The 115,343-nt window shown below is 68.4% G+C and carries 102 protein-coding genes and 4 tRNA genes (2 of these 106 running past the window's edge); 25 read left to right on the top strand and 81 right to left on the bottom strand.

The genetic code is table 11. From position 1 onward, the window contains the following. The 14 genes from rplC to MOQ72_RS06740 all read right to left on the bottom strand — a co-directional run. Positions 1 to 450 carry the 5' portion of a 50S ribosomal protein L3 gene (gene rplC, locus MOQ72_RS06800; RefSeq protein ID WP_242181249.1) on the bottom strand. It extends 201 nt beyond the left edge of the window, so 450 of the gene's 651 nt are visible here — the first part of the coding sequence; the start codon lies at positions 448 to 450; its stop codon lies beyond the left edge, outside the window. 35 nt (positions 451 to 485) lie between these two features. Then, a complete protein-coding gene (gene rpsJ / locus MOQ72_RS06795; RefSeq protein WP_009948626.1) occupies positions 486 to 791 on the bottom strand; it encodes a 30S ribosomal protein S10 in 306 nt (101 codons plus the stop codon). Positions 792 to 1,312: 521 nt separating this feature from the next. Next, the gene (gene tuf, locus MOQ72_RS06790) at positions 1,313 to 2,506 is read right to left on the bottom strand and encodes an elongation factor Tu (protein ID WP_242181247.1); all 1,194 of its coding nucleotides are present in this window, start codon (positions 2,504 to 2,506) and stop codon (positions 1,313 to 1,315) included. Positions 2,507 to 2,724: 218 nt separating this feature from the next. Beyond that, a complete protein-coding gene (gene fusA / locus MOQ72_RS06785; RefSeq protein WP_242181246.1) occupies positions 2,725 to 4,827 on the bottom strand; it encodes an elongation factor G in 2,103 nt (700 codons plus the stop codon). Positions 4,828 to 4,925: 98 nt separating this feature from the next. Next, positions 4,926 to 5,396, bottom strand: coding sequence for a 30S ribosomal protein S7 (rpsG, locus tag MOQ72_RS06780; RefSeq protein WP_242181245.1), 471 nt, complete (start codon positions 5,394 to 5,396; stop codon positions 4,926 to 4,928). Beyond that, positions 5,396 to 5,770: a 30S ribosomal protein S12 gene (rpsL, locus tag MOQ72_RS06775; protein WP_009948619.1), complete on the bottom strand. Its 375-nt coding sequence runs from the start codon at positions 5,768 to 5,770 to the stop codon at positions 5,396 to 5,398. The genes rpsG and rpsL overlap by 1 nt, the downstream gene beginning before the upstream one ends. A gap of 543 nt (positions 5,771 to 6,313) precedes the next feature. Further along, complete coding sequence (locus MOQ72_RS45110; protein WP_242181244.1) at positions 6,314 to 7,948, bottom strand: TNT domain-containing protein; 1,635 nt, start codon at positions 7,946 to 7,948, stop codon at positions 6,314 to 6,316. Further along, positions 7,945 to 11,454 carry an ADP-ribosylglycohydrolase family protein gene (locus MOQ72_RS06765; protein ID WP_242181242.1) on the bottom strand — a complete coding sequence of 1,170 codons (3,510 nt, stop codon included), beginning with the start codon at positions 11,452 to 11,454 and terminating at the stop codon, positions 7,945 to 7,947. Before MOQ72_RS06765 ends, MOQ72_RS45110 begins: the two co-directional genes overlap by 4 nt. A gap of 19 nt (positions 11,455 to 11,473) precedes the next feature. Continuing rightward, the gene (locus tag MOQ72_RS06760) at positions 11,474 to 13,648 is read right to left on the bottom strand and encodes an ADP-ribosylglycohydrolase family protein (protein ID WP_242181240.1); all 2,175 of its coding nucleotides are present in this window, start codon (positions 13,646 to 13,648) and stop codon (positions 11,474 to 11,476) included. A gap of 105 nt (positions 13,649 to 13,753) precedes the next feature. After that, positions 13,754 to 19,078 carry a DUF8616 domain-containing protein gene (locus tag MOQ72_RS06755; RefSeq protein ID WP_277953646.1) on the bottom strand — a complete coding sequence of 1,775 codons (5,325 nt, stop codon included), beginning with the start codon at positions 19,076 to 19,078 and terminating at the stop codon, positions 13,754 to 13,756. Further along, a complete protein-coding gene (locus MOQ72_RS06750; protein ID WP_242181238.1) occupies positions 19,075 to 19,383 on the bottom strand; it encodes an ESX-1 secretion-associated protein in 309 nt (102 codons plus the stop codon). The genes MOQ72_RS06755 and MOQ72_RS06750 overlap by 4 nt, the downstream gene beginning before the upstream one ends. Before the next feature lie 33 nt (positions 19,384 to 19,416). Further along, positions 19,417 to 20,034: a YbaB/EbfC family nucleoid-associated protein gene (locus MOQ72_RS06745; protein WP_242181237.1), complete on the bottom strand. Its 618-nt coding sequence runs from the start codon at positions 20,032 to 20,034 to the stop codon at positions 19,417 to 19,419. After that, positions 20,031 to 20,162: a hypothetical protein gene (locus tag MOQ72_RS44350; RefSeq protein ID WP_277953645.1), complete on the bottom strand. Its 132-nt coding sequence runs from the start codon at positions 20,160 to 20,162 to the stop codon at positions 20,031 to 20,033. The genes MOQ72_RS06745 and MOQ72_RS44350 overlap by 4 nt, the downstream gene beginning before the upstream one ends. A gap of 114 nt (positions 20,163 to 20,276) precedes the next feature. After that, a complete protein-coding gene (locus tag MOQ72_RS06740; protein ID WP_242181330.1) occupies positions 20,277 to 20,723 on the bottom strand; it encodes a carboxymuconolactone decarboxylase family protein in 447 nt (148 codons plus the stop codon). Between the two features lie 159 nt (positions 20,724 to 20,882). Between MOQ72_RS06740 and pdxR the strand changes: the two genes are divergently transcribed. From pdxR to MOQ72_RS06715, 5 genes are all read left to right on the top strand, one after another. Continuing rightward, positions 20,883 to 22,274 carry a MocR-like pyridoxine biosynthesis transcription factor PdxR gene (gene pdxR / locus MOQ72_RS06735; protein WP_242181235.1) on the top strand — a complete coding sequence of 464 codons (1,392 nt, stop codon included), beginning with the start codon at positions 20,883 to 20,885 and terminating at the stop codon, positions 22,272 to 22,274. Between the two features lie 84 nt (positions 22,275 to 22,358). Further along, positions 22,359 to 22,766, top strand: coding sequence for a DUF6319 family protein (locus tag MOQ72_RS06730; RefSeq protein WP_242181233.1), 408 nt, complete (start codon positions 22,359 to 22,361; stop codon positions 22,764 to 22,766). A 518-nt stretch (positions 22,767 to 23,284) separates the two neighbouring features. Beyond that, the gene (locus MOQ72_RS06725; RefSeq protein ID WP_242181231.1) at positions 23,285 to 23,722 is read left to right on the top strand and encodes a YbaB/EbfC family nucleoid-associated protein; all 438 of its coding nucleotides are present in this window, start codon (positions 23,285 to 23,287) and stop codon (positions 23,720 to 23,722) included. Positions 23,723 to 23,724: 2 nt separating this feature from the next. Then, complete coding sequence (locus MOQ72_RS06720) at positions 23,725 to 24,084, top strand: WXG100 family type VII secretion target (protein ID WP_242181229.1); 360 nt, start codon at positions 23,725 to 23,727, stop codon at positions 24,082 to 24,084. Then, complete coding sequence (locus MOQ72_RS06715; RefSeq protein WP_242181227.1) at positions 24,081 to 25,319, top strand: WXG100 family type VII secretion target; 1,239 nt, start codon at positions 24,081 to 24,083, stop codon at positions 25,317 to 25,319. Before MOQ72_RS06720 ends, MOQ72_RS06715 begins: the two co-directional genes overlap by 4 nt. 77 nt (positions 25,320 to 25,396) lie before the next feature. On the opposite strand, the gene MOQ72_RS06710 is transcribed toward MOQ72_RS06715, so the two are convergent. Then, on the bottom strand, positions 25,397 to 26,167 hold the full coding sequence (locus MOQ72_RS06710; protein ID WP_242181225.1) for a hypothetical protein: 771 nt from the start codon (positions 26,165 to 26,167) through the stop codon (positions 25,397 to 25,399). A 222-nt stretch (positions 26,168 to 26,389) separates the two neighbouring features. Between MOQ72_RS06710 and MOQ72_RS06705 the strand changes: the two genes are divergently transcribed. Further along, positions 26,390 to 26,782, top strand: coding sequence for a DUF6247 family protein (locus MOQ72_RS06705; RefSeq protein ID WP_242181223.1), 393 nt, complete (start codon positions 26,390 to 26,392; stop codon positions 26,780 to 26,782). Next, positions 26,782 to 27,021: a hypothetical protein gene (locus MOQ72_RS06700; RefSeq protein WP_242181221.1), complete on the top strand. Its 240-nt coding sequence runs from the start codon at positions 26,782 to 26,784 to the stop codon at positions 27,019 to 27,021. The genes MOQ72_RS06705 and MOQ72_RS06700 overlap by 1 nt, the downstream gene beginning before the upstream one ends. Before the next feature lie 57 nt (positions 27,022 to 27,078). On the opposite strand, the gene MOQ72_RS06695 is transcribed toward MOQ72_RS06700, so the two are convergent. Both MOQ72_RS06695 and rpoB read right to left on the bottom strand, forming a co-directional pair. Continuing rightward, a complete protein-coding gene (locus tag MOQ72_RS06695) occupies positions 27,079 to 30,990 on the bottom strand; it encodes a DNA-directed RNA polymerase subunit beta' (protein ID WP_242181219.1) in 3,912 nt (1,303 codons plus the stop codon). A 111-nt stretch (positions 30,991 to 31,101) separates the two neighbouring features. Next, positions 31,102 to 34,596: a DNA-directed RNA polymerase subunit beta gene (rpoB, locus tag MOQ72_RS06690; protein WP_242181216.1), complete on the bottom strand. Its 3,495-nt coding sequence runs from the start codon at positions 34,594 to 34,596 to the stop codon at positions 31,102 to 31,104. Between the two features lie 816 nt (positions 34,597 to 35,412). On the opposite strand from rpoB, the gene MOQ72_RS06685 reads away from it, so the two are divergent. Next, positions 35,413 to 38,526: a CHAT domain-containing protein gene (locus tag MOQ72_RS06685; protein WP_242181214.1), complete on the top strand. Its 3,114-nt coding sequence runs from the start codon at positions 35,413 to 35,415 to the stop codon at positions 38,524 to 38,526. Positions 38,527 to 38,581: 55 nt separating this feature from the next. On the opposite strand, the gene MOQ72_RS06680 is transcribed toward MOQ72_RS06685, so the two are convergent. The 13 genes from MOQ72_RS06680 to rplJ all read right to left on the bottom strand — a co-directional run bounded on the left by MOQ72_RS06680 (position 38,582) and on the right by rplJ (position 51,276). Next, complete coding sequence (locus tag MOQ72_RS06680) at positions 38,582 to 39,448, bottom strand: hypothetical protein (RefSeq protein ID WP_242181212.1); 867 nt, start codon at positions 39,446 to 39,448, stop codon at positions 38,582 to 38,584. A gap of 37 nt (positions 39,449 to 39,485) precedes the next feature. Beyond that, complete coding sequence (locus MOQ72_RS06675) at positions 39,486 to 40,004, bottom strand: Rv1363c family protein (protein ID WP_242181210.1); 519 nt, start codon at positions 40,002 to 40,004, stop codon at positions 39,486 to 39,488. Between the two features lie 17 nt (positions 40,005 to 40,021). Then, positions 40,022 to 41,125 (bottom strand): MlaD family protein, encoded by a 1,104-nt coding sequence (locus MOQ72_RS06670; RefSeq protein ID WP_242181207.1) that lies wholly within the window; start codon positions 41,123 to 41,125, stop codon positions 40,022 to 40,024. Next, positions 41,125 to 42,291 carry an MCE family protein gene (locus tag MOQ72_RS06665; protein ID WP_308197852.1) on the bottom strand — a complete coding sequence of 389 codons (1,167 nt, stop codon included), beginning with the start codon at positions 42,289 to 42,291 and terminating at the stop codon, positions 41,125 to 41,127. Before MOQ72_RS06665 ends, MOQ72_RS06670 begins: the two co-directional genes overlap by 1 nt. A 65-nt stretch (positions 42,292 to 42,356) precedes the next feature. Continuing rightward, a complete protein-coding gene (locus tag MOQ72_RS06660; protein WP_242181205.1) occupies positions 42,357 to 43,547 on the bottom strand; it encodes an MCE family protein in 1,191 nt (396 codons plus the stop codon). After that, complete coding sequence (locus MOQ72_RS06655; protein ID WP_242181203.1) at positions 43,544 to 44,524, bottom strand: MCE family protein; 981 nt, start codon at positions 44,522 to 44,524, stop codon at positions 43,544 to 43,546. The genes MOQ72_RS06660 and MOQ72_RS06655 overlap by 4 nt, the downstream gene beginning before the upstream one ends. After that, entirely contained in the window at positions 44,521 to 45,546 is a 1,026-nt protein-coding gene (locus MOQ72_RS06650; protein WP_242181201.1) for an MCE family protein, read from the bottom strand. The genes MOQ72_RS06655 and MOQ72_RS06650 overlap by 4 nt, the downstream gene beginning before the upstream one ends. After that, positions 45,543 to 46,886: an MCE family protein gene (locus MOQ72_RS06645; protein WP_242181199.1), complete on the bottom strand. Its 1,344-nt coding sequence runs from the start codon at positions 46,884 to 46,886 to the stop codon at positions 45,543 to 45,545. Before MOQ72_RS06645 ends, MOQ72_RS06650 begins: the two co-directional genes overlap by 4 nt. Next, complete coding sequence (locus MOQ72_RS06640; RefSeq protein ID WP_242181197.1) at positions 46,883 to 47,722, bottom strand: MlaE family ABC transporter permease; 840 nt, start codon at positions 47,720 to 47,722, stop codon at positions 46,883 to 46,885. Before MOQ72_RS06640 ends, MOQ72_RS06645 begins: the two co-directional genes overlap by 4 nt. Positions 47,723 to 47,938: 216 nt before the next feature. After that, positions 47,939 to 48,733, bottom strand: coding sequence for an MlaE family ABC transporter permease (locus tag MOQ72_RS06635; RefSeq protein ID WP_242181195.1), 795 nt, complete (start codon positions 48,731 to 48,733; stop codon positions 47,939 to 47,941). Further along, the gene (locus MOQ72_RS06630) at positions 48,730 to 49,911 is read right to left on the bottom strand and encodes an ABC transporter ATP-binding protein (RefSeq protein WP_242181192.1); all 1,182 of its coding nucleotides are present in this window, start codon (positions 49,909 to 49,911) and stop codon (positions 48,730 to 48,732) included. The genes MOQ72_RS06635 and MOQ72_RS06630 overlap by 4 nt, the downstream gene beginning before the upstream one ends. Positions 49,912 to 50,277: 366 nt before the next feature. Then, the gene (rplL, locus tag MOQ72_RS06625; protein WP_242181190.1) at positions 50,278 to 50,661 is read right to left on the bottom strand and encodes a 50S ribosomal protein L7/L12; all 384 of its coding nucleotides are present in this window, start codon (positions 50,659 to 50,661) and stop codon (positions 50,278 to 50,280) included. Between the two features lie 87 nt (positions 50,662 to 50,748). After that, complete coding sequence (gene rplJ / locus MOQ72_RS06620) at positions 50,749 to 51,276, bottom strand: 50S ribosomal protein L10 (RefSeq protein ID WP_242181189.1); 528 nt, start codon at positions 51,274 to 51,276, stop codon at positions 50,749 to 50,751. 370 nt (positions 51,277 to 51,646) lie between these two features. Here rplJ and MOQ72_RS06615 point away from each other — a divergent pair, with 370 nt between their 5' ends. Then, positions 51,647 to 52,471, top strand: a complete 825-nt coding sequence (locus MOQ72_RS06615) for a hypothetical protein (RefSeq protein WP_242181327.1) — start codon at positions 51,647 to 51,649, stop codon at positions 52,469 to 52,471. Between the two features lie 87 nt (positions 52,472 to 52,558). On the opposite strand, the gene rplA is transcribed toward MOQ72_RS06615, so the two are convergent. The 5 genes from rplA to MOQ72_RS06590 form a co-directional block, all read right to left on the bottom strand. Beyond that, a complete protein-coding gene (rplA, locus tag MOQ72_RS06610) occupies positions 52,559 to 53,269 on the bottom strand; it encodes a 50S ribosomal protein L1 (protein WP_242181186.1) in 711 nt (236 codons plus the stop codon). Positions 53,270 to 53,347: 78 nt separating this feature from the next. After that, entirely contained in the window at positions 53,348 to 53,782 is a 435-nt protein-coding gene (rplK, locus tag MOQ72_RS06605) for a 50S ribosomal protein L11 (protein WP_010315507.1), read from the bottom strand. A gap of 155 nt (positions 53,783 to 53,937) precedes the next feature. After that, on the bottom strand, positions 53,938 to 54,759 hold the full coding sequence (gene nusG / locus MOQ72_RS06600) for a transcription termination/antitermination protein NusG (RefSeq protein ID WP_242181184.1): 822 nt from the start codon (positions 54,757 to 54,759) through the stop codon (positions 53,938 to 53,940). An 82-nt stretch (positions 54,760 to 54,841) separates the two neighbouring features. After that, the gene (gene secE, locus MOQ72_RS06595) at positions 54,842 to 55,252 is read right to left on the bottom strand and encodes a preprotein translocase subunit SecE (protein ID WP_242181182.1); all 411 of its coding nucleotides are present in this window, start codon (positions 55,250 to 55,252) and stop codon (positions 54,842 to 54,844) included. A 30-nt stretch (positions 55,253 to 55,282) separates the two neighbouring features. Then, positions 55,283 to 55,355: transfer RNA gene (locus tag MOQ72_RS06590), tRNA-Trp, on the bottom strand. A 208-nt stretch (positions 55,356 to 55,563) separates the two neighbouring features. Here MOQ72_RS06590 and MOQ72_RS06585 point away from each other — a divergent pair. Then, positions 55,564 to 56,793, top strand: coding sequence for a pyridoxal phosphate-dependent aminotransferase (locus MOQ72_RS06585; RefSeq protein WP_242181181.1), 1,230 nt, complete (start codon positions 55,564 to 55,566; stop codon positions 56,791 to 56,793). Positions 56,794 to 56,853: 60 nt separating this feature from the next. On the opposite strand, the gene MOQ72_RS06580 is transcribed toward MOQ72_RS06585, so the two are convergent. Further along, positions 56,854 to 57,678 carry a helix-turn-helix domain-containing protein gene (locus tag MOQ72_RS06580; protein WP_242181179.1) on the bottom strand — a complete coding sequence of 275 codons (825 nt, stop codon included), beginning with the start codon at positions 57,676 to 57,678 and terminating at the stop codon, positions 56,854 to 56,856. 226 nt (positions 57,679 to 57,904) lie between these two features. On the opposite strand from MOQ72_RS06580, the gene MOQ72_RS06575 reads away from it, so the two are divergent. Beyond that, positions 57,905 to 59,344, top strand: a complete 1,440-nt coding sequence (locus tag MOQ72_RS06575; RefSeq protein ID WP_242181178.1) for an MFS transporter — start codon at positions 57,905 to 57,907, stop codon at positions 59,342 to 59,344. A 229-nt stretch (positions 59,345 to 59,573) separates the two neighbouring features. On the opposite strand, the gene MOQ72_RS06570 is transcribed toward MOQ72_RS06575, so the two are convergent. The 7 genes from MOQ72_RS06570 to MOQ72_RS06540 form a co-directional block, all read right to left on the bottom strand. After that, positions 59,574 to 59,999, bottom strand: coding sequence for a MaoC family dehydratase (locus MOQ72_RS06570; RefSeq protein WP_242181175.1), 426 nt, complete (start codon positions 59,997 to 59,999; stop codon positions 59,574 to 59,576). After that, complete coding sequence (locus MOQ72_RS06565; protein ID WP_242181174.1) at positions 59,999 to 60,460, bottom strand: MaoC family dehydratase N-terminal domain-containing protein; 462 nt, start codon at positions 60,458 to 60,460, stop codon at positions 59,999 to 60,001. Before MOQ72_RS06565 ends, MOQ72_RS06570 begins: the two co-directional genes overlap by 1 nt. A gap of 299 nt (positions 60,461 to 60,759) precedes the next feature. Further along, complete coding sequence (rpmG, locus tag MOQ72_RS06560) at positions 60,760 to 60,924, bottom strand: 50S ribosomal protein L33 (RefSeq protein ID WP_179718271.1); 165 nt, start codon at positions 60,922 to 60,924, stop codon at positions 60,760 to 60,762. 68 nt (positions 60,925 to 60,992) lie between these two features. Continuing rightward, positions 60,993 to 61,068, bottom strand: a tRNA-Met gene (locus tag MOQ72_RS06555). A gap of 105 nt (positions 61,069 to 61,173) precedes the next feature. Further along, positions 61,174 to 61,246, bottom strand: a tRNA-Thr gene (locus MOQ72_RS06550). A gap of 134 nt (positions 61,247 to 61,380) precedes the next feature. Then, on the bottom strand, positions 61,381 to 64,014 hold the full coding sequence (locus tag MOQ72_RS06545) for a putative bifunctional diguanylate cyclase/phosphodiesterase (RefSeq protein WP_242181171.1): 2,634 nt from the start codon (positions 64,012 to 64,014) through the stop codon (positions 61,381 to 61,383). 308 nt (positions 64,015 to 64,322) lie between these two features. Beyond that, positions 64,323 to 65,306 (bottom strand): alpha/beta fold hydrolase, encoded by a 984-nt coding sequence (locus tag MOQ72_RS06540; RefSeq protein ID WP_242181170.1) that lies wholly within the window; start codon positions 65,304 to 65,306, stop codon positions 64,323 to 64,325. Between the two features lie 28 nt (positions 65,307 to 65,334). Here MOQ72_RS06540 and MOQ72_RS06535 point away from each other — a divergent pair, with 28 nt between their 5' ends. After that, positions 65,335 to 65,754, top strand: coding sequence for a TIGR03668 family PPOX class F420-dependent oxidoreductase (locus MOQ72_RS06535; protein WP_242181169.1), 420 nt, complete (start codon positions 65,335 to 65,337; stop codon positions 65,752 to 65,754). Positions 65,755 to 65,762: 8 nt separating this feature from the next. Here the strand turns inward: MOQ72_RS06535 and MOQ72_RS06530 are convergent, their stop codons facing one another. Next, positions 65,763 to 66,020 (bottom strand): hypothetical protein, encoded by a 258-nt coding sequence (locus tag MOQ72_RS06530; RefSeq protein WP_242181168.1) that lies wholly within the window; start codon positions 66,018 to 66,020, stop codon positions 65,763 to 65,765. A gap of 81 nt (positions 66,021 to 66,101) precedes the next feature. On the opposite strand from MOQ72_RS06530, the gene MOQ72_RS06525 reads away from it, so the two are divergent. The 4 genes from MOQ72_RS06525 (at position 66,102) to rfbA (ending at position 68,105) form a co-directional block, all read left to right on the top strand. Beyond that, a complete protein-coding gene (locus MOQ72_RS06525; protein WP_242181167.1) occupies positions 66,102 to 66,410 on the top strand; it encodes a hypothetical protein in 309 nt (102 codons plus the stop codon). Positions 66,411 to 66,478: 68 nt separating this feature from the next. After that, positions 66,479 to 66,559 (top strand) — tRNA-Tyr (locus tag MOQ72_RS06520). Between the two features lie 151 nt (positions 66,560 to 66,710). After that, on the top strand, positions 66,711 to 67,202 hold the full coding sequence (locus MOQ72_RS06515; protein WP_242181166.1) for a YajQ family cyclic di-GMP-binding protein: 492 nt from the start codon (positions 66,711 to 66,713) through the stop codon (positions 67,200 to 67,202). A gap of 21 nt (positions 67,203 to 67,223) precedes the next feature. Then, the gene (gene rfbA / locus MOQ72_RS06510; protein ID WP_242181165.1) at positions 67,224 to 68,105 is read left to right on the top strand and encodes a glucose-1-phosphate thymidylyltransferase RfbA; all 882 of its coding nucleotides are present in this window, start codon (positions 67,224 to 67,226) and stop codon (positions 68,103 to 68,105) included. A gap of 39 nt (positions 68,106 to 68,144) precedes the next feature. Here rfbA and htpX read toward each other — a convergent pair whose 3' ends face one another. Continuing rightward, positions 68,145 to 69,020 carry a zinc metalloprotease HtpX gene (gene htpX / locus MOQ72_RS06505; RefSeq protein ID WP_242181164.1) on the bottom strand — a complete coding sequence of 292 codons (876 nt, stop codon included), beginning with the start codon at positions 69,018 to 69,020 and terminating at the stop codon, positions 68,145 to 68,147. A 265-nt stretch (positions 69,021 to 69,285) separates the two neighbouring features. After that, complete coding sequence (gene ddaH / locus MOQ72_RS06500) at positions 69,286 to 70,140, bottom strand: dimethylargininase (protein ID WP_372495301.1); 855 nt, start codon at positions 70,138 to 70,140, stop codon at positions 69,286 to 69,288. A 74-nt stretch (positions 70,141 to 70,214) separates the two neighbouring features. Here ddaH and MOQ72_RS06495 point away from each other — a divergent pair, with 74 nt between their 5' ends. Then, positions 70,215 to 70,658 carry an Lrp/AsnC family transcriptional regulator gene (locus MOQ72_RS06495; protein WP_242181163.1) on the top strand — a complete coding sequence of 148 codons (444 nt, stop codon included), beginning with the start codon at positions 70,215 to 70,217 and terminating at the stop codon, positions 70,656 to 70,658. Between the two features lie 7 nt (positions 70,659 to 70,665). Here MOQ72_RS06495 and MOQ72_RS06490 read toward each other — a convergent pair whose 3' ends face one another. From MOQ72_RS06490 to MOQ72_RS06390, 21 genes are all read right to left on the bottom strand, one after another. After that, the gene (locus MOQ72_RS06490) at positions 70,666 to 71,718 is read right to left on the bottom strand and encodes a sunset domain-containing protein (protein ID WP_242181162.1); all 1,053 of its coding nucleotides are present in this window, start codon (positions 71,716 to 71,718) and stop codon (positions 70,666 to 70,668) included. A 225-nt stretch (positions 71,719 to 71,943) separates the two neighbouring features. After that, complete coding sequence (locus MOQ72_RS06485) at positions 71,944 to 72,972, bottom strand: polyprenyl synthetase family protein (RefSeq protein ID WP_308197851.1); 1,029 nt, start codon at positions 72,970 to 72,972, stop codon at positions 71,944 to 71,946. Positions 72,973 to 73,018: 46 nt separating this feature from the next. Then, on the bottom strand, positions 73,019 to 74,560 hold the full coding sequence (nuoN, locus tag MOQ72_RS06480) for an NADH-quinone oxidoreductase subunit NuoN (RefSeq protein ID WP_242181324.1): 1,542 nt from the start codon (positions 74,558 to 74,560) through the stop codon (positions 73,019 to 73,021). A 20-nt stretch (positions 74,561 to 74,580) separates the two neighbouring features. Next, a complete protein-coding gene (locus MOQ72_RS06475; protein ID WP_242181161.1) occupies positions 74,581 to 76,158 on the bottom strand; it encodes an NADH-quinone oxidoreductase subunit M in 1,578 nt (525 codons plus the stop codon). A 61-nt stretch (positions 76,159 to 76,219) separates the two neighbouring features. Next, a complete protein-coding gene (gene nuoL, locus MOQ72_RS06470; RefSeq protein WP_242181160.1) occupies positions 76,220 to 78,223 on the bottom strand; it encodes an NADH-quinone oxidoreductase subunit L in 2,004 nt (667 codons plus the stop codon). A gap of 20 nt (positions 78,224 to 78,243) precedes the next feature. Next, complete coding sequence (nuoK, locus tag MOQ72_RS06465; RefSeq protein ID WP_242181159.1) at positions 78,244 to 78,543, bottom strand: NADH-quinone oxidoreductase subunit NuoK; 300 nt, start codon at positions 78,541 to 78,543, stop codon at positions 78,244 to 78,246. Then, positions 78,540 to 79,487: an NADH-quinone oxidoreductase subunit J gene (locus MOQ72_RS06460; protein WP_242181158.1), complete on the bottom strand. Its 948-nt coding sequence runs from the start codon at positions 79,485 to 79,487 to the stop codon at positions 78,540 to 78,542. The genes nuoK and MOQ72_RS06460 overlap by 4 nt, the downstream gene beginning before the upstream one ends. Then, complete coding sequence (gene nuoI / locus MOQ72_RS06455; RefSeq protein ID WP_242181157.1) at positions 79,484 to 80,050, bottom strand: NADH-quinone oxidoreductase subunit NuoI; 567 nt, start codon at positions 80,048 to 80,050, stop codon at positions 79,484 to 79,486. Before nuoI ends, MOQ72_RS06460 begins: the two co-directional genes overlap by 4 nt. After that, positions 80,037 to 81,341, bottom strand: coding sequence for an NADH-quinone oxidoreductase subunit NuoH (gene nuoH / locus MOQ72_RS06450; protein WP_242181156.1), 1,305 nt, complete (start codon positions 81,339 to 81,341; stop codon positions 80,037 to 80,039). The genes nuoI and nuoH overlap by 14 nt, the downstream gene beginning before the upstream one ends. After that, the gene (locus tag MOQ72_RS06445; protein ID WP_242181155.1) at positions 81,338 to 83,875 is read right to left on the bottom strand and encodes an NADH-quinone oxidoreductase subunit G; all 2,538 of its coding nucleotides are present in this window, start codon (positions 83,873 to 83,875) and stop codon (positions 81,338 to 81,340) included. Before MOQ72_RS06445 ends, nuoH begins: the two co-directional genes overlap by 4 nt. Then, positions 83,872 to 85,170: an NADH-quinone oxidoreductase subunit NuoF gene (gene nuoF, locus MOQ72_RS06440; protein ID WP_242181154.1), complete on the bottom strand. Its 1,299-nt coding sequence runs from the start codon at positions 85,168 to 85,170 to the stop codon at positions 83,872 to 83,874. Before nuoF ends, MOQ72_RS06445 begins: the two co-directional genes overlap by 4 nt. A gap of 8 nt (positions 85,171 to 85,178) precedes the next feature. Beyond that, on the bottom strand, positions 85,179 to 85,940 hold the full coding sequence (nuoE, locus tag MOQ72_RS06435) for an NADH-quinone oxidoreductase subunit NuoE (protein WP_242181153.1): 762 nt from the start codon (positions 85,938 to 85,940) through the stop codon (positions 85,179 to 85,181). Continuing rightward, the gene (locus tag MOQ72_RS06430; protein WP_242181152.1) at positions 85,937 to 87,280 is read right to left on the bottom strand and encodes an NADH-quinone oxidoreductase subunit D; all 1,344 of its coding nucleotides are present in this window, start codon (positions 87,278 to 87,280) and stop codon (positions 85,937 to 85,939) included. Before MOQ72_RS06430 ends, nuoE begins: the two co-directional genes overlap by 4 nt. A gap of 52 nt (positions 87,281 to 87,332) precedes the next feature. Further along, positions 87,333 to 88,052: an NADH-quinone oxidoreductase subunit C gene (locus MOQ72_RS06425; RefSeq protein WP_242181151.1), complete on the bottom strand. Its 720-nt coding sequence runs from the start codon at positions 88,050 to 88,052 to the stop codon at positions 87,333 to 87,335. A gap of 6 nt (positions 88,053 to 88,058) precedes the next feature. After that, entirely contained in the window at positions 88,059 to 88,733 is a 675-nt protein-coding gene (locus MOQ72_RS06420) for a NuoB/complex I 20 kDa subunit family protein (RefSeq protein ID WP_242181150.1), read from the bottom strand. Positions 88,734 to 88,786: 53 nt separating this feature from the next. Further along, positions 88,787 to 89,197, bottom strand: a complete 411-nt coding sequence (locus MOQ72_RS06415) for an NADH-quinone oxidoreductase subunit A (protein ID WP_242181149.1) — start codon at positions 89,195 to 89,197, stop codon at positions 88,787 to 88,789. 114 nt (positions 89,198 to 89,311) lie between these two features. Next, positions 89,312 to 90,610 carry a geranylgeranyl reductase family protein gene (locus tag MOQ72_RS06410; RefSeq protein ID WP_242181148.1) on the bottom strand — a complete coding sequence of 433 codons (1,299 nt, stop codon included), beginning with the start codon at positions 90,608 to 90,610 and terminating at the stop codon, positions 89,312 to 89,314. A gap of 351 nt (positions 90,611 to 90,961) precedes the next feature. Then, on the bottom strand, positions 90,962 to 91,357 hold the full coding sequence (locus tag MOQ72_RS06405; protein WP_242181147.1) for a type II toxin-antitoxin system Phd/YefM family antitoxin: 396 nt from the start codon (positions 91,355 to 91,357) through the stop codon (positions 90,962 to 90,964). A 21-nt stretch (positions 91,358 to 91,378) separates the two neighbouring features. Continuing rightward, positions 91,379 to 91,708, bottom strand: coding sequence for an AtuA-related protein (locus MOQ72_RS06400; protein WP_242181146.1), 330 nt, complete (start codon positions 91,706 to 91,708; stop codon positions 91,379 to 91,381). Beyond that, positions 91,695 to 93,002, bottom strand: coding sequence for an acyclic terpene utilization AtuA family protein (locus tag MOQ72_RS06395; RefSeq protein WP_242181145.1), 1,308 nt, complete (start codon positions 93,000 to 93,002; stop codon positions 91,695 to 91,697). Before MOQ72_RS06395 ends, MOQ72_RS06400 begins: the two co-directional genes overlap by 14 nt. After that, positions 93,002 to 94,273, bottom strand: coding sequence for a CitMHS family transporter (locus MOQ72_RS06390; protein WP_242181144.1), 1,272 nt, complete (start codon positions 94,271 to 94,273; stop codon positions 93,002 to 93,004). The genes MOQ72_RS06395 and MOQ72_RS06390 overlap by 1 nt, the downstream gene beginning before the upstream one ends. Before the next feature lie 90 nt (positions 94,274 to 94,363). Here MOQ72_RS06390 and MOQ72_RS06385 point away from each other — a divergent pair, with 90 nt between their 5' ends. The 3 genes from MOQ72_RS06385 (at position 94,364) to MOQ72_RS06375 (ending at position 97,046) form a co-directional block, all read left to right on the top strand. Then, positions 94,364 to 95,287, top strand: coding sequence for a LysR family transcriptional regulator (locus MOQ72_RS06385; protein WP_242181143.1), 924 nt, complete (start codon positions 94,364 to 94,366; stop codon positions 95,285 to 95,287). 70 nt (positions 95,288 to 95,357) lie between these two features. Beyond that, complete coding sequence (locus MOQ72_RS06380; protein ID WP_242181142.1) at positions 95,358 to 95,891, top strand: MarR family winged helix-turn-helix transcriptional regulator; 534 nt, start codon at positions 95,358 to 95,360, stop codon at positions 95,889 to 95,891. Positions 95,892 to 96,071: 180 nt separating this feature from the next. Continuing rightward, positions 96,072 to 97,046 carry an EamA family transporter gene (locus MOQ72_RS06375; RefSeq protein WP_242181141.1) on the top strand — a complete coding sequence of 325 codons (975 nt, stop codon included), beginning with the start codon at positions 96,072 to 96,074 and terminating at the stop codon, positions 97,044 to 97,046. A gap of 62 nt (positions 97,047 to 97,108) precedes the next feature. Here MOQ72_RS06375 and MOQ72_RS06370 read toward each other — a convergent pair whose 3' ends face one another. After that, positions 97,109 to 97,801, bottom strand: a complete 693-nt coding sequence (locus MOQ72_RS06370; RefSeq protein ID WP_242181140.1) for a demethylmenaquinone methyltransferase — start codon at positions 97,799 to 97,801, stop codon at positions 97,109 to 97,111. A gap of 140 nt (positions 97,802 to 97,941) precedes the next feature. Continuing rightward, the gene (locus MOQ72_RS06365) at positions 97,942 to 99,066 is read right to left on the bottom strand and encodes a glycosyltransferase family 4 protein (RefSeq protein WP_242181139.1); all 1,125 of its coding nucleotides are present in this window, start codon (positions 99,064 to 99,066) and stop codon (positions 97,942 to 97,944) included. 198 nt (positions 99,067 to 99,264) lie between these two features. Between MOQ72_RS06365 and MOQ72_RS06360 the strand changes: the two genes are divergently transcribed. Next, the gene (locus MOQ72_RS06360; RefSeq protein ID WP_242181138.1) at positions 99,265 to 100,125 is read left to right on the top strand and encodes an inositol monophosphatase family protein; all 861 of its coding nucleotides are present in this window, start codon (positions 99,265 to 99,267) and stop codon (positions 100,123 to 100,125) included. 3 nt (positions 100,126 to 100,128) lie between these two features. Here MOQ72_RS06360 and MOQ72_RS06355 read toward each other — a convergent pair whose 3' ends face one another. The 3 genes from MOQ72_RS06355 to MOQ72_RS06345 form a co-directional block, all read right to left on the bottom strand. Continuing rightward, positions 100,129 to 100,707, bottom strand: a complete 579-nt coding sequence (locus MOQ72_RS06355; RefSeq protein WP_242181137.1) for a hypothetical protein — start codon at positions 100,705 to 100,707, stop codon at positions 100,129 to 100,131. Positions 100,708 to 100,906: 199 nt separating this feature from the next. Continuing rightward, a complete protein-coding gene (gene paaC / locus MOQ72_RS06350; protein ID WP_242181136.1) occupies positions 100,907 to 101,782 on the bottom strand; it encodes a 1,2-phenylacetyl-CoA epoxidase subunit PaaC in 876 nt (291 codons plus the stop codon). Positions 101,783 to 101,942: 160 nt separating this feature from the next. Next, positions 101,943 to 102,440 (bottom strand): DUF3592 domain-containing protein, encoded by a 498-nt coding sequence (locus MOQ72_RS06345; protein WP_242181135.1) that lies wholly within the window; start codon positions 102,438 to 102,440, stop codon positions 101,943 to 101,945. 88 nt (positions 102,441 to 102,528) lie between these two features. On the opposite strand from MOQ72_RS06345, the gene MOQ72_RS06340 reads away from it, so the two are divergent. Beyond that, the gene (locus MOQ72_RS06340) at positions 102,529 to 103,824 is read left to right on the top strand and encodes an isochorismate synthase (RefSeq protein WP_242181134.1); all 1,296 of its coding nucleotides are present in this window, start codon (positions 102,529 to 102,531) and stop codon (positions 103,822 to 103,824) included. 64 nt (positions 103,825 to 103,888) lie between these two features. On the opposite strand, the gene MOQ72_RS06335 is transcribed toward MOQ72_RS06340, so the two are convergent. After that, on the bottom strand, positions 103,889 to 105,391 hold the full coding sequence (locus MOQ72_RS06335) for a M1 family metallopeptidase (RefSeq protein WP_242181133.1): 1,503 nt from the start codon (positions 105,389 to 105,391) through the stop codon (positions 103,889 to 103,891). Between the two features lie 199 nt (positions 105,392 to 105,590). Further along, the gene (gene menD / locus MOQ72_RS06330) at positions 105,591 to 107,261 is read right to left on the bottom strand and encodes a 2-succinyl-5-enolpyruvyl-6-hydroxy-3-cyclohexene-1-carboxylic-acid synthase (protein WP_242181132.1); all 1,671 of its coding nucleotides are present in this window, start codon (positions 107,259 to 107,261) and stop codon (positions 105,591 to 105,593) included. 135 nt (positions 107,262 to 107,396) lie between these two features. On the opposite strand from menD, the gene MOQ72_RS06325 reads away from it, so the two are divergent. From MOQ72_RS06325 to MOQ72_RS06315, 3 genes are all read left to right on the top strand, one after another. Next, complete coding sequence (locus MOQ72_RS06325; RefSeq protein ID WP_242181131.1) at positions 107,397 to 108,320, top strand: 1,4-dihydroxy-2-naphthoyl-CoA synthase; 924 nt, start codon at positions 107,397 to 107,399, stop codon at positions 108,318 to 108,320. 373 nt (positions 108,321 to 108,693) lie between these two features. Continuing rightward, positions 108,694 to 109,902, top strand: coding sequence for an o-succinylbenzoate--CoA ligase (menE, locus tag MOQ72_RS06320; protein ID WP_242181130.1), 1,209 nt, complete (start codon positions 108,694 to 108,696; stop codon positions 109,900 to 109,902). Between the two features lie 269 nt (positions 109,903 to 110,171). After that, the gene (locus tag MOQ72_RS06315) at positions 110,172 to 111,044 is read left to right on the top strand and encodes a 1,4-dihydroxy-2-naphthoate polyprenyltransferase (protein ID WP_242181129.1); all 873 of its coding nucleotides are present in this window, start codon (positions 110,172 to 110,174) and stop codon (positions 111,042 to 111,044) included. Between the two features lie 43 nt (positions 111,045 to 111,087). Here MOQ72_RS06315 and MOQ72_RS06310 read toward each other — a convergent pair whose 3' ends face one another. The 7 genes from MOQ72_RS06310 to MOQ72_RS06280 all read right to left on the bottom strand — a co-directional run. Next, complete coding sequence (locus MOQ72_RS06310) at positions 111,088 to 111,564, bottom strand: hypothetical protein (RefSeq protein ID WP_242181128.1); 477 nt, start codon at positions 111,562 to 111,564, stop codon at positions 111,088 to 111,090. A 13-nt stretch (positions 111,565 to 111,577) separates the two neighbouring features. Further along, positions 111,578 to 112,006, bottom strand: a complete 429-nt coding sequence (locus MOQ72_RS06305; RefSeq protein WP_242181127.1) for a hypothetical protein — start codon at positions 112,004 to 112,006, stop codon at positions 111,578 to 111,580. Positions 112,007 to 112,028: 22 nt separating this feature from the next. Further along, positions 112,029 to 113,000 (bottom strand): WXG100 family type VII secretion target, encoded by a 972-nt coding sequence (locus MOQ72_RS06300; RefSeq protein ID WP_242181126.1) that lies wholly within the window; start codon positions 112,998 to 113,000, stop codon positions 112,029 to 112,031. Positions 113,001 to 113,013: 13 nt separating this feature from the next. Further along, complete coding sequence (locus MOQ72_RS06295; RefSeq protein WP_242181125.1) at positions 113,014 to 113,343, bottom strand: hypothetical protein; 330 nt, start codon at positions 113,341 to 113,343, stop codon at positions 113,014 to 113,016. Between the two features lie 143 nt (positions 113,344 to 113,486). Beyond that, positions 113,487 to 114,053 carry a DUF3558 family protein gene (locus tag MOQ72_RS06290; RefSeq protein WP_242181323.1) on the bottom strand — a complete coding sequence of 189 codons (567 nt, stop codon included), beginning with the start codon at positions 114,051 to 114,053 and terminating at the stop codon, positions 113,487 to 113,489. A 33-nt stretch (positions 114,054 to 114,086) separates the two neighbouring features. After that, positions 114,087 to 115,172 (bottom strand): L-cysteine desulfhydrase Cds1, encoded by a 1,086-nt coding sequence (gene cds1 / locus MOQ72_RS06285; RefSeq protein ID WP_372495304.1) that lies wholly within the window; start codon positions 115,170 to 115,172, stop codon positions 114,087 to 114,089. A gap of 8 nt (positions 115,173 to 115,180) precedes the next feature. After that, positions 115,181 to 115,343 carry the 3' portion of a DUF4229 domain-containing protein gene (locus MOQ72_RS06280; protein ID WP_242181124.1) on the bottom strand. 149 nt of this gene lie beyond the right edge of the window, so 163 of the gene's 312 nt are visible here — the last part of the coding sequence; its start codon lies off the right edge, out of view; its stop codon occupies positions 115,181 to 115,183.

Below are 115,343 nucleotides of genomic sequence, written 5' to 3'. Positions count from 1 at the left end.
GGAACCCGGCTTGCGGTGCACGGCCTGGGTACCGTGGCTGGCGCCCTGGCTGCGGAAACCGTGCCGCTTGATGGTGCCCGCGAAGCCCTTGCCTTTGCTGGTGCCGACCACGTCGACCACCGCGCCCGCCTCGAAGACGTCCGCGCCGACCTCCTGGCCCACCTCGTACTCACCGGCATCCGCGGTGCGCAGCTCCACGACGTGGCGGCGCGGCGTGACACCGGCCTTGGCGAAGTGGCCGCCGCGCGGCTTGTTCACCTTGCGCGGGTCGATGGCGCCGAACGCCAGCTGCACGGCCGAGTAGCCGTCCTTTTCGGGGGTCCGAATCTGGGTGACCACGTTCGGCCCGGCCTGCACGACCGTCACCGGGACCACCCGGTTCTGGTCGTCGAAGACCTGGGTCATGCCGAGCTTGGTGCCCAGAATCCCCTTGATCTGCCTGTCAGACATGGGTCTCGTTCTCTCCAGCTACTTCGTCGCCGTGCCTACTGGATGTTCACGTCGACGCTGGCCGGCAGGTCGATGCGCATCAACGCGTCGACCGTCTTCGGCGTCGGTTCGAGGATGTCGATGAGCCGCTTGTGCGTCCGCATCTCGAAGTGCTCCCGCGAGTCCTTGTACTTGTGCGGGGAGCGGATGACGCAGTAGACGTTCTTCTCCGTGGGCAGCGGCACAGGCCCAACGACCCGAGCGCCGGTGCGCGTCACGGTCTCGACGATCTTGCGTGCGGACGCGTCGATCGCCTCGTGGTCGTAGGCTTTGAGCCGGATGCGGATCTTCTGTCCCGCCATAGTGGCTTGCCGTTCCTCTAGTCTCGTGCCGCGGTTTCGTCTTGGGTGCGGGCGCACCGCACCCTCGCGGGCGGTGGTGCCCCACGCGGCCTCAGCCTGGTGTCGTCCCCGATCCCGGGAGCCGCCACAGCTCTCAGTCCGCCCCTGTTCAGGTATCTGGTGCCCGGTACCCGCGGTCGGGCGTGTCGCCCGGCTACCGCATACCGGTCCCCTCGAACGTCGCCGACGGGATGGGCCTTGCGGCCCGTACACCTTCTTGTGCCCTGCTCAGTCCGCCTACCGGGATCCGGCGGCTTCAGCACCGAATGACTCTCGGCGAACTGGAACAAGGGCGCGAGGCCCTCGTAGCAAGGCGGCCGGAACTTCGAACGTTCTCGAATTCCGGCCGCCCTGAACGAGCAACCCATACAGGATGACATACCACCTATGCCACCCCAAATCGGGGGTCACTTTCCGCGACCTGGGTCAGCGGAAAGCGAAGAGGGCCCGTCCCCGCGAGGCAGGGACAGGCCCTCGCCGCGTCACTTGTTGATCTTGGTGACGCGACCGGCGCCGACGGTGCGGCCACCCTCGCGGATCGCGAAGCGCAGACCTTCGTCCATCGCGATCGGCTGGATCAGCTGCACCTTCATCTCGGTGTTGTCGCCCGGCATGACCATCTCGGTGCCCTCCGGGAGGGTCACCACACCGGTCACGTCGGTGGTCCGGAAGTAGAACTGCGGACGGTAGTTGTTGAAGAACGGCGTGTGCCGCCCGCCCTCGTCCTTGGACAGGATGTAGACCTGCGCGTCGAACTCGGTGTGCGGGGTGGTGGTGCCGGGCTTCACGACGACCATGCCGCGCTCCACCTCTTCGCGCTTGACACCGCGAATCAGCAGACCGACGTTGTCACCCGCCTGGCCCTCGTCGAGCAGCTTGCGGAACATCTCGACGCCGGTGACGGTGGTCTTGATCGGCTTCTCCTTGATGCCGACCATCTCCACCTCCTCGTTCACCTTGATGACACCGCGCTCGATGCGGCCGGTGACCACGGTGCCGCGACCGGTGATGGAGAAGACGTCCTCGATGGGCATCAGGAACGGCTTCTCGATCTCGCGGACCGGGTCCGGGACGTTCTCGTCAACCGCGTCCATCAACTCGATGATCTTGGCGCCCCACTCGGCGTCGCCCTCCAGCGCCTTCAGCGCCGAAACGCGCACGACCGGCACGTCGTCACCCGGGAACTCCTGGGCCGACAGCAGCTCGCGGACCTCCATCTCGACGAGTTCGAGGATTTCCTCGTCGTCGACCATGTCGGCCTTGTTCAGCGCCACCAGGATGTAGGGCACACCGACCTGGCGGGCCAGCAGCACGTGCTCACGGGTCTGCGGCATCGGGCCGTCGGTCGCCGCGACCACCAGGATCGCGCCGTCCATCTGCGCCGCACCGGTGATCATGTTCTTCACGTAGTCGGCGTGACCGGGAGCGTCGACGTGGGCGTAGTGACGCTTCTCGGTCTGGTACTCGACGTGCGCGATCTGGATCGTGATGCCGCGCTCTTTTTCCTCCGGCGCCTTGTCGATCTCGTCGAACGGCGTGAACGGGTTCAGCTCCGGGTACTTGTCGTGCAGCACCTTGGTGATGGCCGCCGTGAGCGTGGTCTTGCCGTGGTCAACGTGACCGATGGTCCCGATGTTGACGTGCGGCTTGTCCCTCTCGAACTTCGCCTTCGCCACTGGATTGTCCTCCTGGACTTGTTAACTTTCCGCCGTACGACTTGTTGTGCCAGGCGGAGTCCTGTCGGGTAGGTGACGAGCGGGCCCCGGTCCCGAAAGGGCACTGCCCTGGCGGGGGCGGCCCGTCCGCCGCCGAACTGGAGGGGATTGCTCCCCGGTCGCCTTCGCGAGGCGTTGCCTCGTGCTCGGTCCCGGACCAACCCGCGACCGAGCAGGGGTCACTCGCCCGTTGCCTTGGCGATGATCTCCTTAGCCACGTTCGCCGGAACCTCGGCGTAGGAGTCGAACACCATCGAGTAGTTGGCTCGACCCTGGGTCTTGGACCGCAGGTCGCCGACATACCCGAACATCTCCGACAGCGGCACGAGAGCCTTGACGACGCGGGTACCGCTGCGCTCCTCCATGGCCTGGATCTGGCCACGGCGGGAGTTCAGGTCGCCGATGACATCGCCCATGTAGTCCTCGGGCGTGGTCACCTCGACCGCCATCAACGGTTCGAGCAGCACCGGAGACGCCTTGGCGGCGGCTTCCTTGAGCGCCATCGAACCCGCGACCTTGAAGGCCATTTCCGAGGAGTCGACCTCGTGGTACTGGCCGTCGAGCAAGGTCACCTTCACGCCGACCAGCGGATAACCGGCCAGCACGCCGTACTGCATGGCGTCCTGCGCGCCCTGGTCCACCGACGGGATGTACTCCCGCGGGATTCGCCCACCGGTGACCTTGTTCTCGAACTCGTAGGTAGCGCTGTCGGACGTCTGCTCGATCGGTGCAAGCCCGATGATCACGCGCGCGAACTGACCGGAACCACCGGTCTGCTTCTTGTGCGTGTACTCGTACTTGTCGATCGTGCGGCGAATCGTCTCGCGGTAGGCCACCTGCGGCTTACCGATGTTCGCCTCGACCTTGAAGTCGCTCTTCATCCGGTTGACCAGCACTTCGAGGTGCAGCTCGCCCATGCCGCCGATGATGGTCTGCCCGGTCTCGTCGTCGAGGTGGACCTTGAAGGTCGGGTCCTCTTCGGCGAGCTTCTGGATGGCCGTGGACAGCTTCTCCTGGTCGGCCTTCGTCTTGGGCTCGATGGCCACCTCGATGACCGGCTCCGGGAAGGTCATCGACTCCAGCACGATCGGGTTCGCCGGGTCGCACAGGGTGTCACCGGTCGTGGTGTCCTTCAGGCCGATCACCGCGTAGATGTGGCCCGCCTGGATCTCGTCGACCGGGTTCTCCTTGTTGGAGTGCATCTGGAACATCTTCCCGATGCGCTCCTTGCGCTCCTTGGTCGAGTTGATGACCTGGGTGCCCGCGGCCACCTTGCCGGAGTAGACCCGGAGGTAGGTGAGCTTGCCGAAGAACGGGTGCACCGAGATCTTCGAGACCAGCGCGGCGAACGGCTCGTCGACGCTGGGCTTGCGCTCGGCGGGGGTCTCGCCGTCGGGCAGCAGGCCCTGCACCGGCGGGACGTCCAGCGGCGACGGCAGGTAGTCCACCACCGCGTCCAACATCGGCTGGACGCCCTTGTTCTTGAACGCCGTGCCGCACAGCACCGGGAATGCCTCGCGGCCGATGGTGAGCTTGCGGACACCGGCCTTGATCTGCTCTTCGGTCAGCTCCTCGCCGCCGAAGTACGCCTCCATCAGCTCTTCATCGGATTCCGCGACCGCTTCGACCAGCTTCTCGCGGTACTCCGCGGCCCGGTCGGCGAGATCGGCCGGGATGTCCTCGACCTCGTAGTCCTCGCCCTTCTTGACCTCACCGCGCCAGGTCAGCGCCTTCATCCGGACCAAGTCGACGACACCCTGGAAGTCGGACTCGGAACCGATCGGCAGCTGCAGCACCAGCGGCCGGGCGTTGAGGCGTTCCTCGATCGTCCGGACCGTGTAGTAGAAGTCCGCGCCCAGCTTGTCCATCTTGTTGACGAAGCAGATGCGCGGCACGTCGTACTTGTCCGCCTGCCGCCAGACCTGCTCGGACTGCGGTTCGACACCTTCCTTGCCGTCGAACACCGCGACCGCGCCGTCCAGGACGCGCAGCGACCGCTCCACCTCGACCGTGAAGTCGACGTGGCCAGGGGTGTCGATGATGTTGATCTGGGTGTCGCCCCAGAAGGTCGTGGTAGCAGCCGAGGTAATGGTGATACCCCGCTTCTGCTCCTCTTCCATCCAGTCCATCGTCGCGGCGCCGTCGTGCACCTCGCCGATCTTGTACGTGATCCCCGTGTAGAAGAGGATCCGCTCGGTCGTGGTGGTCTTGCCCGCATCGATGTGGGCCATGATGCCGATGTTTCGGACCTTGGTCAGGTCAGTCAGCACGTCGCGTGCCACGAGTTTCTTCCCCGTTCCCTAACAGCAGGTGCAAGTCCCATAGACAGGTGCAAGCTGTCGAATCGGTGCGCCGAGGCGGGCAAGAGCCGACCCCGACGTCACCAGCGGTAGTGCGCGAAGGCCTTGTTGGACTCCGCCATCTTGTGCGTGTCTTCACGCTTCTTGACGCTCGCCCCGAGACCGTTGCTCGCGTCCAGCAGTTCGTTCATCAAGCGCTCGACCATGGTCTTCTCGCGACGCTGCCGGGAGTAGCTGACCAGCCAGCGCAGCGCGAGGGTGGTGGATCGACCGGCACGCACCTCGATCGGCACCTGGTAGGTCGCGCCACCAACGCGGCGGCTGCGCACCTCCAGCGTCGGCTTCACGTTGTCCAGGGCACGCTTGAGCGTGACGACCGGATCGGTGCTGGTCTTCTCCCGGCAGCCTTCCAACGCCGCGTAAACGATCCGCTCGGCCAGCGAACGCTTGCCGTCCACGAGGACCTTGTTCACCAGCTGCGTGACCAGCGGCGAGCCGTACACGGGGTCAGCGTGCAGCGGCCGCTTTGGGGCCGGACCCTTGCGGGGCATCAGCTCTTCTCCTTCTTCGCGCCGTACCGGCTGCGAGCCTGCTTGCGGTTCTTGACGCCCTGGGTGTCAGCGGAACCGCGGATGATCTTGTAGCGCACGCCCGGGAGGTCCTTCACACGGCCGCCACGAACGAGCACGATCGAGTGCTCCTGCAGGTTGTGGCCCTCACCCGGGATGTAGGCCGTGACCTCGATACCGCTGGTCAGCTTCACGCGGGCGACCTTGCGCAGTGCCGAGTTGGGCTTCTTCGGGGTGGTGGTGTACACGCGGGTGCACACGCCACGCCGCTGCGGGCTCCCCTTGAGCGCCGCGGTCTTGGTCTTCGCGACCTTGTCCTGGCGGCCCTTACGGACCAGCTGCTGGATGGTGGGCATGGACCGGCTTTCTGTCAGCGTTCGCGTCTTCTGGTACTCGACCAAGCGGCGCTCGTTCGAGCTTCGGCGTGCCCTGGCGTCGAGCACCTGTCAGGCACTGTGTTTCCGGACTCCTCCCGCACCACGAGGTCGGGCGTGTCGCCCGCTCCTCGACCTTTCGGCGCCGATGCGCCCCAATGGGAACGACCCCAGAGGGTTCTTGAGAGGAGTTTCCACACATCCTCGGCGCTGGCGCGGCCGACCGGCCACGTCATGCACGGGCATGCGGATCGACCCGATTGGTGTCGGGTCCGATAAACAAAGATACCTGCCCCGTTCTCAGAGGGTCAAAACGGGGTCCCTCTTGACCTGCCCGATCACCCGGCGCTGCCGCTGCGCCACCTTTGAGTGCGAGCTCACGTCATCCTGTAGCGACACTCTACCCATCATGACAAGGCCGTCCCGCCAGTCGAGACCGATCACACCCCAGGCCACACCGCGATCCACCGGGTGCGGATCGCCGTCCGGGCGATCCGGGATTCCCCGGGGTCGGCGAGGTGCCTGTCACACCTCGGCGAGCCAGCCTTCGGCGACGAGGGTTTGGAGGTCGTTCGGCAGCACGAAGGCGGTGCCGCCGCCGACCTGGCCGAAGTCGGGTTTGACCACGCCCGAGACCACCTGGAAGCCGCTGAGCACCCGGTATCGGCGGTAGTCGCCAGGCGGCTGCTGCGGTGGGACGGACCGCTGCGGCAGAGTCGTCCCGGCCACGAAGACGGTGTTGCCGGTCGGCTCGCCGAACCGGTCGACCTCGTCACCAACCCGCAGGTCCACGAGGAACTTGCTGTCGTATGCGGCCAGCGGCGCCTCGCCGGGCAACGGCGCGAAGGGGCATTCGAAGTCCTGCAGCGGCTCGTCGGGAGCGCGCAGGAACCGCGTGCGGGTCAGCGCCATCGCACCGATGAGCTGCGCGGCGGCGGCGAACGGGTCCGGGAACCGGGACTTGTTCCTGATCTCACCCTCGTCCACGCAGAACACCGACCACCAGCCGTCCGCGTCGCGCAGCATGCTCCAACCACCTTCGAAGGCGGCCTCGAAGCTGTAGAAACGGGTGCTCATGCCCATCGCGCCGATGAATCCCCTGGCCAACTCGATGGCTTCGGCGGGCTTGAACGCTTCGAGGTGGTCGGCGTCGGCACCCAGCACGAGCGCCTTGGCCTCGGCGGCGGCGCGGTCGGCGACCACCTCCGGCGGCCGGTGGCCGGTGCGCCGGATGTGGTCGAGGAAGTCGCGCGGCGGTGCGATGTCGTGCACTTCCAGGTAGTAGGCCAGCGCCAACGGCCACACCCAGGTGCCGTCGGTGTGGAACTGCTTGGGCACCTCCGGCGGGCGCTGCGGGTCCACTTCGTCGGTCGAGGTGCCGTGCGCGGTCAGCAGGATCTCGCCACCGTGCAGGTAGTCGAGGACCATCCGCTTCTCCGCCCACGGCAGCGCGGGCCGGTAGGCCGCGGCACGGTCGTCGACGTGGACGTCGAAGACCTGGGCCATTCGCACCGGTTCGGGCTGCGCGGCGGTGTCGCGGTTGTTCGCGAAGTGCGACCAAGCCGCCTCGAACAGCCACTCCGGCGCCTCGGAGCGAGGGAAGTAGCGCAATTCTTCGTAGTAGGCGCGCTGGTCGTCGGCGCGGGTCCACTGTGGTGCGTCGTACCCGGTCCGGAAGTCCGCGCCCGCCTCGTTGATGCGGAAGCTCGCGGTGGTCCACGCCCCGGTCTCCGGGTGGTACGCCACGTTGCGCAGGCGGCGCAGCGCGTCGACGACGTCCTGGGTCGGGATCCACGGGTGTTCGGACTCGGTGGTGACCGTCGCGGTGATCTCGATGCGGGTGCCCAGCGCGGTGCAGTTCACCTGGGCCTCGCGCCAACCTTCCGGGAGCGCGGACGCCACCGCGTCCTGCAGCGTGCGGGTCAGGTCGCGAAACTGCGCGGACCGGTCCGGCAGGTGGCCGAAGGCGGCGCGGGCCGGGAACTGCGGGTGCACCGAGCAGGCTTCGTCCTGCTGCGCGAAGAGCACCGCCGTGACCTGGTCGAGCGGGACCGGCCCGCTGCCTTCCACGTGCACCCCGTCGCCTTCGAGGTGGTGCAGCAGCCGGTACTCGCCGTCGACCAGACCGAAGGTCTCCGCGATGGGCGTACCGAGGATCACCTGTTCTCCCCCTCGAACGTTTCGGTGTGGACGACACCGTTGATCCGCCTGGGCGCTGGTTTGGGCGCCGGGAATTCCAGGCTGGGCTCGGCACCCGCGGGCGCCGACACGGATGACCACTGTGGACGGATCGGGTATCGCTCGTTCCAGTCCTCGTCGGTCGGCGGCTCGACCGCGGCCTGGCCCGGCTGGAAGGCGCCCCGTCCGAACTCCGCCACGCAGTCCAACGCCACCTGCTCAACGACGTCGCGCAGTTCCAACTCGGCCAGCCAGTCGACCGGGAGGGCCCCGACGCCCAGCAGCGCACCGACGATGTTGCCGCAGATCGCGCCGGTCGAGTCGCTGTCGCCGTCGTGGTGCACGGCGATCCGCAGCGCCAGTTCGACGTCCTCACCGCCGACCAGCGCCGCGCACACCGCGATGGCCAGCGCCTCGTCCCCGACCCAGCCACCACCCAACTGCTCGGCGATCTGCTGCGGCGTCGGCACACCCGCACCGGCGAGGTGCACGGCGGCCTTCAGCATCGCGCTGGTCTCGTCGTGGTCCGCCCAGGTTTCGAGGACCTGCAGGGCCAGCCACACGCCGTCGTCGAGGCTGCGACCCAGCAACGCCTGCTGGACGATCACCGCGAGCGCACCGGCGGAGTGGTAACCGGCGGGGTGGCTGTGGGTCAGCGCAGCGGTGCGGGCGGCGAGCCGGAACACCACGGCCGGATCGGTGGCCCACAGCGCGACGGGCGCGGCGCGCATCACGCCACCGCACCCCTTGGAGTCGTTGATCCGCTCGGTGAACGACCCGGCCGGGTGGCCGTCGCCGAAGCGGGACAGCGCGCGGAACACGGTCTTGCCGGGCGCGCGGGTCTTGAACAGGCCCGGCACCTCGATCAGCCAGCCGTCCGGCGCGGGGTAGTCGGCGAGGAACGGACCGGCGGCGGCATCCCACTCGACGCCCTGCGTGTGCAGCCAGCGCTGGTAGGCCAACTGCACCTCGGGCAGCGGGTCCTCGTTCCCGAGCATCCGGTTGGCGACGCTGCCGCGGATCATGCCTTCGGCGGTGAACAGCGTCATCTGGGTGTCGTCGGTGATGGCTCCGTGCACGCCGTATGCCTCGCGCAGACCGCTCGGGCCGTCGGCGCCGAAGCGCGCGGTGATCTCCTCAGCGGTCTTGAACTCCAGGTCCGCGCCGAGCGCGTCGCCGAGAGCGCCGCCGAGGAAGCATCCGAGCACCCGCTCCGTCAGCGACGGAGCGCCGTCGCCGGGGCCCTCCGCCTTGGCGTGCTCGCCGCGCACGATCGGCGGTACCGCCGGGGCTGGCTCCAGCGACTGCGGCTCGGCCTCGGCCGCTTCGGTGTCCGCTAGGAGTTCTCCCCTGATTTCGGGCTGTTCGCCGATCTCCAACGCCTCGGCCGCAACGGCGTCCACCGCGCTGCCTCCCGGCAGGACGGTGTCGGTCTCCGGCTCGACTTCGTCGTGATCGGACCGCGTTCGTTCGGCGTCGGCACTGGCCGGAGCCTCCAACTCGACGTCTTCGGGCTCCGGGCCGAAATCGGCCGGTTCGAGGTCGATCGGTGATCGCGGGGGCGGCTCCAGGTCGACGGGCTCGCGCTCGGCCATCGGCTGCGTCGGGAGCCGTAGGGCCGAAACCGGTTCAGCGGTCGCGACCGGCGGCTCGACGTCGGGTGGAGCATCGACCAACGCGGCCGCAACGATCTCCTCGGGCACGAACTCCTCTGGTGCCACGGGATTTTCCGGCGCTTCGCCAGCGATCGGATCAGCGATGTCGTCCGCCTCGACGAACGCCGCTTCCGCCACCGGCATCTGCGGCTCGACCACGGGATCCTGGACTGGGAACTCCGGCTCAGCCGCTGCGGGAGCGTCCACGGGCGGCGCCCATTCCGGCTCGACCACCGGATCCGCGACCGGCAACTCCGATTCGACCGCTGCGGGAGCGTCCACGGGCGGCGCCCATTCCGGCTCGACCACGGGACCCGCGACCGGCAACTCCGATTCGACCGCTGCGGGAGCGTCCACCGACGGCGCCCATTCCGGCTCGACCGGAAAGTCCCGCACCTGCTGCCATTCCGGCTCGACGGCCTCCGGCTGCCCCGGCGCGTCCGCCGTTGGGAAGACCGCAGTGGTTTCGGACGACCGCAGGCGCGGCACCGGGATGGGACCAGTGCTCGACGGATCGGCGACCTCGAATTCCACTGGCTCCGCCGGGGTTTCGGCGCGGGCCGCCGGGAACGTCGGCGCACCGATGCCGTGCGGCGGGGTGTCGGCGGCGGGGTCCGGTTCCGGTTCGGCCTTGATGGCTGGCAGCACCATGGTCTGCTCCGCAGCGCCTTCGACGGTGTTCGGCGCACCCGCGATCAGCTCGCGCGGACCGCCGAACTGCCGGGCGTTGGGCACGTACCGCTGCATCCACTGCGGCGGCTTCGGTGGCGCGAAGGCCACGGTCACGTCCTGGCAGAGCGTCTCGATGATCTCGCCGAGTTCGAGCTCGTCGAGCCACTGCGGGGGAATCCCGCCCGGCCCGTAGATGGCCCCGGCGAGTTGCCCGGCCAGCGCTCCGGTCACGGCGCTGTCGCTGGAGTGGTTGACCGCCATGATCACGGCGTCGGTGAAGTTGTTGGTGGCGGCGACCGCGGCCAACGCGATCCCCAGGTCGCCCGGTCCGCCCCGGGTGTCGAACTCGATGTCCAGTTGGGCGGGGCTCGGACGGCGCCCGCCGTTGGTGGCGAACATCGCCGCGTGCGCGGTGCGCAGCGCGCCGTGCGGCGAGGCGCTGCTGGTGAAGGCGCGCTGCGCCTGCCACGCTTCGACTGCTGCCCACAGCCCGTGCCCGAGCAGGAGTTGGGCGAGCACATCGGCGTGCAGTTCGGTCGCGGTGACGGTGCCGCTGTCCTTGGTCAACAGCGCCGCGGTCGTCCTGGCGTCCAGATCGACGATGCTGAGGTCCTGACTCCACAGCGCCAGCGGCGCGGTCCACGCGATGCAGTCGCTCATGCCTTGGGGGATGGGCGCTTCGGGGGTCGACTGGTAGGTCTCCGGGAAGGCCGGGCGGTGCACGAGGCCGCCGAGGCCGAGAAGCGCCGCACCGCCGGGATTCCGGGTGGAGTACAACTCGGGGCGCTGCAACAGCCAACCGGTCGGCTCGCTCGGCGCGTACTTGGACATCGCGTACGCCCACGGCACGCCCTGGGTGTGCAGCCAGGCCAGGTGGTTGGCCTCGATCGCCTGCACGGCCGACCGCTCGCCCATCGCCCTGGCGCGCAACAGGGCTTCGAGGGTGAACACCGTCAGCTGGGTCAGATCGGTGACCGCACCGCGCCGCCCGTAGACCGGCAGGTAGTCGACGACACCGCGCGGCCCGAACCACTGCTGGATCTCGGCGCTGGTCAGGTGGCGGACGCCAGCGCCGAGCGCGTCCCCGACGGCTCCGCCGAGCATCGCGCCGCGGAATCGGTCGGCCCAGCTCAGCGGCGAGCCCGGTTGGGCGTCGGTCATCGCGATGTCTCCCTCGTGGTCACCAGGCGGGGTAGCGCCGGGTCCAACCCGGATCGGTGGGCGGTCCGGGGCTGAACTCGACGAGCGCGTCCTTGGCCAACGTCTCGACCAACTCGCGCAGTTCCAGGGTTGCCAACCACTCCGGCGGAATGGCCCGCGTCCCGTACCGCGCCCCTGCAATGTTGCCGCACACGATCCCGGTGGAATCCGAGTCCCCCGAGTGGTTCACCGACAGCAACAGCGCGTCCCGCAGGTTATCCGTGGCCAGCGCGGCGTAGAGGCCGATCGCGAGAGCCTCCTCGCCGACCCAACCTTCACCGAGGGTGTCCTTGAGCTCCTCCGGGCTGACCGGGCCCTGCTTCGCGAGTTCCACGGCTGCGTCGAGGATCCGCAGCTGCTCCTCGTGCCCGCGCCACCGGATCAGCAGTTCGCGCGCCATCCGCACGCTTTCCGGCAGCGACACGTCCCGGATGAGCTGGTGCACGATCACCGCGAGCACCCCGGCGGACAGGTAGCCGCTGGGGTGGCTGTGCGTCAGGGCGGCGGTGCCGACGGCGGCGGCGAAGACCTCGGCCGGGTCGTTGGACCACACCGCCACCGGGGCGGCGCGCATGACCCCACCGCACCCCTTGGAGTCGTTGATCCTGAACTGCGGGTTGGCGTGCTGGTGCGTCTGCGCGAATTTGGCCAGCGCGGACATGCAGGTACTGCCCGGAGCCCGAGCGCTGAACAGCTCCGGGTTCGTGATCAACCACCCGTCGGGCTGTTGGAGGTGCTGCGTGTAAGGGCCACCGGCCCGCTCCCAGGGCTGGTTCTGCGTGTGGAACCACCGCTGGTAGGCGTGCTGCACCTCGGGAACCGGATCGTTGTCGGTCGGCTCGATCCGCCGAGCGACGTGCGCCCGGATGAGCCCTTCGAGGGTGAACAGCATCATCTGCGTGTCATCGGAGATCTGAGCGACCCCGTCCCGGCGCACCGGCTCGGTGAGCCCGGCCGCGCCGTGGTCCTGCCGGATCATCCCGATGTCGTGGAACTCGATGGCGTAGCCGAGAGCGTCACCCATCGCCCCGGCGATCATCGACCCCAAGAACCGCTCGTGCGCGTCGAGCGGCGGGGTGGCAGGAGCCGAGTGCGCGCGGGATGGCTGAGTCGTTGCGTCCTTTGCGTCCGACGCAACCGGATAGCGTTTCAGCCACTCCACGCTTTCCGGGGGTTCCGGACCGAATTCCCTGGTGGCATCCCTGGTCAGCACACCGAGCAACTGGGCCAGTGGCGCTTCGGCGAGTTGTTCGTCCGGCAGGCGGTGGCCCGCCGAGACGAGACCGATCAGCCCGGCATGCAGGGCTCCGGCAATGGAGGAACCGCCGCAGTCCTGCGCAATCCGTCGAAGCACCGGAAAGAACTCACGTTCCGCGAAGGGCGCGGCGAGAATCCGGGCGAGCACTCCGAATGCCGACGACGGTGGGCCGAAAGCGCTCACCTCGGACAGCGAGATGTTTCCAGCGTGCGCAACGATGCTTTCATGGACCTGGTTGATCATGTCCACGATCGGGGCCGCTGCCGACAACTCGCCGACCATGCTTTGTGCGGCATCGAGCGCGCGGAGCTGGTTCGAACCAGCGAGAAGCTGATGCGTGAACACCGCGAGCGCCGCAGCCGAAGCCTGGTCCAGCGGCTCTCGGTTGAACTGCGCAACGATCTGCACGGCCAAATCCCGGACAACACCGACCTCTGGGCTCCACAACGCCACGATCGGCGCCACCAGCAAGCAGGCAGCTTCGCTCGGTTTCCCGAGAAACCCGGACCGACTCCGATCCGGGATAGCCGAACCAGCCGGAATCAGCAGCCTCCGGAGGCAATCGTCGAGGAACCCGCCGTCGGCCTGCTCCGGAGTGCTTCCGGCCGCCACGTGTTCCCGCCACCCGAGCAACCGCTGATTGGCCTTGTCGATCTCGCGGACCGGATCGGTCTCGCCCGTCAGCCTACGACGTACATGGGCCCGGATCAGCCCATCGAGGGTGAACAGCGCCAGACCAAGATCGCCGGGGACTCCTTCCAGGGCAGCAGGTGTCGGCTCGCGCTCGGCCCGCACCAACCACTCGCCCAGGCCCAGACCGACACCGAACCCCATAACGGCATCCGACGCCCGCCGGAAGAGGTCTGCCCGCACGTTCAGCGCAGTGTCGGGCCGCACACCGAGCGAGTCCGGCGCCACAGGGCGAAAAGCCTTCGGAAACCTCGACACGGTCCTACCTCACCCTCGCCCGATTCCATCGTTCACCGCGCGCTCCCGCACCCATCAGCCGAACGCCGTCATCATGTCGATCTTCGCCGCTATCGCAGACTCCTCCGGTGTCGTGAGGACCTTGGGTCGCTGGGTGAGGGAGCCGTCCGGGTTCCGGGGAACTTCGACCTCCTCGAACTTCAGCTTCCAGCAACCCAATTCTTCGTCGTAGCGCTTCTCGGTGCACAGCAGGGCAATTCCCGGCGGGGCGATCGCTTCGTTCTCGGAAGCCTTCTTGGCGAAGAAGGAGACATCGCGGAACGAATGCCCTTCGATCTCCATGTGAACTTCAGTTCCCTTGCCCGGCTCCAACAGCGGTTCGCCTTGCGAAACGCTCGTGAAGCCGTGCTCGATCGTGACATCGCCCTCGGCGTACTGGCCGACGATCTTGTCGATGTCTCCACCCATCATGACTCGATGGAACACCTGGTTGTCGGGCAATTCGACTCGCGGCAGCTGGTTCAGCGCGGACACCGCGCAACGGATGTGCCCGTCAAAGCGCCGCAACGCGTCGACGTCACCCTCACGCAGCGCCTGGTTGATGGGGCCGTACGAATGCCACGCGGTGTAGCCCCGAACCCCCATCGCCTGGTCAAACCCGATCGCTTTCAAATCGGGGTGGCTGTCGACGATAGCCCGGAAGCCGTGGATGTCCTTCTTCCACTCGCCTGGCGGGTACATGTGCTGCATGTGCATTGCGTCCTGCTCGGTGGCTCGGAAGTCGGGATTGGCCACGTAGTCAGGTGCGAAGTACGGCTCATCACCCGAGGCGAGCTCAGTTGTCAGCGAAGGCCGGTCGTGCTCGTCGGAATCGACGTCGTGGTCGGACGGCTCGGGATCGTGGTGTGAGCTCTCGCCATCCACGTCCTGCGTCGACGCATCTGCGTCGGACTGCCCGGAGGAGGACGAATCCGGCCTGGGGTCCGCTGCGTCGAACGGGCTTCCGCCATCCGCTTCCCGCCACTGCGGCGCGGGGTTCGTGGAGTCGCTTGGGCTCCGGCCGCCGGCCTCCGCATCCAGGTCTCCTTGCTGGCTGCTGGGCGTCTGCGGCGGACCGCTGACGTCGGCGGTTGGCGTGTTGCCCCGATTCGGCGGGCTATCCAGACGCGGGCCGCTGACATCCACCGGTGGCACTGTCTGGCGTGGCGCGGCAGGCGCTTGGCGCGGGCCGCTGACCTCCACGGGCGGCGGTGCCGACGGGCTCGGACCGGTCGGTGCCTGACGCGGCATGCCACGCACATCGACCGGCGGCGGGCCCAGCGGTCGTGCGGATGGCGGTGCAGGCTGCTGCGGCGTGCTCGGAGTTTGTCGGGTTGGCGGGGGCTGCGGCGTTCCCATCGCCGAGCGCTGCGGAGCAGGCGCGTGCTGATCCGATGAGGCGGGACGGCTGCGGGGCGCAGCGTGCGGTTGCTCCATCGGCAGCCGCGGCGGTTGCCGTCCTGCGGCCGGTTGCTGATGGATGCCTTGCGGCTGCTGCCCGGCGTGGGGGGATGCGGATTGCTGCGGTTGCTGCCAGCCCGACGGCAGATGCGATTGCGGAGCTGCAGGTTGCTGCGGCTGTTGTCCGGCGTGCGGGGCGGCAGGATGTTGGTAGTTCGGGTGTTGCGGGGCCTGCGCGGCAGGTTGCTGCTGCATCGGCAGTTGATGCGGCGCTTGCTGGGCAGTCGGTGGGTGCTGTCCGGGTTGCTGGTGTGGTGCGTATTCGGTTTGTGCAGCTGTCGGCTGAGGTGTCTGTCCGTGCTGCGGGGTCTGGTGGAACGCAGGTGGGGTGACCGGGGCGTCGGAGACGAAGTGGTTGGTTTTCGGGTCGACGTGGCCGAGCGGTTCCCACTGGTGCGTTTGGGAGTTGAACCGGCCCAGGTCGTGGTAGCCCGCCGAGTCGAGGTGGACCGGGATCCAACGGTTGAACTCGTCGGTGCGGCCGTGCGGGATCCACGCACCGTTGCGGTCGTAATGCCCGTTGGGCACCAGATTGCCGTTGGCGTCCGGATGGCCCGGCACCCACCGACCGACGTTGTCGACCTGTCCGTGCGGAGTCCACTTGCCGAAGGCGTCGTACGAACCGTGCGGCACGAATTCGCCGGTCGGCGAGAGATGCCCCTGGATCTGCGTGCCGTAGGCGTCGGGTCGGGAATGCCAGCCGCTCCAGGCGGGGCCACCAGGCGGTTGGAACTCCTTGGGCGGTTGCTCGAACCCGCGTCGTTGGGCGGCGTCGGCGTGGACTCCGCCGCGGTCCCAGGTTGGTTCGTGGCCTGGTGGGAAAGGGCTTTCGTGGGTTGCTCCGGTGCCGTTCGGGCGGAAGCTGGTCCACTGGCCGGGTTCGTCGAAGCTCGGTTGCGGCGTGCCCGAGGCGCCTGGGTCGAAGCTGGCCCGGTCCTTGCTGGCGTAGAGGTTTCCGTAGTTGTCGACCCAGGCGTCGGTGTTCGGGGCGAGCACCTCGACACCGAGTTCCTTCGACAGCTGCTGGGCGAAGTTCGGGCTCCCGTCCGGCAGGTCTGCGCCGGTGCGGCACGACAGCAGGCGGATCGGTTCGCCCGGCGTGTATCCGGGCGAATTCCGGATGATCTCGGCGAGTTCCTTCGCATTCAGGTCCTTGTCGCCGAGGCGGACGCCGGTGGGGCTGCCGTGCACCTCGACGGTGAACCGCTTCGGATCCACCGACGGCGTCGGCATCCGGTTCATGTGCGGTTTGAAGCTCGGCCCTGCCGAGTTGCCGAGCATCGACAACCCGGCAGGGCTCGGCTTGATGTTCCGGTAGTAGTCGCCGAGCTTCTCCCGGAGGTCGTCGGAGAGCTTCGGCGGCTGGGCCGGGACGCCCACGTTGCGGTGGTGCAACGTCGGATTCTCCGGGGGCTGCTCGGCGGCCATTGACTCCGGTGTGCAGCGTTGCGGCGCTTCCGGGTCCGGGGTGCTCGGGCTTTCCGGCTTCTGGTGGTAGCCGAGGGACTCGGCGCGGATGCGGGCGTCTTCGGCCATCCGCTGCTGCCAGCCGGGGCCCCAGTGCTGGACTCCTTCGCCCTTGACGTGTGTGAAGGAGTCGTGGCGCACGGGTGCGAATTCGTGCCGGTCGGCGTGACTAGCGGGCGGGGTCGTTCGCGGCACGTCCGGCCGGGCCGGGCCGTCTACGCGGAGCGCGGCATGCGGCGCGTCAGCATGGGGGCGCATGCCTTGCGGCGTGGCTTGCGGGCGGGGCCCAGCAGGGTCGTTCGGGCTGGCAGGTGCTTCCGGTTGCCGCTGGCGGGGCGCACCAGGACCGGCGTCCGTCCGTCCATTGCGGACCGATCCGTCCGGGCTCCGGCGGGACGAGCCGCTGGGGCCTTCCGGGCGGGGAGCTGGGTTGTTCGGCCGGGGCGGAACATCCGGTCGCGCCAGTCCGCCCGGCCGAGCCGGGCCATCCGGCCCTCCGGGCCGTCCCGGCCCACCCGTCGCCGCCCCTGCGGGGCGGGCTGGTCCGCCCGGCCGGTGCGGCGCGTCCGGCTGCGCCGGTCCGCGCCTGGCCGGGCTCGCGGGCCGCCCCGCGCCCTCCGGGCCGCGCGGTCGCGGCGCTTCCGGGCTGCGCCCGGCAGGAATGCTTCGCCCGGCTGCGCCGGGGCTGCCGGGTGCGCCCGTCCAACCACCCGAGCCGGGACGGCCTCCGCCGCGCGAGGACGGCGGTGCGCCACCCATCGGAACACCGGTGGCACCGCCGCCTACGGCTCCGGAAGCGGGCTGGTCAGGACGCGGCGACGGCGCTCCTGGGGCAGGCGGGGCGACGCCCGTCTCCGGTCGAGCCGGAGCGTCCACGCTGGCAGAAGAGGTGCTGGCCGGACGGTTCGGCACATCCGGACCCTGCGGCGCTGCGGAGCCGGCGGAAGCAGGCGCACCCGATGGACCACCGCCGCCGGAAACCGAACCACCGGAGGGCGAACCGTCGGAGACGGAGCCACCCGAGCTCGAACCACCAGCGGAACCACCGCCCAAGCCGGGAGAGCCGTCCGACGCCGACGCGACATTGGCCCCCGGACCGCTGGCACCACTGTCCACTGAGGACGAACTGCGGGGCACATCCGCCGAGCCCGAGGTGACGTCGGCCGCCCGCTCGGATTCCGGCGCAGCCGAACCAGAATCTGTGCCACCGCGCGGCGAATCCGAACCAGGACCACCCGCCGACGAACTCGAACCAGGGGCCGAGCTGGGACTGTCCGCAGCACCGGAGCCGCTTGCGCTGCTCGACGACGCGGAGCCCGAACCCCCGCCCGCGGAACCAGAACCCGACCCAGCACCGCTGCCCGAAGGACCAGCACCGGACCCATCGCCGGAAGATCCCGATCCAGCCCCACCACTGGAGCTGTCGCCCGAAGAGCCGGACCCGGCACCCGAACCGCTGCCCGGCGCGTCAGGGCCGCCGATCTTGGCGTCGTGCTTGCCGACGACGTCGGTGCCGAAGGTGTCGTCGAACTTCTGCCAAGCCTTTTCCGCGACCTTGTCGGAGAGTTTTCCCGCGACGTCGAACTTCTCCGCGACGTTGCCGATCTTGCTCGCGCCGGTGCCGACGCCGTCGGCGGCCTTCTTGCCGAGCTTGCCCAGGGCTTTCATGACATCGCCGAAGACCTCGACCAGTTTGGCCAGCTTCGGTGCCACGTTGCTGATCGTCTTGACCAGCTTGGTGACGACATCGGCGATCTTGCTGACCGTCTTGGCGATGAACGCGACCGCCTGCGGCACCACCCACGCCAGCGAAACCACCGGTGGCGCAAGCGCTTCCAGGGCGTAGGTGATCAGCCGGGAGATGCAGTCGGCGACCAGGTCGCGGACGAACTCGCGGACGAACGAGACGACCTCGCCCATGATCGTCACGACCGTGCTGATCGTGTCGGCCAACTCCGAAGCGCCGCTGAGGGCTTCGCCCTTCTCGGCGGCGTGCTTGCGGTAGGCGTCGCCCGCCGCGCCGGTCCAGTGGGCGGTGTCGGCCTTGACCGCGTCGTTGTACTGGGTCGCGGCCTCACCGACCGCCTTGGCGACGTTGGCCCAGGTCTCCCCGTACGCCTTGACGCCGTCGGGGTCACCGGCGAACCAGTCCAGCGCCTCCTTCAGCGGCTCGACGTGCTCGATCAGCCAGGACAGGCCGTAGGACAGCAGGGTGCCGATGGGGTCGACGGCCATGCTGACGACTTCCATCGCCAACCCGCCGTAGGCCAGTCCGGCCTCGACCCAGCTGGAACCGTCGTTGAGGCTGGTGACGTCGTTGATGGATTCGGCGATGCCGATTCCGGTGCCCCATCCGGCGTCCCCGGTGCCCGCGGTGAGCGGTCCGGGCCCGTCCGGATTCTGCTCCTGCCGCGCGACGAGCGGGTTGCTCATACCTCGATGCCGCCGATCATCGAGCTGTTGTTGTCATCGACGGACTGGTATTCCTCGGCGGCCCCGCGCACGTTGTCCGCGACCTCCTGCATCGCTTCCACTGCCTTGCGCAGCGTCTCGACGCCGTGCTGCTCCACCGGATCGATCATCCAGGCGAACGGTCGGCACAGGATGCCGTAGGCATCGTTGTCCAGCGAAACCTGTTGCGACGCATCCACGGCGACGTTCAACTGGTCGACCACACCATCCACTTTGGACGCATGGGTGCGGAGGTTCTCAATGACGACGTTCATCTCGTCGGGCATCGCGGAGGGCCTCTCGGGTCAGGCTCGGCACAGTCAGCGCAGGAAGGAGCCGCCGCTGAGGTCGTCGTCGAAGTCGTCCGGACGGCGACGCGACGGCGGCTGCTGGGGAGGATTCGGGGGCTGGCGGCGTTGTGGTTGGTCGTAGTCGTCGTCAACGCCGAATTGCATTTCCTGCACACCAGCACCGCGCTGCTGCGGAGCGTCCTCGTCCTCGGGCGGCTCCGGGAAGTACCTGCGGGCCTGATCCACCACGTGCTGCGCGGCGGAATCGTCGAGGCCGACGGTGTCAACCACCGCCTGCTGCATCAGCTCAGGAATCTTCGCCTGCGCCGCCTGCACCGTGCGCATGATCTCAACGGACAACCTCACCATCGGACGGTTCCCGGCGCTCTCCGCCAACTGCAGATCCTGCAAGATCCCAGCGGAACTCACGGTCACCTGGATCGCACCATCCCGCGACGACTCCGTCACCGAGATCTGCTCGATCTCCTCCTGCATCCGGGCGAACTTCTCGGCCTTCTCGGCCGCCTGTTCCTGCCACTGCCGAACCATCCGCTCAGTGGCACCGATGTCCGCGCCGAAGCCCTCCGACACACATCCCCCCGACTGCTCCGCCGCGCTGGCGGCAGCACGGTCCCCAGCGCGGATCACTCGATCTTGTCCTGCGGCGGGAACGGTATCAATCGCGCGCCGAGGCCGTGCCGGATCAGTCGGATTTCAAGTGTCGTGACGATCACCAACAAGGCAGCGGCACCCCCAGCCGAGTGGGACTCAGCCACGGGTGCCGTATCTCCTGACCTGCGCTCCCAGGGGCTATCGTCGCGATGTTGATTCGCACGAGTAGTAATGGCCGCTCCTACGAGTCGACACCACTCGCGAATGCCGCGACGCGATCAGCGTCGCGGGACGCTGCGTTGCGCGGTGACGCCGAGCCGGTTCCAGGCGTTGATCGACGTCGCAGCCCACACCAGGGCGCTGAGTTGTTCTTCGGTGAACGCCTCGGCGGCGTCTTCCCAGACGTCGTCGGGGATGCCCGCTGGCAGGTTCGTGACGGCCTCGGTCAACGCCAGGGCGGCGCGCTCCGACTCGGAGTAGAGGTCCGCCTCCCGCCAGGCGGCCAGCAGGTCGAGCCGCTGCTCGCCCACCCCCTGCTTCCGCGCCTCCGCGATGTGCATGTCCAGGCAGAACACGCAGCCGTTGAGCTGGGACGCCCGGATCTTGACCAGTTCGCGGACCTCGGGGTCCAGGCCCGCCCGGTCGGATTCCTCGGTGACCGCCGCCTGGAGCGCGAACATGGCGCGACTGGCAGCCGGGCTGGTCTTGTGCAGGTCGATTCGCATTCCACTCACACTCCCAACGTACGAGCAACCGGACCATCGAATTGGTCCAGTTCTCAGCCACTTCCGTGGTCCAGTTCGACGCGTCCCGACCTCGCCCGCCCGGTCCCGGCCAGCGATGTCCGGGTACGTGCACCTGGGACGACGGTAGGGTCAATTGCTGTGACAGCCGGATGGTCCACTTCGTTGGATCTGCACCTGGACTGGGTGGGCCGACCCGACAGCCGCAAGCTGGCCGAGTCGCTGCGCACCGCGATCCGCGACGGCCGCCTCCCGGCGGGCAGCCGCATTCCGTCCACCCGTGCGCTGGCGCACGACCTCGGCGTGGCCCGCGGCACGGTTACCCGCGCCTACAACCAACTGGTCACCGAGGGTTTCCTGCTGTCCCGCCAAGGCGCGCCGACCACCGTCGCCGAGCGGCTGGCGAGCCCGGACCCGGTGACCCTCCCGGCTCGCCCGCAGACCCCGGCGGCGCGCTGGGACTTCCGCCCCGGCCGACCGGACCTGAGCTCCTTCCCGCGCCGGGACTGGCTGGCGGCCAGCCGCCGCGCCCTGCAGACGACCGAGCCCGGCGACCTCGACTACGGCGATCCGCAGGGCCATCCCGCGCTGCGCGAAGCCCTCACCGACTACCTCGCCCGAGTGCGCGCGGTGGCCACCGCAGCGGAGCGGATCATCATCTGCAACGGCTACACGCAGGCGTTATCGCTGCTCAGCAAGGCCCTGTACGACCAGGGGCTGGACGTGATCGACTTCGAGGACCCGTCCCTGCCGCACCTGCGCGCCATCCCGGCCAGCCTCGGCATGGCGGTGCGGGGAGTACCCGTCGACCGCGACGGCATCGACATCACGCGGCAGCACAGCCGGGCCGTGGTGGTCACCCCGGCGCACCAGTTCCCGCTCGGCATCACCATGAGCTCGGCCCGCCGGATGGAACTCGTCCAGCTCGCCAAGGCCGAGGACCGGCTGATCATCGAGGACGACTACGACGGCGAATTCCGCTTCGACCGCCAGCCCATCGGCTCGCTGCAAGGCATGGCGCCCAACCACATCGCCTACGCGGGCACGGCCAGCAAAACGCTCGCACCTGCCCTGCGGCTCGCCTGGCTGGCCTTGCCGCCGCGGCTGGTGGAACCGGTGCGCACGCTCAAACAGCACAGCGGACTGCACGCCCCGCTGTTCGAGCAGCTGGCCTTGGCGGAGCTGATCCGGTCGGGCGCCTACGATCAACACGTCCGCCGATCGCGTGCGGTTTACCGGAAGCGGCGGGAATTGCTCCGCGACGCGCTCAACGACATGCGCGCGAACCACCGGCCGTACCCGGCCGGGATCTCGGCGGGACTGCACATCACCCTGCAGCTCGACCCGGAGGGACCGACGGAGCGAGAAGTGCTGATTCGGGCGCGGAAGCACTCGGTGGAACTGGAGGTGCTCGGGCCGTACTGGGCGACGCCCGGCGAGCACCCGCCCGGCGTGGTCATCGGCTACGCCGCCCCCGCGGAGCACGCCTTCCGCCCCGCACTGCAAGCATTGGTCGCCGTTCTCCAGCGGTGACCGATCGAGCACCACATCCGCAACGCACAATGGGGAACACCTGTTCTATCCTGGTTCCCCCGCCGTGACACACAGGAGACAGAGTTGACCGAAGAACAGACCAACACCGAGCAGACCGACCAGACCCAGGCCGAGCAGGCGGCGCAGCCAGCAGCCGACGGCGAGGTCGCCGACGCAGCGCCGAAGAAGCCGCGGGCCCGCAAGCAGAGCGCCGCGAAGAAGACCCGCACGGTCGAGCTGACGCTGACGGTCACCGGCACCGCTGACGGCGAGTGGCAGGCCGACCTGATGCACTCGGGCAAGCGCGTCGTACAGGGCCTGCCGGTCGCGGCCGCCGCGGTTTCCAAGGCTGCCGCCGAGCTGCACCAGGACATCTCCGACACCATCGAAAGCGTGCTGAGCGCCGCCCGCGAGCAGCACGAGGCGAAACTCGCCGAGCTGGAAGCCGAGGTCGAGCGGGTCCGCAAGGCCCTCGCCGAACTCGAAAGCTGAGCGCCGCAACCACTTTCGCCGGACGAGCACTTGCGACTCCTCGGGCGTCACCCGGAAAACCTGGGTGGCGCCCGAGATTTCGTCGCCCGCCCTTCTTGGTCGGCGCGCGGGTCGAGGCATGCCGTGTCGGCCCCTCGACGACACGGCATGCCCCCCAAGTCCGGACCCGGTTTGCTCGGACGCCGACCGAACTACTGCACAGTAGGGTGCGCAGTGCGAGACTTCCAGATTCACCGGGAGTACCGCAACTCCCGCACCTGCCGGTCGATCAAGACCGCTGCTCAGGCGTTTCGACGATCGCGAACCAAGTCTTCCCGGCGATTCATCAAGGGCCACGCGCATTGCGGACCCAATTCGCGCATCGCCCGTTCGGCCCACTGACGATGACCAGCCAATACGCGAGCGGCGCCAGAGGTTGGGCCAACTCTGGGATTTCCTCGCTACGGACTCCAGATACGCCTGCCGATCAGCGATGATCGTCGATCAGGACCAATCGGCACTGGGCTGAGGAGGCCAGCATGCCAGCGGATCTGGACGACATGCAACGCAAGTTGGCGGCGCTCAAGGAGGCCGGTCGCCGCGCCGAAGAGCAGATGGGCGACTTCGGCCGGATGCGCGAGCAGATCAGCGAGTTGCAGGCCACCGCCACCTCAGAGGACCGTTCGGTGAGCGTCACCGCCAGCGCCGGTGGGGTCACCGGAATCCAGTTCACCCAAGACGCGCTGCGCCAATCACCCGCGCAGCTGTCCAACACGGTGCTGGGCACCTTGCAGCAAGCGGTCGCCGAGGCCGCCCGCAAGCAGGCCGAAATCGTGCAGGAGTACGTGCCGGACAGCGATGTTCTCGAACGCATCCTGCGCACCCAGGACGAGCTGTTCGGCGCCCAGGTCGAGCGGCCCCAGGATGCCCCGGCCCACGACGACATGCCGGATTCCTTCCTCGACGGCGGGAGATGAAGATGCCCGGCTACAAAGCACCCGCCGAGGCGATCATGCGTTGCGGCGACAACGTCGACCGCATGAACGCCGATGCCAAGTCCATAAAGGACAAAACAGCGGCGGCCGAAGTCCCGGAGGTCTCCTGGGGCTTGCTCGGCCTGGCCACCACCTACAGCTCCTACCGCGAGCTGCTGGAGAAGTTCAAGCAGCACCTCGACGAGACGGCCGAAGGTCTGAGCAAAGCGGGCGCGGACCTGGCCGCGTGCGGCAAGGAGTACCAGAACGCCGACCAGTCGATCGCCGACATGTTCAGCAAGATCTTCAGCGACCTGGGCAAGGGCGCCGGTGACGGCCGTCGCGGAGGAGGCGGTTCCTGGTGACCAGCAATGCGGAAGCGATCAGCGAGAACAGCGCGCTCAACCCGACCGCTTCGCCGGTCGACGGCTCGGCGTTCGGGAAGTTGCCGTTCGTCAAGGACATCATCAGCGCCGACGAACACGCCGGGCAGGGCGACGTCGAAGCGCTCAAGGGCGACATCGAGAGCTACCTGTCCAGCGCGACGAGTTTCGCGTTGGACCCGATGAGCTTCCTCATCGGCACCGGCGTCGAGTTCGTGATCAACTTCGTGGCCCCGGTGCGGGACGCGATCCAACTGGTCACCGGCGACAGCGAAGCCCTGGCCAAGGGCGCGGAAGCATTCGCCGGGGTGAAGGGCGAAATCGACCAGCTGGCCGAGAACCTGACGAACACCCTGGACACCGAACTCAACGGCTGGGACGGCGAAGCAGCCGACGCGCTGCGCAAGAAGATGGCCAAGTTCATCGAGGGCGTGCAGGCCACCGGTGGCCAGGCCAACAACCTCTCCCAACTGCTGCAGATGAGCGGCACCATGATGGAAGCGGCCGAGGGCGTCATCAAGGGCATCCTCGCCGACTTCCTGACCTGGGCGATCACCACCTGGATCACCGCGACGGCGACCGCGGGCCCGACCTTCGGCGGCTCGGTCGCCGCCGCGACGGCGGCGACCACCGCGGAAGCGGGTATCACCTGCGCCCGCGCCGCCCAGCAGATCCAGAAGATCCAGAAGATCACGGCGATCATCGACAAGATCATGAAGGTGATCACCATCATCAAGATGATCATCGACGCGATCCGCATCTACGAGAGCGTCCAGCAGATCACCGACGGCAAGCCGGGCGGCGACGGCGGCAAGAGCCCGGCTGACATCGGCAGCAAGGTCCTCGGTGGCACGAAGGAGGAACTGGGCGACGGCAAGGGAATCGCCGACCAGGTCGCCAAGGGGGACATCGAAAAGGCCAAGGAGGACGGTTACGCCGTTGACGGCGACGGCGATGTCGCCAGGATCAACCCGGACGGCTCGCACACGAAGGTCGACAGCAACGGCGACCCCATCGTGGACCCGAGCACCGGACGAACCAGCACCAGCCAACCCGCCGACCCGAGCTACGGGAAGAAGGAAGTCGGCTGGTCCGCCCTGAACAACCTCGCCGACAGCACCGGCTCAGCGGCGGACGCCCTGGAAAAGCAAGCCCGGGAAGGCGGTTTCACGGAAGTCCCACCGGACAAGACGATCAGCGGCAACCTCGACTGGTAAACCACCCGACCCAGTGACGAGTGAGGGGCACCCGTGCCCCAGTTACTTGGTCACGGGTGCCCTTCACCTCGAAAAGATCACTCGAAGGGGACTTGGAGTTGGGGTAGTGGGACGTGTTGGCGGTCCGCTTCGGCGGCGATCGGGTCCTGGTAGGCCGCAGGTGGGATCCAGCGCAGGATCTCCTGGGCGATGCCGAAGAGGCTGTCGAGCACCGCGGTGTCCTCGAAGTTGCGTCCGGACCAGACGATGACCTTGCGGCCGGAGAGCCGGAAGTAGACCTTGCCCAGCGTGGTGTTGGATGCCGGGCCCAACCCTCCGCCGTAGAGCCACTGCGTCCGCTCCACGGTCACCACCGAGCGGACGAACTCCGGCGGCGCGCCGGAGACGTGGTAGCAGTGCAACGCGGCCGGTCCGACGTCCACGGCCTCGCCTTGGAAGATGTCCTTGGACCGGTTGAAGCTGAACAAGTCAGAGACGTCGTCCAGCTTGTCCCGCTTCTCGTCCACCACAAGTTCGGGAACCGGCGATGGCAACTCCAGGACCACCACGCCGCAGGTCGACACCTTCTGCTTGGTGGTCGAGGTGCTGACGTACGTCTCCGTGCTGGCCGAGTAGTACGAACCAGCCGCACTGGACTGCTTCGAGGTGAAGTCGATGTGCACCGCCATCGCGGACATCCCCTGGTATCGCCCGGCCAGCAGGATCGGCACGGACTTGCGCCGGTACTTGTGAAAAGGCGCCCCGGGCAACTGCTCCAACACCTCGCCGGGCACGTTCCAAGCAACCCGCCACCCGAGCCGCTGAGCCCACGCCACGACCGGAACAACCGGCTGTCCAGGGTGGTTCATCCCCACCTCCCGCCGCCGCACACGCTAACGGCTCAACCCGACACAACCAAGCACCCGGGGCGAACCACACGATCAAGTGATGAGTGAAGGGCACCTTCGACCGGCTAACTCGGTCAAAGGTGCCCTTCACCTCGAAGAAATCATCCGAACGGAACCCGAAATAGCGTGCTTGACCGGGTTGAGGGACTTTCGGGCGGGACGCTGCCCGGTACGTTGAAACCCATGCCCAGCAACGACATTCCAGCGGAGTACTGCGCTCGGATGCAGGTGATCGTCGACCGGACCGGCCCCGCGATCCACCGCACCCTGAGCGAGTTGGATCCCGAGAACTGCGTCGAGTTCGAACGCGAATTCCACCAGGCGATGGCGGAATCCGACGACGACTTCGACCTGGACCGCGTCCAGAAGGTCATCAACCGCTATTGGGCTGTTGCGTGTGCCGCCGCCAACCCCGCCCCCTACGTCAACGAGGTACTCGAACGCATCAAGAACGGCGATGAATCGGTCTTCGGCGAAGAGTGGCGCCCGCAAGCTGACGGAACCAACCACGTATACCGCAGGAATGCCGAGGGGAACTGGGCCTTCTCCCACGTGCTTCGGCCTGGGGATCAATGATGCCGCGCTACGACATTCGTTGGTGTTCGGAGGCCGAACGGGTGCGCGACACTTTGCCCAACGAGGTACTCGCCGCATTGAAGACGTTCGTGGCAGGGCTGGAGGAAAACCCGAAACAGGGCACGTACAACAAGAAGTTCGACTACTACTCGGCCGATTTCGAGTACGGCTTCGTCCACTATGCGGTTGTTGACCAAGTACTGAAAATCCTCATGCTTCGCATCACGGCCATCTACTGATCGGCATAGAAAAGGGCCCCTGTCCGGAGGAGTCGGACAGGGGCCCTTTGGTCAACTTCAGCGGTAGTCGCGGCCGAAGTCGTAGTCGTCCAGCGGAACTGCCGCACCGGTGCCGGTGCCGAACACATCCGGGGTGTAGTAGCTGTCGTCGTAGGACGGGATCGCGTATGCCGCGGCCCGCGCCTCCTCCGTCGGCTGCACCTGGATGTTGCGGTACCGGTTGATGCCCGTACCAGCCGGGATCAACTTACCGATGATCACGTTCTCCTTCAGGCCGACCAGCTTGTCACTCGCGCCCTCGATCGCGGCGTTGGTGAGGATGCGGGTCGTCTCCTGGAAGGAGGCCGCCGACAGCCACGACTCGGTGGCCAGCGACGCCTTGGTGATGCCCATCAGCACCGGACGGCCGGACGCCGGGTCGCCGCCCTCGGCGACGACGCGGCGGTTCTCCGCCTCGAACTGCGAGCGCTCGACCGGCGAACCGGGCAGGAACTCGGTGGCACCCGAGTCGATGATGATGACCCGCCGCAGCATCTGCCGGACGATCACCTCGACGTGCTTGTCGTGGATGCCCACACCCTGCGAGCGGTACACCTCCTGCACCTCGCGCACCAGGTGCAGCTGGGCCTCCCGCGGCCCCATCACGCGCAACACCTCGTGCGGGTCAACCGCACCTTCCAGCAGCTGCTGGCCGACCTCGACGTGGTCGCCGTCGGCGATCTGCCGCTCGGTGCCGTCGACCGAGATCGCCGCGAGCCGCTGCCGCTTGGACAGCTTGTCGTAGACGATCTCCTCGCCGCCGTCGTCCGGAATGATGGTGATCTTCCAGTAGCGGTCGTTGTCCTCCAGCCGAATCCGGCCCGAGGTGTCGGCGATGGGCGCCTTGCCCTTCGGGACCCGCGCCTCGAACAGCTCCTGGACACGCGGCAGACCGGTGGTGATGTCGTCACCGGCGACACCGCCCTGGTGGAAGGTGCGCATGGTCAGCTGGGTACCCGGCTCACCGATCGACTGGGCGGCGACGATGCCGACCGCCTCGCCGACGTCCACCAGCTTGCCGGTGGCCATCGAACGGCCGTAGCAAACCGCGCAGACCCCGACACCCGACTCGCAGGTGAGCACGCTGCGGACCTTGACCTTGGTGATGTTGGCGGCGAGCAGCTTCTCGATCGCCGGGTCACCCAGGTCGGAACCGCGGGCGAGCACGATGTTGCCGTCGGAGTCGGTGACGTCCTCGGCCGTGGTCCGGGCGAAGACGCTGGTCTCCACGTGCGCGTCGCGCAGCAGCTTGCCGTCCGGCAGCAGCTCCGCGATCGGCATCTTGATGCCGCGCTCGGTGCCGCAGTCCGGCTCGCGGACGATCACGTCCTGCGAGACGTCCACCAGACGACGGGTCAGATAACCCGAGTCGGCGGTCCGCAGCGCGGTGTCGGCCAGACCCTTGCGGGCACCGTGGTTGGAGATGAAGTACTCCAGCACCGACAGGCCCTCGCGGAAGTTCGCCTTGATCGGACGCGGGATGTACTCACCCTTCGGGTTCGACACCAGACCGCGCATCCCGGCCAGCTGGACGACCTGGGTCATGTTACCGGCGGCCCCGGACTTCACGATCATGCTGATCGAGTTGTCCTCCGGGAAGTTCGCCTCCATGGCCTCGGCGACCTCGTCCTTGGCGGCCGTCCAGACCTTGACCAGCTCCGCGTTGCGCTCCTGGTAGGACAGCGCGCCGCGGCGGTACCGCTTCTCGACCTGGTCCGCCTTGGCTTCGTAGTTGTCCAGGATCTCGGTCTTGGCCGGTGGCACCACCACGTCGGTGATCGACACGGTCACCCCGGAGCGAGTCGCCCAGTGGAAACCGGCGTCCTTGAGCTTGTCCAGGGTCTGCGCCACGGTGACCATCGGGTACCGCTCGGCGAGGTCGTTGACGATCGCGGCCTGCCTCTTCTTCGGCAGCAGGTCATCGACGAACGGGTAGTCCTCGGGCAGCAGTTCGTTGAACCACACCCGTCCAAGGGTGGTCTCGGCCAGCCACGGCTGACCGGGCTCCCAACCCTCCGGCATCTGGGACTTGTTCGGCACCACGTCGCGCAGTCGGATCTTGATCTTGGCTTGCAGGTCCAGCACACCGCGGTCGAAGGACATGATGGCCTCACCGACCGAGGAGAACGCCAGGCCCTCGCCCTTTGCACCGTCCACCTGACGGGTCAGGTGGTACAGGCCGGTGACCATGTCCAGTCGCGGCATCGCCAGCGGCCGACCGGACGCGGGCGAGAGGATGTTGTTGCTGGACAGCATCAGGATCCGGGCCTCGGCCTGGGCCTCGGCCGACAGCGGCAGGTGCACCGCCATCTGGTCGCCGTCGAAGTCCGCGTTGAACGCCTCGCAGACCAGCGGGTGCAGCTGGATGGCCTTGCCTTCCACCAGCTGCGGCTCGAATGCCTGGATGCCGAGGCGGTGCAGCGTCGGAGCGCGGTTGAGCAGCACCGGGTGCTCGGCGATGACCTCTTCCAGCACGTCCCACACCTGCGGGCGCTGGCGCTCCACCATCCGCTTCGCGGACTTGATGTTCTGCGCGTGGTTGAGGTCGACCAGCCGCTTCATGACGAACGGCTTGAACAGCTCAACCGCCATTTCCTTCGGCAGACCGCACTGGTGCAGCTTCAGCTGCGGGCCGACCACGATGACCGAACGGCCGGAGTAGTCGACGCGCTTGCCGAGCAGGTTCTGGCGGAACCGGCCCTGCTTGCCCTTGAGCAGATCGGACAGCGACTTCAGCGGCCGGTTGCCCGGACCGGTGACCGGACGCCCGCGACGACCGTTGTCGAACAGCGCGTCCACGGACTCCTGCAGCATCCGCTTCTCGTTGTTGACGATGATCTCGGGAGCCCCGAGGTCGATCAGTCGCTTGAGGCGGTTGTTGCGGTTGATCACCCGGCGGTACAGGTCGTTGAGGTCGGAGGTGGCGAACCTGCCACCGTCGAGCTGCACCATCGGCCGCAGGTCCGGCGGGATGACCGGCACGCAGTTGAGCACCATGCCGCTCGGGTCGTTGCCGGTGGCCTGGAAGGCCGCCACGACCTTGAGCCGCTTGAGCGCGCGCAGCTTCTTCTGGCCCTTGCCGCTGCGGATGGTCTCGCGCAGCAGCTCGGCTTCGGCGCCGATGTCGAAGGTCGACAGCAGCGACTGGATGGCCTCCGCGCCCATGCCGCCGGTGAAGTACTCGCCGTAGCGGTCGTAGAGCTCGCGGTACAGCAGCTCGTCGGCGATCAGCTGACGCGGCTCCAGCTTGGTGAAGGTCTCCCAGATCTCGTCGAGCTTGTCGAGCTCCCGCTGCGCGCGGTCGCGCAGCTGCTTCATCTCGCGCTCGGCGCCTTCCTTGACCTTGCGGCGCTGGTCGCTCTTGGCGCCCTCGGCCTCCAGCGCGGCCAGGTCGGCTTCGAGCTTCTGGGCCCGCGCCTCCAGGTCGGCGTCGCGCTGGTCGGCGACCCGCTTGCGCTCGACGCTGATCTCGCTCTCCAGCGTCGACAGGTCGTTGTGCCGCAGTTCGGTGTTCACCGAGGTGATCACGTAGGCGGCGAAGTAGATGATCTTTTCCAGGTCCTTCGGGGCGAGGTCCAGCAGGTAGCCCAGCCGGGACGGGACGCCCTTGAAGTACCAGATGTGCGTCACCGCGGCAGCGAGCTCGATGTGCCCCATCCGCTCGCGGCGAACCTTGGCGCGGGTGACTTCGACGCCACAGCGCTCGCAGATGATGCCCTTGAAGCGAACCCGCTTGTACTTACCGCAGTAGCACTCCCAGTCGCGGGTCGGGCCGAAGATCTTCTCGCAGAAGAGCCCGTCCTTCTCCGGCTTCAGGGTGCGGTAGTTGATGGTCTCGGGCTTCTTGACCTCGCCGTACGACCACTGGCGGATGTCGTCGGCCGTGGCGAGGCCGATGCGGAGTTCATCGAAGAAGTTGACGTCAAGCACGTCGGGTCTTCTCCCTTGATCGAAAGGTACTGCCGGGTGGTGGCGGCAGCGGTGCCAGGTTGGGTCGGCTCGCCGGTCCGCGAGATCGCTCCCGCGGACCGGCGGCGAGGATTAGTGCGCGATGTCGTCGACCGACGGCGACTCGTTGCGGGACAGGTTGATGCCGAGGTTGGCCGCGGCGCGCTCCAGGTCCTCGTCCTCGCTGTCGCGCATCTCGATGGCCGCGCCGTCGCTGGAGAGCACCTCGACGTTCAGGCACAGCGACTGGAGTTCCTTCAGCAGCACCTTGAACGACTCCGGGATACCCGGCTCCGGGATGTTCTCGCCCTTGACGATCGCCTCGTAGACCTTCACGCGGCCGACCACGTCGTCGGACTTGATCGTCAACAGTTCCTGCAGCGTGTACGCGGCGCCGTAGGCTTGCATGGCCCAGCACTCCATCTCACCGAAGCGCTGACCACCGAACTGCGCCTTACCGCCCAGCGGCTGCTGGGTGATCATCGAGTACGGCCCGGTGGAACGGGCGTGGATCTTGTCGTCCACCAGGTGCGACAGCTTGAGGATGTACATGTACCCGACGGCGATCGGGTACGGGTACGGCTCCCCGCTGCGGCCGTCGAACAGCTGCGCCTTGCCGTCGGCGCCCACCATGCGCTCGCCATCGCGGTTCGGCTTGGTGGAGGCCAGCAGGCCGGTGATCTCCTCCTCCCGCGCACCGTCGAAGACGGGGCTGGCGGTGTTGGTGCCCGGCTCCACGTCGTAGAGGTCGTCGGGCAGCCGCTTGGCCCAGTCGGCGTCGCCGTCGATGGACCAGCCCTGCGAGGCGATCCAGCCGAGGTGCGTCTCCAGCACCTGGCCGATGTTCATCCGTCGCGGCACACCGTGGGTGTTCAGGATGATGTCCACCGGGGTGCCGTCGGACAGGAACGGCATGTCCTCGGCGGGCAGGATCTTGCCGATCACACCCTTGTTGCCGTGCCGACCGGCGAGCTTGTCGCCGTCCTGGATCTTGCGCTTCTGCGCGACGTAGACCCGCACCAGCTGGTTGACGCCCGGCGGCAGCTCGTCGTCGTCCTCGCGGTTGAACACGCGGACGCCGATGACCTTGCCGGTCTCGCCGTGCGGCACCTTCAGCGAGGTGTCGCGGACCTCGCGGGCCTTCTCGCCGAAGATCGCGCGCAGCAGCCGCTCCTCCGGGGTCAGCTCGGTCTCGCCCTTCGGGGTGACCTTGCCGACCAGGATGTCGCCGCCCTGCACCTCGGCACCGATCCGGATGATGCCGCGCTCGTCGAGGTCGGCCAGCACGTCGTCGGAGACGTTCGGGATGTCCCGGGTGATCTCCTCAGCACCGAGCTTGGTGTCGCGCGCGTCGACCTCGTGCTCCTCGATGTGGATCGAGGTGAGCACGTCGTCCTGCACCAGGCGCTGGGACAGGATGATCGCGTCCTCGTAGTTGTGCCCCTCCCACGGCATGATCGCGACGAGCAGGTTCTTGCCCAGCGCCATCTCGCCGTCTTCGGTGCACGGCCCGTCCGCGACGACCTGCCCGGCCTCGACCCGGTCGCCCTCGTTGACGATCGGCTTCTGGTTGATGCAGGTGCCGTGGTTGGACCGGGAGAACTTCTGCATCCGGTACGACCGGCGAGTGCCGTCATCGGCCATCACCGTGATGTAGTCGGCGCACAGCTCCTCGACCACACCCGCCTTCTCAGCGGTGATCACGTCCCCGGCGTCGACCGCGGCGCGCAGCTCCATGCCGGTGCCGACCAGCGGCGACTCGCTGCGCAGCAGCGGCACCGCCTGGCGCTGCATGTTCGCACCCATCAGGGCGCGGTTGGCGTCGTCGTGTTCGAGGAACGGGATCATCGCGGTCGCGGCGGAGACCATCTGCCGCGGCGAGACGTCCATGTAGTCGATCTCGGTCGGTGCGAGCAGCTCGACCTCGCCACCCTTGCGTCGACCCAGCACCCGCTCGTCGATGAAGTTGCCGTCTTCGTCGATCGGCGCGTTGGCCTGCGCCTTGACGTAGCGGTCCTCCTCGTCGGCGGTCAGGTAGTCGATCTGGTCGGTGACCCGGCCCTCGACGACCTTGCGGTACGGCGTCTCGATGAAGCCGAACGGGTTGACCCGCGCGAAGGTGGCCAGCGAGCCGATCAGACCGATGTTCGGGCCTTCCGGCGTCTCGATCGGGCACATCCGGCCGTAGTGCGACGGGTGCACGTCGCGGACCTCCATGCCCGCGCGCTCCCGGGACAGACCACCCGGACCGAGCGCGTTCAGCCGCCGCTTGTGCGTCAGACCCGCGATCGGGTTGGTCTGGTCCATGAACTGCGACAGCTGCGAGGTGCCGAAGAACTCCCGGATCGCCGCCGTGATCGGGCGGATGTTGATCAGGGTCTGCGGAGTGATCGCCTCGACGTCCTGGGTGGTCATCCGCTCCCGGACGACCCGCTCCATGCGGGACAGGCCGACCCGGACCTGGTTCTGGATCAGCTCACCAACGGTGCGGATGCGCCGGTTGCCGAAGTGGTCGATGTCGTCGACCTCGACCGGGACCGTCGCGCCCTCGCCCTGGCCACGGGCGGGCATGTCGGTCTCGGCCGCGTGCAGCCGGACCAGGTACTCGATCGTGGTGACGATGTCTTCCTCGGTGAGCACCCCGGTCTCGTACGGCATGCCGAGGCCGAGCTTCTTGTTGACCTTGTAGCGGCCGACCCGAGCGAGGTCGTAGCGCTTCTCCTTGAAGAACAGGTTCTCCAGGAGCGTCTGCGCGCTCTCCTTGGTCGGCGGTTCGCCCGGCCGCAGCTTCCGGTAGATGTCCAGCAGGGCTTCGTCCGTACCGGCGGTGTGGTCCTTCTCCAGCGTCGTCATCAACGTCTCGGAGAAGCCGAACCGCTCGCGGATCGCCTCGGCCGTCCAGCCCAGCGCCTTCAGCAGCACGGTGACCGGCTGCCGACGCTTGCGGTCGATGCGGACGCCGACGGTGTCACGCTTGTCGACGTCGAACTCCAGCCACGCGCCGCGGCTGGGGATGATCTTGACGCTGAAGACGTCCTTGTCCGTGGTCTTGTCGACCGACTGGTCGAAGTAAACACCGGGGGAACGGACCAGCTGGGAGACCACCACCCGCTCGGTGCCGTTGATGATGAAGGTCCCCTTGTTCGTCATCATCGGGAAGTCACCCATGAACACCGTCTGGCTCTTGATCTCGCCAGTGGTGTGGTTGGTGAACTCCGCGGTGACGAACAGCGGGGCCGCATAGGTCATGTCCTTGTCCTTGCACTCCTCGACGGAGGCTTTGACCTCGTCGAAGCGTGGATCGGAGAAGGACAGCGACATCGATCCGGAGAAGTCCTCGATCGGGGAGATCTCGCCGAGGACCTCCTCAAGACCGCCAACCGGATTCTCCTCGCCGGCGTCGACCCGGCGCTGGAACCAGGCTTCGTTACCGACAAGCCATTCGAAGGACTGGATCTGCAGGTCTAGCAGGTTCGGCACGTTCAGCGGCTCGCGGATGTTCGCGAACGAGACCCGCTTGGGTGCCCCAGGGATCCCCGACGTGTAGTTGGAAGCTGCAGAGACCTTGGTCGCGCGGGAGACTGCCAAGATGCGTCCTTCCGGGACTCTGAACTGGCTACAGCCGCGGCAGTGAAAGTAGCTGGCGGGCCCAGTTCACTAACACGGCTGTCAAGGGTGCAATGGCGCCACCGATCCTACGGCCCGGTGCAGGGCAGACGGAAAGTGGGCAGCGCAAAGTAGCAGTCTAGCCGGAACGACGCCAGCTGTCGAGGGGGCCCACCGACGGCGGCCCAGCCCCGTGTTGAGGACCAGAGTGAACCCGCGCGCGCCCGCAGTCAAGAGATCACGCTTCGATCACCCTCGTGGCGCAAGACACGATCACCTGACGTGATCGTGTCAGACATGGTTTTCCCTGGTCAAAGACCTACTTCCGGGTAGGGTCAGCTACCCGGGAACGCCCCGCCCAACACCCCGCCGAACGGCCCTTGACAGGCCCGCGCCGACCCGCTGGAACTGGTGACGGATACCTCAACATCCGGGATCGGCGTCCCTATTCCCGAGACGACTCGGCCGAACGGAGTCATTCCGCCGAACCCCGGCGTGCACAGCGCGCGTTCATATCGGTACCCGCAGTCATCGGAGGTGAATTCGATCTCGGATCTGTGTCGCGTGGCGATCCTGAGTAGCAATGGTGTTAACCACGACCGTTGTTACGCGCGGGACGAGTATTTTCGCGTTCCGAAGCCCTAACAAATGGTGCCGGTGGGCACAACTGTCCACCAGCCCGATCTCAGGTAGTACACGCGGGCTATTCGACGATCGCATCCGTCGGTAGCGTGATACGACCCACCGCGTCCCGACGCAGGTGCCCCGGGTGAGCTCTGGCCACAGGAGTAACGACCGATGACAGACGATGCAAGCCGCGCGAGCGAGCGGTTCCGCGGGCTGCAACGTTGGACTGGAGGGCAGGACCGCGGCGGCTCCCGCTCAAGTTGGTTCGCCGAAGAATCCGACACCGCCGCACCACCGCCGGAAACTCCCGAACCCCGCCGCAGCGCCGAGCAGCGCTATGCCGATGCCATCGCGGCGATGAACAAGATCGTCACGACGTTCGACTTCGACGAGCTGCCCTGGGTGACCGAGGTCTTCCGCACCACCGCGGGCGTGCTCAACGACACGCACCCGGCACGCGCGGGCGTGCTCAACAACCTCGGTAGCGCCGCGCAGCTGACCCATCTGCGCACCGGTGAACTGGACGACCTGGAAGACGCGATCACCTACTACCGCGCGGCGACTGCGGCAGCGCACAGCAGCGACCGCGATCGGATGCTCTACCAGTGCAACCTCGCGTTGGCGCTCACCGACTTCGCGGCGAAGACCAACAGCGCCACCGCCGCCGCGGAAAGCGTGCAGATCGCTCGGGAGGCCGTCGAGCAGACGCCGCGCCGCGACCAGCGGCGGGCGATGGCGCTGATCCGGCTGGCCAACGCGCTACGGCTGCACGCCAGGCTGGCCGACGCGCCGGAGTCCGACGAAGAGTCGATCGACGTGTTCCGCGAAGCCGCCCGGATTTCCCCGGCCCGCGAGGCAGCGACCTCCGAACTGCTGGTCAACCTCGGTACCGCGCTGCTGCGCCGCTACGAACGCGGCGGCGTGGTCGAAGACCTGGACGAAGGCATCAAGCACCTCGGGTCCGGCGCCGGGGCGCTCGCCGACGGCGAACCACGGCGCGCTGCGTTCTGCCACCTGGCCAACGCGCTGCGGCTGCGGTTCCGGCAGAGCGGCGATCTGGCCGACCTCAACTCGGCGATCAGCGAGCTGATCGGCGTGCTCGGGGTGCTCGACAGCGGGCATCCACTGCTCGGCACCGCTGTCTGGAACCTCACCGCGGCGACCGTCGAGCACGTCGACGCCACCGGCGAGGCGAGCCAGTTGCGCCGGGTGCTGCGGCCGATCGCCCCGGCAGTGCGGGCGATGTCCACCGACGACCCGAGCCGCGCGATCGCCCTGACCGGTTACGCAACCCTGCTGCGCAGGCATTTCTCGCACGGCGCGGAGGCCAAGGTGCTCGACACCGCGATCACCGCCGGGCAGGCCGCCGCGGATGCGGCGACCGCGGCGCGGCGCGGCGCGGTGCTGAACTCGTTGATCACCACGTTGATCACCCGATTCGAGCACAGCGGCGACAGCGCCGACCTGGATCGCGCGGCGGAGCTGGCGCGCGAAGCGGCGAAGTCGGAGGGGCCCGACGCAGAGCCCACCGCGTGGACGCAGCTGGGCATCGTCTCGGCGCACCGGTTCCGGCTGACCGCGCGGACGCGGGACATCGAAACGGCGATCGAGCTGTTCGACCAAGCGCTCATCGCGATGCCGCTGGAAGCGCCCAACCGCGCGAGCGTGGCGATCCACCTCGGTCGCGCCCTGCAATCCCTGTACCAGCGCAACGGACGCCGCCGCTACTACCGCTGGGCGCGCAAGGTGCTCACCGAGGCCGCGGAGCAGCCCAACGCCCCCGCCGACCAGCGCCTTCGGGCGGCTGGCTTGTCCGGCCGGATCGCCGCGCAGGCGCATCGGTGGTCCGAGGCGCTGGAATCGTTCGGCTTCGCGGTCGAACTGCTGCCGCTGGTCACCCGAGGCAAGCGGGTGGTCGCGTCGCCGACCGCGCAGCAGCAGTGGGCGTTGATCGCGGCGGACGCCGCGGCGTGCGCGCTGGAAAGCGGCGAGCCGGAGCGGGCCGTGGCGCTGCTGGAGCACGGGCGGGCGGCGATCCTGGCGGACTTCCTGCCCACCGGCGGAGAACTCGGCGAACTGCACCGCACCCACCCGGACCTGGCGGATGAAGTGGTCCGGTTGCGGCGGCTGCTCGATCGCCCGGTGGAGGAATCGACGCTGGCCGACTCCGACGACCGGATGGGACTGGCGCGCGCCTGGGACGAACTGCTCACCGAAGTTCGCCGGGTGCAGCCGAACCACCTCGGGATCAAGCCGTTCGCGGAACTGGCTGGCGCCGCGCAGCACGGGTCGGTGGTGCTGGTCAACCTCAGCCGCTACCGGTCGGACGCGCTGGTCGTCATCGCGGGCCGGGTGCTGACCGTGCCGCTGCCCAACGCCGCGCCGGAAACCGCTGCCGAACAGGCCGCCGAGATGTTGACCGCCGCCCAGCAGGACGACCACGGCGCGGTGGCCGACGCCCTCGACTGGACCTGGCACCGCATCACGCGCCCGGTGCTGGAACGGATGGGCTACCTGAGCGTGCCGGAACCCGGAGCCCGGTGGCCGAGGATCTGGTGGAGCGCCCTCGGTGCGCTGGCGTTCCTGCCGGTGCACGCGGCGACCGCGAAGACGGGTGAGTCCACATTGGATCGCGTCGTGTCGTCGTACACGCCGACGCTGGGATGCCTGCTCCGCGCAGCGCAGCGACCGGTGCCGGACAACGGCACGGCGCTGGTGGCGGCCGGTTCGGCGGAACAGGTCGCGCGGGAACTCCCGCCGCAGAACCAGATCCTGGCGCAGTACTGGCCGTCGGCGGAGATCGTGTCGGTGGAGAGCACCACTGCGGCGGAGGTGCTGCAGATGCTGCCGGAGCATCCGTGGTTGCACGTGTGCGAGCCGAGCTCGCAGTTCCCGGCCCAGCCAGCGGCGGGCCTGCTGCTGGACCGGGAGGCGCCGCAGCGGCCGTTGGGGCTGGTCGAACTGGGCCAGATCGCGCTGGACCAGGCGGAGTTCGGCTACCTGGGCCAGTGCGCGACAGCTGCGGACGCGCCGTGCGCGGCGGCGGTGTCGTTACCCGGCGCGCTCGGCTTCGCGGGGTTCACGCACGTCATCGGCACCCTGTGGGAGATCGACGAGGAAAGCGCGGTGCAGGTGCACGCCGACGTCTACGGCGAGGTGTTCGGCGGCGAGGAGTACGACACCGACCGCGCGGCCTACGCCCTGCACAACGCGACCCGCCAACTCCGCGCCCAGTACCCGGAAGAACACTGCCTCTGGTCCGCCCACGTCCACATCGGACCGTAATCCACCACGAACGACGCCAGGTGCGTGCGTGCCGGTACGGGAGAACCGACTGCGATCAGCGCAGGGTGATTTGGCTGATCTTCCACTGGTCGCCCTGCTTCTCGGCGCTGACCGAGAGCTGGGCCGGGCCGGTGTTGCTCTCACCGGTGTTGGCGCGCATCGCGTGCTGGTCGACGAACAGCAGGAGCTCCGCGCGGTCGTCCTGCAGCCGCGTCACCGCGCTGTTCTTCACGGTCGTGGTGACGATCAACTGCTGCAGCGGGGCCTGCTGCTTGACCACCGCGAACAGGTCGTTGTACCGCTGCACGGCGGGGCCGACGAGCAGATCCCGCGCGGCGTTCTCGGTCTTGGCCGTGTCGTTGAAGTCGTAGGAGAACAGCTTCTCCACCGCATCGGTGATCTGACCGTTGACCTCGCTGGTCGCCCCGGCCGACACCAGCGCCTCGTTGGCCGCCGCCCCGGTGTAGAGCGCGGAGTACCACTGGATGCCGAACCAAGCCGCCAGCGCGGCGAGCACGGCGGTAGCGATCCACAACCCCCAGGTGACGCCGCGCTTCGCCGCAGCGGGCTCCGTCAGACCGACCGCCACCACCGCTGGCTCCGCACCTCCGGTGCTCGCGGGCGCGGCTACGCCGCCCGGCGCTCCGAACGGCTGCGCCGACACCGCGCCGACCTCCGCGGGCTCCGCCCGCTCGGTCTCCGCAAGCTCCGGCTCAGCAGGCTCCGCCCGCCCCGCCTCCGCCCGCTCTGCCGACGCGACCTCCGGCGCTACCTGCTCCGCCCCTTCGCCCTCCGGCTCTGCCGGAGCCGCGACCTCCGGCTGGGGTGCGTCCTTGGGCGTGTCGCGGTTGCGCAGGCCCGCCACCTTCGGGCGGCGGGTGGTGGGTTGGCGGTTCGGGCCGGGGCGGCGATTGCTTGGCACTGGCTGCACTCCTCGAATTGCTTGCGCGTCCCGCCGATCAGCCGACCGGCACAGTGCCGAGCGCGCTGAGCTTCCACTTGTCGCCTTCGCGGGTGAGCTCGGCCTGGTAGCGGTCCTGCTTGTTTGCTGGCTGCTGTCCGTCGATGGTGACCGTGACCTGCACCACCGCGATCATCCGGGCCTTGCCAGCGTGTTCGTCGAGCTCGACGATCCCGGCGTCCAGGATCCGGGCCGTGGTGGTGCTCTTGGCCTGAGCGATCTGGGTCGCGTAGTTCTGCCGCCCCTGCCGGACCTCGTCGCGCAGCGGGCCGGTCGAGTTGTCCTCCCAGCGTTGCAGGCCGCGATTCACGTCCCGGTAGTCCAGGGTGTTGAAGTTGATGACCGCGGCCTGCCCGTCGCGCAGCGCCGCGTCCCGCGCGTTGGCGCGGTCGAGCAGGGAATCGTTGGCGGCCAGTGCCCAGGCGACGCCGAAGAACAGGCAGGCCACCAGGCTCACGGCGAGCAGCACCAGGGCCACGACCGGAAGACGACGCCGCCTGGCGGTTTCGGGATGCATGTCAGGCGTCTCCTCTCCTACTGCCCTGGTGCATTCTGCGCACCGCGCACCGACGTGTCGCTGCCCGGGGGCTCGGCGCAGTGCGCGTTGGTGTTCAGCGGCACCTGGCTGAGGTCGGCGCCGTTGCGGCGCTCGGTCTGTTCGTAGCCCTTGGTGCAGGGCAACGGGTCGAAGACGTTGAGCACCAGCCCGAAGTGCGCCGAGCCGTCGCCGGGCACCACGGTGTTGCTCGCGGTGACCACGGCCGGGTACAGCGTCATGATCTGCTCCAACCCGTCGGTGCGCGTCGACAGGATCTGCGAGGTGGTGGTCAGGTTCGCCAGCAGCGGACCGAGCTGGGTGTTCTCCTGCAGGAACGCGCTGACCTGCTGCGCGGCTGGCGGGGCTCGCTCGATCACGGCGCGCAGATCGCCGTCGGAGCGCTCCAGCGACTCGGACAGCAGCCGCAGGTCCCGGCCGAACGACTTGATCGCCGAACCCTGCTCGTTCTGGGTGGCCAGCACGGTCTTGCCGTCTTCGAGCAGCTGCACCGTCTGCGGCAGGTGCTGCTGCGCCGCGGCGGTGAACTCGCGGCTGGTGTCCAAGATCGTCTGCAGGTGGCCGCCGTTGTCGCGGAACGCGGTGCCCAGCTCGCTGACCACGGTGCGCAGCGAGTCCTCTGGTACCGAGTTGGCGAACGCGTCCAGGTTCGTCATCAGGTTTTCCACCGGCAGCGGCGTGGTCGCGGACTGCTGCGAGATCACCGAGCCGTCCTGCAGGTACGGGCCGTCGTCGCGGTTCGGCCGCAGGTCGACGTACTGCTCACCGACCGCGGACCGGTTGGTCACCACGGCTTGCACGTCCTTGGGGATCTGAGGCGCGCTGGATTCGATGTCCAGCGGCACCTCCACTCCGTTTCCGGTCAGCCGCATGGTGCCGACCCGGCCGACCGGCACGCCGCGGTAGGTGACCTCGGCGTTGTCGAAGACGCCGCCGGTGTCGGCCAGTTGCAGGGTCACCACGTAGCCGCGCGGGCCGAACAGCCGGTCCAGTCCCGCGTAGCGGGCTCCGGCGTAGCTGACGCCCACCAGGGCGATCGCGATGAACGCGACGATCTGCACGCGTACTCGACGGCTCAGCATCAGCGGTCGCCTCCCAGCAACGAGCCCAGCAGGCCGCCGGAGTGCTCGTCCGACTCGGCCGGTGGCTGCGCCGTCTGGTCCGGTGGGGACAGCGGCAGCGGAATCGAGTTCGACAGGCTCGGCAACGGCAGCAGCGGCTGTCGGCTGCGGCCCAGGTTCTCCAGCACGTGGGTGAGGTCCAGGTCGACGTTGGCGTAGAGGTTGGTGTAGTCGCTGTTGCCGATGCCGTCCACGGCGTTGTCCGGGAACGGGAAGGTGACCAGCACCTCCAGCGACTTCGGCAGGCTCTCCCCAGCCGCGGCCAGCTGGTGCAGTGCCGGGGCGAGCTGGTTGAGGTCGTGCACGATGTCGTCGTGGGACTGGTTGACCACGTCGGTCGCGACGCCGGAGAGCTCGTCGAGCGACTGCAACATGGTGACCAGCTGGGTGCGTTGCTCGTTGAGCACCCGCAGGCCGGGCTCCAGGTCGCGCAGCGCGGTGTCGATGCTGCCGCGCTGTTCGTTCAGCCGGGCGCTGAGCCGGTTGATGCTGTCCAACGCGCGGGTGATGTCATCGCGCTGGGCGTCCAGCCCGGCGACGAGTTCGTCCACGTTGGACAGCAGGCTGCGGACGTCGGGCTCGCGACCTTCCAACGCGGCGTTGAGCTCCTTGGTGATGTCCTGCAACTGGGCGACGCCACCGCCGTTGAGCAGCAGGGACAGCGCGCCGAGCACCTCTTCCACCTCGGGGTTTCGACTGGTGCGGTCGAGGCCGATGAGGGCGCCGTCGGCGAGTCGGCCGACCGCGGGCTGCGACTCGGGCGGACCGGCGAGCTCGACGTACTTCTCGCCGAGCAGGCTGGACTGCCGCAGCCGGGCGGTCGCGTTGGCCGGGAGCTTCACGTCGCCGTTGACCTCCACGGTCACCTCGGCCTGCCACGAGTCGGGCGCGAGCCCGATGGTCGACACCCGGCCGACCGGCACGTCGTTGACCCGAACCCCGGCGTTGGGCACCAGGTCCAGCACGTCGGCGAACCGCACCCTGACCTGGTACGGGTGGTCCCCGACATCCGCCCCACCGGGCAGCGGCATGTCGTAAACCCCGCGAGAACCGCACCCGCCGACCACCAGCAGCGCCAGCGCGACGAACGCCGTGGTCGCCTTCCGAAGGGAACGGGGCGATTTCACGCGAAATCGGCGGTCGGCATGCGGGGCGCGTGGCGCGCGAAATCGCCACCAGCCACGTCGCGGCATCACCGGGCACCTCCCGCGGATTGGGCGCTGTCCGTCGTGGACAGCGGGAGCGGCAGCGGTGGCAGGGTGCCCTTCTGCAAGGCGTTGAGGGTCTCCGCCGGAGTCGGCAGCTTGACCGCGCCGTCGAGGATCGGCTGCAACGACGCGCAAGCGTCGCTGACCTCCTTCGGCACCTGCGCCGTGCTGTTCTGCTGCAGCAGCTTGCACACCGACACCAGCGGCGGCTGGTTGAGCTCGTTGATGTTCGCGCGGGTGTCCAGCGTCCCGGACGCACCGTTGTAGGCGTTGTTGAGGTTGCTCAACGCCAGCGGTGCGTTGTTCAGCGACTCGCTGAGCGCCGCCTTCTGCTCCACCAGCACGTTCGCCACCGCGTTGAGCTGGTCCACGTTGGACTTCAGCAGTTCCCGGTTGTCCCGGACGAACGACTCGACCTTGCCCAGCGCGATGGCCAACTCCGCCATCGCCGCGCTCATGTCCTGCCGCTCACCGGCCAGGAACGAACTGACCTGCTGCATCTGCGTGTTGAACCGGCGCACCTGGTCGTCGTTGGCGGCCAGCATCGAGGTGAACTTCTGCAGGTTGTCGACGGTGCTGAACAGCTGCTCGCTGTTGCCGGACAACGTGGTCCCGACTTCGCCGAGGTTGCGGATGGTCTCCGACAGGGCCTGCCCGTTGCCGCCCAGGTTCGCCGCGCCCGTGTTGAGCAGGTCGGTCAGCGCGCCTTGGGCATTCGCCCCGTTCGGCCCCAAGGCCGTGGTGAGGTCGTTGAGGCTGCGGTAGATCTGGTCCAGCTCGACCGGCGTCGCGGTGCGCTCCTTCGGGATCACCGCGCCGTCGGCGAGCTTCGGCCCGCCCTTGTAGACCGGGGTGAGCTGCACGTACCGGTCGCTGACCACGCTCGGCGAGACGGCCACCGCGCCCGCGTCGGCGGGCACGTCGACATCGCGGTCCACGCTCATCACGACCCGCACCAGCTGGCCTTGCGGGACGATCTCGTCGACGGTGCCCACCGGCACCCCGAGGATCCGCACGTCACCGCCGGGGTAGATGCCCACGGCCGCGTTGAAGTAGGCGGTGACCTGCCGTTCGGCGGCGCCGAAGAACAGCCACCACACCCCGACCGTCGCGGCGAGCACGACGACCACCGCGATCGACAGTGCTCGGGTGAGCGAGGGGCGCGCGCTGGTCATGGCTGGCAGCCCTTCTGGTTGATCGGACCGGTGGCAGGCGGCAGCAGGCCGCAGATGTAGGTGTCGAACCAACGGCCGTTGCCCAGCACGTTGGAGAACAGCCGGGTGAACGGCGCGAACATCGCCAGGCTGCGGTTCAGGTTGTCCTGGTTGCGCTGCAACATCTTGGTGACCCGGTCCAACTGTTGCAGGGTCGGGCCGATCTCCGCGGCGTTGTCGTCGACCAGGCCGCTGAGCTGCGCGGACAGCTTGCGGGTGCCGTCCAGCAGTCCGCTGATCGAGTCCCGCCGCGCCTTGATCTCCTGCAACAGCAGGTTGCCGTCGGCCAGCAGCTTCTCGAAGTCGGCGTTGCGGTCGGCGACCGTTTTCGACACCTGCGCGGTGTTGTTCAGCAGTTGCTGCAACTGCTCGTCCCGCGAGGAGATCGTCTCCGACAACCGGGACAGCCCGTCGAGAGCGCCGCTGACCTCACCTGGCGTGTTGGCGAAGGTGTCGGACAGGGTGCGGAAGCTGTCCGCGAGCTGCTTGGTGTCGATCTGGTCCACTGTGGTCGACAGGTCGCTGAACGCCTCGATGACGTCGTAGGGCGACATGGTGCGTTGCAGCGGGATCGGCTCGGACGGCGAGAGCTCCTTGCTGCCCTGCGGATCCAGCGCCAGGTACTTCTGGCCGAGCAGCGTCTTGATCCGGATCGAGGCGGTGGTGTGGTCGCCGAGCCACGCGTCGCTGACCCGGAAGCTGACCAGCACGTGGTCGCCTTCGAGCTCGACGTCGGAAACCGTGCCGACCTTCACCCCGGCGATGCGCACCTCGTTGTCCGCCCGCAGCCCGGCGGCCTCGGTGAACTGCGCGGTGTAGGTGGTGCCGCCGATCAGCGGCAGCCGCTCGAAGTTCAGCGCGAGCAGGAAGATCAGCACCAGGACCACCAGACCGGCGATGCCGATCTTGAGCGGGTCGCGCTGGGAGAATGCGGTCATCGCTGGCACCTCGGCTGGTTCACGGGCACCAACGGCAGCGGCACGTTCGCGCCGCCGACGCCGACCGCGCCGCTGGCCTTGCACATGTAGAAGTTGAACCAGGAACCGTGGCTGGCGGTCCGGGCGATCGTTTCGATCTTGCCGGGCATGTTGCGCAACACCTGTTCGGTGATCACTTCGTTGTCGTTGAGGTTCTGCGACAGCTGGCCGAGGCCGACGATGTCCTCCTGCAGTCCCGGCCGCGCGTCGACCAGCAGTCCGGCGGTGCTGTTGGTCAGCCCGTCCATCGCGGTCACCGCATCGCCGATCGCGTCCCGGTCGGCGGACAGCCCGGACACCACCTGCTGCAACTGGCCGATCAGCTCGGACAGCTGCTGGTCGCGGGCGTTCACCGTGTCCAGCACCCCGTTGAGGTTGTCGATGACCTGCCCGATCACCTGGTCGCGGGAAGCGATCGTGGAGGTCAGCGAGGCGGTGTGGGCCAGCAGGCTCTCCACCGTGCCGCCTTCGCCCTGCAACACCTGGATGATCTCGTAGGACAGCTTGTTCACGTCCTCCGGCGAAAGCGCCTGGAACAGCGGCTTGAACCCACCCAGCAGCACCGTCAGGTCCAGCGCCGGTTTGGTGCGCTGCAAGGGGATCGTGCTGCCCGGAGCCAGGAAGCCGCCGGTGTTGTCCGCGCCCTGTTCCAGCGCGATGTAGCGCTGGCCGACCAGGTTGCGGTACTTGATCGTGGCGGTCACCGAGCTCGGCAGCCGCCGGTCGGAGACGTTGAACCGCACCTCCGCGAACCGCCGGTCGACCAGCTCGATGCTCTCCACCTCGCCGACCTTCACCCCGGAGATGCGCACCTCGTCGCCCTCGTTGAGGTTGGTGACGTCGGTGAACCGGGCGGTGTAGGACTCCGCGGATCGCAGATCCCGGTTGGCGATGGTGAGCACCAGCAACCCGGTGGCCAGCACGGTGACCAGCACGAAGATCAGGAACTTGACCAGTGGCGCGACGATGCTGCGGCCGTTCACCGGTAGCTCACCTCCGCTCCGCGCAGCACGGGCCCGACCAGCAGCGAGCCCCAGTCCGGCACATCCGCGGGATCGCGCCCGAGCGCGGGCGCCAGCAGCATCGCCACCATGTCCCGTTCCGCCGGGGAGTTCACCCACGTCGCGGACTGCGGCGAAGTGCTCGCGGGCTCGCCCGCCGACGGCGGGTTCAGGCCGCTGTCGGAGTGGCGCGACGCCGGCGGTGGCACCGAACCGTCCTTGAACGGCCCGTCCGGCGGGTACTCCGGCACCGGGTCCGGCTGCGGCACGAGGTTGTAGCAGCGCGGTCCGCGCTTGTCGGCGAACTCCGGTTCGTCCTGGTTCGGGACGTACTTGCCGCGGTGCGGGGTGACCTCCAGGGTGATGTGCAGCCCCGGCTCACCCGTGCCCGCGCCGAACGCCTGCCGGATCCGCGGCACGAACTCCGCCATCTCCTGCAGGAAGCACGGGTATTCGGGCGCGTACTTGGCCAGCACGTCCAGCGTCGGTCGCTGCGACTCGCCGAGCTGGATGATGTTCTGCCGGTTGTCCCGCAGGAACGTGGTCAGATCACCGGAGGTGCTGGTCAACTGCCCGGTCAGCGCGGTCAGGTTGGCGCGCTGCGCCACCAGGGTGCGGGCCGTGGTGCTGAAGTTGTCCAGCGCCTCCAGCACGTCCGGGGCGGCCTGCTCGTAGGTCTGGGCGACGCCGACCAACTCCTGCAGGTTCTGCTGCAAGTCCGGAACCGACGGGTTGAGCCCGTCCAGATAGGTGTTCAGCTGCGACAGCGTCTCGCCGAGCGGCTTGCCGCGCCCGGCCAACGCCTGGTCCAGCGCGTTCAGCGTCACCGCCAAGTCGTCCGGGTGCACCGCCTGCAGCACCGGCATCGTGTCGGCCAGCACCTTCTCCAGCTCGATGCCCGCGCGGGTTCGGTCCTGCTCGATCACGTCACCGGAGGCCAGCGGCGTCGACGCGGCCTGCTCCGGCAATTCCAGCGACACGTAGCGCTCGCCGAACAGGGTGCGCGGCAGCAGCCGCGCCGACACGTTCGACGGCAGCTGCTCGGCCCGATCCGGGTCCAGCGCCAGACGCAGCTCGGCACCGTCCCCTGTGGACGTGACGCTCACCACCCGGCCGACGACCATGCCGCGCACCTTGACGTCCGACTCGGGCAACAGCTGGTTCCCGGTCGACGCGGCCTTCAGCAAAACGTCCACGCTGGACGCGAAAGCCTTCTGGTAGATCGCCACTGTGAGGCTGATGAACAACGCGATGCACAGCAGGAACGCAACGCCGAGCGCGCGGCGCCGCAGTGTCGTGGTCAACGCACCTCGGGTACTCATCCGGTGATCCGAACCGTCGTCGTGGTGCCCCAGATCGCGAGGCTGAGGAAGAAGTCGAGCAGTGCGGTGGTCACGATCGCGGTCCGCACCGCGCGGCCCACCGCGACGCCGACCCCGGCCGGGCCGCCGCTGGCGCGGTAGCCGTAGTAGCAGTGCGTCATGATCACCACCACGCTGAAGACCAGCACCTTCCCGAAGGACCACAGCACGTCCTCGGGCGGCAGGAACAGGTTGAAGTAGTGGTCGTAGGTGCCCGCCGACTGGCCGTAGATGTAGATCGTGACCCCGCGGGCGGCGATGTAGGACGTCAGCAGACCGAGCACGTACAGCGGGATGACCGCGATGAACCCGGCGATCACCCGAGTGGTCACCAGGTACGGCAAGCTCGGCACGCCCATGACTTCCAACGCGTCGATCTCGTCGGAGATCCGCATCGCCCCCAACTGCGCGGTGAAGCCGGAACCGACCGTCGCGGACAGCGCGAGCCCGGCCACCAGCGGTGCGATCTCGCGGGTGTTGAAGTACGCGGAGACGAACCCGGCGAACGCCGAGGTGCCGATCTGGTCCAGCGCGGCGAAGCCTTGCAATCCGACGACGGTGCCGGTGAACAGGGTCAGGCCGATCATCACGCCGACCGTGCCGCCGATCACCGCCAGCGCGCCGCTGCCGAAGCTCACCTCGGCGAGCAGCCGCAGCGTTTCCTTGGCGTAGCGGGTGATCGCCCGCGGAATCCAGGCCACCGACCGCAGGTAGAACGACATCTGGTCGCCCAGGTCGTCCAACAGCTCCAACGGCCGCCGGGCCGCGCGCCTAGCGCGCTGCGAGATCGTCACCATGGTCGCATTTCCGCTGTCTTTGAAGCGGCGAAGCCGCTTAGCCCACCCTCGCAGCTGGCACCGCCGCGGGTTCTCAGACGTCGCCCTCGCGAGGACAGCCCCAGTGCCGTGTATTGGACATACATAAGTCGGGGATCCCGCAGCCGAGGCGGCGTCTGAGGTTCCGCCACCCGCACCGCTACGCAAAACGAGTCTGGAAACAGGCTTTTGGACATGTCACATTCCCTTGGGCGGCACTAGCTGGAGGTAGAGCGTGGTGAGGACGAAGTTCACCGCGAACAGCAGCAGGAAGGTGATCACCACCGACTGGTTCACGGCGTCCCCGACACCCTTCGGCCCCGGCGGCGGGTGCAACCCCCGGTAGGCCGCCACCACCCCCGCCAGGAAGCCGAAGATCACCGCCTTCAGCTCGCTGATCCAAATGTCCGGCAGCTGCGCCAACGCGTTGAAGCTCGCCATGTACGCGCCGGGCGTGCCGTCCTGCATGATCACGTTGAACGTGTAACCGCCCATCACGCCAACCACGCTGACCATGCCGTTGAGCAGTAGCGCCACCAGCATCGCGGCCAACACCCGCGGCACCACCAGCCGCTGGATCGGCGAGACGCCCAGCACCTCCATCGCGTCGATCTCGTCGCGGATCTTGCGGGAACCCAGGTCCGCGCAGATCGCCGAGCCACCGGCCCCGGCGATCAGCAACGCGGTGACGATCGGGCTGGCCTGCTGGATGATCGCCAGCACGCTGGCCGCGCCGGTGAACGACTGCGCACCGATCTGCCTGGTCAGCGAGCCCAGCTGGAGCGCGATCACCGCGCCGAAGGGGATGGACACCAGCGCCGTCGGCAGGATCGTCACGCTGGCGATGAACCAGCACTGCTGGATGAACTCGCGGATCTGGAACGGTCGGCTGGGCATCGCGCGGACCACGTCCAGCGCCAGGGCGAACAGCCGACCGGTCTCGCGCAGCCCGCCCGCACCCGGAAACCGCGCCTGATGAGGAGGAGCGCTCACCGCTCACCCCGCTTGCGGCCGAACCAGCGACGTCGTGGTTCACCGGCTTCCTGCTCGGCCCCGCCAGACCACGGCGGTTGCTCCGGAGTCCGTTCCGGCTGCCTCGGCCGCGGCGACGGGCGCACCGGCTGCGGAAGGTTCGCCGCGCGCACCGGCTCGGTCCGCTGCGGCCAGGATCCGGTTGCCGGTGCGGCGAGGCCGTAGAGCGCCAGCTCGTCGGGGGTCAGCGTCTTCATGATCTCCTGCTGCGCGGCCGGGGCCAGCGTGCGCAACTGCCGCAGCACGCGATCCTTGCGGCGCCGCACCGCGGCCCGCTCCGGCAGTCCTGCGGTGACCTCCAGCTGCGGCATGATGTGCGGCACGCCGAGATCGGCATCGCGCAGTTGTGCCAGCTCAGCAGCGGCCTGTCCGGCGTCCTTCTCCTCGCTCATCCCGATCGGCCCCTGGGGACGTCCGTTGAGGAACTGCTCCACCACCGGCTCGGTCGAGGTCAGCAACACCTCGCGCGGCCCGAACGTCACCAGGTTTCGGCTGAACAGCATGCCGATGTTGTCCGGCACGGTCCGCGCGGTGTTGATGTCGTGCGTGACGATCAAGAAAGTCGCGTCGATCTGCGCGTTCAGATCGACGATCAACTGGTTCAGCAATGCGGTGCGCACCGGGTCGAGTCCGGAATCCGGCTCGTCGAACAAAATGATCTCCGGATCCAGCACCAACGCGCGAGCCAACCCGGCCCGTTTGCGCATCCCGCCGGAAATCTCGCCGGGCAGCTTCTCCTCAGCGCCGATGAGCCCGACCATCTCCATCTTCTCCAGCACCACGGAGCGGATCTCGGACTCGCTCTTGCGGGTGTGCTCGCGAAGCGGAAAGGCGATGTTGTCAAACAGGTTCATCGAACCGAACAGCGCGCCGTCCTGGAACAGCACGCCGAAGAGCTTGCGGATCTCGTAGAGCTTCTGTTCCGAACAGGTGCAGATGTCCACCCCGTTGATGACCACCTCGCCCTGGTCCGGCTTCAGCAGGCCGACCAACGACTTCAGGAACACCGACTTCCCGGTGCCGGAAGGCCCCAGCAGCACGCTGATCTCGCCGGGAGGAAGTGTCAGCGTGACGTCCCGCCAGATGGTCTGCGCGCCGAAGGACTTCGACAGTCCGTCGACGACCACCTCGACGCCCATCCGAACCTCCGCGTTCCTCGATTTCACCCGACCGGGTCGTCCCCGGAAAGGCAGCCTGGCACATGTGACGCGCTCAACGAAGACCAGCAGCGTCACACCTGTGCAACGACGCCGACGCGGACGGGTTACTCGTCAGTTCACCCGGATTTCGCAGGTCAACAAGATTTGTCCGATAAAAGCGATTCAACTCATTCCCGGAAAGCGAAAAGGCGGGTACCCGCGACTGCGAGTACCCGCCTTTACACGGTGAGTCAGGATAAACGGGAGTGCCGCGTCCACCGGTGGTGAACTGCACCAGATGTCAGATAAGCGGCGCTCTTTCCCGCCTGGGCGGGTTGATCATCCGACCCGCCTACCCCGCACAACTCACTTCAGGGAGACGGAAGCGCCGGACTCCTCCAGCTTGGCCTTGGCCTCGTTGGCCTTCTCCTTGTCGACCTTCTCCAGGATCGGCTTCGGGGCGCCCTCGACGAGCTCCTTGGCCTCCTTCAGACCCAGGCCCGAGACGATCTCGCGGACGACCTTGATGACCTGGATCTTCTTGTCACCAGCGCCTTCGAGGATGACGTCGAACTCGTCCTGCTCCTCGGCAGCCGGAGCCGCAGCGGCGGCCGGACCGGCCACGACCGCGGCCGGAGCGGCGGCGGTGACGTCGAAGGTGTCCTCGAACTGCTTCACGAACTCCGACAGCTCCAGGAGGGTCATCTCCTTGAAGACGTCCAACAGCTCTTCGTTGCTCAGCTTCGCCACGACGGCGTTCCTTTCCGTTCGGTACCCGGCCACCGACGGTGTCCGGGCGGGGAGTTTCTGCGACCGACAACCGTGTCCACGTGGGACTCAGGCGTCGGTTTCGCCGCCCTTCTTCTCCTGCAGAGCGGCAGCCAACCGAGCCATCTGGGACGCCGGCGCGGCGAACAGCGCGGCAGCCTGGCCCATCTTGGCCTTCATGGCCCCGGCCAACTTGGACAGGGTGACCTCGCGGGAGTCGAGGTCGGCGATGCTCTCGACCTCGGACACGGACAGCGCGCGGCCGTCCATGTAACCGCCCTTGATCACCAGGGCCTTGTTTTCCTTGGCGAAATCGCGCAGCGCCTTGGCCGCGTCGACCGGCTCGCCCTCGACGAAGGCAATCGCGGTCGGGCCGACGAACAGGTCGTCGAGTCCCTCGACGCCGGATTGCTCGGCGGCACGCTTGACCAGCGTGTTCTTCGCGACACGGTACGTCGCGCCCGCACCGAGGGCATGGCGCAGCTCAGACAGCTGCGCCATGGACAGCCCGCGGTACTCGGTCACGAGCGCAGCGGTCGAGGTGTTGAACCGGCCCGCGATCTCGGTGACCGCATCGACCTTGTCGGGCCTCGCCATGTCGCCTCCTCTCTATTTCCGACTGTGATCCGCATCCAGTCGGTCCTGAGACGACAAAACGCCCCGGCGCAGCAAGCACGGGGCGTCAAGATCATGAGCGCGGCGCGCGCACGAGTAGCCTCGTCCCTCCTGCGCGGGCCGCCCGCATCTCACGGGACCTTAGTTCTCCCCGCCCCACACGGGACGCGGAGAAGACCAGCGGTCTTGGGTGGAACCTCGACCAGGATACGCGACGCGCCCCGGAGCATCCCAAGCACCCCACCTGAACAGCACCGGAAGCCAGAGCAGCGGAATTCCCGCCGTCCGCGCCGCCGAGCTGGACCACCAACCGGGATCACCGATGGTGACCTCGCTGGCACGGCCGGGCATCATGTGGGGCGTGGCTGATCAGAACGAGTCGCCCCGACCGCAACCCGGTGCGAATCTGCCCGAGAGCACGCGACCGGCGGAGATCGTCGACGCCGAGGTCGTGGAAAGCGAGGTGGTCGACAAGCCAACATCGGCGACTCCTCCGCAGCAGCCCAGCGACGAAGAGGAATTCCGCCAGTACCAGCAATTCCTGGAATTCCAACGCTTCCGCGAATGGCAACAGTCCCAGGGCGGCGACGTGGTGGCACCACCACCGACCGCACCCCCTGCGGCGCAACCGAAAAAACCCTGGTGGAAACGGGCCTTGTGGCTGCTGCGGTTCAAGCTGGTCCGACGGCTGATCTACCTGCTGCTCGCGCTGTTGCTGATCCCGTACGCGATCGACTACTACTTCAGCGGCGGCGACAGCAACTCGGGTGGCGGCACTGGCACCGGCGGCGTCCCGGCGGACTCGGTACCGGTGAAATCGACGAATCCGCAGCAAGCGGTGCGCGGTGTCTACAACTGGCTGCGCGGAGCAAATCCGGAACGGGCGTGCGAAATGTTCGACGCCGCGGGCAAGTCCGGCTTCGCCGCCGCCCACCAAGCCCCGGATTGCACCACAGCGGCCAACCAGGTGCACGCCCAGATCACGGATCCGAACGCCTACGCGAACCCGAATTTCGGCCACGACGCGGTGACGATCGTCGGCACCGAAGCCCAGGTCCTGGGCTGCCGCATGCAAGTAAGCGGCGGACCCCTGCTCGGGAGCTTCAGACTCACCCAACAACCCGACGGAGGCTGGACGATCAGCGCCTACAACCTCCAGACCCCCAGCTGCGGCTGACCGCTGGGTGGTCGCTGAACCACTCACACGTGAGAGGGCGGGCCACTCCGGGGGAGCGGCCCGCCCTCTCAGCGGAACTTCGCGTCGTCAGGCCGAGGCCGTCAGACCGCGGGTGATGGCCGGGTCCACCGGGATGCCCGGTCCCATCGTCGTCGTGAAGGTGACCTTCTTCAGGTACCGACCCTTCGACGCCGACGGCTTGGCGCGCAGGACCTCGTCCAGCGCAGCCGCGTAGTTCTCCACCAGCTTCTCGGTGTCGAAGGACACCTTGCCGATGATGAAGTGCAGATTGGCCTGCTTGTCGACCCGGAAGTTGATCTTGCCGCCCTTGATGTCCGCGATCGCCTTGCTGACGTTCGGGGTGACGGTGCCGGTCTTCGGGTTCGGCATCAGGCCGCGCGGACCGAGCACCCGCGCGATCTTGCCGACCTTGGCCATCTGGTCCGGGGTGGCGATCGCCGCGTCGAAATCGAGCCAGCCGCCCTGAATGCGCTCGATCAGGTCCTCGGAACCAACCGCGTCCGCCCCGGCGGCCTCGGCCTCAGCGGCCTTGTCACCGACGGCGAACACGATGACGCGGGCAGTCTTGCCAGTGCCGTGCGGCAGGTTCACGGTGCCGCGGACCATCTGGTCTGCCTTGCGGGGGTCAACACCCAACCGCAGCGCCACCTCGACGGTGGCGTCCATCTTGGCCTTGGAGGTCTTCTTGGCCAGTTCGGCGGCTTCCAGCGGCGCGTACAGCCGCGATTTGTCGATCAGCTCGGCCGCCTGCTGGTATGCCTTGCTGCGCTTTGCCATTTCTGTCCTATCGCAGGTGGATCAGTTGTGGTTGGTTGGGCTGCGCTGGAGCCCTCCCACACTTCTCGGTGTTTCGGTTCAGCCCTCGACCGTCAGGCCCATCGACCGCGCGGTACCCGCGATGATCTTGGCCGCCTGGTCGATGTCGTTGGCGTTGAGGTCCGCCATCTTGGTCTGCGCGATCTCGCGGACCTGGTCCATGGAGACCTTGCCGACCTTGGTCTTGTGCGGCTCACCGCTGCCCTTGGCCACACCGGCTGCCTTGAGCAGCAGCTTGGCGGCTGGCGGGGTCTTCAGCGCGAAGCTGAAGGAGCGGTCTTCGAACACGGAGATCTCGACCGGCACGACGTTGCCACGCTGGTTCTCCGTGGCGGCGTTGTACGCCTTGCAGAACTCCATGATGTTGACGCCGTGCTGACCCAGCGCCGGGCCGACCGGCGGGGCCGGGTTGGCCTGGCCCGCCTGGATCTGCAGCTTGATGATCGCTGCCAGCTTCTTCTTCTTGGGCGGCATGTTTGCTTCCTGTGTCTTCGCTATCCGGTTGCCCGGCCCCGCCTATTGGCGGAGCCGAATCTGGCGAGACCACGAAACGGTGGCATCGCCCGCTCCTGCGCGTGGGTCCTGCCAGATCCGCGCGCAGCCGCCGCGCTCCCGCACCGGGGAGACGGTCAGATCTTGGAAACCTGGTTGAACGACAGCTCAACCGGTGTTTCGCGGCCGAAGATCGACACCAGCACCTTGAGCTTCTGGGCGTCCGGGTTGACCTCGTTGATCGTCGCAGGCAGGGTCGCGAACGGGCCGTCCATCACGGTGACGGACTCGCCGACCTCGAAGTCGACCTCCACCGCAGGCTTGGCAGCGGCCTGCGCGGCGGTCTTCTTGCCAGCCTCGGCCTTCTTCTCCTCGACCTGCGGGGCCAGGAACTTCAGCACCTCGTCGATGGTCAGCGGCGACGGCTTGGAGGTGGCGCCGACGAAGCCGGTGACACCCGGCGTGTTGCGCACCGCGCTCCAGGACGCGTCGTTGAGTTCCATCCGCACCAGGATGTAGCCGGGCAGCACCTTGCGCTGCACCAGCTTGCGCTGGCCGTTCTTGATCTCGGTGACCTCTTCGGTCGGCACCTCGACCTGGAAGATGTAGTCCTCGACGTCGAGCGTCTGGGCCCGCGTTTCGAGGTTGGTCTTGACCTTGTTCTCGTAGCCCGCGTAGGAGTGCACGACGTACCAGTCGCCTGGGGCGCGACGCAGCGCGGCGCGCAGCTCCTCGACCGGATCGGGCTCGGCGGCCGCCTCGTCGGCTTCGCCGCTCTCGCTGTCGATCTCGGCCGACACCTCGGTCTCGTCGGCCGCACCGGTGTCCTCGCCGGAGTCGGCGCCGTCCGCGGAATCGACTGCGTCGACCGAGTCCGCGGTCGCCTCGGCCTGTTCGGCCTCGGGCAGCACCTGCTCGTCGGTGAGGCCGGTGGATTCCTGACCCTCGTGGGAGGTCACAGTCGGTCTCGCTTCCTCTCGTGCGTTGCGTGCCGGGTCGTTGCTCCGCCGCCGGCACCACCTGGCGCGTGCCTGATGGTGTTCAGCCGGTGCCGAACAACCACCCAACGCCCCTGGCGAAGAGCACGTCCACACCGGCCACGAACGCCACCATGATGCTGACGAACACCAGCACCACGAGGGTGTAGGTCGCCAACGACTTGCGCGTAGGCCAGATGACCTTGCGCAGTTCGGCCACGACCTCGCGCAGGAAGCGTCCGATCTTCCGGAACAGCGAAACCCGACCCTGCCGACCGTCCCGCGATGGGGTTGGCCGACCCTTCGACTCAGTTGTGCGCGCCGAGTCGGACCCCGAAGAATTCGACTCGCCGGACCGGCCCTTGCGACCGGTCGGACGGGCGGAGGCACGACGCGCGCGCCGCGCCGCGGCGCTGGACGGACGAGCGGCGTCGTCGCGCGCTCCGTCCTGGTCCTGCTCGCGGTCCTCGCTCACGCCCATCCTCCGCTCACCGTCGCATCGACGCAGGGGCGACAGGACTTGAACCTGCAACCTGCGGTTTTGGAGACCGCTGCTCTGCCAATTGAGCTACACCCCTTTGGCGGTCCTGAACCTCGACCGCAATTCAGGACGCCCTGTACCGGCCCTGGAACCTTGTTCCAGGGAGTTCAGGCATCCCAGGTTCGAAAGTGTACGGCACGTCGACGACCTTGCTCCATCGGCACCCCCCGTGTCCGGCCATGAACAACTCCGCCGCTGGTGGGGAGCGTGTCGGAGGACACTTCGCATCTGCCAGGATTGCAGTCATGGCCGCACCTCAGACAGACCAACAGACTAAGGCGCGGGTGTCCGCGCGGATCGGCGGGATCAGCGAGTCCGCCACGCTGGCCGTGGATGCCAAGGCGAAGGCGCTCAAGGCCGCCGGGCGGCCGGTGATCGGGTTCGGCGCCGGTGAACCGGACTTCCCGACGCCGCAGCCGATCGTGGACGCCGCCATCGCCGCCTGCTCCGATCCGAAGAACCACCGCTACAGCCCCGCGGCTGGTCTGCCGGAGCTGCGCGAGGCCATCGCCACGAAGACCCTGCGCGACTCCGACTACACCGTGCAGCCGAGCCAGGTGCTGGTGACCAACGGCGGTAAGCAGGCCGTCTACCAGGCGTTCCAGACGTTGATCGATCCGGGTGACGAGGTCCTGCTACCCGCCCCGTACTGGACCACCTACCCCGAGGCGATCACCTTGCCGGGTGGTGTGCCGGTGGTGGTGCCCGCCGACGAGTCGACCGGCTACCTGGTCTCCGTCGAGCAGTTGGAGGCCGCGCGCACCCCGCGCACCAAGGTGCTGCTGTTCAACTCGCCGTCCAACCCGACCGGGGCGATCTACCCGCCGGAGCAGGTCGAGGCGATCGGCCGCTGGGCCGTCGAGCACGGCATCTGGGTGGTCACCGACGAGATCTACGAGCACCTGGTCTATGGCGACGCCCGGCACGTGTCGATGCCGGTCGTGGTCCCCGAACTGGCGGACACGTGCGTGGTGCTCAACGGGGTCGCCAAGACCTACGCCATGACCGGCTGGCGGGTGGGCTGGATGATCGGCCCGTCGGACGTCATCAAGGCGGCCGGGAACCTGCAGTCGCACCTGTCGTCCAACGTCGCCAACGTCTCGCAGCGGGCCGCGCTGGAGGCCGTCAGCGGTTCGCTGGACGCGGTCGCGGAGATGCGCTCGGCGTTCGACCGCCGCCGCCGCAAGATCGTCGAGCTGCTCTCAGCGATCCCCGGTGTCAGCTGCCCGGAGCCGCAGGGCGCGTTCTACGCGTACCCGTCGGTGAAGGAGCTGCTGGGCAAGGAGATCCGCGGCGTTCGCCCGCAGAACAGCGTGGAGCTGGCCGGGCTGGTCCTGGAGCAGGCCGAGGTCGCGGTGGTGCCGGGCGAGGCGTTCGGCACGCCGGGCTACTTCCGCTTGTCGTACGCGCTGGGCGACGACGACCTGGTCACCGGCGTGACCCGGATGGCGGAGCTGCTCAGCGAAGCCAAGTAGTCACGCACCACGAAGAGGGCCCGTCTCCGCGGAGGCGGGCCCTCTTCGCTATCCGGCTGATCAGCTCGCCGCGCGCAACTTGGCCAGCTTCGCTTCGGTGGCCTCGTCCGCTGGCGTGTAGAGGACGAGATGCAGTTCCGGCGCTTCGTCCGGGACGAGCGTGGTGTGGTCCAGTGCCAGCCGACCCGCCGTCGGATGGTTCAACAGCTTGCGGCCAGCACCCCGACCTGCGACGTCGTGATCCGGCCACCACTTCCGGAATTCCGGGCTGGCGTCGATGAGGGCGGACACCAGCTCGGCGAACCGCGGGTCCTCGGCGTAGTACCCGCTTGCCGCGCGGAGCAGGGCCACGAGGTGCTGCGCGACCTCCTGCCACTCGGCGAGCAGCGTGCGGCGCCGCGGGTCGGTGAACACCAGCCAGATGCTGTTGCGCTGTTCGGCGGGCACCTGGCCGAAGTCGCCGAGCACCGCGCTCGCCGCCGCGTTCCACACGAGCACGTCCAGGCGTCGGTTGGTGAGGTAGGCGGGCGCGGCCAGGTGCTCGACGAGCCGCCGCAGGTAGTCCGGCACCGGTTCCTGGCGAGGCGGCAACGTCGGCGGCGCTTCACCCCTGGCCAGTTGGAACAGGTAGGAACGTTCGGCGAAGTCCAGTCGCAGCACTTCGGCGATGCCCTCCAGCACCTGCGCCGAGGGGCGGACGTCGCGTCCCTGTTCGAGCCACGTGTACCAGGTGGGGCTGACCGCGGCGAGCTGTGCGACTTCCTCGCGTCGCAGGCCAGGGGTCCGCCGCCGTGCCCCGACCGGGAGCCCGACCTCGTCCGGCCCGATCCGGGCCCGCCGGGTCCGCAGGAAGTCGGCCAACTCCGCTCGCCCGGCCGTGGCCACGTTCGCCTCCCGTTCCGCTGGTCATGCGACTCAACCGCCCCGGCACCGGCATGGGGGGACCGGCAATTTCGCGCGAAATCGGCATCCAGCCGCACCGGATGGGCGTCGAACGCCAGGACGCGAAGAGAGGGACTTCGAATACCAGGATAACCACTGTCTGGTACCAGGATCACTCGCGGTCGAGGCTGGTCCCGCCGCCGGAAGTGCTGGCGGGGAGGGAGATCAGGTGACCACCGCGCTCGCCGTCGCATCCAGTCGCCGTTGGGCCGCGCTCGCGGTCCTGCTGATCGGCAACTTCCTGGCGATCCTCGACGTGTTCGTCGTGGTCGTCGCCGCACCCGCGCTCAGCCGCGGCCTGGGGGCCAGCCCCGGAGAGGTGCAGCTCGTGCTGGCGGGCTATCAGATCGCCTACGCCGCCGGGCTCACCACCGGCGGGCGACTCGGCGACGCGCACGGCCGCCGCCGGATCTTCACGATCGGTGTCGGGTTGTTCATGGTGATGTCCGCGTTGTGCGGACTGGCGCCCTCGCCGGAGGTCCTAGTGCTGGCCCGGATCGGCCAGGGACTGGGGACCGCGCTGCTGTTCCCGCAGGTGTTCGCGGTGGTGCAGGTGCTGTTCGACGACAACACGCGCCCGCGTGCGTTCGCCGTGCTGGGCTGCGTCATCGCGCTGGCCTCGGTGCTCGGTCAGCTGCTCGGCGGCTGGCTGATCGAACTCGACCTGTTCGGGCTGGGCTGGCGGCCGATCTTCCTGATCAACCTGCCGATCGGGGCGGTCGCGCTGCTCGCGGCACCGGTGCTGGTACCCGAGTCGCGAGCGCCGGGCACCCGCCGTCTGGACCTGGTCGGCGCGGGCTTGGCGGCTGGCACGTTGTTCGCGCTCACCACGCCACTGCTGCTCGGCCAGGATCTTGGCTGGCCACTGTGGACAATCGTGTCGTTGGGCGCGACGCCGCCGCTGGCATTCGCCTTCCTGCGCCACCAGCGGAGCTCCGAGCTGCGAGGAGATGCTCCGGTCGCGCCGCTGTCGTTGTTCACCAAGCCGCATTTCCGCCGCGGCATCGGTTTGGTGCTGCTGTTCTATTCGGGCTTGAACGCGTTCTTCCTCACGTTCGGGGTGTACCTGCAGGACGGGCGAGGTGTCGATCCGTTCGGCGCGGGGATGGCCTTCGTCCCGCTCGCCGTCGCTTTCACCGGGGCATCGCTGCTGGCTCCTCGGTTGCGCCGCCGATTTGGCGACGCAGCGTTGGCCCTCGGCGCGGCACTCTCCGCTCTCGGGATGTGCGTGGTGGGCGTTGCCGTCCTGGGCGAGCCGCAGATCGGCATGGAGATCGGTCTGCTGGTGACCGGTTTCGGCGAAGGTCTTTTCCTGACACCGCTGCTCAGCACCGTGCTGCGCGGAGTTCCGGCGGATTCGGTCGGTGCCGCGTCCGGACTCGTCAGCACTGCTCAGCAGCTCGGTGGTGCGCTCGGGGTGAGCGGGTTCGGGCTGCTCTTCTTCACCTCGCTGGCCACCGTGGGCCACGCATCCGCACTGGCGATCACCTGCGCCGCAATGGCAGCCACCAATGCCCTCAGCGCGATCCTGGTCCGACGATTGCACCGAGCACCCACCCGTGATCCCGGTCGGAACCCACGCCAACCCCGCCACGGGTTCACTCGATGAGGTCGAGGTGAAGGGCACGTTTCACCGAGTAAGAGGGCGCGCTCGCACCGCCGCGGGTTCTCAGAGGCTTTCTCGCGAGGACAGCCCCGACGCCGTGGGACATACATAAGTCGGGGATCCCGGAGACGAGAAAGCCTCTGAGGTTCCGCCACCCGCACCGCCACGCAAAACGAGCCGCGCACTCTCCAAGCCGGTCAAAGGTGCCCTTCACCTCTCATGTCGGGAGGGTTCAGTCAGCGAGGCGGACGATGGCGGTGGCACCGCCGAGGACGCCCTGGCCCGCGCTGCGGGTCGTGATGTTCACCTTGACGGTGCCGTCGTCGTTCTTCGCCGAGATCTTGCCGGACACCTCGACCAGCGCGCCGGTGTCGTCGTCGGGCACCACTACGGGCCGGGTGAACCGCACCCCGTAGTGCAGGATCGCGCCCGGATCGCCGGTCCATTCGCTGATCACCCGACCGGCGACGGCCATGGTGAGCATGCCGTGCGCGATCACGTCCGGTAGCCCGACCTCGGTGGCGAACCGCTCGTTCCAGTGAATCGGGTTGAAGTCGCCAGACGCACCCGCGTAGCGGACCAGGTCAGCTCGCGTGAGGGCGACGGTCAGGTCCGGCAGCTGATCACCGACGGAGACGTCCGACATCCGCACGCTCATCACGCTTCTCCCTCTTGCGCCGTGCCGCGGGCGACGAGCATCGCCTTCCCGGTGCACACCGGTTCGCCGTCGACGGTAGCGATCTCCGCTCGCACCGTCAGGAAGTCGTTGCCCGCGCGAGCTTTGATGTCATCGACGTGCACGACGGTGACGAGCCGATCACCAGCCCGAATAGGCCGGTGGTGGATGAACTCCTGCTGGCCGTGCACCACGCGGCTGTAATCGAGGCCGAGCTGCGGGTCGTGCACGACCACCTCGTTCGCGGCCATGGACATGATCATCGCGAAGGTCGGCGGCGCGATCACCTCTGGGTAGCCCGCGGCCTTGGCGGCCTCCGGATCGCGGTAGAGCGGCGAGTCGTCCTTGATGGCGTCGGCGAACTCGCGGATCTTCTCCCGACCAACTTCGTAAGGAGACGCGGGCGGATACGAACGCCCGATGAATGAAGGGTCAAGCGGCACCCCAGCAGGCTACCGGACCAAAAACAAGAGCCCGCCCCCAACAAGAAGGGACGGGCCAACACCAGACACCAGCCGCAGCACACCAACACCCTCAACAGCGGCCAACAGCCGCCCAATGAGCTGGCAACCAAACAGCTGGTCAATGATCAGATCGGGAACGACACCCCACGCGAGGAGCCAACGAAAGGCGACCACCGCACCGTGGGGGTTTGGAGGGCTCGGCCCCCAGTTAACACTGTGACCGAGATCCGGCGAAGCGCGAAGCGCGAGCAGGATCGAGCCTCTCGGTCACATCGCGGTCAGCGGGTTTCCTTGTGCAGCTTGTGCGTACCGCAGTTCGGGCAGAACTTCTTCATCTCCAACCGGTCCGGGTTGTTGCGCCGGTTCTTGTTGGTGATGTAGTTGCGGTGCTTGCACTCCTCGCACGCCAGCGTGATCTTGGGTCGGACGTCGGTGGCGGCCACGGAGGTGCCTTTCTGTCTCGATCGTTACTGCCGGAACGGTTCGCTTGAGATCCGCACGAACCCGTGACTGGTAGCGGTGGCCGGACTTGAACCGGCGACACAGCGATTATGAGCCGCTTGCTCTACCGACTGAGCTACACCGCCATGCTGGGACCTTCGGCGCATGCACCGGGCGTCTCAGCGGACGCAGGATATCCCATGCAAAACAGCCACAGCACCCAGTTTACCGAGCACCGCGGCTGCCTTTCGAGCCCCAATACGGAATCGAACCGTAGACCTTCTCCTTACCATGGAGACGCTCTGCCGACTGAGCTATTGGGGCGTGCCCTTGCGGAGCGATTAGAACTTTACACAACCGCCGAGGCCACGCCCAAACCGGGGGGTCGCTGGGCTGAAAAGCCTGGTCATCACGGGGTTTTCGGCCCAGAGGGGCCCTCTTCGCCCAGGTCGCGGGGCTCAGTGCAGCAGTGTGAGCACCGTCTCGGAGCGGGCTCCGCGATCACGCTTGGTGCGGGCCTGCAACCACGCTTCGAACCGCTCCTCGGACAGCGGTCGGGAGATCAGGTAGCCCTGCGCGACGTCGCAGCCCATCTCGACCAGCTGGTCGCGCGCTGCGTCGTCCTCCACGCCCTCGGCAACCACCACCAGGTCCAGCGAGTGCCCGAGCTCGACGATCGAGCGGACCACCGCCATGTCGCCCAGATCGGTGCCCATGCCGAGCACGAAGCTCTTGTCGATCTTCACTTCGTCCACCGGCAGCTGGCGCAGGTAGGCCAGCGAGGAGTACCCGGTGCCGAAGTCGTCGACCGCCAGCACCACGCCCATCGCGTGCAGTCGGCGCAACACCGGCAGCGCGCGCTCCGGATCGGCCATCACGCTCGACTCGGTCAGCTCGAAGGTGAGCAGTTCCGGCGGGATGTCGTGGCGCAGCAGGGCCTCGCCGACCCGGTCCGGGAACGTCTCGTCGGCGAGGTTGCGCACCGACAGGTTCACCGCCACCGACATCCGCAGCCCCCGGTCGAGCCACTGCCGGATCTTGATCAACGCGCATTCCATGACGAACGAGGTCAGCGCGTCGACCAGCCCGGTCGCCTCGACCAGCGGCACGAACTCGTCCGGGTCCAGTCGGCCGTACTCCGGGTGCGACCAGCGCACCAGCGCCTCTGCGCCGACGACCTGGCGGGCGGGTAGCGCGACCTTCGGCTGGTAGTGCACCTCGACCTGCCCGGAGTCCAGCGCCTGCCGGAACTGGGTCACCAGTTGGAACCGGCGCAGGAAGACCTGGCCCATCGCGGGGGCGTAGCCGCGCACCCCGTCCTCGCCGTTGCGGGCGGCCCGCACCGCGACGTCGGCGTGCTGCAACAGGGTGTCGATGTCGGTCTCGCATTCACCGTCGACCGGTGCGGACGAGGCGTAACCGCCGACCCCGGCGGCCTCCACCACGATCCGGTCGAGCGGGTACGGCTTGCCGATCGCCTCCCGCAGCTGCTGGGCGAACGCGTGCGCCTGGGCTTCGGTGTGGTCCAGCAGCAGCACCGCGAAGGAGTTCGCCTCCAACCGGGCCAGCGGCGCTTCGCCGAGTTCTTCCCGCATCCGCTGCCCGGCAGCGACGATCATCCGGTCGCCCCAGGTGTAGCCGAGGGCCTCGCTGACCGTGGTGAGCACGTCGAGATCGACCCGCAGCACCACCGCGGTGCGACCGTTGCGCAGCTCCTCGGCCGCCATCTCGCGGAAGCCGGTGCGGTTGAGCAGCCCGGTCAACGGGTCGTGGTAGGCGTCGTGGCGCAGCCGCGCGAGCAGTCGGCGGTTGTCCATCGCGGTGGCCAGGTGGCTGGCCAGGGTGTGCAGCAGTCGCACGTCGGCCCGGCCGAAGCCGCGCCAGCGGCTGACCCGGTCGTGCACCTCGACAGCACCGAGCAGTTGGCTGGCGCCGCGCAGCGGCACGACCAGCGCCTCGTACGCCCCGCGCTGGCGCAGCGCCCGGCGCACCTCTTCCGGCGCCTCCAGCGTCCGGAACGAGCGCACGTGGCTACCCGGCAGTTGCAGCAGCGGATCATCGCGCAACGCCGACGGCGCGGCCTGCTCCGCCAACTCCGGCAGCGACTCGCCCGCGACCAGCGTGCTGACCTCACCGCTGGGGTCCAGCCGCAGCCTGAGCACCACTCGCGTGGCGTTGAGCTGTTCCCGGATCCGTTCGGCGACCGGCTCCCACTCGCTGACCGACACCTCCGGCTCGCCCGCGACGGAGTCGGATGGCGGATGCGGCGCGGCCTGCCCGGAACGGGCCACGCTGAGGCTGACGTCGCTGAGCGCTTCCAGGTCGCGCTGTTCGCGCAGCAGGCCGGAGTACGCCCGGTACAGGCCGATCACGGCCGCCCCGACCAGCGCCACCAGCAGCCAGCCCCACAGGGTGCTGATCGCGACCTCGTAGCCGATCAGGCCGACCGAGGTGTTGAGCAGGCCGACGGCGAGCGTGCGGACCGCGAGCCGGGCTCCGGCCGACACCCGCATCGCACCGCCCAGCACGTGCAGCGCGGCGAGCGCGAAGCCACAGCTGATCAGCGGTGAGGTCAGGGTGCCGATGACCGGGCCGAACCAGTCGGGGGCGACCCCGACGAGCGCCCGGTTCACCGCGTTGGCCACCGCGAACGGCACCGCGATCTCCAGGCACATCACCCCGGCGTTGTAGACGACGTGGGTGGCCGCGCGGCGTCCGACCTGCGCGCCGAGCCCAGCCAGCAGGTTCGCCGCGAGCACGACCTCGAACGGCACCGTCAGCAGGCCGAGGATCAGCGGGATCTCGGTGAACGAGATCGTCCAACCGACCCGCTTCACGTCCACGTCGATGGTCAGCTGCTCGGCCAGCAGGAAGCCCATGGCCAGCAGCGGTCCGATGAACAGCAGGTTCGAGCTGTAGTGGAAGGGCAACCATGCCGAGGTCACCACGGAGGCGAGCACACCGGCGGCGAGCACCACGAGCGAGAAGACGGTGAACATCCGGCGCCGCACCGGATCCACCTCGGCGCGCACCGGCGGACGGGCGGTCTCCAGGCCGGAGTGCGGACCGAGGGAGCGATGACGCTCGATCATCCACGCTCCTCCCCGCCCGGTGGCACGGTCGTGCCACACAGTTGCCGTCGCGATCGTGACGCACGACAGCCCGGTTGGCCAGTGGCGAATGGCCCCCGTTGCATGTGCCGGACGCACGCATCACCGTTGCTGCGCGCGGTTCGACACGACATCCTCGTCCGACGCCGCGATCTGACCTGCAAGAATTTCACAAGTTGCGTCGAGCACCAAGGGTGGTTGGGCTTGCGGTGACTTGCCCAGGATTTTGTGACGATCGCCGCAGCAACGGCTTGACGCCACCACGGTACGCAACACCTGTGAACGCGCTGTTACCGCTGCAACCCGAACTCGTCCAGGAAATCCCGGATCGCGCGGTCCAGGTCGGCCAGTCCCGACTCCTCCACCGGCAGGTGCCCGGCCCCGCTGAGCGGCGCGCAGCGGGCAGGCGCGGCGAGCCGGTCGAAGAACTGCCGGGACAGCAGCGGCGGGGTCCACCGGTCTTCCGCGGGGTGCGCCAGCAGCAGCGGCGGCCCGGCGAAGCGCTCCGGGGGCACCGCTGGTGGACTGGCCAGGCAGCTGCGGACGAAGCCGAGCGGCAGCCAACCGCCACCGCCGATGGCGTCGGCCCACACCAGGTTGGCGAACTGGGCGTGGTTGGACACCGCCGCGATGTTCGCCAGCCAGTGCACCGGCACCCGGGTCATGCCCAGCGGTTTCGGTACCAGCGAGAGCAGTCCGGCCCAGCGCGCCATCTCCGGCCGGGCGGCGAGCCGCCGTCGGACCTCGTCGCGCCGCGGGTCGGCCAGGCAGGTGGCGATCACCCCGGCCACCGCGCCAGCGGCGCACGCGGCGACGTCGTAGGCCAGGCGGCCGCCGGTGCTGATGCCCAGCAGCACGATCGGCCGGTCGTCGCGGACCCGCTCGGCGTCGATCAGGTCCAGCACGCAGGACATCCAGTCCCGGTAGGTGATCGGCCGCCGACCGGTGCCGGTGAGGCCGAAGCCGGGTAGGTCCGGGGCGATGAATTCGAGGTCCGCCAGCGACGGCAGGCGCCCGTAGGGAGCGAGCATTCGGCCGTAAGTACCGATTCCGTGCAACGCGATCAGCTTGGCCGGGGCACCCGCCCGCGCGACGCGGTCGACGTGCACCGACATGCCGCGCCACGACCACCACTGCTCGGCGGGCGCGTTTTCCTGGGTGAGCCGGAGCGCACCGGGGAAGAAGTCCTGGTAGCGCAGCCAGTAGAGCTGATCGCGGTAGCCGGGGTCGACGACGGTGGCGGACCCTGGAGTGGGTGGAGCGCTCGAACGCACCCTTCGAAAATACGGATCGGACCGGACCATGCGCATCAGCCAACAGCAGGCACGTACCTGGTTCGAGCAAGCGCGAACAGCACACCTGGCCAGCGCCGATGACGTGGGGCGACCGCACCTGGTACCGGTGGTCTTCGCGGTGCGCGCAACCGTGATCGTCACCGCAGTCGATCACAAGCCGAAGACCACCACGAACCTCAAGCGGCTGCGCAACATCGCCAGCAATCCGCACGTCGCGCTGCTCGTCGACCACTACGAGGACGACTGGTCCCGCCTGTGGTGGGTGCGCGCCGACGGCGAGGCGGTGCTGGCCGAACCAGGCGAGCAGCCGGACCTGCTGGCGGCGCTCGTGGCGAAGTACCCGCAGTACCAGCAGAATCCTCCGACCGGCACGTTGATCGTGACCCAGGTGTCCCGGTGGACGGGCTGGTCGGCCGCAGAGCCGTGAGCCGGGCTCTACGGCTGTTTGCGCTCCAGGTGGACGACGTCTGAGTCGAGGTCGAGAGGTCCGCCCGCCTCGCGGTCGTCCTCCTTGACCACCTCCACCCACGCCAAGTGCTCCAGCTGGTGCCGGGCCCCGGCGCTGAACAGGCCCTCGACGCCCAACGCCACCCCGGCGCCGCGGCCTGGTTCGGCAGATCGCTGCGCGGCGGTTGGTTCGGCGGCGCGCAGCGCCTGCCGCCGCTTCGCACGACCTGCCCGATCAATGGCCATACCGCCAGGCTAGCCGGGCGTTGTCGTTGCTGGTCAACGTAGCCGTCAATGCGCCAAGTGCGTCGCGTAGGCTGCGCAGCCGTGGTCGATCCGTATTCCGTCCTGGTCAGCACGGCAGAACTCGCGGATCTGGCGAGCGCGCTGGACGTCGTCGACGGACATGGCGATCTCAACGACCGCTACCGCAAGCTGATCGCGGATTCGCGGCGGACCCTGGCGGCCGACGAGATCCGCCTGACCCAGGCTCGCGGCTTGGCGAAGCGGCTGATGGTGCTGGTCAAGGCAGCCGGGCCGAACTTCCGCGAAGCACTGCCGGACGAGGCCCGCGCCGAGCTGGACCGCGGCCTCGCGCAGGCCAACGAGCTCGTCCTCCGCCCCGAACAGGACTGAACCCCCTTCGGAATGCGTAGTTGCCGGTATGTATCATTTTCTGGCAAGCCAGCGGAGCTGGTGCGCAAGCCGGGTTGCCCGAGCGGCCAAAGGGAGCTGACTGTAAATCAGCCGCGCAAGCTTCGGAGGTTCGAATCCTCCACCCGGCACCCGTCGGACCGACCCCGTTGACCAGCTGAGCTGGCTGCGGGGTCGGTTTTTTGCGCGCACCCGCTTGGCGACCTGCACTCGGCCTCAAGCGGTGCCCGGTAGCGTGTCGCCGCGAGGCACGCGCTGTTTCGGCTCAACGGGAGGTAGAAGGTGGCAAACCCGTCCTTCGACGTGGTTAGCAAGGTCGACCACCAAGAGGTGGACAACGCGTTGAACCAGGCAGCCAAGGAGTTGGCGAACCGGTTCGACTTCCGCGGTACCGGCTCCAAGATCCAGTGGTCCGGGGAGAACGCGGTCGTGCTGGAGTCGGAGACCGAGGAGCGCTGCAAGGCCGCGATCGACGTCTTCAAGGAGAAGCTGATCAAGCGGGGGATCTCGCTGAAGGCCGTCGACTTCGACGAACCGGCCAGCTCCGGTCAGCTCTACAAGGCCACCGGCAAGGTGGTGCAGGGCATCTCGCAGGACATCGCGAAGAAGATCACCAAGAAGATCCGCGACGAAGGCCCGAAGGGCGTGCAAGCCCAGATCCAGGGCGAGCAGTTGCGGGTTTCCGGCAAGAAGAAGGACGACCTGCAGGCCGTCATCCAGCTGCTGAAGTCGAGCGATTTCGACGCGGCGCTCCAATTCGAGAATTTCCGGTAAACCACCGCTGGAGGTATCCGGATGAAGGGGATCGTGCTGGCTGGGGGCAGCGGGACGCGGCTGCACCCGTTGACGCAGGCCGTTTCCAAGCAGTTGTTGCCGGTGTACGACAAGCCGATGGTCTACTACCCGGTGTCGGTGCTGATGTTGGCCGGTATCCGGGACGTGCTGCTCATCTCCACCCCGGCGGACATGCCGCTGTTCCAGCGGTTGCTCGGTGACGGGTCCCAATTCGGCATCCGGATCAGCTACGCCGAACAAGCCGAGCCCAACGGACTCGCCGAAGCCTTCGTGATCGGCGCGGACTTCGTCGGCGAAGACCCGGTGGCGCTGGTGCTCGGTGACAACATCTTCTACGGGCAGGGTTTTTCCCGGATCCTCCAGCAATGCGTGCGGGACCTCGACGGCTGCACGCTGTTCGGCTACCCGGTGCGCGACCCGCAGCGCTACGGCGTCGGCGAACTGGACGACGCAGGCCAACTGGTGTCCATTGTGGAGAAACCGGAGCAGCCGGGGTCCAACCTGGCCATCACCGGCCTGTACTTCTACGACAACGACGTGGTGGACATCGCCAAGGGACTCAGCCCGTCAGCGCGCGGCGAGTTGGAGATCACCGACGTCAACCTCGCCTACCTGGCGCAGGGCCGGGCGCGGCTGACCCAACTCGGCCGGGGCTTCGCCTGGCTGGACACCGGTACCCACGACTCGCTCGTGGAGGCTTCGCAGTTCGTGCAGGTCCTGGAGCACCGGCAGGGCGTGCGGATCGCCTGTCTGGAGGAGATCGCCCTGCGGATGGGCTACATCTCGGCCGACGCCTGCTTGGAACTCGGCAGCAAGCTCGCCAAATCCGGCTACGGCCAGTACGTCATGGACGTCGCCCGGCGCTCCGGCGCCACCGGCTGACCGCCACCGGTTCGCAATTTCTCGCGAAATTGCAAACCGTCACCAGGCCGGGGGAAGTTGGCGGCCCGCCATGCCCTCCAGGCGGCGGATGCGGTCGTCCATCGGCGGGTGGGTGGCGAACAGCCGGGTCAGCCGTTCGCCGGGGCGGAACGGGTTGGCGATCATCAGGTGCGACTGCGACACCAGCTGCGGCTCCGGCGACAGCGGCGCCAACTGCGTGCCGCGCTCCAGCTTGCGCAGCGCGGACGCCAGCGCGAGCGGGTCGCCGGTCAGCTGCGCCCCCGACGCGTCGGCCTGGTACTCGCGGGAGCGGCTGACAGCCATCTGCACCACGGCCGCCGCGATCGGGCCCAGCAACGCGACCAGCAGCATCGCGAACGGGCTCGGGCGGTCGTCGTCCTGGCTGCCGAACATGCCGAAGAACAGCCCGAAGTTGGCCAGGAAGGTGACCACGCTGGCCAACGCTCCGGCCACGCTGGAGATCAGGATGTCGCGGTTGTAGACGTGCGAGAGCTCGTGCCCGAGCACGGCGCGCAGCTCGCGCTCGTTGAGCAGTTCGAGGATCCCGGCCGTGCAGCACACCGCGGCGTTGCGCGGGTTGCGCCCGGTGGCGAAGGCGTTGGGGGCGCGGGTCGGGCTGATGTAGAGCGCGGGCATCGGCTGCCGGGCCGAGGTCGCCAATTCCCGCACGATCCGGTACATCGCGGGCTGCTCGGCCTCCGACACCGGCCGGGCGCGCATCGCGCGCAGGGCCAGGTTGGCCGAGTTGAAGTACGCGTAGCCGTTCATGCCGAGCGCCACGAGGAATGCGATGACCAAGCCGGTTCGACCGAAGATCGACCCGACCAACAGCACCAACGCGCTCATGCCGCCGAGCAGCAGCGCGGTTTTCAAACCGTTGACGTGACTGTGCACCGTGCCTGCCTCCGCCCAAGGGCCCGACCGCGCCCAGTGGGCGCATCCGGTCGGCCTCTCGTGACACCTTTCCACGTGATTCGAAGGTCACCTAAAAAACGACTGGGCGCGAGTCGTAGTTCCACTGAGCGGACGGGCTGTGGCCAATGACGCGAAAGTCACATGGGGGCTTGCGCAGCGGCGCGTGCGGTGCTGTTGGACCCGTCGAACGGCCACGGGCAACGAAGGGCGCCGATCGGCGCCCGTCGTGCTCCCCCTCGCCCCCTCAAGCGTGCAGTTCGAGCGTGCAGCACTTCGGGCCGCCGCCGGATTTCCGGAGTTCGGAGATGTTCAGCAGGATCGGTTCGTAGCCGCGGTCGGCCAGCTGCGCCGCGATGCCGGTGGCCTCCATCGGCAGCACCACGTGCTGGCCGTCCGAGACCCCGTTGAGGCCCAGGCAGGCGGCGTCCGCCGCGTCGGCGATCACGGCGTCCGGGAACATCCGGTCCAGCACCCGCCGCGATCCGGGGGAGAATGCCTCCGGGTAGTAGGCGATCTGCGCCCGCGCACCGCGCTCCAGCACGAACAGCGCGGTGTCCAGGTGGTAGTAGCGCGGATCGACCAGTTGCAGCGACACCACCGGCACCCCGAGCACCTCCTGCGCCTCGGCGTGCGCGTCGGGGTCGGTGCGGAACCCGCTGCCCGCCAGCAGCACCTCGCCGGTCCAGGCGAAATCGCCCTCCGCCTCGTTGATCCGGGACGGCATGACCAGGTTCCGGTAGCCGCGGGTGGTGAACCAGCGCCGGAAGTGCTCGGCCTCGGCGGCCCGCTGCGGCGCCCGGAACCGAGCGCCCAGCACGCGGCCGTCTATCACGGTCGCCGAGTTGGCCGCGAACACCATGTCCGGCAGCCCCGGCTGGGGTTCGACGACTTCGACGCGGTGCCCGAACCGTTCGTAGGTGCGCTTCAGCGTCTCCCACTGGGTCATCGCCAGGTCGACGTCCACCGGCGTGCCCGGATCCATCCACGGGTTGATCGAGTACTCGACGGTGAAGTACTTCGGCGCGCACATCACGTAGTGCCTCGTGGTGGCCTTCGGCAACAGGGGCGTTTCCACTGCCCGACCGGCGATAACCGTCATGAATCGAAATCTAAGGGCTGACTTGAGCAGCTATCAACAACGCTGTGTTCGTTTCTTGCGGCAGAATGTTGCGTATGGATGCCTTGGATCAACGAATCATTTCGCACCTGGTTGCCGACGCGCGGGCGAGCTACGCGGAGATCGGCGCTGACGTGGGACTATCGGCGCCCGCGGTGAAGCGGCGGGTGGACAAACTGCTGGATCTGGGCGTGTTGCAAGGATTCACCGCGGTGGTCGACCCGGAAGCGCTGGGCTGGGGCACCGAAGCGTTCGTGGAGGTGCACTGCGATGGCAACGTCCCGGCGCACCGGATCCGCGCCGGGCTGGAGCCGCTGCCGGAGGTCGTCGCGGCCTACACGGTGTCCGGGCAGGCGGATGCGATCGTGCACCTGCGGGCGGCCGACATCCACCACCTCGAAGAGGCGATGGAACGGCTGCGCTCGGTCGACTTCGTCAACCGGACGGTGTCCACGGTGGTGCTCTCCCGACTCCTGGAGCGCCAGCCCCAACCGGAGTGAAGCCGCATCAGGTGGCGCGCTGACCGTTCCAGGGCTGGAAACCGGCGATCTCCGCATCCGAGGCGGTGCGGAACCAGACGTCGGCGACGATGTCGTCGTACTGCGGCGATTCCGGGCTGTGGTACTGCCGGGACGCCGAGTGCCCCTTGATCATCGGCCCGGAGCTGGCTTCGCGACCGGGCCGCGGCCCGGCACCGGGTGTGCGCCGCGGCAGTGGCGGCGCATCGGGGCTACCGTCCTCGACCTTCGGAATCACCTGCGTCGCGTCGGCACCGACCGGCGGCACGTACGGCGTCTCCGCCGCCTTGCCCTCGCCAGGCGTCTCCACCGACTCGAACAGCGACCGCAACTGCCCGGACAACCGCGACTCCGTCGCGTCGTCCGCGCCGTGCAGCAGCCCGGAGATCCGCGACTCCCCGGCGTCGGCCCGCTCCGCGGCCTCCGCAGTCTCCGAAGGCGTCGCCTGCTCCGGAGCCGCCTTCGCGGACTCGGCGGCGGCCTCCGCCGCGATGGCCGCCACCACCTCCTCGGCGGACTTCGCAGGTGCCTGCGACGACTTCGTCGTCTCGGCCGCCTCCGCCTTCGGCCACTGTTCCGCTGGGGGAGCGACCGGCTGGGGCTCTGCCGCGGGCGGAGTCTGCGGTCGCACGGTCGTCACGGCGGAGTTCACGGGCGCGGCAGCCTCGCTGCGCGCGGCCTCCTCAGCCGACTTCCGGAACCAGGTGTTGTCGGTTTCCTGCTGCGCGTTCGGGCGTTGGTCCGGGGTCGTCCAGGCTCGCGGCGGCCGCTCCCAGTCGCCGATCGTCGGTTCGTCTGCGACGTCCCAGCGCGGCGGTGCCGGGCGAACCAGGTCCAACGGCGCTTCGCCGTAGGCCCGGTCGTCGTACCCGCCAGCCTGGTCGTACTCGTAGTCCTCGTACTCGCCTTCCGGGTAGGCCGCGGTGACCTCGGCCAGGCGGCGGCGCAACGGCCGGACGAAGAGCAGCCAGTTGATCAGCACACCTAACGCGAACGAGGCGAGGCTCCACAGCCACACCTGGGTGAACAACCAGGTGATCACGAGCGATGTCCCTCCTCAAGGGCTCCAGCGGCGCCGCCAGTTCTCCCTGGGATACCTACCACGGAGGGCCTGGCTCAAGGCCCAACTTGACCGGCTCGTGACACATGTGGGTGGCTGTAGCGCAACTTTCCGGACACACGAGCACTGTTGGATTTGTCAGTTGTTCAACGACGGCGGGTGCTTCGAGGTTGCTCTTCACCTCCCACCGGACCAGCCGGGACCGGCTCAGCGGGTCCGCGCCACCACGTAGTCGAACAGCGTCGACAGCGCTTCGCGGGCCGGGATGTCCGGCAGCGATGCGAGTTCCTTGCGCGCGTCGTCGGCGTATTCGTCCAGGGTGGCGCGGGTTCTCGTGAGTCCGTCCGAGGCGCGCAGCAGTTCCAGGGCCTCGTCGACCTCGGCGTCCGAGGTCAGCGGCCGGGCCAGCAGTTCGCGCAGCCGCGGGTCGGCGCCCGCATCGGCCAGCGCGTACAGCATCGGCAACGTCCGCACGCCTTCCCGGAGGTCGGTGCCCGGCGTCTTGCCGGACTCGTTGGCCGGGGAGGCGATGTCGATGATGTCGTCGGAGATCTGGAAAGCGGTGCCGAGGATCCGGCCGATCCGCTCCAGCGCGCGCACGTGCGCCTCGTCGGCGCCGGAGAACCACGCGCCGAACTGCCCGGCGGTGGCGATCAGCGAACCGGTCTTCTCGTAGATCACCTTGAGGTAGAACTCGATGGCGTCCTCGTCACCGGGGACTCCGACGGTTTCCCGCATCTGCCCGGTGACCAGCGCCTCGAAGGTGCCAGCCATCTGCCGGACCGCCTGGGCGCCGAGGTCGGCGATCAGCCGCGAAGCCTGGGCGAACAGGAAGTCCCCGGTGAGGATCGCCACCGAGTTGTCCCAGCGGGCGTTGGCGCTGGTCGCGCCGCGCCGCATGGTCGCCTCGTCCATGACGTCGTCGTGGTAGAGCGTGGCGAGGTGGATCATCTCGATCACAGCCGCGGACTTGATCACCTCTTCCGCCGCCGGGTCGCCGAACTGGGCCGCCAGCAGCGTGAACAGCGGCCGGAACCGCTTGCCACCGGCCTCCACCAGGTGCAGCGAGGTGCGGGTGGCGAACTCGAACTCGCTCTGCACCGACTCGTGCAGCAGCCGCTCCACCCGGGCCATGCCCTGCCGCACCGAATCGGCCAACGCCTCGTCGGCGATGTAGATCCCGCCCGATCCGTCCCTGCTCAGCTCACTGATCGGGTCACCCGCTGGCCTGCTCACGTCACCGTCGCCTTCGCTCCCCCGAATCGCCCTACGGGCGAGCACTCTACGACACGAAGCCGCCGACGTTCGCCCAGTCCAGCGCCAAAGTCGGCAGCACGCCCAGCAACAGCGTGACGACCACACCGAGCGTGATCGCGGCTGTCGTGAACGCACCCGGCACGCTGACGGTGGGGCCGTCGGCGGCCGGTTCGTTGAAGTACATCAACACGATGACACGGAGGTAGAAGAACGCGGCAACCGCACTGGCCACCAGGGCGATCACCACCAGCGGGGCCATGCCGTCGGCCAACGCGGCCTCGAAGACCACGAACTTGCCGACGAATCCGCTCGTCAGCGGGATACCGGCGAGGGCGAACATCAGGAAGGTGAACACCCCGGCGACCAGCGGGGAGCGCTTGGCCAGCCCGGCCCAGTCCGACAGGTGAGTTGCCTCACCATCGGCCCGGCGCACCAGGCTGATCACGCCGAACACAGCGATCGTGGTGAAACCGTAGGCCAGCAGGTAGAAAAGCGTGCCGGACAGCCCGCTGCCGGTCAGCGCCAGCGATCCGATCAGCATGAACCCGGCGTGCGCGACGGACGAGTAGGCGATCATCCGCTTGATGTCGCGCTGGGTCAGGCCGAGCACCACGCCGATGACCATCGAGGCGATCGCGACCGCCCACAGCACACCGCGCCACTCCCAGCTGGACGCCTGGAACGCGACCTGCAGCACCCGCAGGATCCCGCCGAACGCGGCGACCTTGGTGCAGGCGGCCATGAAACCGGTCACCGCGGTAGGCGCGCCCTGGTAGACGTCCGGGGTCCAGGTGTGGAACGGGCCGACCGACGCCTTGAACAGCAGGCCGACCAGCAGCAGGCCCAGCCCGGCGAACAGCAGCGTGTCGGAGCGCTCCGAACCGGCCGTGGCGTCCGCGATCGCCTGCAGCTTCACCGAGCCCGAGTAGCCGTAGAGCAGGGCCAGGCCGTACAGGAAGAACGCCGAGGCGAACGCGCCGAGCAGGAAGTACTTGACCGCCGATTCCTGCGACAGCAGGCGACGCCGCTTGGCCAACCCGCACATCAGGTAGAGCGGCAGGCTCAGCACCTCCAGCGCGATGAACATGGTCAGCAGGTCGTTCGCCGCGCAGAACACCATCATCCCGCCGAGCGAGAACAGGGCGAGCGGGAAGACCTCGGTGCGCATCCCCGCGACGGAAGCGGCCGCGCGGCTCATCGCGCCCGGCCCGTCGGCTGCCCGCGACTCCGCGACGAACGCGCCACCCGGCTCCACCGAGCGGTCCGCGATCAGCAGGATCGCCGCCAGCCCGAGCGCGAGCAGGGTGCCCCACAGGAACAGGGTGGGCGGGTCGATCGCCAGGGTGTCGGCCAGCGTCGTGACCCCGGTGCCGCCCTGGCGGGCGTACATCGCCAGCGACACCCCGGCGACCACGATCGCCACCAGGCTCAACCCGACCTGCACCGACCAGCGCTGGTGTCGCGGCAGGAACGCCTCGACGAGGATCGCCAGGCAGGCCGCGCCGAGGATCACCAGGACCGGAGCGATGGCCGCGTAGTCGATCGGCGGGATCTCGACGGACGGCAGCTGCGTCTGAACACGCACTGTCAGTTACCTCCCTGCGAGGTCACGGGGTCGGTGACGCCGACCTCGCTCATGGTTGCCGCGACCGACGGGTTGATCACGTCCAACACCGGTTTCGGGTAGAAACCCAACGCGAGCACCAGCACGATCAGCGGGGCCAGCACCACGATCTCGCGGGCGCCCAGGTCGGCCACCCGCAGCCGGTGCGCACCCGACCGGTTCGGGTCGGTCACCGCGCCCGGCCCGCCCGCGGTGCCCAGCAGCGCGTCGCCGCGCACCGGGCCCTGCATCGTCCGCTGGTACATCCACAGCACGTAGACGGCCGCCAGGACCATGCCGACGGTGGCCAGCGCGGCGTACACCGGCCGGGTCTCGAAAGCGCCGATGAGCACCAGGAACTCGCTGATGAACGAGTTCGTGCCGGGCAGCGACAGGGTGCTCAGCCCGGCGATCAGCAGCGTGCCCGCCAGCAGCGGCGTCACCTTCGCCATGCCGCCGTAGTCGGCGATCCGGGTGGAGCCGCCGCGGCTGATCACCATGCCGATCACCAGGATCAGCATGCCGGTCGCGATGCTGTGGTTGATCATGTACGACACCGCGCCGACCTGCGCCTGCGAGGTGAACGCGAACACGCCGAGCGCGATGAAGCCGAAGTGCGCGATCGACACGTAGGCGATGAAGCGCTTGAAGTCGGTCTGCCCGAACGCCTGCAACGAGCCGTAGAGCACGCCGAGCACCGCGAGCACCAGCACCAGCGGGGCGAGCAGCTGCGACGCCTGCGGCGTCAGCGGCAGGCTGTAGCGCAGGAAGCCGAAGGTGCCGACCTTGTCGAGCACGCCGACCACGATCACCGCGACGCCGATCGGCGCCTGCTGCGCGGCATCCGGCAGCCAGGTGTGGAACGGGATCAGCGGGGCCTTGATGGCGAACGCGGTGAAGAACCCGAGGAACAGCCACACCTGCACGCTGGTCGGGGCGTCGGAGAGCACCGGCACCAGCGTGGCCCAGTCGAACGTGCCCCGGCCGGTGACCTGCGCGCAGTAGACGTACGCGCCGATCGCCGAGGCCAGCATGATCAGGCCGCCAAGGAAGGAGTACAGGAAGAACTTCACCGCCGCGTAGGTGCGGTTCTCGCCGCCGTAGCCACCGATGAGGAAGTACATCGGGATCAGCATGATCTCGAAGAGCACGTAGAACAGGAACACGTCGGTCGCGGCGAACACCGCCACCGTCAGGGCCTGTTCCAGCAGCAGCAGCGAGAAGAAGCCGCCGTGGGTGCGACCGGCGGGCAGCCGCTCGCCCCAGCTGTAGCCGAGCACCAGCGGGGTGAGCAGCGCGATCACCGCGACCATCACCAGCGCGATGCCGTCCACGCCGAGCGAGAGGCGGATGTCGAAGGCCGGGATCCACTCCACCGAGCTGGTCAGCTGCAACCGCGGCCCGGTCGGGTCGTAGGCGACCCACGCGGCGATCGCGATCACCAGCTCCACCAAGGAGAATCCGAGCGCGGTCCACTTGGCCGCCGCCGCGTGGCCGCGCAGCAACGCCACCACCACCGACCCGACGATCGGCAGCAGGATCAGTGCGACGAGCAGGGTCATCGGATCTCCTCCCGGAGCTCACCCGAAGCCGCGTGGGCAGAAATGGGGGCTGGGTGCGTTGTCATGTCGGGATCCCCACCGCCAGTAGGGCGGCGATCACCACGATGCCGCCGAAGAGCATGGACAGGGCGTAGGACCGGACGAAACCGGTCTGCAAGCGGCGCAACCGCCCGGAGCTGAAGCCCAGGAACCCGACGATGCCGTTGACCGTGCCGTCGACGGCCTTGTCGTCCACGGTGACCAGACCGCGGGACAGGCCGAACGTCGGCCGCACCGCCAGCAGGTTGTTCAGCGCGTTGCCGCCCAGGTCCGCCCGCGCCGCGCGGACGATCGGCGACACCCGCACCGGACGCTCCACCGGCACCGGCTTGCGCCCGACCACCAGCCAGGCGATCAGCGCGCCCAGCGCGGAGATCGCCACGGTGAGCACCGGGATCATGGCGTGCGGGATCGCGGTGTGCTCGGCCTCCTGCAACTCGCCCAGCGACGGCGCCAGGAACCCGACCAGCCGATCGCCACCGGCGAAGAACATGCCCGCCGCGACCGAACCGACGGCCAGCAGGATCATCGGCGCGGTCATCACCGCGGGCGACTCGTGCGGGTGGAAGTCCTTGCCGTTGCTGGCCTTCAGGTTCTCCCAGCGCTTCGCGCCGAAGAACGTCATCAGCACCAAGCGGGTCATGTAGAACGCGGTGATCCCAGCGCCCAGCATGGCCGCACCGCCGAAGACCCAGCCGCGCCAGCCGTCCTGGCCGAACGCCGCCTCGATGATCGCGTCCTTCGAGTAGTACCCGGACAGGAACGGGAATCCGATCAGCGCCAGGTAACCCAGCCCGAAGGTGGCGAAGGTGATCGGCATGAACCGGTAGAGGCCGCCGAACTTGCGCATGTCGACCTCGTCGTTCATGCCGTGCATCACCGACCCGGCACCGAGGAACAGCCCGGCCTTGAAGAAACCGTGGGTGAGCAGGTGCATGATTCCCAGCGCGTACCCGGCCGGGCCTAGCCCGACGGCGAGCATCATGTAGCCGATCTGGCTGACCGTGGAGTACGCCAGCACCTTCTTGATGTCGTCGTAGGCGCACCCGATGATGCAGCCGACCAGCAGCGTCACCGCGCCGACGATGGTGACCGCCAACTGCCCGCCGGGCGAGAGCGTGAACAGCGGGTTGGACCGCGCGACCAGGTACACGCCAGCGGTGACCATCGTCGCGGCGTGGATGAGCGCGGACACCGGGGTCGGGCCCTCCATCGCGTCCGGCAACCACGCCTGCAGCGGCACCTGGCCGGACTTGCCGCAGGCACCCAGCAACAGCAGCAAGGTGATCGCCAGCAGCACGCCCGGGGAGAGCTCTCCGGCGCGGGCGAAGACCTCGCTGTACTGCGTGGTGCCGAGGTTCGCGAACAGCAGGAAGATCGCCAGCGCTAGGCCGATGTCGCCGACCCGGTTCATCACGAACGCCTTGGTCGCCGCCGCGGCCGCCGACGGTCGGCTCTGCCAGAAGCCGATCAGCAGGTACGAGGCCAGGCCGACGCCTTCCCAACCCAGGTACAGCGTCACGAAGCTGTTGCCCAGCACCAGGACCAGCATCGCGGCCACGAACAGGTTGAGGTAGCCGAAGAACCGGCGGCGCTCGGTGTTGTCCCGTCCGGTGCGGCCTTCCTGGTCGTGCGCCATGTAGCCGATCGAGTAGATGTGGATCAGCGAGCCCACACCGGTGATCAGCAGCACGAACACCATGGACAGCGGGTCCAGTCGCAGCCCGAAGTCGACCTGCAGGGCGTTGACCGGGATCCAGGAGAACAGCTGGAGCTCCCGCACCTGAGCGCTCTCGGGAAGCCCGGCGATGGAGCTGAACAGCAGCACGCCGTAGACGAAGGACGCGATCACCGTGGCGCAGCCGAGGATGTGCCCCCAGCCGTTGGCCCGGCGCCCGGCGACGAGCAGGACCAACGCGCCAAGCGCTGGGAACGCGACCAGCAGCCAGGCGTTCTGCTGGACCGCTCCGGCCGCGCTGATCACGTCCGGGGTGTCCCCGGCGAGGAAGGCCCCGGTAGGAGTCATTGCCGTCACCACGCGCCCTCTCAGTACTTCAGCAGGTTGGCGTCATCGACCGAGGCCGAGCGACGCGTCCGGAAGATCGACATGATGATGGCCAGACCGACCACCACCTCGGCCGCCGCGACCACCATCACGAAGAAGGCCATGACCTGCCCGTGCACCGAACCCTCGATGCGGGCGAAGGTCACCAGCGTCAGGTTGACCGCGTTGAGCATCAGCTCGATGCACATGAACACCACGATCGCGTTGCGCCGCACCAGCACGCCGATGGCACCGATGCTGAACAGCAACGCCGACAGCAGCAGGTAGTACGTGGGGGTCACTGCCGGACCTCCTCGGAGGAGACGTGCCCGGACTCCTGGCCGGTGCCGTTGCGGTGCACACCGTTCCCACCGGCGTGCGGCGGGAAGTCCGGACTCTGCGGTTCGGGCTCCGGCTCGGGATGCTCGCCGGTCAGGGCATGCGGATCGGGCCCAGGCTCAGCACCCGCGACGGCCCGTCGCTCCTCGCTGAACTGGTCCGCGGGCAGGTTCTCCAACAGCTCGGACAGCGACTCCGGAGCCACCGAGCCGTCCGGCAGCAGCGCGGGCACGGCCACCGAGTTCGCCGTGGCGTACACGCCGGGACCGGGCAGCGGTGACGGGCGGGCACCGCGGAAGCGGGCGTTGGCCCGTTCCTTCTGGCTCAACCGCGGGCCGCGGCCCTTGCCGCCGTAGGCCAGCACCATCGCGCCCACCGCGGCGGTGATCAGCAGCGCGGAGGTCAGCTCGAACGGGAACAGGTAGTCGGTGAAGATCAACCGACCGAGTCCGCCCGCGCCACCGCCAGCCGGTGTCCACGGGTCCAGCGGCGCGGCGGGCTGCACCGAGGTGAGCGCCCGCGCCAGCCCGGACACCAACAGGGCCGCCAGGCCGATGCCGCCGATCCCGGCCCACAACCGCTGGCCGCGCAGCACCTCCACCACCGAGTCCGAGGAGTCCCGGCCGACCATCATCAGCACGAACAGGAACAGCATCATGATCGCGCCGGTGTAGACGATGATCTGGGTGAACCCCAGGAACGGGGCGCTCTGCGCCATGTAGAGCACGCCGAGGCAGAGCATCGTCAACACCAGCCACAGCGCGGAATGCACCGCGTTGCGCGCGAAGACCATGCCCAGCGCGCCGACCAGCGCGAGCGGACCCAGCACCCAGAAGGCCACCGCCTCACCGGTGCCGACTACCCCGCTCGGGGCCTGCGCGAGGAACTGCGCCGCTTCGAAGGTCATCTCCCGGCCTCCTCGTGCCCGGACTCGACCGTCTGCTCGGCCGGAACCCCGCGCTGCCGGGCGAGTTCGGGACCACGCACGTAGTAGTCCTGCTCGTCGTCGCCCAGCCGCATCGGGTGCGGCGGCTGCTCCATACCGGGCAGCAGCGGCGCCAGCATGTCCGCCTTGGTGTAGATCAGGTCCTGGCGGTTGTCGTCGGCGGTTTCGTACTCGTTGGTCATCGTGAGCGCCCGCGTCGGGCACGCCTCGATGCACAGCCCGCAGCCGATGCAGCGCAGGTAGTTGATCTGGTAGTCCTTGCCGTAGCGCTCACCGGGCGAGTAGCGGGCTTCCTCGGTGTTGTTCCCGCCCTCCACGAAGATCGCATCGGCCGGGCACGCCCACGCGCACAGCTCGCAGCCCACGCACTTCTCCAGCCCGTCCGGATGCCGGTTGAGCTGGTGGCGGCCGTGGAACCGGGGCGCCGGGATCTTCTTGACCTCCGGGTACTCCTCGGTGACGACCTTCTTGAACATCGTGGCGAAGGTGACGCCGAAGCCCTTGATCGGATCAAACATTCCCATGAGGCGCCTCCTCGCCTTGCGGGCCCGCGACCTCGCCCGCGGCACCGCTGCGCGCCGGGGTGCGACGCGGCGGGGTCTTGGGGACTTCCAGATCCAGCGGCGGAATCGGGTAGCCGCTGCCAGCCAGCGGAACCTCGTCGGTGTCCTTGGCCGGTTTGCGGTCCGGGATCAGGAACGTGGCCACCAGCAGGACCGCGATGACGATGCCGCCGCCGATGAGGAACTGCTGCGAGGTCACCGTCTCCTCGTTGCGCAGCGCGCGAATCACGGTCACCGCGATGATCCACACCAGGCTCAGCGGGACCAGGAGCTTCCAGCCGAGGTTCATGAACTGGTCGTAGCGCAGGCGGGGCAGCGTGCCGCGCAGCCAGATGAAGAAGAACAGGAACGCCAACGTCTTGCCGAGGAACCACAGCACCGGCCACCAGCCGGTGTTGAGCACCCCGTCGCCGATCAGCGACAGCGGCCACGGGGCGTGCCAGCCGCCGAGGAACAGCGTGGTCGCCAAGGCCGAGACGGTGACCATGTTGATGTACTCGGCGAGGAAGAACAGCGCGAACTTCAGCGACGAGTACTCGGTGTGGAAACCGCCGACCAGTTCCGACTCCGCTTCCGGCAGGTCGAACGGCGCGCGGTTGGTCTCCCCGACCATGGACACCACGTAGACGGCGAAGCTGAACGGCAGCAGCAGGAAGAACCAGCCGTCCGCCTGCGCTTCGACGATGCCCGAGGTGGACAGCGTGCCCGCGTACATGATCACCGCGACGAACGACAGGCCCATCGCGATCTCGTAGGAGATGACCTGGGCGGCCGAGCGCAGCGAACCGAGCAGCGGGTACGGCGAGCCGGAAGCCCAACCGGCCAGCACGATGCCGTACACCCCGATCGAGGCGCAGGCCAGCACGACCAGCAAGCCGACCGGCAGGTCGACCAGTTGCAGCGCGGTGCGCTCGCCGAAGATGGTGACCTCGGGGCCGATCGGGATCACCGCGAACGACACCAGCGCGGGGGTTGCCGAGATCACCGGGGCCAGGAAGTACACCCACTTGTCGGCCAGCACCGGCCGGATGTCCTCTTTGAACGCCAGCTTCAGACCATCGGCCAGCGACTGCAGGATCCCGAACGGACCCGCCCGGTTGGGGCCCGGCCGGTGCTGCATCCTGCCGATCACCCGGCGCTCCGCCCAGATCGTCAGCAGTGTCATGACGACCAGGAAGACGAAGATCACCACGACCTTCAGCGCGATCAGCCAGAGCGGATCGTCGGCGAGCAGTTCCGCGGTTCTGGTCATGCTCTCCCCCCGTCGAGGTGGGACGCACCGCCGTCAGCGGCGGGCGCTTGGCCATTGCCGAAGGCAGTCGGCAACGGAGTCGTCGCGGCGATGTCGACGAGCGCGCCGTGGCCGACGCCCAGCGTCCGGTGCACCTTCGACGACCCGGAGTCAGCGGGCAGCCACACGACGTCGTCGGGCATCTCGGCGAGTTCCGCGGCGAGCACGACCGCGCCCTTGGCGGTGCGGACCTCGACGAGCTGCGCGGGGCCGAGCCCGATCCGCTGCGCGGTGCGCGGTGCGAGCACCGCGACGGTTCGCCGGGCGGTGCCCGCCAGGTTCGGCTCGTCGGCTTGCATCGACCCGTTGTCGAGCAGTTGCCGCCAAGTCGCCAGCACGGCCTGCCCCTGGCCGGGGCTCGGCGCCTGCGCCGCCGGTTGGTCCGGGGCGGGCAGCCGAGCGCCGACGTGCGGTCCGACGCGGTCGAGTTCGGCGGCTGCGGCGGCCGGTGTCTGGGTGAACAGGTCCGCGTCCAACTCCACCGCGAGGGTGTCGAGCACCCGGCAGTCCGGCAGGGCACCGGTGCCCTCGATGGTGGTGCGGAACTCGCGGCGACGGCCTTCCCAGTTCAGGTAGCTACCGGACTTCTCCACGCTCGGCGCGATGGGCAGCACCACGTCGGCGTGCTCGGTGACCGCGCTGGGGCGCAGCTCCAGGCTGACCACGAAGTCCGCGCGTTGCAGCGCCCGCGCGGCCAGCGCCGGGTCAGGCAGGTCGTTCGGGTCGACGCCACCGACGACCAGCCCGGCGAGTTCCCCGGTGGCCGCCGCGGTGAGGATTCCGGTGAGGTCGCGGCCGGAAGTCGCGGGCAGGGCACCGGATTCCAGTCCCCACTGCCGCTCAAGTTCGGCACGGGCGGCCGCATCCGCCACCGGACGACCGCCGGGCAGCAGCGTCGGCAGGGCGCCGACTTCGATCGCGCCGCGTTCCCCGGCCCGCCGCGGAATCCAGGCGACCCGAGCACCGGTCCGCTCGGCGGTGCGCAGCACTTCCGAGTACAGCCCCGGAATCTCCGCGGCGCGCTCACCGACGACGATGACCGATCCGGCCTGCCGCAACCCGTCGTCCACTTCGGACGGAAGGCTGCGCAGCGCGGCACCCTCACCACCGGGCACGCACGGCACCAGCGATCCGGTGCGCACCGGGCCGCCGTCGTGCACGATGACCGTGGTCTTCTCCACGCCCGGCGAGGACCACGCGCCGAGGTGGAAGACCTTCGTCTGGTGCTTGCGGGCGGCCTTCCGCAGCCGCAGGAAGACGATCGGCGATTCCTCTTCCGGCTCGAACGCCACGCACAGCACCGCTGGCGCGGACTCGAAGTCCCGGTAGGTCACCCCGGTTGCGGGCGTCACACCCACCACAGTGGACTCCAGGAACCGGAGCTCCTCGGCGGAGTGCGCCCGCGCCCGGTAGTCGATGTCGTTGGTGCGCAACGCGACTCGGGCGAACTTCGAGTAGGCGTAAGCATCTTCGACGGTCAACCGACCGCCCGGCAGCACCCCGACACCACCCGCGTCGCGAGCCTCGGCGAGCCCGTTCGCGGCGACCTGCAGCGCCTCGGTCCACGACGCCGGGCGGAGTTCGCCGTTCTCCCGGACCAGCGGCCGGGTGATCCGGTCGTCCGCGGTGGCGTAGCGGAAGGCGAACCGGCCCTTGTCGCAGATCCACTCCTCGTTGACCTCCGGGTCGTCCCCGGCCAACCGGCGCATCACCTTGCCGCGCCGCCAGTCGTTGCGGATCTCGCAGCCGGATGCGCAGTGCTCGCACTGGCCGGGCGTGGACACCAGGTCGAACGGCCGGGACCGGAACCGGTAGGCCGCGCTGGTCAGCGCCCCGACCGGGCAGATCTGGATGGTGTTGCCGGAGAAGTACGACTGGAACGGCTTCTGCTCGCCGATGCCGATCTGCTGCAACGCCCCGCGCTCCAACAGCTCGATGAACGGGTCCCCGGCGATCTGCTTGGAGAACCGGGTGCAGCGCTGGCACAGCACGCACCGTTCCCGGTCCAGCAGCACCTGCGAGGAGATCGGCACCGGCTTGGCGAAGGTCCGCTTCGTGTCGTGGAAGCGCGATTCGGCGCGGCCGTGCTTCAACGCCTGGTTCTGCAGCGGGCATTCGCCGCCCTTGTCGCAGATCGGGCAGTCCAGCGGGTGGTTGATCAGCAGCAGTTCCATCACGCCCTGCTGCGCCTTGTCCGCCACCGGCGAGGTCCGCTGCGTCCGGACCACCATGCCGTCGGCGACGGTCATGGTGCAGGACGCCTGCGGCTTGGGCATCGGCCGCCCGCCCATCTCGACATCGACCAAGCACTGCCGACAGGCCCCGGCCGGGTCCAGCAGCGGGTGGTCGCAGAACCGCGGGATGGTGATGCCCATCCGCTCGGCGGTGCGGATCAACAGCTCGCCCTTGGGCGCGTCCACCTCGATGCCGTCGATGGTCAGGCGGACGTAACCCTCCGGCAGCGGACGGGTCTCTGCTTCTGGTGCCACCGTCATCGGGCCGCTCCTACGAGTGCGGATTCCGCCTTGTTGCGTTCACACAACGCGAGGAATTCCTCGCGGAAGTACTTGATACCGCTGGTGATCGGGCTGACCGCGCCGTCGCCGAGGGCGCAGAACGAGCGGCCGAAGATGTTGTCGCAGACGTCCAGGAGGGTGTCGATGTCCTCCTCGGTGCCGTGCCCGTCGACCATCCGCTCCAGCACCTGCGCCAGCCAGTAGGTGCCTTCCCGGCAGGGCGTGCACTTGCCGCAGGACTCGTGCTCGTAGAACTGGGTCCACTTCATCACGGCCCACGGCACCGAAACCGTCTCGTTGAACACCATCACCGCGGTGGTGCCCAGCATCGACCCGGCCTCGGCCGCGCCCTCGAAGTCCAGCGGCACGTCCAGGTGCTCGGCGGTGAACAGCGGGGTCGACGACCCGCCCGGCGTCCAGAACTTCAGCGGGATGCCGTCCTTCATGCCGCCCGCCAGCTCCAGCAGCTCGCGCAGCGTGGTGCCCAGCGGCGCCTCGTACTGGCCGGGGCGCTCGACGTGCCCGGAGATCGAGTAGATCTTCGGGCCGGGCGACTTCTCGCTGCCCATCGTGCGGAACCAGTCGGCGCCACCGTTGACGATGAACGGCACCGAGGCGATCGTCTCGACGTTGTTCACCGTGGTGGGGCAGGCGTAGAGCCCGGCGGCGGCCGGGAACGGCGGCTTCAACCGCGGCTGCCCGCGCTTGCCCTCCAGCGAGTCGAGCAGCGCGGTCTCCTCGCCGCAGATGTAGGCGCCCGCGCCCGCGTGCACCACGATGTCCAGGTCGAAACCGGAATCAAGGATGTTCTTGCCCAGGTAACCGGCCTGGTACGCCTCGCGGACCGCGTTGTTCAGCCGCCGGATCGGGTGCAGCGCCTCACCGCGCACGTAGATCATGCAGTGGTTGGCGCGCATCGCGTAGCTGGCGATGACGCAGCCCTCGATCAGCGAGTGCGGGTCGGCCATCATCAGCGGGATGTCCTTGCAGGTTCCCGGTTCGCCCTCGTCGGCGTTGATGACCAGGTAGTGCGGCTTGACCGGGTCCTTGGGCATGAAGCTCCACTTGACCCCGGCCGGGAACCCGGCACCACCGCGACCGCGCAGCCCGGAGGCCTTGACCAGTTCGATGAGCTGGTCGGGGTGCGCTTTCAGGGCCTTGCGCAGCGCGGTGTAGCCCTCCAGCTGCTCGTAGGTGCGCAGCGTCCAGGAGTTCGGCGACAGCCACCGCTTGGTCAGTACCGGGGTCACCGGGCTGGTGCTGGGTTCGGTCATGGCCACCCTCACTTCTTCTCCGGCAGCGGCGGCAGTGCCACGTCGTCGGGCATGCTCGGCGCGGTCCAGCCGCGCTCGTGGGCCAACTGTGCGCCGCGCAGCGTTTCGACCGCCGCCGAAGGTCCAGCCACAGTGGACTCCAGGTCGTCGAAGAAGCCCGCCAGCTGGCGCTCGGCGCCGCGGAAGTCGGACAGCTCCGGACCACGCGTCGGTGCCGGTTTCTCCCCGCGCTGCAACGCCTTCACGAGTTCCAGCGCCGTCTCGGGCGACTGGTTGTCGTAGTACTCGTAGTTGACCTGCAACACCGGCGCGAGGTCGCAGGCCGCCAGGCACTCGGCGTGTTCCAGGGTGATCGAGCCCGTTTCGCCCGGTGTGCCAGCGGTCTCGTCGTGCCCGACTCCCAGGTGCTCGCTGAGCTTCCGGTAGATCGAGTCGCCGCCGAGCGCCGCGCACATCGTGTTGGTGCAGACGCTCACCAGGTGCTGCCCGCAGGGCTTGCGCTTGTACATGGTGTAGAACGTCGCGACCGCGCTGACCTCCGCGGTGGACAGTGCCAACTGCTCGGCGCAGAACTCGATGCCCGCGGTGCTGACGTACCCCTGCACGGACTGCACGAGGTGCAGCATCGGCAGCAGCGCCGACCGGGACTCCGGGTACCGCGCGACGATCTGCTTCGCGTCGGCGCGCACCTCTTCACCGAACACCGAGGTGTCAGCAGTGCCGTGCACGACCTTTCCCTCGTTCTCGGTGAACTCGAACTGCTCGGTCATCGATCCACCCCGCCCATCACCGGGTCGATGGAGGCGACCGACGCGATCACGTCGGCCACCAGTCCGCCTTCGCACATCGCGGGCATCGCCTGCAGGTTCACGAAACTGGGTTCCCGCACGTGCACCCGCATCGGCCGGGTGCCGCCGTCGGAGACCACGTGGTAGCCGAGTTCCCCCCGCGGCGACTCGATCGGCACGTACACCTGGCCCGGCGGCACGTCGAAGCCCTCGGTCACCAGCTTGAAGTGGTGGATCAGCGACTCCATCGACTGACCCATGATCTTGCGGACGTGCTCCAACGAGTTGCCCATGCCGTCCGGGCCGATGCTCAGCTTCGCGGGCCAGGCGACCTTGGCGTCTTCCACCATGTGCGGGCCGGGCTCGAACTTCTCCACGCACTGCCGGATGATCTTCAACGACTGGTGGATCTCCTCCAGCCGCAGCCAGTACCGGGCGTAGCAGTCGGCGTCGGTGCTGGTGGGGACCTCGAAGTCGTACTCCTCGTAACCGCAGTACGGCTGGATCTTGCGCAGGTCCCAGGCCAGTCCGGCGGCGCGCAGCAGCGGGCCGGTGACACCGAGCTGCAGGGCGCCGTCCAGCGGCAGGTAGCCGACGTCCTTCAGGCGCTGCTTCCAGATCGGCTGGCCGGTGAACAGCTTGTCGTAGTCCGGCAGCCGCTTGTCCATCACCTTGACGAAGTTCAGGATCTTCTCCCGGTAGTCCACCGGGAGGTCCTGGGCGACGCCGCCGGGTCGGATGAACGCGTGGTTCATCCGCAGCCCGGTCAGGAACTCCAGCAGGTGCAGGACCTCTTCGCGCTCGCGGAAGCCGTAGGTCATGCCGGTGGTGGCGCCCAGCTCCATCGCGCCGGTGGCCAGGAACACCAGGTGCGAGGAGATCCGGTTGAGCTCCATCAGCAGCACCCGGAACGTCTGGGCCCGCTTCGGCGCCTCGATGCCCAGCAGCTTCTCCACCGCCATGCAGTAGGCGGCCTCGTTGTGCAGCGGGGCCAGGTAGTCCATCCGCGTCACGAACGTGACGCCCTGCGTCCAGGTGCGGTACTCGGTGTTCTTCTCGATGCCGGTGTGCAGGTAGCCGATCACCGAACGGGCCTTGGTGACCGTCTCGCCCTCCAACTCCAGCACCAGTCGCAGCACGCCGTGCGTGGACGGGTGCTGCGGGCCGAGGTTGATGACGACCCGTTCCTCACCGGCGGTCTCATCGATGAACTCGTCCCAGTCGCCGCCGGTGACGGTGAAGATCCGGCCCTCGGTGGTCTCCCGCGACTCCGCGGTGTACGGGTCGCCGAAACCGGTGTCGGCCAATGGTTCGGTAGTCATCTCCAGCACCTCTCCACGGTGTGCTGCCGTTGCCCGGTCCGCCGCGCGCTCATCACGAGTACGCCCTGCGCTGGTCGGGCGGTGGGATCTCGGCGCCCTTGTACTCCACCGGGATCCCGCCGAGCGGGTAGTCCTTGCGCTGCGGGTGGCCGTCCCAGTCGTCGGGCATCAGGATCCGGGTCAGCGCCGGGTGCCCGTCGTAGACGATGCCGAACATGTCCCAGGTCTCGCGCTCCTGGAAGTCCGCGGTCGGGTAGACCGCAACGACCGACGGCACGTGCGGATCGTCGATCTCCAACGCGACTTCGACCCGGATCCGGCGCCGGTACGTCATCGATGTCAGGTGGTAGACCGAGTGCAGCCGCTGCGGCACCTCCGGCCCGTAGTCCACACCGGACACCGAGCTGCACAGCTCGAAGCGCAGCGCCGGGTCGTCCCGCAGCGTCCGGCAGACCTCCAGCAGGTGATCCCGGCGCACGTAGAAGGTGATCTCGCCGCGGTCGACTGCCACCTGCTGCACGGTGTCGGCGGGCAGGCCCTTCTCCCGCAGCGCCTCGAAGAGGCTGTCGGCGACCTCGTCGAACCAACCGCCGTAGGGCCGTTCCGCCGCGGGCGGCACGTAGGCCGGGAGCCGCAGGCCGCCGTAGCCGGAAGTGTCACCGGTGCCGCGCACCCCGAACATGCCCTGGCGGGCCCGACCGGAAACCGGCGCGGGCTCCTGCCGGGCCGCCTCGACCGCTCCGGACTGCTGCGTGAACTCTTCGTCTGCCAACGGAACTCACCTGCCCGCTTTGAGCTCGCGGGGACGCTTCGGCGCTGCGTCCAACGCCCCCAACGACGGATCGGAACCCATTTCGCGGCGCTGCTTGGCCTGCTGCTTCTCGGCCCGCCGCCGCTGCGCCCAGTTCTTCGGCGCGTACCGCTCGGAGGACGGGATCATCGGGGTGCGCTCGCCGCTCTCCAGCTTCAGCTGTGCCCGCTTGGCGTTGATCGGCTCGTCCATGATCTTGGCGTGCAGCTTGAGGATCGCGTCCAGCAACATCTCCGGTCGCGGCGGACAACCCGGCAGGTACATGTCCACCGGCACGACGTGGTCCACGCCCTGCACCACCGCGTAGTTGTTGAACATGCCGCCGCTGGAGGCGCACACGCCCATCGCCAGCACCCAGCGCGGTTCGGGCATCTGGTCGTAGATCTGCCGCAGCACCGGCGCCATCTTGTTGGTCACCCGCCCGGCGACGATCATCAGGTCGGCCTGGCGCGGGGTAGCGGAGAACCGCTCCATGCCGAAGCGGGCGATGTCGTAGCGGGAACCGCCGACGGTCATCATCTCGATCGCGCAGCAGGCCAACCCGAACGTCGCGGGCCACATCGACGTCTTCCGGGTCCAGTTGACGAGCTTTTCCACGTTGGCCAACAGGATGCCGTTAGGCAACTGCTCCTCAAGCCCCATACCCCGGCACTCCTTCCCGCGTCGCTGCGGCTAGTCCGTTAGTCGCCGACGCCCTAGTTCCAGTCCAGGCCGCCGCGTCGCCACACGTAGACGTAGGCGAACCCGACAGTTGCGATGAACAGCACGATCTCGACCACGCCGAACAGGCCGAGGGCGTCCGCCGAGACCGCGAACGGGTAGAGGAAGACCATTTCGATGTCAAACAAGATGAACAACATCGCGGTCAGGTAGTAGGCGACCGGCATCCGGCCGCCGCCGATGACCGGCTGCGGCGACGGCTCGATACCGCATTCGTAGGCATCGAGCTTCGCCTTGTTGTACCGGCGGGGTCCGACCAGGGGCGCGATCGCGACGGAGAACACCGCGAACGCGAGCGCCAGCGCGAACATCAGCACCAGCGGGATGTAGGGATCGAGCACTCCGCTGCCCTCCTTCGACGGCCCCCGCCGAGACGCAGAACACATCTACGGCTTCGGCTGCGCACTCTATGCGGTCGAAAGTATCGACTCCGTAGTGAGGCGAACCTAACTTTATGAGTTCTCGCACATTGCTCGGGACATCTGACCAGACTCGTAGCATCAGGCGCTAGGTGTCAGCCGAGTAGTGGCACTGATCACACGGTCCATCGCGTCCCCACCCTTCTCGTCGTAGAGATTTGCCAACAGCTTCAACACGAAACGCATCAGAGTGGTCCTCGGTAGACCGTGCTTGGTGGCCATCCGCATGACGGCGGGATTGCCAATCAACTTGCTGAAGATGTTGCCCATCCGGAAGTAGCCGCCGAGTGCCTGCTGCACCGCCGTCGGGTACCGGCGCAGCGCCTGCTCCCGCGACAGCCCCGCCGGACGAGCCAACGCGTGCACCACGCATTGCGCCGCCAACGCCGCGGATTCCATGGCGTAGGCGATGCCCTCGCCGTTGAACGGGTTGACCATGCCGCCCGCGTCGCCGACGAGCAGCAGGCCGTTGCGGTAGTGCGGCATCCGGTTGAAGCCCATCGGCAGCGCCGCGCCGCCGATCCGGCCCGTGGCGCTGTGCTCCCGGAACCCCCACTCCTCCGGGGTGCCGTCGAGCCAGGACCGCAGCAGTTGGCGGTAATCGGTCTTGCCGTAGGCGCTGGAGGTGGACAGGATGCCGAGACCGACGTTGACGGTCCCGTCCCCCATCCCGAAGATCCAGCCGTAGCCCGGCAGCAGATTGGGCTGGTCGGGGTTCGAGCGGTCCCACAGCTCCAGGTGCGACTCCAGGAAGTCGTCCTTGGTGCGCGGGCTGGTGTAGTACCGGCGCACCGCGACGCCCATCGGCCGGTCGTCGCGCTTCTCGATGCCCACCGACAGCGCCAACCGCGCCGAAACCCCGTCGCAGGCCAGCACCAGCGGCGCCCGGTAGCGCACCGGCGTGCGGTCCGGACCGGTCTTGGCCTCGACGCCGGTGATCCGGCCGGTGCGCTCGTCGGTGACCGCGGCGGACACCGTGGTCTGCTCCTGCAGCCGTGCCCCGGCCCGCTGCGCGTTGCGGGCCAGCAGGTCGTCGAAGTCGTTGCGCGGTCGGACCACGCCGTAGGGCGGGAAGGCGGCCAGGCTCGGCCAGTCCAGCTCCAGGCGCACGCCGCCACCGACGACCCGCAGGCCCCGGTTGTGCAGCCAGCCCGCCTCCTCGCGGGTGTCGATGCCCAGGTCGATGAGCTGCTTGACGCCTCTCGGGGTGATGCCGTCGCCGCAGACCTTCTCCCGGGGGAAGACGCTCTTCTCCAGAAGCAGGACGTCCAGCCCCGCGCGGGCCAGGTACGTCGCAGCCGTCGATCCGGCCGGACCGGCTCCGACGACGATCACATCGGCGTCGTCGTCCGGTCGGCGGCGGCTGGTGGCGCTGGTCATGACACTCCTCGAGCTCGTGCATCGCACGGCGCGACCCGACCTGACCCGGTGGACCGCCCCGGGAACCCGCTTGTGAACGAGTTCACTAACTCATGAGTCTAAGCCGGACGAACCGCGCGATCGAGCCCCGCAGCTACGCCACCCGAGTGACCAACACCGCAGGTGAAAGCCCCCAACTGGGCCTTCCGGAGCAACCGCGTGCCCCTCCCAGCCGAAAACCAACGCCAGACCGCACCGCCGTCGCATAACCGATAAGGACCCCGAAACGGTCGAACAGGCGGCGTCTGGTGAGGCTGGCGGTCAACCAGCGCAGGTAAAGGACATTGGCGTCTTGGACGACGACAAGGTCGCTCAGTACAGCCGCATTTCCTGCGTGAGGGCCGTGAGTTCATCAGCGGCGGCACGCCGTCGCTGCTCATCTCGGCGCATGTGGTCGAGCAGCGAATCAGCCTGGACTCGACAATGCGGGCCGACCATGCGGCAGTCGTTCCACGGATCGACATCCAGATCTTCGTCAACGGCTTCGCGAACGTCCGCCACTCGGGAGGCGAAGTCGTCATCCGCCACACCCGACTCACGCCAGCGCCGGAACACTTCCAGCAGCGCTGCCCCGTTGGAACGCCACGCGGGGGAAAACGTCGCGACCCGCACGCCGCCGCGAGTCACCACGATCGTCTCGCCACGTTCGGCCTCGTCGAGCAGGGCCGAGAAGTTCCGCCCGGCTTCGGTCGCCGTTATCTCCCGCATTGGATCATCTGATTCCGCTGGTCAAGTCGGGTTCGCCACGCCTGGCGGGAGGCGGATGGACATCGACAGGAGGCGGGAGCTGAGGGTTTTGCCGTGGGTGTCCAGCGCTAGGGATGTCGTCACGCCGCCGTCCAGGGCTTGGCGGCAGACGAATTGCAGGGCGCAGAGGTTCGGCAGTTCGTAGCGCAACACCTCGCCTCGGATGTGGTCGGCGAGGTGTTCGCGGACCCGGTCGGCCGTGACCTCGCGGACCAGCAGGGCGAAGTCCTCGTCGCGGTGCGGGAACAGCGACAGCGTCGAGGTGTCGCCCTTGTCCCCGGCCCGGCAGTGGGCGATGTCATGCAGCAGCACCGTCGGCCTCCAACACGGTCACGCGGAATTCGACGTCCGCTCGGGGCAGGAACGCCGAGACGATCCCGATCACCTCGCGGACATCGGTGCGGACTCCGCCGCCGCCCGCGGGTCCGTTGGTGTAGAGGGCTTCGACCTCGTGGCACACCACGTCCGCGGACTCCGGGTCCGGTGCCATCGCGGCCACCCGCAGCCTGCACTCATCCGTCGGCTCGCCGGAATCCCCGAGCGCACCAAGCACATCGGCGCGGATGCGCAGTCCGGTCCCGCGCAACCTGGTGGTGACGACGTCGGCCGCCAACCGCGCTCGCCGCGCGGCGTTCGGCCCGGCGTAGCTGATCCCGCACTCGGCCCGGTACCCGGCGCGGTAGCCGACGCTCACCTTCAGCTCCGCCGGGCGCGCACGCCCGGCCGCGCCGCTGATCCGAACCCGGTCGTCGCCGACCCGTTCCGCTTGCACAGCGCGGAAATCCAGCACGACATCGGGCGTGCGGTAGCCGGTCGGATCGGTGACCTCGTAGAGCAACTGCTCCCGCACGGTCGCAGTGGAGACGACGCCTCCGCTGCCCGCCAGCTTGCCGACGACCGCAGCCCCGTCGGGCTCGACGTCCGCGAACGGGAACCCCAGCTCGGCCAGGTTCGGCACGTCCTGCACACCGGGGTCGGCGAAGTACCCGCCGGTGACCTGCCCGGCGCACTCCAGGACGTGCCCGACCAGCGTTCCGGCCGCGACTCGCGGCCAGTCATCCAGCTCCCAGCCGAACCGGTGCGCCAGCGGCGCGACGAACAGCGACGGGTCCGCGACTCGACCGCTGAGCACCACGTTCGCCCCGGTGTCCAGCGCCGGTAGCAGCGCATCAGCCCCGAGGTAGGCGTTCGCCGAGACCACCTCGCCGTGCTCGGCGAGCGCGATCCCGTCCTCCAGCGCGGGAAGTCGCAAATCGAGCCGGTCCAGAACGTCGTCTCCCGTGACGACCGCGATCTTGCCGCGCAGCCCCAGTTCCACCAGCAGATCGCGGGTGACCGCCCCGGCCGCGAGGGGATTGGCCGCGCCCATGTTCGTCACGAGCCGGACGCCGTGCTCGGTGGCGACCGGTAACAGCCGCTCGAACCGCGCGCGCAGGCGCGGGTCGTAGCCCAGCGCCGGGTCGCGCAGCCGTCGCTGCTGACCGAGCGCGATGGTGCGTTCCGCCAGGCATTCCAGCACCAGATCGTCCAGCCCGGCCCGCGCCGCGAGGTCCACTGCCGGTTCGATCCGATCACCGGCGAAGCCCGCCCCGCTGCCGATGCGCATCACAGCACCCCCGTGGCCAGCGCGACGACGGTCATCACGAGGGTGGTGCCGAACGCCCACTTGAAGATGAACCGCTGGTGGTCGCCGAGGTCCACGCCGCTCATCCCGAGCAGGATGAACGTCGAGGCGGTCAGCGGGCTGAGCGGGAAACCGGTGGTCATCTGGCCGAGGATGGCAGCCCGTCCGATGGCCGCCGGGTCGCCGCCGAGCGCGGCGGTGGTCTCGGCCAGCACCGGGACCACTCCGTAGTAGTAGGCGTCCGGGGTGAACACCAGGCTGAAGGGCATGCTGGTGATCGCGGTGGCCACCGGCAGCAGCCCGGCGGCCGAGTCCGGGATGATCGAGACCAGGCTCTCGGCCATCGCCTTGATCATCCCGGTGCCGGTGAGGATGCCGGTGAACACGCCAGCCGCGAAGATCACCACGGCGACCAAGACGACGTTGTAGGCGTGCTTGGTCAGCAGCTCCTGCTGGCCCTGCCAGGACGGCCGGTTGACCAGCAGCGCCACCAGGAATGCCAGCAGGAACAGCACTTCCAGATCGGCGAGCTGCGCGAGCAGGCAGCCCACGAGCGCCAGGGTCAGCACCGCGTTGATCCAGAACCGCACCTTTTCGGCACCGGTCAGCGGAGCGCGATCCGCGACTGCCACGTCGATGACGCCGAGACGCTTCCGCTCCGCGCGGCCGATCAGGTAGGCGGCGAGCAGCACCCAGAGGATCCCGGCCACCATCGCGGGCAGCACCGGAACGAACAACTGGCCGCTGTCCAGCTTCAACGCGGCCATCGCGCGGGCCGTCGGACCGCCCCAGGGCACCATGTTCATCACGCCCGCACCGAGGCAGATCACCCCGGCGAGCACGATGCGCCGCATGCCGAGCCGCTGGTAGATGGGCAGCAGCGCGGACACCGTGATGAGGAAGGTCGAAGCACCGTCGCCGTCCAAGGCGACCAGCAGCGTCAGCAGCGCGGTGCCCACGGTGATCTTCAGCGGATCACCCTTGGCCCAGCGCAGCACGCGAGTCACCGCCGGGTCGAAGAGCCCGGCGTCGATCATCAGGCTGAAGTAGAGCACCGCGAAGGTGATCATGATGGCCACCGGTGCGACGGTGACCAGCCCGTCGGCGATCAGCGAGCCGAGTTTGCTGCCGAAACCGCTGGCCAGCGCGGCCGCGATCGGCACCAGGGTGAGTGCGAACAGCACCGAAGCCCGACGGGACAGCACCAGGGCCAGGAAAACCCCGACGGTCAGGAATCCACTCGCGGCGAGCATGCGGGACCTCCGAATCGATCGGAGGTACTGTGATCTGAATCGCTCATGCGCGTCAAGCAAAAGTTACCGATAGATTAATGCGTTGTGGGCATGGATTTGACGCTTCAGCAGCTCCGTCTGGTGCTCGCCGTGCACGAGACCGGGAGCTTCACGCTCGCCGGTGATCAGCTCCACCTGGCGCAGTCCTCGATGAGCCGCACGGTTCGCGAGGTGGAGCGCAAGCTCGGCATCACGCTGTTCGAACGCACCACGCGCAACCTGGTCACCACACCGGAAGGCAGCGAGTTCTGCCAGGTGGCCCGGCGCATGGTCGAGGCATTCGACGCGGGCATCAACCACTTCGAAGGATTCCTGGCCGGAAGCCGCGGCCGGGTGCGGATCGCGGCGCTGCCGTCGCTGGCGGCGATCCTGCTGCCGCCGGTGGTTTCCGCCTACCGCGCCGCGCATCCGGACGTCGAACTGTCCATCGAGGACGGCATGTCCGACGAGGTGCTGCAGCGGATCCGCACCGGAGCGGTCGATCTGGCCGTCACCGTGGTACCCGAACCACTACCGGACCTGCACGTCCGACCGATCGCGGCCGACCGGTTCTGCTGCGTCTTCCCGCCACAGCACCGGTTTTCCGAACGCCGCCAGCTCGGCTGGGCGGAGCTGGCCAACCAGCCGCACATCGCCTTCGCCCCCAACAGCAGCATCCGGCAGCACGCCGAACGTGCCTTCGCGACGGCGAAAGCGCACCCGCCGGTGGTGCTCGAATCGCGCAACATCACCACCGTCGCGGGCCTGGTCGCGGCCGGGCTCGGCGTGGCGGTGATGCCGGGCCTGGTGCTGCCGCTGGTCCAGTTCGCCGGTCTCGAACACCGCGCCCTGGGCGATCCCGAGATCACCCGACGCATCGCAGTGGTCCGCGACCCACACCGCCCGCTGGCAGCGGCATCGGAGGCGTTCATGGCCGCGATAGCCGAAACCCAACACTCCGCCGACCCCCTGACCCCCGAGAGCACCTGGCTCTGAACCCAGCGTGGGTACGGCGATTCCGACTCGCGCCTTGCGTTCAGGCCGGTCAATGCGTTATGCATGAGTCATGCATGAGAAGCGGCTGGCGAACTTGCTCGGTGCCGCCGCGCTGGCCGTCACCGACGAGATGGTCCACGGCGCCGTGCGAGCCGCCCAGCTCAACGCGAGCCAGGTCACGGCGCTGGTGGTGCTCCGCGGTGAAGCCGGGCTCAGCGTCACCGAACTGGCGAAGCGGATTGGGATCCACCAGACCGCGTGCACCCGGTTGGTCGATGCGCTGCAGGACCGCGGTCTGGTCGAACGTCGGCAGACCGTCGGCAAGTGGACGCACGTGCACCCCACCGAGGCGGGACGGCAAGCCGCGGAGGACGTCCTGCACGCTCGCGGGCATTCACTGCTGCGGGTGATCGAGCGGCTGGCCGACGACGAACGGCGTGCACTGGTCGACGGGCTGGAGAAGTTGCTGACCGGCTTGTACGACGAGATCGGTTCGGCGGAGCGAATCTGCCGGATGTGCGACCGGCCTGCGTGCACCTCGTCCGGGCTCACCTGTCCGGTCGGCGCCGCAGAACGCGCGCACCAGCGGGAACCGCAGGGTTAGCGAGCGCGGGGGTCGTTTGCGTGGTGGTGCAAGAATTACTGCGGCCTTCTCGACTCCGGGATCCGCGACATCATGCGTGTCCAGCTGACGCGGCTTGCCTGACGACCACCTGCGGTCCCGCCCGATCCACGCGCACTCCCAGGTCCCGAAAACCGAGGCGATCGTAGGGAGGGCCGAGTTGTGCCGGAACTCCTCGCGTTGAGCTCGGCGCTGTGCTTCGGCGTGACGCACTTCGTGAACGGGCTCGTGTCACGCCGCTACGCGGGCGTCGTCGTCGCGGCGTACGCGCAGGTCGGCGGAACAGCGGTCAGCCTGCTGCTGCTTGCTGCCCCAACCGGATCCGCGACTGCGCAAGCGGTGTGTTGGGGTGCGATTTCCGGTCTGGGCACCGGGATTGGCGTGGCTTTCCTGTACCGGGCGATGCAGCGCGCTCCGATGAGCGTGGTGGTGCCGACCAGCGATGTCGGGGCGGTGACGCTACCGGTGGCGTTCGGCATCGCGCTGCTGGGCGAGCGACCATCCCCGCTGGCGCTGGGCGGAATCGTGGCCAGCATTCCCGCGATCTGGTTGGTCTCCGCCGGAGAGCGGGCTTCGCGGAGTGCTCCGATGTCTTCGAACTCGGCTCTGCGGCGGCGAAATCGCTGTTCCCACGCACACCGCTGGTTCTCAGAGGTCGTCCTGCGAAGACAGTCCGGGGATCCCGCAGCGAGACGGCGTGACCCGCACCGTCAACGACGAGCTTCGGGAGGCCGCGGTGTGCCGGACGCGTTGATCGCCGGAACCGGTTTCGCCGTGCAGTTCATCGGAATGGGGCAAGTTCCGGCTGGCACCGGGTGGTGGCCGATCATCGTCAGCCGGATCGTCTCGGTCGTGCTCATCGGCGCGCTGCTCGCCGCGACGACGGGAGCACGGCGCCTGCCCGCGAAGCCCGCGGCAACCGCACTGCTGGCCGGAGCAATCGGCACCGTTGCGATCATCCTCTACCTGCTGGCGACCACGCAGCAGATGATGGCCGTGGCTGTGGTGCTCGCGGCTCTTTACCCGGCCATTCCGGTGATCCTGGCGCTGCTACTGCTAGACGAACGCATCAGCCGCGCACAACTGCTGGGGCTGCTGTGCGCGGCTGCGACGATCGCGTTGCTGTCGTTGACGTAGCACCGCCTTCCGTGCCGAGTGGGGCACGGAGGTGCAGGCGCACCCGACCGTAGCGGAATGGGTCAAGGGCGGGGTTTGACCGCGTGGTGGACAGCCACGACTCCGCTGGTGAGGTTCCGCCACGCCACGTCCGTCCAGCCGACCTCGGCGATCAGCTCCGCCAGTTCGCGCTGGTCCGGCCAGGCTCGGATGGACTCCGCCAGGTAGACGTAGGCGTCCGGGTTGGACGACACCGCGCGGGCGATCGGCGGCAGCGCCCGCATCAGGTAGTTCAGGTAGACCGTCCGGAACGGCTGCCACGTCGGGGTGGAGAACTCGCACACCACCAGCCGACCGCCGGGACGCACCACCCGCAGCATCTCCCGCAGACCCGCCGCCGTGTCGACCAGGTTCCGCAGCCCGAACGAGATCGTCACCGCGTCGAAAGCTCCGTCAGCGAACGGCAGCCGGAGCGCGTCCGCCGCGACCATCGGCACTCCGCGGTGCCGACCGACCGACAGCATGCCCAGCGAGAAGTCCGCAGCCACGCACCACGCCCCGGAACGGGCGAACTCGACTGTCGACACACCGCTCCCGGCCGCCAAGTCGAGCACCCGCTCGCCCGGCTTCGGGACCAGGACCCGTCGGGTCACGTCCCGCCACCGCCGGTCCTGCCCGAAGGACAGCACCGTGTTGGTCAGGTCGTACCTGCGCGCGACGCCGTCGAACATCGCGGCGACCTCGCGAGGATCCTTGTCCAAACCGGCCCGAGACACACCCGAAGCGTACGTGCCAGGACCTGCGCGATCGTCACCACGCCTACTGAATCCGCATCACGGAACTCATCTTCCGGAGATGCCCCGGATGCCGCGCGAGACCAGCTGCGCATGCCGATCCCTGCTGGACAAACTGCTCGTCACGCCGCCAGCGACTCCGCACTTGCCGCGACTGCGGTGTAGTGGCCGATCAGCTGCTGGCACAGCGCTGGCCACGTCCGCCCCGCGACCGCTGCTCGCGCCGCTTCGCCGAACCGCTCGCGCAACCCCGGTTCGCGCAACGCGGTGACAGCGGCACGCAGCGCATCCGCGTGTACGGCATCGTCATCCGCTGGCAACAGATATCCGGTTCGGTTGTGGTCGACGAGGTCGCGCGGTCCGCCCGCATCCGGAGCGACCACCGGAACACCCGAGGCCATTGCCTCTTGCACCGCCTGGCAAAACGTCTCGTGCGGCCCGGTGTGCGCGAAAACGTCGAGGCTTGCGTAAATCCGCGCCAACTCGTCGCCCGTTCGCTGCCCCAGGAACACCGCCCCCGGCAACGCTTCGGTCAGGCCGCCACGTTCTGGCCCGTCGCCCACGACGACCAGTCGCACACCCGGCATCCCGTCCAACGCCGCCAACCGCTCGATGCGTTTCTCCGGAGCCAGCCGACCCACGTATCCGACCAGCAGTTCGCCGTTCGGCGCCAACTCGCGATGCAGGTCCGAATCCCGGTGCCGGGGCGAAAACCGAACCGTGTCCACGCCTCGGCCCCACCGGTGAACCCGCGGAATCCCGTGCTCGCGCAACGCGTCCACCGCCCACGTCGACGGCGCCAGCGTCCGGTCGGCCGCGCCGTGCAGCCGCCGGATCCAGCGCCACGCGGCTCGCGCCGTCAAACCAAGACCGTAGGACTCGGCGAAACCAGCGACATCGGTTTGGTACACCGCAACGGTCGGCACGCCGATCCGCCGCGCGGCGGCCAATCCTCGCGCCCCGACGATGAACGGTGACGCGAGATGCACGACGTCCGGCTGGAATTCCTGCAACCCGCGCAGCAGGCGCCGCGTCGGGAAGCCGATCGGCAACGACGAAACCAGCGGCAGCTCCACCGCGGGCAGCCGAATCACTGGGAAGCCCTCGCACTCCTGCGGTCCCGCACCCGGCGCGATGACCAGCGCCGCGTCGCCTCGACGACGCAAGTGCTCCAGCACTCTCAGCACGGAGTTCGCCACACCGTTGATCTGCGGCAGGAAGCTCTCGGTCACGATCGCTATGCGCACGCGGCAACCGTGACGCCCTCCTCCGGCGAACAGTCGACCGCGACGTGACGCCACCGCCAACGACAACCGAAGAGCGCACCAACTCGTCGACCGGCGAAAACCCAGGCACACTGCGGCGCGCAATCGTGACCTGTCCCTCTACCGGCGGTCACCTAAGTGTTGCGCACCGGTCACCCACCGCACGGAACCTGGGACGGCATGACGGTCCTGCCTTCCCCACCCGCGCAGATCGACCCCGCCCTGGTGTCGCAGGCGTTCGAGGTCGCCGGCCGACTCGCCAACGACGCCGCCGATGTGATCACCGCGACCGCGGGCCGAGGAGCGCAGCCCGCCCCCACCGAGTCGCCGTTCGACTGGGTCACCGACACCGGCCGCACCCTGGAACGGCACACCCGACGGATCCTTGCCGATGAATTTCCCGGAATTCCGGTGTTCGGCGAGGAATTCGACGCCGCACCGACGACGGTCGCGGAACATTGGGCCGCACGGGCAGGTTCGGCGAAGTTCCGCTGGTCGGTCGATCCGGTGGACGGCACCGCCAACTACGTCGCCGGCCTGCCGTGGTGCGCCTACAGCCTGGCCATGCTCGACGAGCACGGGCCGGTGGTCGGCGTGGTCGCCGACCCGTACCGGACGCAGATCTACGCCGCAGCCCGCGGCCGCGGCATGCGCGCCAACGGCACCCCGGTGCGGTTGCCGGAACAACGCGAAACCCGCGGCGGCATCGTGTGCACCGAATTGACCAAGAACGGACCGTGGCGCGGCATGGACCGCTTCATCACCAACGCCGCGAGCGCCCAAGTCGGCGTCCGGTTGCTGGGGTCCCCGGCGTTGGCTATCGCCCAGGTCGCGCTCGGCCACGCCGTGGCTGCGGTGCTGGACTCCTACCAGGAATGGGACGTCGCGGGCGCACTCGCGCTGGCCACCGAAGCTGGCGCCACCGTGCTCGATCGTCGCGGCAATCCGACCGCGCTCCCGTTGGACGGGTTGCTGGTGGCAGCACCGGGCGTTGCTGCTGACGTGCTCGACTGGTGGCGGCAAGCCATCGAACGGAGTTGACCGTCAGGCAGCCCGAACGAGCGCGCGGGCCGGAGCCGAACCCGGCGTCGGGCCGAACACCGCCGACATCGGCCGCAACAGCGGGAACTGCTCGCGCAGCACCGTCACCTGCTCGTGAACCCGACTGAGGTCGGGGTCGGCAACGAGCTGCACGACCGTCTCCACGACGTGGTCGGCGACCATGCTGAACCTGGTCGCGGCATCGTCGAGCTGACTGTGCACCCGGCGCACCACCGCGTCGTCCCCCGGCTCGCTACCCGCTAAGCCACGCCCCAACTCGGACAACGCCCGAACGTTCGGCAACTCCGCGTCCATTCGCCGAACCACCGTTTGCAGCCATTGCCGGGCGTGGCTGGAGGACACCGCATCGACCGCGCGAGCCGCTCGGCGAACCGCCTGCTCGCACCGCCGCACCTCGTGCAGCCACTGGTCCAGCGACGAGGACGGGACGTACCGCGCGGCAGGCGGCGGGGGAGCGGGCGCGGTTCGCGGTTTGCGAGCGACACCGATGGCCAACATCATCACGGCCCCGCACGAGCCCGCGAGCAGCGCTATCAGCACCTGCACCCAGATTCCGTCCATGTCGAGTTGTGTCCTTCCACTTCGCCGAAGCGGCTTCGAACCGGTGTCCCGCCCGCGGACACCGGTCCGACGATGCCGGTCGGACCGAGGTTCCCGAGCGCCTCCAGATCACTCTGCGCCCAGCGGACCCCGGAGTTCTTGGGGGAAAGTACTCAATCTGATCGGGTGTCCAGCGGCTTTTGTCAGCAGGCCCGGTCGATCACGTCGACAGCCCGGATCTGGCCAGGTACTGCATGTCGGCGAGCAGGAACTCCATCCCGCCGGTGTGCACCCCGTCCCGGCCGCCGGGACGGACGAACGCGCCGAACTCGGTCGCGTCCGGCCGCCGCAACTGGGCCACCGAGAACACCTCGTCGAGCACCCCGCTCACCTCGGCGCGCACCTCCGCCGGATCGACCCCACAACCGGCATCGGCCAACCGCACCTCGATCGGATGCGGGATGAACAGCTCACCGGTCAACGGCCACACCCGCTGGAACCCAGCCGACATGCGGCGCGGCGAATCGGCGTTGGCATCGCCGAACCGGATCACCCACTGGGCGGCGTGGTCGCGATGCCTCGTCAGGACATCGAGGGACCGCGCCGCCAAGGTGGCCAGCACCGCATCCCGACTGCGGGCCAGCCGCTCGAAAACCGCGAGCCGCCAAGCGGCGAACAACAGCAGCCGGGCGACCGTGGCGGGAAACCCACCACCCTGGCGCGGACCGCAGTCGATCTCGACCAGCCGCACATTGCGGAAATCCGCGACCGTTCGGAAGTACGCCAGGCTGTCCTCGTCCCGCCCCTCGCCCTCGACCTCACCGGCGCGGTGCAGCAGAATCCTCGCCTGCTCCAACAAATCCAGCGCGATGGTGCCGAGCGCGGCGGCCTCCTCCAACTCCGGTGCGCGAACTCCCCACTCGGACAACCGGTGCGACAGGATCAGCGCATCATCGCCGAGCATCAGGCAGTACTGCGAAAGGTCCGAAGTGGCCAGGCCGTCCGGAACCGATCGATCCACTGTGGACATCGAAGGCACACCGAGCACCCACCGCTGCACATCCGATGCGCTGCGCTGCGCTCTGGGGGTATCCATGACGACCTCGCAGACGCGGGGCCAGCGGCCGGTAAGCACCCGTGGAGCGCTTACCCGCCCGCGAGTCCACATCGGTCTTGCGACTCCACCGCTGCCCCCATTCCGGCGGGGAACCCAGTGTCACACCACCCGACCGGGTTAGGGAAGCCTGATCGGTGGTTCAGCGGGCGGGCGAACGGCGAAGCAACCAGTAGGTCGGCAGCAGCACCGCCCACACCACGGCGAGCGAACTGGACACCGGGAGCAGCGAAACCACCATGTTGCGGCCCGCGACCCGCACCAGGTCCGGGTTCCGCGAGTCGTACTCCACCCGGACCAGCTGGCCGGGTTGCAGGTCAGCTGGGTAGAGCACGCCGTTCGGCGGGATGTAGACGCGGCCCTCGTCGGTGTTGAAGCGCACAACAGTGCGGGTCAGCGAGGTGTCCACCACTTCGGCGACCGCTTCGCCCTTGGACTCCTCGATGGTCCGGTCGTTGATGAAGCACGCCCCGATGATGGACAGTCCCATCACGGTCAGCAGCAGACCGAGCACCAGCACGCCCCGCGCCGCACGCAACCGCCCGCGACCACGGGGCGAGCCCGCAACCGGCTGGTCACCGTCCGTGCTGGAGTCGGTCACCGAGTCGGCCGCGTTCTGCGCCACCGCATCGCTCGCCACGGTGACCGATTGTAGGCACCCCGTTGTCCGCAGGGCGCACGCCTTCGGCCCCGTCCATCGCTGCGAGCGCGCCGCATACCCTCCAGGAGTGGCGACTACACCCCGGCTGCTGACGGCGCGGACCCGCAGGCTCGAACCAGCCGACCCCCGGCACGACCGTCCCTTGTTGGAGCTGCTCCCTGCCGACGCGGTGCTGAGCTGGGTCCGCGACGGCGCCGGGCTCGTCGGCTGGGGCTGCGTGGCCCGCCTCGACGTTTCCGGTCCCAACCGCTTCCACCAAGCCGACGCCTGGTGGCGAGATCTGTGTCAGCAGATCGAGGTCGCCGATTCGGTCGGCCTGCCCGGTTGCGGACCGGTGGCCTTCGCCAGCCTGGCCTTCGCCGACCAACCCGGGAACTCCGTGCTGATCGTTCCCGAAGTCGTCATCGGAGAGCGCGACGGGGTGCGCTGGATCACCACCATCGGCGACGGCTCGGCTGAGCCGCTCCCCCCGGAACCCGTACGCCCGCCCGGAACGGTTTCCTACAGCGACGGCCAGCTGTCCACGACCGGCTACCGCCAGGCGGTGGCCGAGGCCGTGCGCCGCATGCGGCAACCCGGCGACCTCGACAAGATCGTGCTTGCCCACGACCTGCTGGCCAGCACCTCGGAACCGCTCGACGCCCGGTTCTTGCTGCACAACCTCGCCGCCCGGTACCCGACCTGCTGGACGTTCGCGGTGGACGGCCTGGTCGGCGCCACTCCCGAGCTGCTGCTCGAACGCATGGGGTACGAGGTGCGCTCCCGAGTGCTCGCAGGCACGGTCTGGCCGCACGAAGGGCACACCAGCGAGCAGCTCGCCGCCGAACTTCTGGCGTCCGCCAAGAACCGCAGCGAACACGCCTACGCCGCGGAGTCGCTGGCGGTTCGGCTCCGTCCCTTCTGCAGCGATCTCACCGTGCAGAGTGAGCCGGAGATCCTCCAGCTGCGCAACGTTCTGCACCTTGCGACGAACGTCGAGGGCAAGCTCAGCGAGGTCAGCGCGCACGGCCCCGCAACGCTTCTGCGCATGGTCGCCGCGGTGCACCCCACCGCTGCGGTCGGTGGAACACCGACCGCGTACGCGGTGCGGATGATCGCCGAGTTGGAGGGGATGGACCGCGGACGCTACGCCGGACCGGTCGGCTGGCTGGACGGCAGTGGCAACGGTGAATTCGGCATCGCCCTTCGCTGCGCTCAGTTGGAACCGACCGCCACGCCCGACGGCGAAGCCGAGCGCGGCGGCGGCAGGGTGCGGCTGTTCGCCGGGGGCGGAATCGTGCCCGACTCCGACCCCGACATGGAGGTCGCGGAGGCGGAGGCGAAGCTGCTCCCGATCCGCGAAGCCCTCGAAGGCATCCGCTGAGTTTCGCCTTCGACCCCGTTGTCGGGGATTGCGCAGGTGCGGCTTCGTCGACCTGCGCCTCCCGTCACTTGTGCTCGTGCAGCAAGGTGTGCGTCCGGTCGATTTCCGCCACCGCCTTCGGCGGTGCTTTGGCTACGTGCATCGCACTCTCGGGCACTCCGGTCGCTTCACCGACTGGTGGCCTGCCCTTGGTGAACAACCAGGTGTTGAACAGTTCGTCGAGTTGCTTGCCGGAGCGCTGCTCGGCGAGCGCGATGAACTCTTCGATGGTGCCGTTGCCGTAGCGCTTGTCCGCCGCCCAGGTTCGGACGATGTCGAGCAATGCCTCGTCGCCGACGACGTTGCGCAGCGCGTGCAAGGTCATCGCGCCCCGGTCGTAGACAGCGTCGTGGAACACGTTCTGCGCGCCGGGATCGCCCGGCAGGACCTGCCAGAACGGGTCGTCCGCCGGGTGGGACGCGTAGTAGTGGTCGAAGAGCTCCTGGGCGGTACCAGTGCCCTGCTGCTCCGACCAGAGCCACTCCGCGTACGACGCGAAGCCCTCGTTAAGCCAGATGTCGCGCCAGGCGTCGACCGACACCGAGTCGCCGAACCACTGGTGCGCGTTCTCATGCACCACCACCGACGTGTTCGCCCCGTACCGGAAGAACAGGTGGCTGTAGGTCGGCCGGGTTTGGTTCTCCAGCGCGAAGTCCAACCCCTCCGAGGACACCAGGCCACCCTGCGCCTCGAACGGGTACTCGCCGAGCAGGCCGGTCAGGAACTCCACGACTTCCGGGGTGCGTTCGACGCTGGCCTTCGCCGCCCCCTCGAACTCGCCGAGGTTTTCGGAGTACGCGGTGACCAGCGGCTGCCCGAAAGCCCCGGTCTTGGTGCTGGTCTCGTACTGCCCGACCCCGATGAACGCCAGGTAGGTGGCGGTCGGCTTGGTGTTGCGCCAGTTCCAGGTGGTCCAGCCCGCCAGGCTGGAGTTCCTGGTGTTCACCCCGTTGGACACCACCTCGGTGCCGTCGGGCACCGTGATGGCGATGTCGAAAGTGGCCTTGTCCCTCGGGTGATCGTTGCCGGGGAACCACCAGGCCGAGATCTCCGGCTGGCCGACGGCAAGCGCACCATCGGAGGTGCGGATCCACGGCTTCAGACCACCGACCTCGACCGTCGACGGCACGCCTTCGTATTCGACGACGAAAGTCGCCAGGCTCCCCTCGGGCAACGCTTCCGGTGGCGTCACCGTCAGCTCCGTGCCGTCCTGCGAGAACTGCGCGGGCATGCCGTTGACCCGGACCGATTTGGGGGTCAGCGCGAAGTCCAGGTTGAACGCCGTCAAGTTCTGCGTGGGTTTCGCGACGATCGTCGTGGTGCCCTGCAGATGATCGTCTGCAGGTTGGTACCGCAGCTGGATGTCGTAGTGCGAAACGTCGTACCCACCGTTGCCGTAACCGGGGAAGTAGTCGTCACCCGCACCCGGAGCACCTGGCCCGTCGCTGCCAGCCAGCGCCGGTGTGGCGAGCAAAGCCGTTGCACAGCACGCTGCCGCCGTCGCTCGCAGGCCGTTTCGTCGAAACACCTGCCACCTCCTGGAAAGTCATGTTCCGGTAGGAGAGTAAGGAAGGTCATATCTACCAGGCATGTTTTCGGAGGGCAGGTTTTTCCCAGAATGCGGCGCAATACCGCGAATACACCCGAAAGGACGAGCCGACGCGCACCGATCACGACCGGCACGATCAGGTGACAACACTGATCGGCTGATCAGCTGATCAACGCGATCAGCCGAGCAACGCCAAGCGAACGGCAGCCTGCAGCCGCTTGTGGACGGACCGCAACTCGGCGCGATCCACCCGCACCTCGACGACCCGCAACCCCGGTCGCCACTGCAGTGCAGCGGTGAGCTCGGAGCGCTGCTGCACCAGCACGTGTTCGACACCGTGCGCCGCACAGAGCTTTCCGATGTCGGTACCGTGCGGCGTGGCGAAGACCCGCTCGAAGGCGTCCCGGTGCTCGGAGCTTCCCTGTTCCAGCAACGCGAAAATGCCGCCGCCATCGTCGTTGAGCACAACGATCGTCAGATCCGGCCGTTGTTCGTACGGCCCCAACATCAAGCCGTTGCTGTCATGCAGGAAAGTCAGGTCACCCAAAAGCGCGTAGGCGGGTCGGCCGTGGGCCACGGCGGCGCCGATCGCGGTGGACACCGTGCCGTCGATGCCAGCAACGCCCCGGTTGCGGTGCACGACCACATCGGACCGTTGCCGTGCGGCGAGAGCCACATCCCGACTTGGGTTCGACGAACCCAAGACGAGCATGGCTTGCTCGGGTAAGGCGTCGACGACCTCGCGCGCCACAGCGGGCCCGCTCGGCCAACGTTCCAGGTCGAGCGCCGCATGCAGGGCCGCAGACGCCTTCTGGTCGGCTTGCTGCCACCCGGTGAGCCAGTCGGGATCGGTGTGTCCAGGCACGACGCCGAAGGTCTCCGCGACCTCCCGCAGGTTGTGCGCCGGAGCTGGCCAGTCCACCCCGCCGTGTGCGAGCAGCACTTCCACATCGGTGTCCGCCAGCAGCTGCTGCACCTGCCGGAACACCGTGGGACGACCGACGCAAAGCACCTGTTCGGGGCGGTGGTTCCGCATGAACTCGGGCAGGTTCAGCAGCCACATCCCGGTGCTGATCGCCGCTGAGCCACCAAGTCCCACGCCGCCGGTCTCCGATAACACCGGCCACCCGCACCCCTCGCCCCATTCACTGGCGCGCTCGGCACCCCAGTCGGCGACCAGCACAAGCCCGTGTCGGGCGTGCACTTGGGACAGTTCGCTCGGTGCACAACCGTGCTCGGAGACCGCTGTCCACCGAGCCCCGGACGGGCGCCCGGCCAACGACTCGCACCACTGATCGTCCCCAGTTGGCACCAGTGGTTCCCGGAACGGGAGGTTCAGGTGTACCGGCCCACCCCTCGCACCGCCGGCTGCCGCGTACCAAGCGCGGCACACCTGGCTCCGCCAGTACGCGTTCTGCCCCGGACGGTGCTCGGCGACCGCCAGTTCGTCGAACAGCCGCACTTCAGCGCCGAACAACCGGTGCTGATCGATGGTCTGATTGGCACCCGCGGCGCGCAGCTCCGGCGGACGATCCGCGGTCAGCACGATCAGCGGGACACCCGAGTGGTATGCCTCACTGACGGCTGGGTGCAGATTCGTCGCGGCGGTACCGGACGTGCAGACCACCGCTACCGGCAACTTCGTCCGAGCCGCCAGTCCCAGCGCGAGGAATCCCGCGCTGCGCTCATCTATGCGAACGTGCAGCCGCAACCGCTCCGCGTATGCGGCTCGGTGCAATGCGTAAGACAGAGGTGCGTTGCGTGATCCCGGGGAGAGCACCACCTGCTGCACCCCGTTGCGGACGAGCTCGTCGACGATGACCTCAGCCTGCGCCGTGGACGGATTCAACCGATCACCTCTGAACATCGCTTGGCGGACTCCGGCTGAAGAGACCATGGTCCTCCTCGCCGTCATCCCCGCAGGCGCCGGGAAGCCGCGGGGAGGCCCCCGCGCCAAGCGCATGCTGCGCCTATTGTCCCAGGTGTGCAGAATCCCCGTGTCTCTGAGCTGTTCGATCCGGCTTCGTGGGAGCCCGTAACGGGCTTCGACTTCACCGACATCACCTACCACCGCTGCGTTGAAAACGGCCCCGGAAAAGGCACCGTGCGCATCGCGTTCGACCGCCCGGACGTCCGCAACGCGTTCCGCCCGCACACCGTCGACGAGCTCTACCGCGCCCTGGACCACGCCCGCATGACCAGCGATGTCGGCTGCGTCCTGATCACCGGCAACGGGCCGTCCGCCAAAGACGGCGGCTGGGCTTTCTGCTCCGGTGGTGATCAACGGATCCGCGGTCGTTCCGGGTACCAGTACGCCGACGGTGAGACCGCCGAGACCGTCGACCCGGCCCGCGCCGGACGGCTGCACATCCTGGAGGTACAGCGGCTGATCCGGTTCATGCCGAAAATTGTCATCGCCGTCGTGCCCGGTTGGGCCGCTGGTGGCGGACACAGCCTGCACGTCGTGTGCGATCTCACGCTGGCCAGCGCCGAGCACGCCCGTTTCAAGCAGACCGATGCCGATGTCGGGAGTTTCGACGGCGGCTTCGGCTCGGCCTACCTCGCCCGCCAGGTCGGCCAGAAATTCGCCCGCGAGATCTTCTTCCTGGGACGCCCCTACACCGCCGAGCAGGCCCACCAGATGGGCATGGTCAACGAGGTCGTCCCCCACGACGAGTTGGAGGCCACCGCGTTGCAGTGGGCCCGGGAGATCAACGGCAAATCCCCGACCGCTCAACGCATGCTCAAATACGCGTTCAACGCCATCGACGACGGACTGATCGGCCAACAACTGTTCGCTGGCGAGACCACCCGCCTCGCCTACATGACCGACGAAGCCGTCGAAGGACGCGATGCGTTCCTGCAGAAAAGAACCCCAGACTGGTCCTCCTTCCCCTGGTGCTTCTGAGAGCCTGCTTCGAACTCCTTTTGCGTGGCGGTGCGCGTAGCGGATCCTCAGAAGCCTTCTCGGTCCGGGATCTCCGACATCGTGTATGCCAGAGTCGTCGGGACCGGATTCGGACGGCCCGGAGTCGGTTGCTCCGGCCCGAAACCGGTCCCGCTCATGTTCATCCGCCGACCTGTCGAAGAGATCGACCAGCAGGTCAGCCGGGCACATCAGCACGATAAAGACCATCATTTCCGTTGCTCCTTTCCAGCCGCGTACTAATCCCATCGACCCGATGATTCGAACACTTGATCGCTAGAACAGGTGATCGAGTGCGGAACCTCTCGCCGGGGCACCGGAGTTCGCCGGACCTGGGCTCGTCAACAATGGGCGGATGCCGAAAGCCCGCGACCTGCAGCCGCTTCCCGTGCCACCGGGAACCGGTGCGTTGACCGTGCTACCTGCCCTGGCGCGGGCGCTGGACGGCGACGGGCCTGCTCTGCTGCCGGTCGCCGCGGACCAGGCGGAGGAGGCCCGACGGCTCGCTGACGCCCTCATCGGCGACGCTCCGCTAGCCGCCGCTGAAGACGCCGCCGACGACCCGACGGCGCTGGTAATCGCCACCTCCGGCTCCACCGGCGACCCGAAGGGCGTGCTGCTACCGGCATCGGCGCTGCGCGCCTCCGCCGAAGCCACCCACCGCCGCCTCGGCGGCCCCGGCTACTGGCTGCTCGCGATGCCCGCGCATCACGTCGCGGGCATCCAAGTCCTGGTCCGAGCGGTGCTCGCCGGAACCCACCCGCACGCCGCCGACACCTCCGACGGGTTCCGCCCCGACCGGTTCGCCACGGCGGCGCGGCAGCTGCTCGGCGCCGACGGCCCGCACTACACGGCCCTGGTGCCCACCCAGCTGTCCCGACTGCTGAACGCGGGCGGCGACGGCCTCGACGCGCTGCGGAAATTCGACGCGGTGCTGCTCGGCGGTGCCGCCACCCCACCGGCCTTGCTGCGGCAGGCCCAGGACTGCGGTGTCCGCGTGACCACGACTTACGGGATGAGCGAAACGTCGGGCGGCTGCGTCTACGGCGGGCAGCCGCTGGATATCGCGAAGGTTCGCATCGGCGGGGCGACCGAGTCCGTCCAGACCGGGCCCATCCAACTGGCCGGACCGATGTTGGCCAGGGGCTACCGGCATCAGCCGGAGTCGGCGGTGTTCGCCGACGGGTGGTTCCGCACCGGGGATGTGGGCTGCTGGCGGGGCGATCGGCTGGAGGTGCTGGGACGGACCGACGACATGATCATCACTGGTGGTGTCAACGTCGCCCCCCTGGCGGTGGAGCGGGTCCTCACCGAACAGGTGGGGGTCCGCGAGGCATGCGTACTCGGCGTACCGGATTCCGAGTGGGGTCAGGCGGTGGTGGCCGCAGTCGTGCCGACCGACCCGGCCGAGCCGCCGTCCTCGGACGCCCTTCGGATCGCAGTGCGCGAGCGGCTCAGCGCGGCCGCCGCGCCCAAGCGCATCGTCTTCATCTCGGAATTGCCGCTGCGCGGCCCCGGAAAGCCGGATCGGCGGGCCTTGGCCGCTCGTCTCGCGCGTCGTTGAGTCCAATCCAGCCTGCTCAGCACCGCATTCGCGGCAAGGCGGCGACGTCGGAGGCAATCACGCGGTCACAAGGCGCGAGCGCAACCCCGACGTAACCGCCGCACGGCTGCGTTTCCACCAAGCGGCGCCACGGGATTCTCAGAGGTTTTCTCGCGACGACCCCGACGTGGCGTTGAGACGTACGTCATGCGAGCCGATCCGCGCACTCTCCGGACCGCTGCGGGGAGGCTCTCGCCGACTGCCCGTGCCCGTGCGCGAAGATGACTCACATGGCGACTGTCGCTCAATGGATCGAAGGTGCGCGCATTCGGACGTTTCCGAACGCGATCGCGCCGGTACTCGCCGGAACCGGCGCGGCGGCAGGGGTGGACGGGTTCGACCCCTTGACCGCGGTACTCGCCCTGGCCGTTTCGCTGCTGTTGATCATCGGGGTCAATTTCGCCAACGACTACTCCGACGGCATCCGCGGCACCGACGACCACCGGGTCGGCCCGTTCCGGCTCGTCGGCTCGGGTTCGGCTCGGCCAGCCGCGGTGCGCACAGCGGCCTGGACCTGCTTCGGACTCGCCGCGATCGCGGGCCTGGGCGTGACCGTCCTCAGTGGACATTGGTGGCTGGTGGTCGTCGGCGCGCTCTGCATCGCCGGAGCCTGGTACTACACCGGTGGCTCTCGCCCCTACGGCTACGCGGGCCTGGGCGAGGTCGCCGTCTTCGTCTTCTTCGGCCTGATCGCGGTGCTGGGCACCATGTACGTGCAGGCCGACACGCTTTCCGGTTTCGGCGTCGGCGCAGCGGTGGGGATCGGGTCGCTGTCCAGCGCGGTCCTGGTCGCCAACAACCTCCGCGACATCCCGTCCGACCGCGAAACCGGCAAGCGCACCCTGGCAGTGCTGCTCGGCGACCGCGACACCCGCACCCTCTACATCGCCCTGACGCTCATCCCGTTCCTGATCACGGTCCTGATCGGGCTGCGGAACTCCTGGGCGCTGCTCGGTTTCCTCGCGCTGCCGTTGCTCATCGTCCCGTTGCGCGCGGTGGCGAGCGGCGCGCAGGGGCGCGCGCTGATCCCGGCGCTGCGCGATACCGGCTTCGCCATGTTGGCCTGGTCGATCATCACCGGTCTCGCCCTGACCTTCGGCTGACGCCGAGCAGGCCCCGCTGCGTGACGGAGGCCTGCTCGCACGGTCAGACCCGGGTCTTGCGCGTCCCGAGACCGAAGACGGTCACCGCGAGGAACGGCGCGACGGCGATGACTGCGGCGCCGATCTGCACGATGCGGTTCTTCGTCGCCAGTTCGTACATCGACAGGGTCGCGCCAGTCCTGATCACCACCGGGGTGGTGCAGGTCACCGAGGCCGAGCCGGAGAACCACGGGGTGACGGGGTCCACGTAGCGCCGCCCCTCGGCCCGGTAGCTGTTCACGTCACGCGGTTCGCCGTTGTCCGGAACGACCTTGCAGACCGCGGACTTGCCCGGCTGCGAACTGGTGATCAGCATCGGCTTGCCGTCCCAGCGGTAGACCGGTCCGGACGAACCGGAGGCGGTGCTGGCCTTCGCCAACGAGGTCCCGCTGAATATCGCCATGCCCAGGAAAACGGCCGCGACCAGGCCGACGAGCACCGCCCAACCGATCGTGAGACCGATCAGCGTCTTGCGGTTCATCCTCGATCACCTCTCACCGCAGGAACGAGTCCGGCGGTTCGTCATCGTAGCTGTCCTGGGCGGGGCGGTTCGGGTCGTTGTTGATGACCGTTGCCGCGTCGTAGCCCGCGTCCAGCAATTCCTTGGCATGCTGCATGTTCTGCACGCTGGCCGAGAACGCGGCCTGCACCGACTCATCGCGCAGCGCGCTGCCGTCGGCGATGTCGCGCCAGCTGAACTCGCCAGCGTCGATGCGTTCCTGCAGCGCGGCGATCTCCGCGGGCGCCTGACCCGACCGGATGAGCTGCTCGATCTCCTCGATCTTGTCGTCGGTGAGCTTGATCTCGGGCAACTCGGCTTCGAACCGAGTGACCTTCTCCAGCGCTTCCTCGGCCTGGCGCATGCGTTCTTCCATCAGCTCCTCGGCGGCGCGGATCTCGGGGGTCTTCCAGTCTTCACTCACGTCGCGTCTCCTTCCCGGCCGATCACAGGCTGCCGGAGGACAGGGTCTGGTAGCCGGAGTTGCTGCCGCTCGATGATCCCGAACCATCCGATCCCGAGCCGGAGCCACCCGATCCCGAGCCCGAGCCGGAACCCGACCCACCGGAACCCGAATCCGAACCGCCAGAACCCGAGCCACCGGAGCCGCCGGTCGCCGCGCTCTTGACGCCGGTGGCCGCGTCCTTGACACCGGTCGCGGAATCCTTGACGCCGGTGGCGGAATCCTTGACCGCGGTGAAGTCGTCCTTGGCCTGGAGGCCGACGTTCACCACGTCGCCCAGGCTGTTGGCGTCCTTGATCTTCGCCAGGTTGGTGCCCGCGTTCTTGATGGACTCCACCAGCTGCACAACCGATTCGTACATCTGCTGCAGCGCCTCGAAGAGCTCCAGAACCGCCAGCACGATCTCGACGCACTTCTCGACGTTGCGGACGACGTTGGCCCAGCCCGCCACCGGGATCCAGCCGGTGGCCGCGGTTTCGATGAGCCGGTCGACCAGCTTCTTGATCAGCTCCAGGGCCTTGTCGGTCATCTTCCGCGACATGTCGGCGGCCTTCTGGAAGCCCTTGCCGACCAGTTGGGCCAGCATGGCGTCGCCTTCGAGCGCGACGGTCCAGGTGCTCACCAACAACGTCTCGAACGCGACCGCGGTGGAGCCCTCCCAGGACTCCCGGAGGTCGCTGATGCCCTGGTTGAGGTTCTTGCGGATCGCCCGCAGGGCGTCGCCGACCTGCCCCCATGCCTCGGCGTTGGTCTCGATCTTGGAGAAGTCCCCGGTGATCGGCGAGATCAGCTGCTCGATCAGGTTTTGGCCGGTGACCTGCTCGTAGACCCAGTTGACCGCCTGCACCTGCCAGCCAGCGTCCTCGATCGCCTGCTGCAGGGATTCGGCGTTGCTCTTGCTCGGGTCCGCTTCGAGCACGGCCAACGGGTCTTCGGCGTCTTCGTACGAAGCCATGGCGCTGCCCCCCTCACGCCTTGATCTGGTCCAGGTCGTCCTGGATCTTCTTGAATAAAGCGGCGACCTTCTGCTGGGTTTCCTCGTAGTCCGCCGCCGTTTCGGCGAGGTCCTCCTTGACCTTCAGCAAAGCCGAGTTGGCCCATTCCAGGGTTTCGCCGTAGAGCGCGGTCACCATCTCCACCACGGGGATGAGCACCATCATCAGGCCGGTGAAACCGCTGGTGTCGGACGCGGTGCTCTCCGCCCACTGGTCGATCTTCTTGAAATATCCGGCGTTGCGTTCCAACAAGCCCCCGAAGCCCTTCAGCTCGTCCGGAATCGCGCGCAAATTGTCGGCCATCAATCAATCCCCCGATTCGCCGTTTCCACGGGGGATTCGACTGCACGGCGATTACTCCGGTTCACCGAATGCGCGGACCGTTCTCGTTTTGTGACCGAACGTGCCGGAAAGGCCCGTCTTGACCCATTTCGACGCTGAGCGGATCAAACCACGACGGCGGCGAGCACGTACTGCGTGATGAGTTGGGCTTTCTCGCACTGGTCGGTGTCCGCTTCGCCCGCCGTCACGGAGACTTGCAGCGTCGCACCCGACACACCGGCGAACACGGTGCAGTCGCTCGCGTGCATGGTCTGGGTGCCACGAACGGCACCCAACTGCACCTCGTCGCGGCCGAGCGTCGCGAATCCCTCCGGTTGGGCGCCGATCAGCACGGACCGTCCGCCCGTGCGGGCCTGGAAGCGGCAGCCGCGCACCGGTGGGTCGAAGCCGACCTCCTGCGGTTCACCGCTGCGCACCGGGAAGGCCAAGGCGCCCAACTCGTCCAGGTCGACCAGCCCGCAAACCTGGTCGGCGGGCAGTTCGGCGAGACGTTTCCGCTGTTCCAGCGGTACGTTCCGGCTGATCGACGGCGCCGCTGATTCCGTCGCGGACTCCTCGGTGGTGGTGGGCTGCGTCGTCGGCGCGGCGGCTGGCGGGGCCTGCTCGCCCGGTGTGCACCCGGATGCCATCCCGAGCAGCGCGACCGCAGACAGCAAACCCCAACGCCTCACCGACAAACCAACCTCCCGTGCGGGCTATGGCGCTCAGTTTGCCCGGAACTCGCCGGTGGCGTGGAAGTGGTCCAGGACCGCGCGTGGCGGGCTCAGATCCAGGCCGCGCTCCGCGACCCACTCGTCGTCGTAGTAGGTGTGCGTGTAGCGCTCCCCGCCGTCGCAGAGCAACGTCACGATGCTGCCGGTGCGGCCCTGCTCGACCAGCTCCGACACCAGCGCGAACACGCCCCACAGGTTGGTGCCGGTGGATCCGCCGACGCGCCGCCCCAGCACCTGCTCGACGCAGCGGATGGTGGCGATCGACGCCGCATCCGGCACCTTGATCATCCGGTCGATCGCATGCCCGATGAACGACGGTTCCACCCGCGGCCGCCCGATGCCCTCGATCAGCGAACCCGAGTCGCTGGTGCGGGCCGGGTCACCGTCCCGCCACGCGTCGAAGAACACCGAGTGCTCCGGGTCGACGACGGCCAGCTTCGTGTTGTGCCGCCGGTAGCGCAGGTAGCGCCCGATCGTCGCGCAGGTACCGCCGGTGCCCGCGCCGACGACGACCCAGGTGGGCTCGGCGTGCGGTTCCAGCGCCAGCTGCTCGAAGATCGATTCGGCGATGTTGTTGTTGCCCCGCCAGTCGGTGGCCCGCTCGGCGTGGGTGAACTGGTCCATGAAGTGACCGTCGAGTTCAGCGGCCAGCCGACGGGACTCGCGGTAGATCGCACCTGGTTCGTCCACGAAGTGGCAGCGACCGCCCTGCCACTCGATCAGCGACACTTTCTCGCGGCTCGTGGAGCGCGGCATCACGGCGATGAACGGCAGGCCCAGCAGACGCGCGAAGTAGGCCTCGGAGACCGCGGTGGAACCCGACGACGCCTCGATGACCGATGTGTTTTCCGTCACCCAACCATTGCAGATCGCGTACAGGAACAGCGATCGGGCCAGCCGGTGCTTGAGCGAGCCAGTCGGATGTGTTGACTCATCCTTGAGATAAAGATCAATTCCCCACTCCGCGGGCAACGGGTATCGCAACAGGTGGGTGTCCGCACTCCGGTTCGCGTCGGCTTCGATGACGCGAACCGCCTCACTGGTCCAGCCTCGGGTTCGTGCGCAGGAACGATCGATGCTTTCGATCACTGCACGTCCGGGGTTCGCTCGCCGCGCAGCTGCGCGCGGAGCTCTTCGCGACGGGCCCGGCGCTCAGCCGCGCGCTCCGCCATCCCGGCGGCGACCCTGCGGCGCGGTCCGACGAACACCAGCATCGACAACGGCATCACCACCACGAGCGACACCGCC

This window comes from Saccharopolyspora soli, assembly GCF_022678645.1.
In the GTDB taxonomy this organism is placed as follows: Bacteria; Actinomycetota; Actinomycetes; order Mycobacteriales; family Pseudonocardiaceae; genus Saccharopolyspora; species Saccharopolyspora soli.
The sequence above is the reverse complement of the archived record's forward strand: the minus strand, read 5'-3'. Positions and strand labels throughout refer to the sequence as shown.

Bases quoted from the DNA above. Each gene is read 5' to 3' on its own strand.
- rpsJ (WP_009948626.1), bottom strand. From the start codon at position 791: ATGGCGGGACAGAAGATCCGCATCCGGCTCAAAGCCTACGACCACGAG.
- rpsG (WP_242181245.1), bottom strand. From the start codon at position 5,396: ATGCCCCGCAAGGGTCCGGCCCCAAAGCGGCCGCTGCACGCTGACCCC.
- rpsL (WP_009948619.1), bottom strand. From the start codon at position 5,770: ATGCCCACCATCCAGCAGCTGGTCCGTAAGGGCCGCCAGGACAAGGTC.
- MOQ72_RS06765 (WP_242181242.1), bottom strand. From the start codon at position 11,454: ATGACCGACGCCCAACCGGGCTCGCCGCTGAGCTGGGCCGACCGATTC.
- MOQ72_RS06755 (WP_277953646.1), bottom strand. From the start codon at position 19,078: ATGAGCAACCCGCTCGTCGCGCGGCAGGAGCAGAATCCGGACGGGCCC.
- MOQ72_RS06750 (WP_242181238.1), bottom strand. From the start codon at position 19,383: ATGCCCGACGAGATGAACGTCGTCATTGAGAACCTCCGCACCCATGCG.
- MOQ72_RS06740 (WP_242181330.1), bottom strand. From the start codon at position 20,723: ATGCGAATCGACCTGCACAAGACCAGCCCGGCTGCCAGTCGCGCCATG.
- MOQ72_RS06725 (WP_242181231.1), top strand. From the start codon at position 23,285: ATGCCAGCGGATCTGGACGACATGCAACGCAAGTTGGCGGCGCTCAAG.
- MOQ72_RS06720 (WP_242181229.1), top strand. From the start codon at position 23,725: ATGCCCGGCTACAAAGCACCCGCCGAGGCGATCATGCGTTGCGGCGAC.
- MOQ72_RS06710 (WP_242181225.1), bottom strand. From the start codon at position 26,167: ATGAACCACCCTGGACAGCCGGTTGTTCCGGTCGTGGCGTGGGCTCAG.
- MOQ72_RS06705 (WP_242181223.1), top strand. From the start codon at position 26,390: ATGCCCAGCAACGACATTCCAGCGGAGTACTGCGCTCGGATGCAGGTG.
- MOQ72_RS06700 (WP_242181221.1), top strand. From the start codon at position 26,782: ATGCCGCGCTACGACATTCGTTGGTGTTCGGAGGCCGAACGGGTGCGC.
- MOQ72_RS06685 (WP_242181214.1), top strand. From the start codon at position 35,413: ATGACAGACGATGCAAGCCGCGCGAGCGAGCGGTTCCGCGGGCTGCAA.
- MOQ72_RS06675 (WP_242181210.1), bottom strand. From the start codon at position 40,004: ATGCATCCCGAAACCGCCAGGCGGCGTCGTCTTCCGGTCGTGGCCCTG.
- MOQ72_RS06670 (WP_242181207.1), bottom strand. From the start codon at position 41,125: ATGCTGAGCCGTCGAGTACGCGTGCAGATCGTCGCGTTCATCGCGATC.
- MOQ72_RS06660 (WP_242181205.1), bottom strand. From the start codon at position 43,547: ATGACCAGCGCGCGCCCCTCGCTCACCCGAGCACTGTCGATCGCGGTG.
- MOQ72_RS06655 (WP_242181203.1), bottom strand. From the start codon at position 44,524: ATGACCGCATTCTCCCAGCGCGACCCGCTCAAGATCGGCATCGCCGGT.
- MOQ72_RS06645 (WP_242181199.1), bottom strand. From the start codon at position 46,886: ATGAGTACCCGAGGTGCGTTGACCACGACACTGCGGCGCCGCGCGCTC.
- MOQ72_RS06640 (WP_242181197.1), bottom strand. From the start codon at position 47,722: ATGGTGACGATCTCGCAGCGCGCTAGGCGCGCGGCCCGGCGGCCGTTG.
- MOQ72_RS06630 (WP_242181192.1), bottom strand. From the start codon at position 49,911: ATGGGCGTCGAGGTGGTCGTCGACGGACTGTCGAAGTCCTTCGGCGCG.
- rplJ (WP_242181189.1), bottom strand. From the start codon at position 51,276: ATGGCGAGGCCCGACAAGGTCGATGCGGTCACCGAGATCGCGGGCCGG.
- MOQ72_RS06615 (WP_242181327.1), top strand. From the start codon at position 51,647: ATGTGGGGCGTGGCTGATCAGAACGAGTCGCCCCGACCGCAACCCGGT.
- rplA (WP_242181186.1), bottom strand. From the start codon at position 53,269: ATGGCAAAGCGCAGCAAGGCATACCAGCAGGCGGCCGAGCTGATCGAC.
- rplK (WP_010315507.1), bottom strand. From the start codon at position 53,782: ATGCCGCCCAAGAAGAAGAAGCTGGCAGCGATCATCAAGCTGCAGATC.
- MOQ72_RS06585 (WP_242181181.1), top strand. From the start codon at position 55,564: ATGGCCGCACCTCAGACAGACCAACAGACTAAGGCGCGGGTGTCCGCG.
- MOQ72_RS06570 (WP_242181175.1), bottom strand. From the start codon at position 59,999: ATGAGCGTGCGGATGTCGGACGTCTCCGTCGGTGATCAGCTGCCGGAC.
- MOQ72_RS06545 (WP_242181171.1), bottom strand. From the start codon at position 64,014: ATGATCGAGCGTCATCGCTCCCTCGGTCCGCACTCCGGCCTGGAGACC.
- MOQ72_RS06535 (WP_242181169.1), top strand. From the start codon at position 65,335: ATGCGCATCAGCCAACAGCAGGCACGTACCTGGTTCGAGCAAGCGCGA.
- MOQ72_RS06530 (WP_242181168.1), bottom strand. From the start codon at position 66,020: ATGGCCATTGATCGGGCAGGTCGTGCGAAGCGGCGGCAGGCGCTGCGC.
- rfbA (WP_242181165.1), top strand. From the start codon at position 67,224: ATGAAGGGGATCGTGCTGGCTGGGGGCAGCGGGACGCGGCTGCACCCG.
- ddaH (WP_372495301.1), bottom strand. From the start codon at position 70,140: ATGACGGTTATCGCCGGTCGGGCAGTGGAAACGCCCCTGTTGCCGAAG.
- MOQ72_RS06495 (WP_242181163.1), top strand. From the start codon at position 70,215: ATGGATGCCTTGGATCAACGAATCATTTCGCACCTGGTTGCCGACGCG.
- MOQ72_RS06475 (WP_242181161.1), bottom strand. From the start codon at position 76,158: ATGACCCTGCTCGTCGCACTGATCCTGCTGCCGATCGTCGGGTCGGTG.
- nuoL (WP_242181160.1), bottom strand. From the start codon at position 78,223: ATGACTCCTACCGGGGCCTTCCTCGCCGGGGACACCCCGGACGTGATC.
- MOQ72_RS06460 (WP_242181158.1), bottom strand. From the start codon at position 79,487: ATGACCTTCGAAGCGGCGCAGTTCCTCGCGCAGGCCCCGAGCGGGGTA.
- nuoI (WP_242181157.1), bottom strand. From the start codon at position 80,050: ATGGGAATGTTTGATCCGATCAAGGGCTTCGGCGTCACCTTCGCCACG.
- nuoH (WP_242181156.1), bottom strand. From the start codon at position 81,341: ATGACCAGAACCGCGGAACTGCTCGCCGACGATCCGCTCTGGCTGATC.
- MOQ72_RS06445 (WP_242181155.1), bottom strand. From the start codon at position 83,875: ATGACGGTGGCACCAGAAGCAGAGACCCGTCCGCTGCCGGAGGGTTAC.
- nuoF (WP_242181154.1), bottom strand. From the start codon at position 85,170: ATGACCGAACCCAGCACCAGCCCGGTGACCCCGGTACTGACCAAGCGG.
- nuoE (WP_242181153.1), bottom strand. From the start codon at position 85,940: ATGACCGAGCAGTTCGAGTTCACCGAGAACGAGGGAAAGGTCGTGCAC.
- MOQ72_RS06430 (WP_242181152.1), bottom strand. From the start codon at position 87,280: ATGACTACCGAACCATTGGCCGACACCGGTTTCGGCGACCCGTACACC.
- MOQ72_RS06420 (WP_242181150.1), bottom strand. From the start codon at position 88,733: ATGGGGCTTGAGGAGCAGTTGCCTAACGGCATCCTGTTGGCCAACGTG.
- MOQ72_RS06415 (WP_242181149.1), bottom strand. From the start codon at position 89,197: ATGTGTTCTGCGTCTCGGCGGGGGCCGTCGAAGGAGGGCAGCGGAGTG.
- MOQ72_RS06410 (WP_242181148.1), bottom strand. From the start codon at position 90,610: ATGACCAGCGCCACCAGCCGCCGCCGACCGGACGACGACGCCGATGTG.
- MOQ72_RS06405 (WP_242181147.1), bottom strand. From the start codon at position 91,357: ATGCGGGAGATAACGGCGACCGAAGCCGGGCGGAACTTCTCGGCCCTG.
- MOQ72_RS06395 (WP_242181145.1), bottom strand. From the start codon at position 93,002: ATGCGCATCGGCAGCGGGGCGGGCTTCGCCGGTGATCGGATCGAACCG.
- MOQ72_RS06390 (WP_242181144.1), bottom strand. From the start codon at position 94,273: ATGCTCGCCGCGAGTGGATTCCTGACCGTCGGGGTTTTCCTGGCCCTG.
- MOQ72_RS06385 (WP_242181143.1), top strand. From the start codon at position 94,364: ATGGATTTGACGCTTCAGCAGCTCCGTCTGGTGCTCGCCGTGCACGAG.
- MOQ72_RS06380 (WP_242181142.1), top strand. From the start codon at position 95,358: ATGCATGAGAAGCGGCTGGCGAACTTGCTCGGTGCCGCCGCGCTGGCC.
- MOQ72_RS06360 (WP_242181138.1), top strand. From the start codon at position 99,265: ATGACGGTCCTGCCTTCCCCACCCGCGCAGATCGACCCCGCCCTGGTG.
- MOQ72_RS06355 (WP_242181137.1), bottom strand. From the start codon at position 100,707: ATGGACGGAATCTGGGTGCAGGTGCTGATAGCGCTGCTCGCGGGCTCG.
- paaC (WP_242181136.1), bottom strand. From the start codon at position 101,782: ATGGATACCCCCAGAGCGCAGCGCAGCGCATCGGATGTGCAGCGGTGG.
- menE (WP_242181130.1), top strand. From the start codon at position 108,694: ATGCCGAAAGCCCGCGACCTGCAGCCGCTTCCCGTGCCACCGGGAACC.
- MOQ72_RS06315 (WP_242181129.1), top strand. From the start codon at position 110,172: ATGGCGACTGTCGCTCAATGGATCGAAGGTGCGCGCATTCGGACGTTT.
- MOQ72_RS06310 (WP_242181128.1), bottom strand. From the start codon at position 111,564: ATGAACCGCAAGACGCTGATCGGTCTCACGATCGGTTGGGCGGTGCTC.
- MOQ72_RS06300 (WP_242181126.1), bottom strand. From the start codon at position 113,000: ATGGCTTCGTACGAAGACGCCGAAGACCCGTTGGCCGTGCTCGAAGCG.
- MOQ72_RS06295 (WP_242181125.1), bottom strand. From the start codon at position 113,343: ATGGCCGACAATTTGCGCGCGATTCCGGACGAGCTGAAGGGCTTCGGG.